98 protein-coding genes, 3 tRNA genes and 6 pseudogenes (2 of these 107 running past the window's edge) are annotated in these 115,343 nt (G+C 63.1%); 57 read left to right on the top strand and 50 right to left on the bottom strand.

Features of this window, described 5'->3' with window-relative positions:
* Both JD971_RS06365 and JD971_RS06360 read left to right on the top strand, forming a co-directional pair.
* Positions 1–152, top strand: partial view of an enoyl-CoA hydratase/isomerase family protein gene (locus JD971_RS06365; RefSeq protein WP_202086745.1) — the 3' portion only. It extends 652 nt beyond the left edge of the window; only the last 152 of its 804 coding nucleotides appear in the window; the start codon falls outside the window, past its left edge; it ends in the stop codon at positions 150–152.
* Position 153: 1 nt separating this feature from the next.
* The gene (locus JD971_RS06360) at positions 154–1,335 is read left to right on the top strand and encodes a CaiB/BaiF CoA-transferase family protein (protein ID WP_202086743.1); all 1,182 of its coding nucleotides are present in this window, start codon (positions 154–156) and stop codon (positions 1,333–1,335) included.
* A 31-nt stretch (positions 1,336–1,366) separates the two neighbouring features.
* Here the strand turns inward: JD971_RS06360 and JD971_RS06355 are convergent, their stop codons facing one another.
* Genes JD971_RS06355 through JD971_RS06330 form a run of 6 tightly spaced genes read right to left on the bottom strand, consistent with a single transcriptional unit; the run spans position 1,367 to position 6,425 of the window.
* Positions 1,367–2,497 carry an epoxide hydrolase family protein gene (locus JD971_RS06355; RefSeq protein WP_202086742.1) on the bottom strand — a complete coding sequence of 377 codons (1,131 nt, stop codon included), beginning with the start codon at positions 2,495–2,497 and terminating at the stop codon, positions 1,367–1,369.
* Positions 2,498–2,499: 2 nt separating this feature from the next.
* Complete coding sequence (locus tag JD971_RS06350; protein WP_202086741.1) at positions 2,500–3,699, bottom strand: phosphotransferase family protein; 1,200 nt, start codon at positions 3,697–3,699, stop codon at positions 2,500–2,502.
* A complete protein-coding gene (locus tag JD971_RS06345; protein WP_202086740.1) occupies positions 3,696–4,661 on the bottom strand; it encodes a hypothetical protein in 966 nt (321 codons plus the stop codon). Before JD971_RS06345 ends, JD971_RS06350 begins: the two co-directional genes overlap by 4 nt.
* The gene (locus JD971_RS06340) at positions 4,658–5,515 is read right to left on the bottom strand and encodes an SDR family NAD(P)-dependent oxidoreductase (protein WP_202086739.1); all 858 of its coding nucleotides are present in this window, start codon (positions 5,513–5,515) and stop codon (positions 4,658–4,660) included. The genes JD971_RS06345 and JD971_RS06340 overlap by 4 nt, the downstream gene beginning before the upstream one ends.
* Positions 5,512–5,991 carry a nuclear transport factor 2 family protein gene (locus JD971_RS06335; protein ID WP_202086738.1) on the bottom strand — a complete coding sequence of 160 codons (480 nt, stop codon included), beginning with the start codon at positions 5,989–5,991 and terminating at the stop codon, positions 5,512–5,514. Before JD971_RS06335 ends, JD971_RS06340 begins: the two co-directional genes overlap by 4 nt.
* Positions 5,988–6,425: a hypothetical protein gene (locus JD971_RS06330; protein WP_202086737.1), complete on the bottom strand. Its 438-nt coding sequence runs from the start codon at positions 6,423–6,425 to the stop codon at positions 5,988–5,990. The genes JD971_RS06335 and JD971_RS06330 overlap by 4 nt, the downstream gene beginning before the upstream one ends.
* A 169-nt stretch (positions 6,426–6,594) precedes the next feature.
* Between JD971_RS06330 and JD971_RS06325 the strand changes: the two genes are divergently transcribed.
* The gene (locus JD971_RS06325) at positions 6,595–7,731 is read left to right on the top strand and encodes an acyl-CoA dehydrogenase family protein (RefSeq protein WP_202086736.1); all 1,137 of its coding nucleotides are present in this window, start codon (positions 6,595–6,597) and stop codon (positions 7,729–7,731) included.
* Positions 7,728–8,138: a nuclear transport factor 2 family protein gene (locus JD971_RS06320; protein WP_202086735.1), complete on the top strand. Its 411-nt coding sequence runs from the start codon at positions 7,728–7,730 to the stop codon at positions 8,136–8,138. The genes JD971_RS06325 and JD971_RS06320 overlap by 4 nt, the downstream gene beginning before the upstream one ends.
* On the opposite strand, the gene JD971_RS06315 is transcribed toward JD971_RS06320, so the two are convergent.
* Positions 8,135–9,421: an MFS transporter gene (locus JD971_RS06315; protein ID WP_202086734.1), complete on the bottom strand. Its 1,287-nt coding sequence runs from the start codon at positions 9,419–9,421 to the stop codon at positions 8,135–8,137. The genes JD971_RS06320 and JD971_RS06315 overlap by 4 nt on opposite strands.
* Before the next feature lie 221 nt (positions 9,422–9,642).
* Between JD971_RS06315 and JD971_RS06310 the strand changes: the two genes are divergently transcribed.
* Positions 9,643–10,422, top strand: coding sequence for an enoyl-CoA hydratase-related protein (locus JD971_RS06310; protein ID WP_202086733.1), 780 nt, complete (start codon positions 9,643–9,645; stop codon positions 10,420–10,422).
* A gap of 56 nt (positions 10,423–10,478) precedes the next feature.
* Positions 10,479–11,564 carry an NADH:flavin oxidoreductase gene (locus JD971_RS06305; protein ID WP_202086732.1) on the top strand — a complete coding sequence of 362 codons (1,086 nt, stop codon included), beginning with the start codon at positions 10,479–10,481 and terminating at the stop codon, positions 11,562–11,564.
* Between the two features lie 30 nt (positions 11,565–11,594).
* On the opposite strand, the gene JD971_RS06300 is transcribed toward JD971_RS06305, so the two are convergent.
* Together JD971_RS06300 and JD971_RS06295 are read right to left on the bottom strand one after the other, a co-directional pair.
* Positions 11,595–12,389 (bottom strand): SDR family NAD(P)-dependent oxidoreductase, encoded by a 795-nt coding sequence (locus JD971_RS06300; protein WP_202086731.1) that lies wholly within the window; start codon positions 12,387–12,389, stop codon positions 11,595–11,597.
* The gene (locus JD971_RS06295; protein ID WP_202086729.1) at positions 12,386–13,486 is read right to left on the bottom strand and encodes an NAD(P)-dependent alcohol dehydrogenase; all 1,101 of its coding nucleotides are present in this window, start codon (positions 13,484–13,486) and stop codon (positions 12,386–12,388) included. The genes JD971_RS06300 and JD971_RS06295 overlap by 4 nt, the downstream gene beginning before the upstream one ends.
* Positions 13,487–13,768: 282 nt before the next feature.
* Between JD971_RS06295 and JD971_RS06290 the strand changes: the two genes are divergently transcribed.
* The 3 genes from JD971_RS06290 to JD971_RS06280 are packed head-to-tail and all read left to right on the top strand — an operon-like array spanning position 13,769 to position 17,467.
* Complete coding sequence (locus JD971_RS06290) at positions 13,769–15,379, top strand: TonB-dependent receptor (RefSeq protein ID WP_202086728.1); 1,611 nt, start codon at positions 13,769–13,771, stop codon at positions 15,377–15,379.
* Positions 15,376–16,050, top strand: a complete 675-nt coding sequence (locus JD971_RS06285; protein WP_236672312.1) for a TonB-dependent receptor domain-containing protein — start codon at positions 15,376–15,378, stop codon at positions 16,048–16,050. The genes JD971_RS06290 and JD971_RS06285 overlap by 4 nt, the downstream gene beginning before the upstream one ends.
* Before the next feature lie 10 nt (positions 16,051–16,060).
* Positions 16,061–17,467 (top strand): aldehyde dehydrogenase family protein, encoded by a 1,407-nt coding sequence (locus tag JD971_RS06280; protein WP_202086727.1) that lies wholly within the window; start codon positions 16,061–16,063, stop codon positions 17,465–17,467.
* Between the two features lie 23 nt (positions 17,468–17,490).
* On the opposite strand, the gene JD971_RS06275 is transcribed toward JD971_RS06280, so the two are convergent.
* A complete protein-coding gene (locus tag JD971_RS06275) occupies positions 17,491–18,513 on the bottom strand; it encodes a DUF2889 domain-containing protein (protein WP_202086726.1) in 1,023 nt (340 codons plus the stop codon).
* Positions 18,514–18,599: 86 nt separating this feature from the next.
* Positions 18,600–19,382: a tyrosine-protein phosphatase gene (locus tag JD971_RS06270; RefSeq protein ID WP_202086725.1), complete on the bottom strand. Its 783-nt coding sequence runs from the start codon at positions 19,380–19,382 to the stop codon at positions 18,600–18,602.
* A gap of 230 nt (positions 19,383–19,612) precedes the next feature.
* On the opposite strand from JD971_RS06270, the gene JD971_RS06265 reads away from it, so the two are divergent.
* Positions 19,613–20,779: an acyl-CoA dehydrogenase family protein gene (locus JD971_RS06265; RefSeq protein ID WP_202086724.1), complete on the top strand. Its 1,167-nt coding sequence runs from the start codon at positions 19,613–19,615 to the stop codon at positions 20,777–20,779.
* A 39-nt stretch (positions 20,780–20,818) separates the two neighbouring features.
* Here the strand turns inward: JD971_RS06265 and JD971_RS06260 are convergent, their stop codons facing one another.
* From JD971_RS06260 to JD971_RS06245, 4 genes are read right to left on the bottom strand one after another with little or no spacing between them, the layout of a single operon-like run.
* Positions 20,819–21,709, bottom strand: coding sequence for a CoA ester lyase (locus tag JD971_RS06260; RefSeq protein ID WP_202086723.1), 891 nt, complete (start codon positions 21,707–21,709; stop codon positions 20,819–20,821).
* Positions 21,706–22,164 (bottom strand): MaoC family dehydratase, encoded by a 459-nt coding sequence (locus JD971_RS06255; RefSeq protein WP_202086722.1) that lies wholly within the window; start codon positions 22,162–22,164, stop codon positions 21,706–21,708. Before JD971_RS06255 ends, JD971_RS06260 begins: the two co-directional genes overlap by 4 nt.
* Positions 22,165–22,211: 47 nt before the next feature.
* A complete protein-coding gene (locus JD971_RS06250) occupies positions 22,212–23,729 on the bottom strand; it encodes an AMP-binding protein (protein WP_202086721.1) in 1,518 nt (505 codons plus the stop codon).
* An 8-nt stretch (positions 23,730–23,737) separates the two neighbouring features.
* Complete coding sequence (locus tag JD971_RS06245) at positions 23,738–24,667, bottom strand: 3-keto-5-aminohexanoate cleavage protein (RefSeq protein ID WP_202086719.1); 930 nt, start codon at positions 24,665–24,667, stop codon at positions 23,738–23,740.
* A gap of 165 nt (positions 24,668–24,832) precedes the next feature.
* Here JD971_RS06245 and JD971_RS06240 point away from each other — a divergent pair, with 165 nt between their 5' ends.
* The gene (locus tag JD971_RS06240) at positions 24,833–25,579 is read left to right on the top strand and encodes an electron transfer flavoprotein subunit beta/FixA family protein (RefSeq protein WP_202086718.1); all 747 of its coding nucleotides are present in this window, start codon (positions 24,833–24,835) and stop codon (positions 25,577–25,579) included.
* A 24-nt stretch (positions 25,580–25,603) separates the two neighbouring features.
* The gene (locus JD971_RS06235) at positions 25,604–26,533 is read left to right on the top strand and encodes an electron transfer flavoprotein subunit alpha/FixB family protein (protein ID WP_202086717.1); all 930 of its coding nucleotides are present in this window, start codon (positions 25,604–25,606) and stop codon (positions 26,531–26,533) included.
* A 549-nt stretch (positions 26,534–27,082) separates the two neighbouring features.
* Here JD971_RS06235 and JD971_RS06230 read toward each other — a convergent pair.
* On the bottom strand, positions 27,083–29,443 hold the full coding sequence (locus tag JD971_RS06230; protein WP_202086716.1) for a bifunctional diguanylate cyclase/phosphodiesterase: 2,361 nt from the start codon (positions 29,441–29,443) through the stop codon (positions 27,083–27,085).
* 255 nt (positions 29,444–29,698) lie between these two features.
* Here JD971_RS06230 and JD971_RS06225 point away from each other — a divergent pair, with 255 nt between their 5' ends.
* A complete protein-coding gene (locus tag JD971_RS06225; RefSeq protein ID WP_202086715.1) occupies positions 29,699–31,450 on the top strand; it encodes a methyl-accepting chemotaxis protein in 1,752 nt (583 codons plus the stop codon).
* A gap of 135 nt (positions 31,451–31,585) precedes the next feature.
* Positions 31,586–32,515 carry a TIGR00730 family Rossman fold protein gene (locus tag JD971_RS06220; RefSeq protein WP_202086714.1) on the top strand — a complete coding sequence of 310 codons (930 nt, stop codon included), beginning with the start codon at positions 31,586–31,588 and terminating at the stop codon, positions 32,513–32,515.
* Here the strand turns inward: JD971_RS06220 and JD971_RS17095 are convergent.
* From JD971_RS17095 to glmM, 3 genes and pseudogenes are all read right to left on the bottom strand, one after another.
* Positions 32,503–32,760 carry a bifunctional hydroxymethylpyrimidine kinase/phosphomethylpyrimidine kinase gene (locus JD971_RS17095; RefSeq protein WP_371809742.1) on the bottom strand — a complete coding sequence of 86 codons (258 nt, stop codon included), beginning with the start codon at positions 32,758–32,760 and terminating at the stop codon, positions 32,503–32,505. The genes JD971_RS06220 and JD971_RS17095 overlap by 13 nt on opposite strands.
* A 149-nt stretch (positions 32,761–32,909) precedes the next feature.
* Positions 32,910–33,215 (bottom strand): annotated as a pseudogene (locus JD971_RS17090) (bifunctional hydroxymethylpyrimidine kinase/phosphomethylpyrimidine kinase); the annotation flags it as partial.
* 80 nt (positions 33,216–33,295) lie between these two features.
* On the bottom strand, positions 33,296–34,636 hold the full coding sequence (glmM, locus tag JD971_RS06210; RefSeq protein ID WP_202086713.1) for a phosphoglucosamine mutase: 1,341 nt from the start codon (positions 34,634–34,636) through the stop codon (positions 33,296–33,298).
* 97 nt (positions 34,637–34,733) lie between these two features.
* On the opposite strand from glmM, the gene JD971_RS06205 reads away from it, so the two are divergent.
* Positions 34,734–36,047: a dicarboxylate/amino acid:cation symporter gene (locus tag JD971_RS06205; protein WP_236672311.1), complete on the top strand. Its 1,314-nt coding sequence runs from the start codon at positions 34,734–34,736 to the stop codon at positions 36,045–36,047.
* 151 nt (positions 36,048–36,198) lie between these two features.
* On the top strand, positions 36,199–36,816 hold the full coding sequence (locus JD971_RS06200) for a superoxide dismutase (RefSeq protein WP_202086712.1): 618 nt from the start codon (positions 36,199–36,201) through the stop codon (positions 36,814–36,816).
* Positions 36,817–36,883: 67 nt separating this feature from the next.
* Here the strand turns inward: JD971_RS06200 and JD971_RS06195 are convergent, their stop codons facing one another.
* The 3 genes from JD971_RS06195 to JD971_RS06185 all read right to left on the bottom strand — a co-directional run bounded on the left by JD971_RS06195 (position 36,884) and on the right by JD971_RS06185 (position 38,987).
* Positions 36,884–38,116: an AI-2E family transporter gene (locus tag JD971_RS06195; protein WP_202086711.1), complete on the bottom strand. Its 1,233-nt coding sequence runs from the start codon at positions 38,114–38,116 to the stop codon at positions 36,884–36,886.
* A gap of 74 nt (positions 38,117–38,190) precedes the next feature.
* Entirely contained in the window at positions 38,191–38,832 is a 642-nt protein-coding gene (locus tag JD971_RS06190; protein ID WP_202086710.1) for a sigma-70 family RNA polymerase sigma factor, read from the bottom strand.
* Positions 38,832–38,987, bottom strand: a complete 156-nt coding sequence (locus tag JD971_RS06185; protein ID WP_236672309.1) for a NepR family anti-sigma factor — start codon at positions 38,985–38,987, stop codon at positions 38,832–38,834. Before JD971_RS06185 ends, JD971_RS06190 begins: the two co-directional genes overlap by 1 nt.
* A gap of 303 nt (positions 38,988–39,290) precedes the next feature.
* On the opposite strand from JD971_RS06185, the gene JD971_RS06180 reads away from it, so the two are divergent.
* Positions 39,291–41,006, top strand: a complete 1,716-nt coding sequence (locus JD971_RS06180; protein WP_236672308.1) for a CHASE domain-containing protein — start codon at positions 39,291–39,293, stop codon at positions 41,004–41,006.
* A gap of 105 nt (positions 41,007–41,111) precedes the next feature.
* On the opposite strand, the gene JD971_RS06175 is transcribed toward JD971_RS06180, so the two are convergent.
* The gene (locus tag JD971_RS06175; protein WP_202086707.1) at positions 41,112–41,915 is read right to left on the bottom strand and encodes a response regulator; all 804 of its coding nucleotides are present in this window, start codon (positions 41,913–41,915) and stop codon (positions 41,112–41,114) included.
* A gap of 206 nt (positions 41,916–42,121) precedes the next feature.
* Here JD971_RS06175 and JD971_RS06170 point away from each other — a divergent pair, with 206 nt between their 5' ends.
* Entirely contained in the window at positions 42,122–42,895 is a 774-nt protein-coding gene (locus JD971_RS06170) for a Crp/Fnr family transcriptional regulator (RefSeq protein WP_202086705.1), read from the top strand.
* Positions 42,896–43,246: 351 nt separating this feature from the next.
* Here JD971_RS06170 and JD971_RS06165 read toward each other — a convergent pair whose 3' ends face one another.
* From JD971_RS06165 to JD971_RS06135, 7 genes are all read right to left on the bottom strand, one after another.
* Complete coding sequence (locus tag JD971_RS06165) at positions 43,247–43,684, bottom strand: response regulator (protein ID WP_202086703.1); 438 nt, start codon at positions 43,682–43,684, stop codon at positions 43,247–43,249.
* Between the two features lie 180 nt (positions 43,685–43,864).
* Positions 43,865–45,031 (bottom strand): N-acetyltransferase, encoded by a 1,167-nt coding sequence (locus JD971_RS06160; protein WP_202086702.1) that lies wholly within the window; start codon positions 45,029–45,031, stop codon positions 43,865–43,867.
* Positions 45,032–45,075: 44 nt separating this feature from the next.
* Entirely contained in the window at positions 45,076–46,173 is a 1,098-nt protein-coding gene (gene lptG / locus JD971_RS06155; RefSeq protein ID WP_202086701.1) for an LPS export ABC transporter permease LptG, read from the bottom strand.
* Positions 46,163–47,416 carry an LptF/LptG family permease gene (locus JD971_RS06150; protein WP_256435296.1) on the bottom strand — a complete coding sequence of 418 codons (1,254 nt, stop codon included), beginning with the start codon at positions 47,414–47,416 and terminating at the stop codon, positions 46,163–46,165. Before JD971_RS06150 ends, lptG begins: the two co-directional genes overlap by 11 nt.
* 123 nt (positions 47,417–47,539) lie before the next feature.
* Positions 47,540–47,938, bottom strand: coding sequence for an ATP-dependent Clp protease adapter ClpS (clpS, locus tag JD971_RS16525; RefSeq protein WP_371809741.1), 399 nt, complete (start codon positions 47,936–47,938; stop codon positions 47,540–47,542).
* 234 nt (positions 47,939–48,172) lie between these two features.
* The gene (locus JD971_RS16520) at positions 48,173–49,090 is read right to left on the bottom strand and encodes a phasin family protein (RefSeq protein WP_236672306.1); all 918 of its coding nucleotides are present in this window, start codon (positions 49,088–49,090) and stop codon (positions 48,173–48,175) included.
* Between the two features lie 193 nt (positions 49,091–49,283).
* Positions 49,284–51,179 carry a PHA/PHB synthase family protein gene (locus tag JD971_RS06135; RefSeq protein WP_371809740.1) on the bottom strand — a complete coding sequence of 632 codons (1,896 nt, stop codon included), beginning with the start codon at positions 51,177–51,179 and terminating at the stop codon, positions 49,284–49,286.
* A gap of 241 nt (positions 51,180–51,420) precedes the next feature.
* Here JD971_RS06135 and JD971_RS06130 point away from each other — a divergent pair.
* The 4 genes and pseudogenes from JD971_RS06130 to JD971_RS06115 all read left to right on the top strand — a co-directional run bounded on the left by JD971_RS06130 (position 51,421) and on the right by JD971_RS06115 (position 53,637).
* Positions 51,421–52,610, top strand: a pseudogene (locus tag JD971_RS06130) (LL-diaminopimelate aminotransferase).
* 96 nt (positions 52,611–52,706) lie between these two features.
* Positions 52,707–52,780: transfer RNA gene (locus tag JD971_RS06125), tRNA-Cys, on the top strand.
* Between the two features lie 82 nt (positions 52,781–52,862).
* Positions 52,863–52,938: transfer RNA gene (locus JD971_RS06120), tRNA-Thr, on the top strand.
* A 453-nt stretch (positions 52,939–53,391) separates the two neighbouring features.
* Positions 53,392–53,637 carry a hypothetical protein gene (locus tag JD971_RS06115; protein WP_202086700.1) on the top strand — a complete coding sequence of 82 codons (246 nt, stop codon included), beginning with the start codon at positions 53,392–53,394 and terminating at the stop codon, positions 53,635–53,637.
* Positions 53,638–53,645: 8 nt separating this feature from the next.
* Here JD971_RS06115 and JD971_RS06110 read toward each other — a convergent pair.
* Together JD971_RS06110 and JD971_RS06105 are read right to left on the bottom strand one after the other, a co-directional pair.
* Positions 53,646–53,732 (bottom strand) — tRNA-Leu (locus tag JD971_RS06110).
* Between the two features lie 107 nt (positions 53,733–53,839).
* A complete protein-coding gene (locus JD971_RS06105; protein WP_202086699.1) occupies positions 53,840–54,592 on the bottom strand; it encodes a zinc-ribbon domain-containing protein in 753 nt (250 codons plus the stop codon).
* Between the two features lie 251 nt (positions 54,593–54,843).
* Here JD971_RS06105 and JD971_RS06100 point away from each other — a divergent pair, with 251 nt between their 5' ends.
* Both JD971_RS06100 and JD971_RS06095 read left to right on the top strand, forming a co-directional pair.
* Positions 54,844–55,377, top strand: a complete 534-nt coding sequence (locus tag JD971_RS06100; protein ID WP_202086698.1) for a YdcF family protein — start codon at positions 54,844–54,846, stop codon at positions 55,375–55,377.
* Positions 55,359–56,117 carry a 1-acyl-sn-glycerol-3-phosphate acyltransferase gene (locus tag JD971_RS06095; RefSeq protein WP_236672304.1) on the top strand — a complete coding sequence of 253 codons (759 nt, stop codon included), beginning with the start codon at positions 55,359–55,361 and terminating at the stop codon, positions 56,115–56,117. Before JD971_RS06100 ends, JD971_RS06095 begins: the two co-directional genes overlap by 19 nt.
* Here the strand turns inward: JD971_RS06095 and JD971_RS06090 are convergent.
* Together JD971_RS06090 and JD971_RS06085 are read right to left on the bottom strand one after the other, a co-directional pair.
* Complete coding sequence (locus JD971_RS06090) at positions 56,060–57,040, bottom strand: prephenate/arogenate dehydrogenase family protein (RefSeq protein WP_202086696.1); 981 nt, start codon at positions 57,038–57,040, stop codon at positions 56,060–56,062. The two genes, JD971_RS06095 and JD971_RS06090, sit on opposite strands and share 58 nt — an antisense overlap.
* A complete protein-coding gene (locus JD971_RS06085; RefSeq protein ID WP_202086695.1) occupies positions 57,037–58,167 on the bottom strand; it encodes a histidinol-phosphate transaminase in 1,131 nt (376 codons plus the stop codon). The genes JD971_RS06090 and JD971_RS06085 overlap by 4 nt, the downstream gene beginning before the upstream one ends.
* A 102-nt stretch (positions 58,168–58,269) precedes the next feature.
* On the opposite strand from JD971_RS06085, the gene JD971_RS06080 reads away from it, so the two are divergent.
* The 3 genes from JD971_RS06080 (at position 58,270) to JD971_RS06070 (ending at position 61,589) form a co-directional block, all read left to right on the top strand.
* Positions 58,270–59,415 carry a homoserine O-acetyltransferase gene (locus JD971_RS06080; protein ID WP_202086694.1) on the top strand — a complete coding sequence of 382 codons (1,146 nt, stop codon included), beginning with the start codon at positions 58,270–58,272 and terminating at the stop codon, positions 59,413–59,415.
* Positions 59,412–60,002, top strand: a complete 591-nt coding sequence (gene metW / locus JD971_RS06075; protein ID WP_202086693.1) for a methionine biosynthesis protein MetW — start codon at positions 59,412–59,414, stop codon at positions 60,000–60,002. Before JD971_RS06080 ends, metW begins: the two co-directional genes overlap by 4 nt.
* Before the next feature lie 75 nt (positions 60,003–60,077).
* Positions 60,078–61,589, top strand: a complete 1,512-nt coding sequence (locus JD971_RS06070) for a replicative DNA helicase (RefSeq protein WP_202086692.1) — start codon at positions 60,078–60,080, stop codon at positions 61,587–61,589.
* Between the two features lie 225 nt (positions 61,590–61,814).
* Here the strand turns inward: JD971_RS06070 and JD971_RS17085 are convergent.
* A pseudogene (locus tag JD971_RS17085) lies at positions 61,815–62,033 on the bottom strand (phospholipase D-like domain-containing protein); the annotation flags it as partial.
* Here JD971_RS17085 and JD971_RS06060 point away from each other — a divergent pair.
* Entirely contained in the window at positions 62,032–62,346 is a 315-nt protein-coding gene (locus tag JD971_RS06060) for a hypothetical protein (protein ID WP_202086690.1), read from the top strand. The pseudogene JD971_RS17085 and the gene JD971_RS06060 sit on opposite strands and share 2 nt — an antisense overlap.
* A gap of 35 nt (positions 62,347–62,381) precedes the next feature.
* On the opposite strand, the pseudogene JD971_RS17080 reads toward JD971_RS06060, so the two are convergent.
* A pseudogene (locus JD971_RS17080) lies at positions 62,382–62,810 on the bottom strand (phospholipase D-like domain-containing protein); the annotation flags it as partial.
* Between the two features lie 127 nt (positions 62,811–62,937).
* Between JD971_RS17080 and rpoZ the strand changes: the two are divergent.
* A complete protein-coding gene (gene rpoZ, locus JD971_RS06050; RefSeq protein ID WP_202086689.1) occupies positions 62,938–63,282 on the top strand; it encodes a DNA-directed RNA polymerase subunit omega in 345 nt (114 codons plus the stop codon).
* Positions 63,283–63,341: 59 nt separating this feature from the next.
* On the opposite strand, the gene JD971_RS06045 is transcribed toward rpoZ, so the two are convergent.
* The 7 genes from JD971_RS06045 to JD971_RS06015 all read right to left on the bottom strand — a co-directional run bounded on the left by JD971_RS06045 (position 63,342) and on the right by JD971_RS06015 (position 71,480).
* Complete coding sequence (locus JD971_RS06045) at positions 63,342–63,575, bottom strand: DUF3072 domain-containing protein (RefSeq protein WP_202086687.1); 234 nt, start codon at positions 63,573–63,575, stop codon at positions 63,342–63,344.
* 133 nt (positions 63,576–63,708) lie between these two features.
* On the bottom strand, positions 63,709–65,670 hold the full coding sequence (gene ftsH / locus JD971_RS06040) for an ATP-dependent zinc metalloprotease FtsH (RefSeq protein ID WP_202086685.1): 1,962 nt from the start codon (positions 65,668–65,670) through the stop codon (positions 63,709–63,711).
* Positions 65,671–65,762: 92 nt separating this feature from the next.
* Complete coding sequence (tilS, locus tag JD971_RS06035; protein WP_202086683.1) at positions 65,763–66,698, bottom strand: tRNA lysidine(34) synthetase TilS; 936 nt, start codon at positions 66,696–66,698, stop codon at positions 65,763–65,765.
* A gap of 64 nt (positions 66,699–66,762) precedes the next feature.
* The gene (locus JD971_RS06030) at positions 66,763–67,725 is read right to left on the bottom strand and encodes a tol-pal system YbgF family protein (protein ID WP_202086680.1); all 963 of its coding nucleotides are present in this window, start codon (positions 67,723–67,725) and stop codon (positions 66,763–66,765) included.
* A 102-nt stretch (positions 67,726–67,827) separates the two neighbouring features.
* On the bottom strand, positions 67,828–68,694 hold the full coding sequence (locus JD971_RS06025; RefSeq protein WP_236672302.1) for a helix-turn-helix domain-containing protein: 867 nt from the start codon (positions 68,692–68,694) through the stop codon (positions 67,828–67,830).
* A 150-nt stretch (positions 68,695–68,844) separates the two neighbouring features.
* Positions 68,845–71,157: a phosphoenolpyruvate--protein phosphotransferase gene (gene ptsP / locus JD971_RS06020; protein WP_202086679.1), complete on the bottom strand. Its 2,313-nt coding sequence runs from the start codon at positions 71,155–71,157 to the stop codon at positions 68,845–68,847.
* Between the two features lie 167 nt (positions 71,158–71,324).
* Entirely contained in the window at positions 71,325–71,480 is a 156-nt protein-coding gene (locus JD971_RS06015) for a YdcH family protein (RefSeq protein ID WP_202086678.1), read from the bottom strand.
* 266 nt (positions 71,481–71,746) lie between these two features.
* Here JD971_RS06015 and JD971_RS06010 point away from each other — a divergent pair, with 266 nt between their 5' ends.
* Positions 71,747–71,941 (top strand): YdcH family protein, encoded by a 195-nt coding sequence (locus tag JD971_RS06010; RefSeq protein ID WP_202086676.1) that lies wholly within the window; start codon positions 71,747–71,749, stop codon positions 71,939–71,941.
* Between the two features lie 9 nt (positions 71,942–71,950).
* Here the strand turns inward: JD971_RS06010 and JD971_RS06005 are convergent, their stop codons facing one another.
* The 5 genes from JD971_RS06005 to JD971_RS05985 form a co-directional block, all read right to left on the bottom strand.
* Positions 71,951–72,709, bottom strand: a complete 759-nt coding sequence (locus tag JD971_RS06005; protein ID WP_202086674.1) for a sulfite exporter TauE/SafE family protein — start codon at positions 72,707–72,709, stop codon at positions 71,951–71,953.
* A 301-nt stretch (positions 72,710–73,010) separates the two neighbouring features.
* Positions 73,011–74,213, bottom strand: coding sequence for a VRR-NUC domain-containing protein (locus JD971_RS06000; protein WP_202086672.1), 1,203 nt, complete (start codon positions 74,211–74,213; stop codon positions 73,011–73,013).
* An 8-nt stretch (positions 74,214–74,221) separates the two neighbouring features.
* A complete protein-coding gene (locus JD971_RS05995; RefSeq protein WP_202086670.1) occupies positions 74,222–75,472 on the bottom strand; it encodes a type II toxin-antitoxin system HipA family toxin in 1,251 nt (416 codons plus the stop codon).
* Between the two features lie 6 nt (positions 75,473–75,478).
* On the bottom strand, positions 75,479–75,820 hold the full coding sequence (locus JD971_RS05990) for a helix-turn-helix domain-containing protein (protein ID WP_202086668.1): 342 nt from the start codon (positions 75,818–75,820) through the stop codon (positions 75,479–75,481).
* A 193-nt stretch (positions 75,821–76,013) separates the two neighbouring features.
* Positions 76,014–76,640, bottom strand: a complete 627-nt coding sequence (locus JD971_RS05985) for a hypothetical protein (protein WP_202086667.1) — start codon at positions 76,638–76,640, stop codon at positions 76,014–76,016.
* Between the two features lie 204 nt (positions 76,641–76,844).
* Here JD971_RS05985 and JD971_RS05980 point away from each other — a divergent pair, with 204 nt between their 5' ends.
* The 18 genes and pseudogenes from JD971_RS05980 (at position 76,845) to JD971_RS16820 (ending at position 99,789) form a co-directional block, all read left to right on the top strand.
* A complete protein-coding gene (locus tag JD971_RS05980) occupies positions 76,845–77,048 on the top strand; it encodes a hypothetical protein (RefSeq protein ID WP_202086666.1) in 204 nt (67 codons plus the stop codon).
* A gap of 308 nt (positions 77,049–77,356) precedes the next feature.
* Positions 77,357–78,235 carry a toprim domain-containing protein gene (locus JD971_RS05975; protein ID WP_236672301.1) on the top strand — a complete coding sequence of 293 codons (879 nt, stop codon included), beginning with the start codon at positions 77,357–77,359 and terminating at the stop codon, positions 78,233–78,235.
* A gap of 78 nt (positions 78,236–78,313) precedes the next feature.
* The gene (locus tag JD971_RS05970) at positions 78,314–82,549 is read left to right on the top strand and encodes a strawberry notch-like NTP hydrolase domain-containing protein (protein WP_202086665.1); all 4,236 of its coding nucleotides are present in this window, start codon (positions 78,314–78,316) and stop codon (positions 82,547–82,549) included.
* A gap of 99 nt (positions 82,550–82,648) precedes the next feature.
* On the top strand, positions 82,649–84,619 hold the full coding sequence (locus JD971_RS05965; protein ID WP_202086663.1) for a ParB/RepB/Spo0J family partition protein: 1,971 nt from the start codon (positions 82,649–82,651) through the stop codon (positions 84,617–84,619).
* 166 nt (positions 84,620–84,785) lie between these two features.
* Complete coding sequence (locus tag JD971_RS05960; RefSeq protein ID WP_202086662.1) at positions 84,786–85,718, top strand: ArdC family protein; 933 nt, start codon at positions 84,786–84,788, stop codon at positions 85,716–85,718.
* A 13-nt stretch (positions 85,719–85,731) separates the two neighbouring features.
* Positions 85,732–86,187, top strand: coding sequence for a hypothetical protein (locus JD971_RS05955; protein ID WP_202086661.1), 456 nt, complete (start codon positions 85,732–85,734; stop codon positions 86,185–86,187).
* Positions 86,188–86,463: 276 nt separating this feature from the next.
* Positions 86,464–87,405 carry a DUF2493 domain-containing protein gene (locus JD971_RS05950; RefSeq protein WP_202086660.1) on the top strand — a complete coding sequence of 314 codons (942 nt, stop codon included), beginning with the start codon at positions 86,464–86,466 and terminating at the stop codon, positions 87,403–87,405.
* A 248-nt stretch (positions 87,406–87,653) separates the two neighbouring features.
* Positions 87,654–88,025, top strand: a complete 372-nt coding sequence (locus tag JD971_RS05945) for a hypothetical protein (RefSeq protein ID WP_202086659.1) — start codon at positions 87,654–87,656, stop codon at positions 88,023–88,025.
* A gap of 203 nt (positions 88,026–88,228) precedes the next feature.
* Positions 88,229–89,344 carry a TolC family protein gene (locus tag JD971_RS05940; RefSeq protein WP_236672300.1) on the top strand — a complete coding sequence of 372 codons (1,116 nt, stop codon included), beginning with the start codon at positions 88,229–88,231 and terminating at the stop codon, positions 89,342–89,344.
* A gap of 11 nt (positions 89,345–89,355) precedes the next feature.
* Positions 89,356–90,504 (top strand): efflux RND transporter periplasmic adaptor subunit, encoded by a 1,149-nt coding sequence (locus JD971_RS05935; RefSeq protein WP_050600443.1) that lies wholly within the window; start codon positions 89,356–89,358, stop codon positions 90,502–90,504.
* Between the two features lie 22 nt (positions 90,505–90,526).
* Positions 90,527–93,824, top strand: a pseudogene (locus JD971_RS05930) (efflux RND transporter permease subunit).
* 22 nt (positions 93,825–93,846) lie between these two features.
* Positions 93,847–94,218 carry an STAS/SEC14 domain-containing protein gene (locus JD971_RS05925; RefSeq protein WP_202086657.1) on the top strand — a complete coding sequence of 124 codons (372 nt, stop codon included), beginning with the start codon at positions 93,847–93,849 and terminating at the stop codon, positions 94,216–94,218.
* A complete protein-coding gene (locus tag JD971_RS05920; protein ID WP_202086656.1) occupies positions 94,215–94,844 on the top strand; it encodes a cation diffusion facilitator family transporter in 630 nt (209 codons plus the stop codon). Before JD971_RS05925 ends, JD971_RS05920 begins: the two co-directional genes overlap by 4 nt.
* Entirely contained in the window at positions 94,841–95,710 is an 870-nt protein-coding gene (locus JD971_RS05915; protein WP_202086655.1) for a hypothetical protein, read from the top strand. The genes JD971_RS05920 and JD971_RS05915 overlap by 4 nt, the downstream gene beginning before the upstream one ends.
* A complete protein-coding gene (locus tag JD971_RS05910; RefSeq protein WP_236672299.1) occupies positions 95,710–96,669 on the top strand; it encodes a cation diffusion facilitator family transporter in 960 nt (319 codons plus the stop codon). The genes JD971_RS05915 and JD971_RS05910 overlap by 1 nt, the downstream gene beginning before the upstream one ends.
* 92 nt (positions 96,670–96,761) lie before the next feature.
* Positions 96,762–98,402 carry an acetolactate synthase large subunit gene (locus JD971_RS05905; RefSeq protein WP_202086654.1) on the top strand — a complete coding sequence of 547 codons (1,641 nt, stop codon included), beginning with the start codon at positions 96,762–96,764 and terminating at the stop codon, positions 98,400–98,402.
* Positions 98,399–98,995 carry an aldehyde dehydrogenase family protein gene (locus tag JD971_RS16825; RefSeq protein WP_256435292.1) on the top strand — a complete coding sequence of 199 codons (597 nt, stop codon included), beginning with the start codon at positions 98,399–98,401 and terminating at the stop codon, positions 98,993–98,995. The genes JD971_RS05905 and JD971_RS16825 overlap by 4 nt, the downstream gene beginning before the upstream one ends.
* Positions 98,989–99,789 carry an aldehyde dehydrogenase family protein gene (locus JD971_RS16820; protein WP_256435291.1) on the top strand — a complete coding sequence of 267 codons (801 nt, stop codon included), beginning with the start codon at positions 98,989–98,991 and terminating at the stop codon, positions 99,787–99,789. The genes JD971_RS16825 and JD971_RS16820 overlap by 7 nt, the downstream gene beginning before the upstream one ends.
* Positions 99,790–99,922: 133 nt before the next feature.
* Here the strand turns inward: JD971_RS16820 and JD971_RS05895 are convergent, their stop codons facing one another.
* Positions 99,923–100,321, bottom strand: a complete 399-nt coding sequence (locus JD971_RS05895; RefSeq protein WP_202086653.1) for a helix-turn-helix domain-containing protein — start codon at positions 100,319–100,321, stop codon at positions 99,923–99,925.
* A 75-nt stretch (positions 100,322–100,396) separates the two neighbouring features.
* Here JD971_RS05895 and JD971_RS05890 point away from each other — a divergent pair.
* From JD971_RS05890 to JD971_RS05850, 9 genes and pseudogenes are all read left to right on the top strand, one after another.
* Positions 100,397–101,010, top strand: a pseudogene (locus tag JD971_RS05890) (cation transporter).
* 96 nt (positions 101,011–101,106) lie between these two features.
* Complete coding sequence (locus tag JD971_RS05885) at positions 101,107–103,050, top strand: FTR1 family protein (protein WP_202086652.1); 1,944 nt, start codon at positions 101,107–101,109, stop codon at positions 103,048–103,050.
* Positions 103,051–103,329: 279 nt separating this feature from the next.
* Positions 103,330–103,731 (top strand): hypothetical protein, encoded by a 402-nt coding sequence (locus JD971_RS05880; RefSeq protein WP_236672298.1) that lies wholly within the window; start codon positions 103,330–103,332, stop codon positions 103,729–103,731.
* Between the two features lie 63 nt (positions 103,732–103,794).
* Entirely contained in the window at positions 103,795–105,090 is a 1,296-nt protein-coding gene (locus tag JD971_RS05875) for a TolC family protein (RefSeq protein WP_236672297.1), read from the top strand.
* Positions 105,087–106,598, top strand: a complete 1,512-nt coding sequence (locus tag JD971_RS05870; protein WP_202086651.1) for an efflux RND transporter periplasmic adaptor subunit — start codon at positions 105,087–105,089, stop codon at positions 106,596–106,598. Before JD971_RS05875 ends, JD971_RS05870 begins: the two co-directional genes overlap by 4 nt.
* Positions 106,595–109,729 carry an efflux RND transporter permease subunit gene (locus JD971_RS05865; protein ID WP_202086650.1) on the top strand — a complete coding sequence of 1,045 codons (3,135 nt, stop codon included), beginning with the start codon at positions 106,595–106,597 and terminating at the stop codon, positions 109,727–109,729. The genes JD971_RS05870 and JD971_RS05865 overlap by 4 nt, the downstream gene beginning before the upstream one ends.
* 11 nt (positions 109,730–109,740) lie before the next feature.
* On the top strand, positions 109,741–110,124 hold the full coding sequence (locus JD971_RS05860; protein ID WP_236672296.1) for a copper-binding protein: 384 nt from the start codon (positions 109,741–109,743) through the stop codon (positions 110,122–110,124).
* Positions 110,125–110,180: 56 nt separating this feature from the next.
* Positions 110,181–111,731 (top strand): multicopper oxidase family protein, encoded by a 1,551-nt coding sequence (locus JD971_RS05855; RefSeq protein ID WP_202086649.1) that lies wholly within the window; start codon positions 110,181–110,183, stop codon positions 111,729–111,731.
* Positions 111,732–111,743: 12 nt separating this feature from the next.
* Positions 111,744–114,074 carry a heavy metal translocating P-type ATPase gene (locus tag JD971_RS05850; RefSeq protein ID WP_202086648.1) on the top strand — a complete coding sequence of 777 codons (2,331 nt, stop codon included), beginning with the start codon at positions 111,744–111,746 and terminating at the stop codon, positions 114,072–114,074.
* Positions 114,075–114,085: 11 nt separating this feature from the next.
* On the opposite strand, the gene JD971_RS05845 is transcribed toward JD971_RS05850, so the two are convergent.
* Positions 114,086–115,343, bottom strand: the 3' portion of a protein-coding gene (locus JD971_RS05845) for a rhodanese-like domain-containing protein (RefSeq protein WP_202086647.1). Its footprint extends 95 nt past the window's final position; only the last 1,258 of its 1,353 coding nucleotides appear in the window; its start codon lies beyond the right edge, outside the window; its stop codon occupies positions 114,086–114,088.

Below are 115,343 nucleotides of genomic sequence, written 5' to 3'. Positions count from 1 at the left end.
AGCTTTTGCTGAACGGCGCGCTCTCCCGCTCGCAAGCCGCGCAGATGGAGCTTGAGGCGGAAAGCTTCGCGGCGTGTTCCGTCACGCAGGATTTCGAGGAGGGGATCCGATCATTCATCGAAAAGCGCAAGCCAGCGTTCGGGGGACGCTGAGATGACCGGTGCGCTGGAAGGTGTTCGTATCCTCGACGTCACACGCTTTGTATCGGGTCCGATTTCCACGGCGCTGCTGTCCGACATGGGCGCCGATGTCATCCGGGTCGAACAGCCGGGCGGGGCCGAAGATCGCACGACATTGCCGATTGATGAGGGATTTCACGGCGGAGTCGGCTTTACGCAATTGGCCCGCAACAAGCGCGGAGTGACCATCGATCTCGCCAAGCCGCAGGGACGCGCCATATTCGATCGGCTGCTGGCGTCCGCAGATGTCGTGGTCGTCAATATGCCGCGCCGGCCGACCAGAGCGCTTGGCCTCGACTACGACCGGCTCAGGAGCGTGAAGCCGGACATCATTGTCGGCCATCTCACGACATTCGGCTCGACCGGACCCTATGCCGACAGGCTCGGCTTTGACGCGATCGCGCAGGTGATGAGCGGCCTGGTCGCCATTTCGGGCGACGAGGGGCGCCCCATGAAACAGAATTCGGCATGGGTGGACATGTCGACCGGCTTTCTCATGGCGCTGGGAATCGTGGCCGCCCTGCGCCATCGGGATCTGACGGGCGAAGGACAGCTTGTCGAAACGAACCTGATGCAGACGGCTCTGACCGTGGGCAATTATTTCCTGTTCGATCAAGCGCTTAACAAGAGCGAGCGCGCCGGCACCGGGAACCGGGCCCAATCGGGCGGACCGGCGGACCTGATCCAGACGAAGGACGGGTGGGTCTACATGGTCGCGCTTGGCGAGCCGATGTTTCGCCGCTTCATGACCATGATCGGGCGGGAGGATCTGATCGGCGATCCGCGCTTCGCCAATGACGAGCTGCGTGCCGAAAACGGCGCGGAATTGAGCCGGGTCGTCACCGCATGGTCGAAGCAATATACGAATGCCGACATCATGCAGATCCTGGAGGAAAACCGGATCCCTTCGGGCCCGTTGCTCACTCCGCAGGAAGCGCTCGAGGATCCGCATTTCAATGCTGTGTTCTATCAGGATGTCGATGTGGGGCTGTCGCAACCGGCGCCTTACGTGAAATCTCCGATCGGCTTTAGCGCTACGCCCAGTTCCATTCGCAAAGGGCCGCCGCGCCCCGGTGAAAACAACCTCGATGTGTTGCGCGAGGCTGGCATGTCGGACCAGGAAATCGCCGATGCAAAGGAGAGCGGCGTCATCTGAGCACGCCGTCATCTGAGCTCGCCGGCGCGAATTACCGGATCTTGCGAAACGCGTTGCGCAATTCGCTCACGAAAAGCGAGGGCTGTTCGAACGCGGCGAAATGGCCCCCCTTTTCCAGCCTGTTCCAGTGGATGATGTTTGAAAACACCCGCTCGGCCCACCGGCGCGGAGGGCGCCGCATCTCTGCAGGAAAGATCGAGCATGCGACCGGGAGTTCGATCGGCGAATCGCCGAAGGCGGTGCTGAAGCTTTCCCAGTAGAGGCGCGCCGAAGAGCCGCCCGTGTTCGTAAGCCAATAAAGCGTGATGAGATCCAGGATCGCCTCGGCAGGCAGCGCATCTTCCGCCCTGCCGTCGTTGTCGGTCCATGCCTGCAGTTTCTCGTAAATCCATGCCGCCTGCCCGATCGGCGAGTCGGCTAGAGCATAGGCGAGGGTCTGCGGCCTTGTTGACTGCTGTGTCGAGTAGCCGAGGCCCCACCGCTTGTGCGCATTCGCAACCGCGATTGCCTCTTGTGCCTCGGCGTCCGAATTGTCCTCGCCGGCATTGGGAAACACGATGACCATGTTGAGGTGAATCGCCTCGAGCCCTTCGGGTCGTTGCGCGGCCATCATCCGCGTCACCGCAGAGCCCCAGTCGCCACCTTGCGCAACATAACGGCCATAGCCGAGCCGCTGCATCAGGATGGCCCAGGCGTTGGCGATCCTTTCCACGCCCCAACCCGTGTCGGCAGGCTTGCCCGAAAATCCATAGCCGGGAAGCGACGGGATCACGACGTGAAAGGCGTCCTGCGCGCTGCCGCCGTGCTTCTCGGGATTGGTCAGCGGATCGATAACGTCCAGAAATTCCAGTATCGATCCCGGCCAGCCATGGGTCAGGATGATAGGCAGGGCGTCCTGATGCGCAGATCGTACATGGATGAAATGGATGGGAAGCCCGTCGATTTCGCTCGTGAAATTGGGGAGGGCATTGATCTTCGCTTCGCAGGCGCGCCAGTCGTAGCGGTGCCGCCAGTGCTCCACCAGCGCCTTCATCGCGTCGAGCGGAACGCCCTGAGACCAGTCATCGACCGTTTCCCTTTCCGGCCAGCGCGCGCGGTCGAGCCGTTCGTGCAAGTCGTCGAGAGCGGCTTGCGGCGCTTCGAAGCGAAATGGTTCGATCATGATCAAATGGCATCCTTTTCCTGCAGGAAACGACCAATCCGTTGAAGCGCCATGCGCCGCGCCACCAGACACATGGCGAAACGGACGTGGTCGAATTTCCCCTCTTCGAAATTGCGGACCGCTTTGAAGCCCATCACTCCAAGGCGAAGCTGTCCCCACAGACGGTAGAATTCGAGCTGTTCGGCGGGGGGAACCATGCCGCCCGACGCCGCATACGCATCGAGAAATCCGGCGAAGCTGTCCATGTGTTCGGCCGCGTACCACAGATAGGCAATATCGGCGGCTGCGGTTCCAACATGGGCAAATTCCCAGTCGACCACCGCCGCGACCCGGTTGTCCCTCACCAGCATGTTGTTGAAGGCGAAATCGTCGTGCACGATCGCGGGCGGGCCGTATGCGAGCGTTCGGTTCGCCTGGATCCAGTCGAATGCCCGGTCCATAATCGCGCTCGTGGCGGGAAGCGCGGTCCAGTCTGCGCGGTGCTGATCGAGTTGCGCATCGAAAAACGCATCGCCGCGTGGCTGGCGATGATCGGGCCAGTCGTGCGCGGCGATGCCGTGAAGCTCCGCCATGCATTGCGCAACATCGTGCAGCAATTCGGGATTGGGTCCGGCGGGCGGGAAATAAATGCTCCCGACCGGCGCGCCGTCGACGTGGTCCGACACGATGAAGGGGTCGCCGATGACCGTTCCTGTCGGCTCCAGCAACCACGGGCGCGGTATGCGTGCCCCGCCTTTCCAGATGAAGCGCAGCGGATCGAATTCTTCGACCACCGTGGTGCCGAGATAATTGTTGGCGCCGCGATCCACGCGCAGCGCCATGCGGGCGGGAAGGCGCGCGGCGCCATCGATCGTGATGAGCACCGTCTTCTTGGACATGCCCGCAGACACTGTGCGCGATTGCGTTATGGTAGCGGGCGCGCCGTTATGATCCGACAGGAAATGTGCAAGAGCGGGCATATCGAAATCCGCCTCGGCGGTCCCGGTGTGTTCGCAGGGTGCGCGAATTGCCGCCATCTCCCGATCGAAGCGCTCGATCCAGTCCATCTCGCCGGCGGCATCGTCCGGGGCGGGCTTCACCCGTTCGGCGGCGATCAGCTCCGTCAAGAGCGCTTCGGACATGACGCCGTCTCTCGGATCGGAATGCTCGGCCTTGAGCAGCGCGTCGCGAAGCAAGGCCAGCTGATTGGCGAGCGCGCTCACGTGAAGGGTTCCGCAATGGCGGAATTGCGACCAATCTCGACAAGTCCGACGCCCGTTTCCCCCGCGCATGTCGCGGGGCAGAAATTCTCGACGATATGATAGCCGGACGCGCCGGAAGGCTCCTCCGAAGCGAGCGGAACATGGGCGAACCGGCCCGCAACATCGCTTTCGATGCGATAGCGCTGTCCGAAGACATCCTCGACCTCATGGATCAGCGTTTCGCACAGCCCATCAGACTGGCGGCCGGTGCGCGTCGTCTCGATGCGGCGCAGCGCTCGCAATCCTTCGGCATCGGCGACATAGCCCTCCTTGGCCCGAATGCCGGAGCGCATCATCGTTTCGAGGGTCTTGATGCCGAATGCGCGAGAGGGAAAATTGAAACCGCACCAGTCATGTTCCCGCGTTGCGACATCCGCGCGCATGACCCAGCTATGGTCCCGGTAACCCATGCCGTCGATCAGGATCGTCGTGCCATCTGCAAAGCGGGCGCTGCCCTTGGCCGTGAGCGCCTGTTGCTGATGATTGTAAGGCAGATTGAGACCCAGGGTCATCGTTTCCTGAAACGAAGGCGCCGGGTTTCCCGCGGTCTGGCATGCGGCATAATCGAACGTCGCGAACCGCGCCTCGAACCGCAGATCGAGCGATATGTCGCCGGTTTCCAGCGTGAGGTCGAACGATTGGTGCGGCCGCACGAAGGCCAGCGACAGGCGACCGTCGCCGATCCGGCGGGCATGGACGAAATCGGCGGGGAAGCCGGTCCGATTGCCATAGTCGATGCTGCGCCCGCCAATGCGGAAATTGCCCGTATACCGCGCCCGGTCATGCCCCGGTTCATGGTTGAGGTGAAACACGCCAAACGCGTCGCTTCGAGGGGCCATGAGAATGAAGAAATAGTTCTCCTTGTACCGAAGATGCGCATAGCCGGGCACCGGATGGGGCAGGTCGTCATGCAGGGTGGTCATTCGGCGTCCTCCTTCCTGCCGGCGAAATCAGCCTTGGGGGCAACGCTTTCGCTCCTCGCGATATCTGCCAGCTTGGTACGATAGGCGTTCGAGATACTGGCGCAGGCCATGCTCCCCAGCGGCAGGCGCATGGGCGGATCGGGGGACAGCACGGTTTCGATAATCAGCGCGGCCGCCCTTGCCGTATCGCCGGCCTGCATCTTGTCGGTCGCAAGATGCGCCCGGCGCTGCTCGGCGATGGGTTCATATGCTGCCATACGCTGCGATGGCTGGTCGATCGAACGGCCCATGAAGTCTGTTCTCAACGGTCCGGGCGTTACCAGCATGCTGCGGATGCCAAGATTTTCCGTTTCGCCTGCCAGCGCTTCGCCCAGTGCTTCGAGCGCGGCCTTGCTGGCGCAATAATACCCCGATCCGGGGATGCCCCGCGAGCCTGCCGACGACGAGATATTTACGATCGTTCCGCGGCCACGGCGGCGCATGCCGGGCAATATCGCGCGCATGAGGCGAATGGGCCCGAACAGATTGACCGCGAACTGCCGTTCGATCTGGTCGCTGCCCGCTTCCTCCAGGGTCGAGAGAAGGCCATAACCCGCATTGTTCACCAATACGTCGATCCTACCGAACCGCTCTTCCGCATCCCTGACCGCATGCGCGATCTCTGCCTCGTCTGTAACGTCGCAGCGGACCGGCAGGACCCGTTCTGGCGCAAGATCGACAAGATCGCCCACATCATCGGTATTGCGTGCGGCGGCGATCGCCATGTCGCCGCGCCTGGCAATCTCGGAAACGAGCGCGCGGCCAAGGCCCGCCGATGCTCCGGTCACGAACCAGACAGGGGGAGGCGTGCTCACACGGTTTCTCCGCCCGAAAGCTGATACTGACGTGTGGCAGAGCCGTGCTCATGCGTGATCCGCCACGTATCGTCGTCGCGGACCCAGATCAGGGTGAGGCGGAACTGCTTGGCAAAATCGTCGCCGGCGCGCGACTTGCCATACCAGTTTGTCGCGACCGACATCCATGCCACGTCACCCTTGCGGAAAATGCGCGGCTCATCGATGAATTCGAAGCGGATTTCCGAATATTTGGACAGAACCTGTGACCACGCGATCGCATAGCGGTCCCAACCCTTGTAGCCTTCGAGCGGGGGCGCGACGTCATAGGCCGTAAATTCCGGATCCCGCTTGTAGAGATGCTCGACATCGGTGCGTTCCCGCTCTCCGGCCTTCAGATTGTACTGCGTTCGATATTCCTCCAGCTTTTCGCGCAGCACCGCGATTTCAGGATCGTTTGCGGCCGGGGCGGCCATCCGGTCCGGGAAATCCGTCACGACGCCGCCTCCATTGCCCCGATCGTGCCGGCCCGGACGGTCGTGACCTGCGCAGCGCGGCCGAAATGTTCGATAGAATAGCGGACGACCGTCGCGCTCGATCGCTGTTCGCAAGCGACGCGCGTGCCGGGACCGAGGCGCCGGCGGTCACGCGGCGGATGGATCAGGGCGCGATATTCGGGGGGGAAGGGAACCGTCCGCGATGACCGCGTCTCATCCTTTCCGGCGGGCCCTGCCATGTTGTCCGGAATGGCGAAATCGCCGCCATGGCGCGTGGCGCCGATCCGCGCATCGATCCCGCCGAACTCGACCTCCCATGCCCCGGCAGCCGTGGCTGCGCCGCCAGAAGCACCGGATCCGCCCGCCTTGCTTTGTGCGCCAAACACGCTCCGGTCATGCAGGAATGCGAAGAAGGGGAATTCGACGCGAGGCATTTCGCATAATGCATTGTTCATGCTTGTCTTCTCCCAAATGCATGCGGATCTTTGGCCGGCTTTGCGCGCAGCGATGGATTTCCCATGCTTGCAATGCGCGTTGATTATGGACATACAACGATAAAGAAAACAAGCATACGATATGTACGATAACTAAAGAGGATTTGCTATGGGCCGGCTTGGCTATTCCGAAGAACATGAGGCGTTCCGCCGCACCGTGCGCACGTTTCTGGATCGCGAGCACGAACCTAATCTCGCGCGTTACGAGCGCGACGGAGGGCTGGACCGAGCGTTCTACCGCAAGGCGGGGGAGGCGGGGATCCTCGGGCTGGCGTATACGGGTGAGGGCGATTTCACCTATTACGCCATCATGGCCGAGGAGCTGGGCCGTACCGCGGGCTCGGCATCGACGGGCAGTTCGCTCATGGCAGATGTCGCGACTTATATTCTGCTCGGTCATGGGACCGAGGAGCAGAAGGAAAAATACCTGCCGCGCATCCTGACCGGAGAGATTACGCAGGCCATGCCGCTCACCGAGCCGAGCGCGGGCAGCGATCCGACCGCCATCAAGGCGACGGCGATTCGCGACGGCGATGATTATGTCATCAACGGCGACAAATATTTCATATCGAACGGATCGACCGCCGACCTGCTCTACGTCGTGGCCAAGACCGATCCCGCCAAGGGCGGTCGCGGCATGAGTGTCATCATCGTCGACAGCGATACGCCGGGCGTGACGCAGGCGAAGATTCCGATGATCGGCTGGCGCCAGGGTGATACCGGCGCGTTAAGCTTTACCGATGTACGCGTACCGGCGTCCAATCTCGTCGGCCGGGAGGGCGGCGCCATGGCGATCATGATGGACACGTTCCTCGAAGATCGCATCCAGATCGCGGCGCGCTGCCTTGGCGCTGCGTCGAAGGCGTTGGAGCTGACGCTGGATTACGTGAAGGAGCGCAAGGTTTTTGGCCAACGTGTGATCGATTTTCAGAACTCGCAGTTCATGCTCGCCGAATGCCGGTCCGACGTGAAGATTGCCGAAACCATGGTCGATATGGCGCTGATGCGGCTGCGTCAGAAGGATTTCACCTTCGAGGACGGCGCCATTCTCAAACTTTGGGCCACGCAGATGGAAGGGCGGGTCCTGGACAAATGCGTGCAGCTGTTCGGCGGCGCAGGCCTGATGGAAGAGACGCCCATTTCCAAGATGTGGACCGCCGCACGCATTCAACGGGTCTATGCCGGTACGGACGAATTGCAGAAGGTGGCCATTGCGCGTGGTCTGATGGAAGAAAGCGCGGCGTGAGCGTCGGCGACATCGTCGCTTTCGCTCGCGCCTACGGTGCTGCATGGGCGTCCCCCGATAGCGATGCATTCGTCGCCCTGTTCACCCCGGATGCGACCTATCGCGACGACCAGGTCAAAAGGCTGAGTTGCGGACATGACGAATTGCGCCTGTTTCATGCGCATTTCGTCGACGCCATCTCGGACATCAGGATGGAGTTTCCGAACGCCTTCACCGACGGTGAAAACGCCTGCCTCGAATGGCGGTTTTCAGGGGTGCAGAGCGGATCCTATCACGGCCAGCCGCCGACGGGCACCGCCTTCCGATCCAACGGCGTCGCAGTCATGAAGCTCGCGCTGGACGGGCGGATCAGATCGGTCGTCGATTATTACGATGCGGCTGGCGTAAAGCGGCAGCTCGGCGGTTAGGCCGGGGGCGCGGCCGCCGCTTCTGAACCTGACTGCCGCACCAGTCGGCGCGCGTGGGTGAACATGACGCCCGACACGAAGCAACTGCCCATGCCGATCATCATGGCAAAGCGCAGGCTGTCCGTTCCGAAATCTGTCGACCAGTAATCGCTGAGCGCCCCGACCATCAGGGGCGTCATGGCCCCGCCGACAAGCGCATTGAGAAAACTCGATATGCCGGCCGACGTTGCCCGCGTATGCGGTGCGCTGACCGCCTGATAGGCGGCGGAAAAGGCGGGCGAATAGATGACGCTCGTCAACGTGCCGAGGAACATCGCGAACAAGGCAAGCCCAAGCGTTTCGGCCAGGAACATCGCCATGTAAATCGGGAACATGGCAAAAACGATGACGGTCGTGAAGCGCAGCAGGGCGTCGGTCCCGTGCTCGGCCAGCCTGTTACCGATCCAGCCACCCCCGACCAGTCCAATTGCCATGCCGCCGGCAAGCACGGGTCCGAAGATCAAACCCACTTCGGTCAGCGTCATGCCGTGGCTTCGAATGAAGAAGCTGCCAAGCTGGGTGACGAGGCCCACATTGACGAAGGTGATGACAGAGCCTGCCGCCAGGATCCAGACCAGCGGGCGATTGTGCCAGACATCGGAAAATGCGGATGTTTCGTGCGGCGTGGCCCGGAGGCGTGCCTTTTCGCGGGGCGGGTCCCACCCTTTCAACCAGATTGCGATCGCAAGAAGGATGCCCGGCGGCCCCGCGAGGAAAAACGTATATCGCCAGCCCAAGGTATCCGCCACCCAACCGCCCAGCGTCCATGCGATCAACATGCTTACCATGCCGCCGGAATAGAATATTCCCATCGCCAGCGGTCGGCGCCCGGGGCGATAGCTGTCACTGATCGTGGCCATGCCTGCCGGAACGATTGCGGATTCACCGATGCCCACACCCGCCCGCGACAGGGCCAGAGTGGTGAAACTACCCGCAAGGCCGCATAGCGCGGTGCATCCGCTCCATGCCGCCAGCATGACGGCGATGATCTTGCGGCGGCTGAATCGGTCGAGAAGCCAGCCCGAACCAATGCCGCACACGCCATAGATCAGCACGAATGCTGCACCGGTCAGGAAAAACAACTGGGCGTCCGACAGGCCGAACTCGGCCTTCACGGGTTCTGCCACGACCGCCATCATCAGGCGATCCAGATAGGCCAGCGCATAGGATAGGGTGAGAAGCGTGAGCATCGTTCTCGCGCCGGGTGGCGGAGAGGCCGAATCGGACGCCGGTGTGTCGGCCATGTTCACGCGCAGGAGGCCGTGCATCGCAATGCGGCAATGCCTGGTCGCGCGCAGAATATCGACCTCGTGCAACGGGACCGACGCCATTGCGGCCCATCATGATCGCATCCGCCGGGTCGCGTTTCGGACATTTGCCTTGCTCCTGCTCCTGCTTTAGGTATGCAGATATATGATAATCATGCGTACGGCTAGGCCATTCGGCGCGGGAAGGGGATAAGTGTATGGAGTTCGTGGAGGTTCGGCGCGACGGGCCGGTGACTTTCGTCACTTTGAGCCGTCCCGATGTGATGAATGCGATCAACCCTGCCATGCATCAGGAACTGGAACGCGCGTTCACTCAATTCGCCGATGATGACAGCCAGTGGATCTGCGTCGTGAGGGGGAAGGGCGACACGGCATTCTGTGCGGGTTCGGACCTGAAGGCGGCCTCACGCGACGGCCTGCCGCCATCTTATCCCGAACATGGTTATGCCGGTCTGATCCAGCGTTTCGATTGTCCGAAACCATTCATTGCGGCGGTCAATGGGATCGCGCTGGGAGGCGGTTTCGAGATCGCGCTTGCATGCGATTTGGTCGTTGCGGCCGACCACGCGTCGTTCGGGCTTCCCGAGCCGCTGGTCGGCGCGGTCGCATTGGGCGGGGGCCTGCACCGGCTCGCCCGGCAGATGCCGTTGAAGCTGGCGATGGGCACCATTCTCGCCAGTCGCCGGCTGACAGCTGCCGAGGCGTCGCGCATGGGGCTTGTCAATGAGGTGGTTGCGCTCGACGCCTTGGACGAAGCGGTGAAGCGCTGGTGCGACGACATACTAAAAGCGTCGCCCGTGGCGGTGCGCACGTCGAAGGCGCTGATTGCGCGAGGACTGGCCGAACCGGACATAGAGGCTGCGTTGATAGCGCAGCCGGATTATCCCGAATTCCGCGCCTGGCGTGCGAGCGAGGATATCAAGGAAGGCCCCCTGGCCTTTGCCGAAAAACGCGCGCCCGTATGGAAAGGGCGCTAGATTCCGGTGGTGCCAGATCGTCTGCCGCCCCCATTTCCAGCTTGTCGGAGAATCATGTGACAGCCAATCTTTCCGAACCGCTTCGCTTGCCGCGCGGGCCGAACTGGAAAAACCGTATCGCGCTCGCGCCGCTGACCAATTGGCAAAGCCATGCCGACGGCACGCTGGGCGAGGACGAATATCGCTTCCTCACCAGCCGGGCCGAGGGCGGCTTTGGAATGGTCATGACCTGCGGGGCCTCTCCGATGAAGAACGGCGTGGCCTTTCCGGGGCAGCTTGCCGTCTATGCCGACGACCATATTCCCGGGCTCCGGCGGCTCGCCGATGGTCTGCGAGAGCGGGGCGCTGCGTCCTGCGTACAGATTCATCACGCCGGATCGCGCGCCAATCCCGAGATTTCCGGCGAGCAGGCGGTGGCGCCCTTCGCGAACGAGAAATATAACGTCCGCGCCCTGACCACCGACGAGGTCAGGGAAATGGTCGATGCCTTCATTGCCGCCGCGGTGCGTTGCGATAAGGCGGGGATGGACGGCGTGTCGCTGCACGGGGCGCACGGCTACGTGCTCTGCCAGTTTCTCAGCCATTCCAGGAACCTGCGGGATGACCAGTACGGCGGCAGCTATGAAAACCGGACCCGCATCTATCACGAGATTATCGATGGGATCCGATCCGCGACAAGGCCGGATTTTCAGCTCGGCTGTCGCATTTCACCGGAAAAATACGATTATTCAACCGCCGAGGCATTCCGCTTTGCGCAGGAGCTTGTCGACGGGGGCAAGCTGGACTTTCTGGACCTGTCCTTGTGGGACAGTTTCAAATTGCCGGACGAGGAGGCCTATCATCCCAAACGGCTGGTGGATGTTTTCGGGGCGCTCGACCGGTCGAGCGGTACGCGGGTCGGCGTGGCCGGGCATATCTTCTCGACCGCAGATGCCGCCGACTGCCTGAACGCCGGTGCGGATTTCGTGTTTTTCGGGCGCGGCGCTATCCTGCACCAGGATCTTGCCGCCCGTGTCCTGGCAGAGCCGGACTTCGTCGCCTCCAAATTCCCCGTAACCCGCGCCTATCTCGCTGAACAAAGCGTGGGCGCGGAGTTTCGGCGTTATCTGGCAACCGGATGGCCGAACTACGTATCGGATTGATGTCCGATTGACGCGCAGGGCACTGCTGCATCAGCCCAGGAGAGCGGCGGGCGGCGCAATCGCATCCGCGTTGATCGCCGACAGCCCCCCATCGACCACCAGCAGGTGACCGCTTACCTTGCGCGCGCCGGCAGACGCCAGGAAAAGCGCCGGTGCGACCATGTCGTCCGGCATGGTCCATCCCTTGATCGGCGCGATATCGCCATAGAATTCGAAGAGCGCCTCATTGTCCGGAAGAAAATCGGTGGTCATGCGCGTCAACACCGGGCCGGGCAGTATGCCATTGACCCTGATGCCCTGAGGCCCGAGTTCGCAGGCAAGCGTCTTGATCATATGATTGAGCGCTGCCTTGGACGAGCCGTAGAGGCCGCCGGACGGCGTCCCTCCAAGACCGCGGATGGAGGAAACGACGATGATATTGGCCCCGTCCCGGCCTGTCATGCCGGGCGCAAGCCGCTGCACCAGTCTCAGCGTTGCCGCGACATTGACCGTCATGGTTTTCAACCAGTCGTCCGGACGGGCGTCGAGCAGCGATTGCGGCACGGGCGAAAAGGCTGCGTTGCAGACCAGCACGTCGATATTGCCGCGTGCGAGCGCCTTTTCCGCCAGCGCCTCGATGTCTTGGGGATCGTTCAGATCGGTCGGGACGACATGGCCCGATCCGCCCCTTCGCACGACATCGGCGCAGGTTGTCTCAAGCTCATCCGACGAGCGTGCGGCGAGGATGATCTCCGCGCCTTCCGCCGCAAATCCCAGCGCAATTTCCCGGCCGATACCTCGGCCCGCACCGGTGACGAGAATCCGCCTTGCGTTCTCGCTGCTCACAGCGGGGGTTTCATCCGGATGATCGGCTTTATGGTCTTGCCCGACAGCGAATCTTCGAGAGCGGTATTGACCTGTTCGAGCGGATAGAAAGAGGAGATGCGGTCGAGCGGGAACTGTCCGTCCATGTACATGTCGACGAGCCTGGGGATGAATTGGGATGGCACGATGTCGCCATTCGTTACGCCGCGGATCACCTTGCCGCTGATCAACGGCAGCACGTTGAGGGTCACCTGCTGATGCTTGCTGGCACCGAGAAGAACCAGCGTGCCGCGCTGCCGCAGGGCATCGGTTGCCGCCGCGATCAGGGCAGGAACCCCGGAGGTGTCAACGCCAAAGTCGATCCCGCCCAGTGACTCCAGCGCTTCGCCAAGATCGACCCCGGACGTATCGATCGTATCGGTCGCACCCAGTTCGCGCGCGAGTTCCAGACGCGAAGCGACACGGTCGATGGCGACGATTCGCCCCGCACCGAGCGCCTTCGCAGCCATAAGTGCGCCCATGCCGACGGCGCCTGTCCCGAACACGGCAATCGTATGCGATTTGTCGGGGCGCAGCACGTTCATCACGGTACCCGCTCCCGTCGACAGGCCGCAACCCAGAGGGCCCAGCAATTCGAGCGGGGCATCCTCGCGCACCTTGATCGTGTTGCTGGCCCGCGCAATGCAATAGGTCGCCAGCGAGGATTGCGCGAAGAATACCGCGCCCAGCGCCTCCCCGTCGGCGTCGTGGATCGTGGGCGATCCGTCGGGGCGGCGGGTCGCGAAATTGCGCGCCATGTATTCGGCGCAATACGACGGATGACCGTGAGAGCATTCGTCGCAATGACCGCAGGTGTCGAATGTCATCACGACATGATCGCCCGGCGACAATCCCTCGACCCCTGCGCCGATCCTTTCGACGATCCCCGCCCCCTCGTGGCCGAGCACCATGGGCAAGGGTATCGGCATGATCTGTTCGATGATCGCATAATCGGTATGGCAAAGGCCGGTGGCCACCAGCCTCACCAGCACTTCGCCGGGCTGGGGATCGGCAAGATCGACATTCTCGACCGAAAAGATGCCGTCGATGTCGCGTGCGACTGCTGCCTGTATCTTCATTTGGATATTTCCTTAGACTGAAAAGAACCGAGAATCGAACACAGGGTCAGCAGCCGGCCTCGAGTTGGCATCGCCAGTCGCTTCGGGATCGGGCCAATGGAAACGGCCCGCTGGCCACGCCTTGCGATCCGGTTTCAGTTTCTCTCTCCCGACTTTCCCACGACAGCGCCCAAATTAATGCTGTGGTGTACTATTCTTTAGTTGACAATAACCCATCTTCATTAGATTTCAAGACGAATAGGCCGGCGCAAAGCAGGCCTGAAAAATGGGAGAGGAGAGATCGTGAGGACCACTGTAAGCACGGGTGCTATGATGATGGCGCTTTTGGCGGGGGCAAATCCCGCACTGGCCCAGGATTCCGTCGTCGAAGACGAAGCGCGAGGGCAAGAGATCATCGTGACCGCGCAAAAGCGCGCACAAAGCATTCAGGATGTGCCGATCGCGATCAGTGCGATCACGTCCGAATCGCTGGGTCAGACAGGGATTCAGTCCACGAACGACCTCGTGGTTGCGGTTTCCGGCCTGAATGTCACGCGCACGACAGAGGCGGTGAACTTCACATTGCGCGGCATCGGGACGCAGGGCGGGTCGACCGGGCAGGACAGCGCCATCGCGACCTTCATCGACGGTGTCTACCTGCCGTCCATGGCGGGATCGAATTTCGCGCTGGCCAATATCGAGCGGGTCGAGGTTCTGAAAGGTCCGCAAGGTACGCTATACGGCCGCAATGCCACGGGCGGCGCGGTGAATGTCGTGACGAAGGAGCCGAGCTTCGATCCCCTTCTGCGGGCATCGGTCGGTTATGGAAACTACAAGACGATGGAGGGATCGCTCTATGTCTCCGGCGGCATTACCGACACGATAGCGATCGATCTTGCAGCCTATCTGCGGGATCAGGGCGAGGGTTTCGGCGAGAACCGCATCATCAATCGCGATGTCAACGCCAGCAACGACCTGATCGTGCGCAGCAAGCTGATCTTCCTTCCGAGCAGCGCGACCAAGATCACCATCGCTGCGGACTGGGCGCGGGCGGATGGTTCGCTGGCGCTTGCGTACCGCCCGGCTCCGACGTCGCAATTGCTGAACGGCACAGGGTATGCCGAATATCTGGCAGCCGGGAACGGTTATTACGATTCGATCAGCGAATTCGAACCCTTTTTCAAGACCGAATCATACGGCGCCTACTTCCGTATCGATCAGGACATCGGCGACTTCACGATCTCGAACCTCGCGGCCTATCGCGGCAGCGATGGGTATCAGAGAGTCGAGGTCGATGGGACTCCGCTCAAGATCGTCGACGCCCCGTTGTTCAATCAGGAAGACCAGTTCACCAACGAACTGCAGCTTTCCTATGCCAGGGACGGCCTCGATGCGATCGTCGGTCTCTACTACCTCGACGGGAAGAGCCAGTATAACCCGTTCCAGATCGCGGGACTCGCGATCGAGGGGCAGACGGGCGGTCTTGCCAATCGCCTCGTGATCAACTCGGCGCAGAAAACCCAGTCCTATGCGATTTTCGGGCAGGCCACCTGGGAATTCCTTAGCGATACGAATCTCACGCTTGGCGCGCGATACACGGTGGATGAGCGCACGCTCGACGCAGACCAGTTCTTCGACATCGGCGGGCAGGTGCCCACACCATACGGCGATCGTCTGATGCCGAACGGAACCCTGTTCCCACTGGGTTCGGTTGCGCAGGAAGAAAAGTTCAAGAAACCCAGCTGGCGCATCGCGCTGGACCACCAGTTTACGCCCGATTTCATGGGCTATGCCAGCTATAGCCGCGGCTTCAAGAGCGGCGTATTCAATCTCACGTCGCCGGCCGATCCGCACTTCCCGAAACGCTCGATGCCTATGAGCTGGGGATCAAGACATCGCCGGCGCTGGGCGTGACGTTCAACCTTGCGGGGTTCTACTACAAGTACGAGAATATTCAGGCGTTCCAGGTCAACGGTGCAAACACCACGCTCACCAACGCCGCTTCCGCCCAGATTTATGGCATCGAAGGTGATTTCCGCGCCGATCTGGGGGCGGGCTTTTCGATGACGGGCGGCGCCACCTATCTCGATCACGAATATGGCGACTTTCCGATCGCCACGATCAGCTTCCTGCAAAAACCGGACGGCGCGCCCGATTACCCGGGCTATGTTCCGGGGCTGGGCAATTACGTCTATCCCGACTGTTCCAATCCCGCCGATTCCGGGCAATTCTATTGTTCGGCAACGGGCAACAAGCTCGTGAATACGCCGGATTTCAGCGCCAATCTCGCCCTCTTGCACGAGTTCGGTCTGGGGAGCGGCGGACGTGTGAATTCCAGCATCGCCTACGCCTATAACGGCTCGTTCTACTGGGCGGTCGATAATCGCGTGAAGCAGGACGCGGTCAACATGGTGAACGGGCAGATTCAGTGGACGGCCCCCGATGACCATTTCTGGGTCCGGATCTGGGGCAAGAACCTCCTCGATGAAAAATACGCCGTCACATTCAATCAAAACGGGTCTGGCGACATCATGGCTCCGGCCCCTCCGCTGACCTTTGGCGGAACGATTGGCTTTGACCTTTAAGGAGAATTCCATGCGGTCCTTCAAACAGATTATCGGCGGATCACTCGTGGACGGCGTATCGACGATCGATGTGATCAACCCCGCGACGGAGCAGGTCGTTGCCGCCTGTCCGCGTGCCGACAAGGCGCAACTGGACGATGCGGTGGCAGCGGCAGTGGGGGCGTTTCCGGCGTGGAAGGCGACCCCGCTTGCCGAAAGGCGCGCCATGCTGGCCAAGGCGTGCCAGGCGATGCTGGAGCAGGCAGGCGATATTGCCCGCGTGCTCACATCAGAGCAGGGCAAGCCTCTTGCCGTTGCGCAGGAAGAGGTCATGGGGGCGGCCATGATCGGGCAGGCGCTCTCCTCCCTGAGCCTCGACGACAGGACGGTGGGAGAGGATGAAGGCGGCCAGTTCGTGGAGCAGCACTATCCCCTCGGTGCGGTGGCGATCATTACACCGTGGAATGTTCCGGTGGCGCTGATGATGCTCAAGGTGGTGCCGGCCATGCTGGCGGGCAACACCGTGGTCGCGAAACCGGCGCCGACGACGCCGCTGTCCTCGCTCATGGCGGGCGAGATCCTGAACCGCCATCTGCCCCCCGGCGTGTTCAATATCATCGTCGATCAGAACGATCTCGGCGGGGATCTCACCGCTCATCCCGACATTGCGAAGGTGTCGTTCACCGGTTCGACCGCGACGGGCAAGAAGGTCATGGAAGGTGCGTCGAGCCTGTTGAAGCGCATCACGCTGGAACTTGGCGGCAACGATGCTGCCATCGTGCTGGACGATGTCGATCCCAAGACGACTACCGCATCCCTGTTCGAAGGGGCGATGGCGAATTCGGGTCAGATCTGCCTCGCGATCAAGCGTGCCTATGTCCCCGATGTTCTTTACGACGATATCTGCACGGAGCTCGAGCTGTTGGCGGCGCAGGCGGTCGTCGACGATGGCATGAAACAGGGCACGCAATTCGGGCCGCTGCAGAATCGCATGCAACTCGACAAGGTCCGGGACATGGTGGCCGATGCGGTGGAACGCGGCGCGAAGATTTCGGGTGGCGAGCTGAAGGATGGTCCCGGCTATTTTATGCGTCCGGCCATCGTCCGCGATATTGACGACGATGCCCGGCTGGTCCGCGAAGAGCAGTTCGGACCGGTTCTGCCGGTGCTACGCTATTCCGATCTCGACGACGCCATCGAACGCGCCAACCGCTCCGATCAGGGGCTGGGCGGCACCGTCTGGGCTCGGGATGTCACACGGGCCAAGGCGGTGGCAGAACGGCTCGAAACGGGCATGGTATGGATCAACACGCACATGAATGTGAACCCGTTCGTATCCATGGGCGGCGCAAAGCAGTCCGGAATGGGGACGGAGCTGGGCCAGGCGGGGCTGGAAGAATATACGCAGCGCCGGCTTCTTTACGTGCCCGCGTCATGACATGAACCGGCCGCTGCAAATGATCAAGGCAGGCGGCGCGCCAAGGCCGGGACGTCCGCCAGTGACCGCATGACGTCGTTCAGATGCGTACAGCCCGCCGTGCCCTTCAAATGGGTCATGACGGATGTACGCAGCCTGGCGAGCTGCGTGCCCAGCAAGATATCCATGTTCACCGGCGCGGCGCGGCATGCCGCATAAGGCAAGGTGCCCGGCGTTACCGCAATCGAGCGGATAATGCCGTCGGCTTCGGCGACAACTCTCGTGCCATATTCGTGGATGCCCATCCTTTTTCCCGCATCAGGCGCGCTCGAACTGTCCTGGAAATGGCAGTCGACGATGAACGCGTCACCATCGCGCCAGATGTCGACGCGGCGCACGCGGCGAAAATGCATGCCCGTCGCCATGGGCAGTTCGTGCCAGCCGGCCCGGTCATCGGCATGGATCAGCGGGGGGAGCCGCACCACATTGGGAGATTGGCGACGCGCGCCGCCGGGCAGCAAGGCAGCGGAACCCGGGCGAAATCCGATGCACACACCTTCCATCTTGCGCCCCGGACCATCCGGGATGGACGACGGATCGGCCAGGCTTTTCCAGTAATTCGGCGTCCATTTGCTGACCAGTGAAGTCCCCGCCAGATCATCGACCAGAAGATGGCAAAGCGATCCGCGCCGTCGTTCGTCGGGAAAGAGCTGATCGAACGCCTTGCGCAACCCGCCACCCGCATCGATCCCGGCGAGCTGCGCGGTGTCGAGCGCGCAGTCCGACAGGCTTATTTCCGTGACTGTCCTTCCATCGAGAATGCTGCGCATGGCCGCATTGCCGAGTGGGACGAGCGAGAAATCGGCCAGGGTCAGTGCGTCGCGACCTTTCCCGATGACCAGCGAACCGCCATCGCGCCCCTCGGGCCAGACCACGTCCATGGATGTCGTCCGCCTGATCGAACCGGCGCGCCGCTCTGGCGTGGTGCCGACGGGATCGCGGATCGGCTCGTCGTACTCCGGTAGCGGATGGCCGGACAGGGACATGGTCGGAGGCGGATTGGTCATGGAGCGATGCCGTGCCCGCGCAATGCCGAAAGACGGCCTGATCGACACGGGCGGACAGGTCCGTGGTTGGGGCAGCTGTTGCGCAATTATCCCTCCACCAGCAGATGGTCGCGGATCGCGCCCAGCTGCTCAGCCGATAATCCGAGATAGTCGATCACGTAACCGCTTGCCGAACCATATTGCTTTTCCAGCGCGCCGAACATCGCGATCAAATAATACGGATCCGCCCGCAGCATTTGCGCGAAGACGTCATCGTCGAGCCCAGAGAATGGGTGGTCCGATCGCCTAGATCGAAAAATCCGCCAGGCATCGTCAAGGAATAGATCGGTCAGGACGTAATCTTCGATGACCGTTTGCCGGTCGATCCCCAGCACATCCAGCAGCAGCGCGGCGGCGACGCCGGTCCGGTCCTTGCCCGCAGCGCAATGGAACAGAAGCGGCCATTCCCCTTGCGCCAGCGCTTTGAAAAGCACCCGGTAAGAATCGCCCTGCTCTTCGGGCAGTTTCCGGTAGAATTCCGCAACGATTTCGCGCGTTTCGGGAGCCGTCAAGTCCGGCTCGACCAGCATGGTCTTCAGATTGACGCTGCTCTCCAGATGATCGCGCGCCAGCACGTTGTAACCGTGGTTTTCCGGAAAACGGCTTGGCGCGGCTTCCCGCTCCCCAGTCGAGCGAAGGTCGCAGACGGTCGCTAGCCCGAGGGATTGCATGATCGAAAGGCCATCGGGCACGATATCGGCAAGCGTGCCGGAACGGAAGACGCGCCCCCACGCCGTCATTTTGCCGTCGCGATTTCGGTACCCGCCGATGTCGCGGAAATTATGTGCGCCGTCGATCGCGACAAGGCGACCGGATGTGGATTGCGACATCGAGTTTTGCGCCCCGTTGCAGTGCCCCTGATCACGCGGATCATCCCTTATTGATACGCTAGATTACAATTATGCGCCATGCAAGGCCATCATGCCCGAAAATCCCATATGGCGCAGGCGGCGGCAGCTTTTTAGAAAATAAGTACGCTTGCGAACGAAAAATCTTGACGAGGCCCGAGCCGGTCGTTCAACCAGACGAGAAGACATAAGAGATGAGCAGAGGTGCTTGCATGGATATCCGGCTTTCAGAAGATCAGGAGGCGATCCGCGAAGGAGTTCGCCGTGTGGTGGACGGCTTTGATGACGAGTACTGGTCCCAAAAGGAGCAGGACAAGGAATTCCCGTTCGAATTCCACAAGGCGATGGCCGATGCCGGCTGGCTGGGAATTACGATGCCCGAACGGCTCGGCGGTGCAGGCCTCGGCGTGACCGAGGCGGCGCTCATGATGCATGAAGTCACGAAGGGCAAAGGGGGCTACTCGGCTGCGAGCACGTTGCACCTCAATCTTTTCGGCCCCCATGCCGTCGTTGTCCATGGCACGCCCGAGCAGCAGGAGCGGATGCTGAAGCCGCTGATCGCGGGTGAGGACAAGGCCTGTTTCGGGGTAACGGAGCCGGATGCCGGGCTGGATACCACCAGCATCAAGACGTTCGCCACGAAGGTAGACGGTGGATATCGCGTAACCGGGCGCAAGATCTGGACCTCGTCGGGCCAGGTCGCGAACAAGATCCTGTTGCTGACCCGCACGACTCCCAAGGAAGAATGCAAGCGTCCTACAGACGGCATGACGCTTTTCTATGCCGATCTCGACCACGAACAGATCGAGGTCAGGCGCATTCCCAAGATGGGCCGCAACGCGGTGGATTCCAACGCCACCTTCATCGACGATTACTTCATCCCCGAAGCCGACCGGATCGGCGAGGAAGGGGAGGGGTTCAAATATATCCTGAACAGTCTGAACCCCGAACGCATTCTGGTGGGTGTGGAAGCGGTGGGGCTGGGTTTCGGCGCGCTGGAGCGGGCGGCCGCCTATGCTGCGGAGCGCAAGGTATTCGGGCGCTACATCGGCCAGAATCAAGGCATTCAGCATCCCCTCGCCGAGAACTGGGCTTATCTGGAAAGCGCCTTCTGGATGATCATGCGGGCCGCCAATCTCTACGATAGTGGCCAGTCCTGCGGGGCCGAGGCCAATGCAGGCAAGTTTCTGGGGGCCCGTGCTGCGTTCGACGCATGCACGCGGGCGGTGATGACGCATGGGGGCATGGGCTATTCCACCGAGTACCAGGTCGAACGGCTGTTCCGGGAATCGATCCTGCTTCGTATCGCGCCGATCACCGAACAGCTCATCCTCAGCTTCATCGCCGAACGGAAGCTGGGCTTGCCCAAGTCCTATTGACGCGTGACCGGAATCCCTCGGGGGGGAGGGAGAGAGGGGTCAGCAGCGCGCCTCGTACAGGGCGATGGTTCGCCGCGCCTGCTTCAGATGCGGGATGTCCAGCATTTTGCCATCGATACTCAACGTACCGGCGTCGGGTTCGGCGTCGAACGCCGACACCACCCGTCGGGCGAATTCGATTTCGGCTTCGGTGGGGACGAAAGCCGCGTTGATGATATCGACCTGGGCAGGATGTATCGCGATGCGGCCGGAAAACCCTTCGCCGCGTGCCGCTTCGCACGATCGCCGCAGGCCGTCTGTATCGCGGAAATCGACATGGAGCGTGTCGACAGCCTCGACGCCGGCGGCATGCGCGCCCAACAGGCATAGCGATCGCACCATGCGATAGGTGTTGGTCCAACGCCCGCTTGCATCGGTGTTGCCGCTTGCCCCCATCGCCGCGCTGAGGTCTTCGGCCCCCCAGGTCAGTCCGTAAAGGCGGGGCAGGCGGGCCTTTGCATACATGCCGAGCGTAAACGGCGCAGCAGGTGTTTCGGTCGCGACCGGCAGGATGCGGATCGAACCCGGCGTCAGCCCCGCGGCCGCCTCGAAGGCGTCGAGATAATGGCCGGCCCTCGCGACATCGTCGGGACCATCGACCTTGGGCAGCATGATCCCGTCCGGGTGTGCCGCGACGACCGCGCTCAGATCGGCCAATGCCGCATCGCTGTCGAGCGGATTGACGCGCACCCAGTATTGCGCCCGGCGCTGGCCGATTGGACGCCCTGCGATAAACGCGGGCACCATTTCGCGGGCCGCCTCCTTGCGCGCCGGAGCGACCGAATCCTCAAGATCGAGGATAAACGCGTCGGCGGCGGTGCTGTCGATCCTGGCGATCTTCTTCTCGCTGTCCCCGGGAATGAAAAGGAAGGATCGAAGGGGGACCGTCATGCAGCCTCCGGATTTTTGAGCTGCAACCCCGAACGTTTGCAGGACGCGACCAACTCGTCCTTCTGATTGAAAGCGCGGTGGAGGAACGTCACGATGCCGGCATTCGGGCGCGACTGTGATTCGCGCAATTCGATTATTTCGGTCGTCACGTGGATCGTGTCGCCGTGAAACAGCGGATTGGGAAACCGCACCTCATCCCAACCGAGGTTGGCGACCGCGGTACCCAGCGTCGTGTCACCGACCGATATGCCGACCATCAGACCGAGTGTGAAAGCGGAGTTCACGACCCGCTGTCCGAAGGCCGTGCCCTTCATATATTCCTCGTCAAGGTGAAGAAGGGCGGGATTATGCGTCATCGCCGTGAAGAGCACATTGTCGGTTTCGGTGATCGTGCGGCGGATCGGATGTTCGAACATCATGCCGATTTCGAGTTCGTCAAACCATTTGCCAGCCATTGTCGGCCATCCTTTCGAATTACTCGGTAGATTGATTCATGGTCGTATCAGCGCACGTCCTGCTTCCGGTCGGAAAGGGCCGCTTGCCCGTAGCGTTCGCGCAGGACCCGTTTCAGCAGCTTGCCCGTTTCGTTCCGAGGCATCTCGTGCGTCAGGACGATGCGCCGGGGAATCTTGATCGACGACAATCGCTCGCGCGCGAACGCGCCGAGCGTATCGACAAGAGCGCTCTCGTCTGGCCGGTGAGGCACGACGATGGCGCACACGATCTGGCCGAGATCCGCATCGGGAATGCCGATAACCGCCACTTCGCTGACACCGGGATGGAGTTCGAGCGCAGCCTCGACTTCCCTGGGATAGACATTGACCCCGCCCGACAGGATGAGATCGTCCCGGCGATCGCTGATGTAGAGATAGCCATCCTCATCGACATGCCCGATGTCGCCATATCCGGTGTAGCCTTGCGGCGTGGCATTGTCGGCATGGCCCCCATCGGGCAGCGTGTAGCGAAACGGGACGCCCCCCTCGAAGTGGATGGCTCCCATTTCGCCCGGCGGACGTGTTCGCGAGAGATCGTCGGGGTCGAGAATATGGATTGCGCCCGCAATGGAGCGACCGACCGAGCCGGGCCGTTCAAGCCATTCTTCTACCGAAATATAAGTCACCCCGGCATTTTCGGTGCCGCCGTAATATTCGTGCACGATCGGTCCCCACCAATCGATCATCGCCCGCTTGACCGTCAGGGGGCACGGGGCCGCGGCATGCAGCGCCGCTTGCATCGACGACGTGTCGTATCGGTCGCGGACATCCTCGGGCAGGGACAGCATTCGCCGGAACATGGTCGGGACCCACTGGCTGTGGGTCACCTTATATCGCTCGATGGCTGCCAGCGCCTCCTCCGGATCGAAGCGGGGCATCACCACAACCGTTCCGCCCGCTTCGAGCACGCGGTTCAGGAAGCGTCCGGTTGCGTGATAAAGCGGGCTCGCGGACAGATAAACGGTATTCTCGTCATAGCCGAAAATGGCCCGCATGCGATGTTCGAGCGGCGGCAAGCTGGTGTCATCCGCTCCGGTCAGCGGCCTGCGAATGCCTTTTGGCCGCCCTGTCGTGCCCGATGAGTAGATCATCTCGCGGCCACACAGCGTCGCTGCGGTGCTGTCGAATATCAGCTCCGGATCCAGGTCGCGTGCGCGGAAGACGGGCACATGCCCGCCCGCGGCGCTGGCGGCAAGATCCTCCATGTCGGGGCTCGCGACGAGCAGGCTCGCCGCGCTGTCGTCGAGGATGTATTGTATTTCTGTCGGCAGAAGGCGCGTGCCGACCGGAACGTACCAGACGCCTGCGCGCCGCGCGCCCCACCACCATTCGACGACGGACAGATCATTGTCGAACAGCAACGCGATCGTTTCGCCTTCCGCGATATCCTGCTGCCGAAGCGTTGCGGCGACGGCATCGGCATGCGCGTCCAGTTCGGCAAAGGTCAGGCGCTTGCGCCCGTCTGCCATGACAAGCGCGGTCTTCTGGCCGTGGCTCTCGGCGGCGCGGGACAGGGCGTCTCCCATGATCGCCGTCAGATCTCGGTCCGGTCCGCACCCTTGAGGTCAAGGATGGCGCGCGCCTCGTCGGGCGTTGCAATGGACAGGCCCATGCCCTCGATAATCTGGCGGACGAGCCGGACCTGCTGTGCATTGGTTTCGGCCAGCGTGCCGGGCCCGGCCCAGAGCGAATCTTCAAGCCCCACGCGAACATTGCCGCCCATCGACGCCGCCATCGATGCAATGGCCATCTGCCGTGCACCGGCACCCAGTACCGACCATTCATATTGGTCGCCGAAGAGCCGGTCGGCCGTGCGTTTCATATGCATCACATCGTCGGGATGGCTGCCGATTCCACCGAGAATCCCGAAGCAGGTCTGAATGAAGAGAGGTGCCTTCACCAGGCCGCGATCCAGGAAATATTTGAGATTGTACAAATGGCTGGTGTCGTAGCATTCGAACTCGAAACGCGTTCCCTTGGGGGAAAGCGTGGCGAGCAGATGCTCGATATCCGCATAGGTATTCTTGAACACCAGGTCGCGCGACGCGTCGAGCGCAGCCGGCTCCCACTCGTATTTCCAGTCCTTGTATCTCTCCAGCATCGGGAACAGGCCAAAACCCATGGTCCCCATGTTGAGCGAGGCGACTTCCGGCGCGAACCGATCGGCGGGCCGTATGCGTTCCTGTACCGTCATCGACGGGTGGCCGCCCGTCGTGAGATTGAGCACGGCATCGCTGCGCTGATGGATGACCTTCAGGAAAGGTTCGAATAGATCAGGGTTCTGATCCGGTCGCCCATCCTCGGGATTGCGGGCGTGCAGATGAATGATCGCGGCGCCGGCCTCTGCGGCGCCGATCGCCGATTCCGCGATTTCCTCTGCCGAAATCGGAAGATGGGGCGACATGCTGGGCGTGTGGATTGCGCCCGTGACCGCGCAGCTGATGATAACTTTGCCCTTGGCCATATCTCTCCTCGCTCCCGTTCATGATGACGGGTGTGTCCAACCGTTTGCGTATAGTTAGCATGCGAACGTCTTTAGGCAAGCCCCGCGAAGCCAGCAAAACTTGGATTGCAAAAGCAGTACGCATCATTACGATACGCGTGAGCATATTGTCGCGGAGAGATGTCCATGAAAGCACTGGTCCCGGTAAAGCGGGTGATCGATTACAATGTGAAGCCGCGCGTGAAGGCGGATGGCTCGGGTGTTGATCTTGCGAATGTGAAGATGAGCATGAACCCGTTCGACGAGATCGCGGTGGAAGAAGCGATCCGGTTGAGGGAAGCAGGCGCCGTCAGCGAGATCGTGGCGGTGAGCATCGGCCCGGCCAAGGCGCAGGAAACGCTGCGCACGGCGCTGGCGATGGGCGCGGACAGCGCGATCCTGATCGAGACCGACGAGGAAGTCGAACCGCTTGCCGTGGCCAAGATCCTCAAAGCTGTGGCGGCGGACGTCGAACCCGGCCTCGTCATCCTGGGCAAGCAGGCGATCGACGACGACAGCAACCAGACGGGTCAGATGCTCGCCGCGCTGCTGGAATGGCCGCAGGGCACCTTCGCCAGCAAGGTCGAGATGGACGGCGACCACGTGAAGGTGACGCGCGAGGTGGATGGCGGGCTGGAAACGGTGCGCCTGTCGACCCCCGCGATCGTCACGACGGATTTGCGCCTGAACGAGCCGCGCTATGCATCGCTCCCGAACATCATGAAGGCCAAGAAGAAGCCGCTCGAGACGAAGGCACCGGTCGATTACGGCATCGACATCGCGCCCCGGCTGAAGACGCTGAACGTGTCCGAACCGCCGGTGCGACAGGCCGGCGTCAAGGTCGCCGATGTCGATGAGCTGGTCGCCAGGCTGAAGGCCATGGGCGCCGCGTAAGCGATCCCGGGAAGGAAAGAAATCATGAAGACCCTTGTTTATGTCGATCACGACAATGCGCATCTGGGCGATGCGACGCTCGCCACGGTCACCGCGGCATCGAAGCTGGGCGAGGTCCACCTGCTCGTCGCCGGGGCGGGTTGCGGCGCCGTCGCCGACACCGCGAGCACGATCGCGGGTGTGGCCAGGGTTCATCTCGCGGACGATGCCGCCTACGAACATCAGCTGGCCGAGAATGTCGCGCCGTTGATTGCGGCCCTGATGGATCACCACGACGCCGTGCTGTTCCCCGCCACGACGACCGGGAAGAATATCGCGCCGCGCGTTGCGGCGATGCTCGACGTGATGCAGATCAGCGACATATTGTCGGTGGAAGGCGAGAAAATCTTCACCCGCCCGATCTATGCCGGCAACGCCATCGCCACGGTCGAGAGTACCGATACCAGGCTGGTGATCACCGTGCGCGGCACCGCTTTCGACAAGGCGGAAGCGACGGGCGGAAATGCCGAAATAGAAGCGGTGGCCAGCACTGGCGACACGGGCAAATCGCGCTTCGTATCCGCCGAACTGGCCGAGAGCGAACGGCCCGAACTGACCAGTGCGAAGATTATCGTCTCGGGCGGCCGCGCACTCAAGGACGGCGAGACGTTCGAGAGCATCATCATGCCGCTTGCCGACAAGCTGGGCGCGGGCGTGGGCGCAAGCCGGGCCGCGGTCGACGCAGGCTACGTCCCCAATGATTATCAGGTCGGGCAGACCGGCAAGATCGTCGCGCCCGAAATCTATTTCGCCATCGGCATATCGGGCGCGATTCAGCACCTTGCCGGCATGAAGGATTCAAAGACCATCATCGCCATCAACAAGGACGAGGACGCGCCCATCTTTCAAGTCGCCGACATCGGTCTCGTCGCCGATCTGTATAATGCGGTGCCCGAGTTGACCGGGAAGCTGTGAGGTGAGAACGAACGGCAATTGCAAACAGCACGCCATCACCGTGATCGCGCGGTGCATTGCGCGCTTTGATAAGGGGGATCGGTGGCGTAGCCTCACATGCCCTTCATGGAGGAGGCTAGCGGCGCGGTCTGTTTTATAGGGCGATGCGATTTGGGCTGATGCAACGGACATTGTGCCCGATTACCTGCTATCCACAATACCGGCGGCTCATCCCCGCCGTCCTTGCCGTCTCTCGATCGCATCGACTGGCCATACTTGTTCTCGAGGGGGGCAGGGCTGAGCCCGCGCCATCATGTGTTGTGTTCGCGATACTGCCGCGCCGTTCCGGCATGATGCCAAGGCCGATATTGGCGATCTGCCGCTCGATTTTAAGCAGCGTGCGGCTGATACCGGAGCGCTGCTTTTCCTGATTTTTGACGGGGAGCAAGCGGCGCAGCCTCCATGGGTCGGGAATTGCGTCCGGGGTCACGATGATCGGACCCAATGCGGCATCGCCGTCCCGCCATGCGGAAATGCGGCGCGCGAGGCCCGGCGTTCCGCCGTGCCCGGTCAAAGCCCGGACAGGGCAGGCCGCCGCGATTCGAGCAGCGCGGGCAGGTCCCGCTCGTCCACCGCGGCCGAAAACAGGAACCCCTGCAACGTGTTGCACCCGGCCAGTTGCAGGAAAGCCCTCTGCTCCGACGTTTCCACCCCTTCGGCGATCACCGACACGTCCAGCGCCTGTCCAAGCGAGATGACCGTTTCGATGATGGCACCGGCCTGTACATCCTGTCCCAGCCGGGCGACGAAGCTGCGGTCGATCTTGATGCGATCGACATGGAACCGGCTGAGATAGTTGAGGCTCGAAAAACCGGTCCCGAAATCGTCGATGGCGAGGCGGAATCCAGCCTTGCGCAATGCGGCCAGCGTGCTCCTGATCGATTCGTCGGTGTCGAGGAACATCGTCTCGGTGATTTCCAGTTCGATCTGCGCCGGGGAGACGCCCGCCTCGCAAACGGCGGCGGTGACCTGGCTTGCGAAGCCCGGCGCCCGCAATTGCACGGGGGAGACGTTGACGGCAAAGCCGAGCCGCGGCCATGCGCGCGCCACCCGGCAGGTTTCCTTCAGAACCCACATGCCGAGCGGGAGAATGAGCCCGCAATCCTCCGCCACGGGGATGAACGCGTCCGGCGCGAGTTCACCGAGCGTCGGATGGGTCCAGCGCACCAGCGCCTCGAACCCGGCAAGGCGTCCGGCCTCGGCGGTATATTGCGGCTGAAACTGGACATAGAGGCCCTCGTCGCCGGTGAGCACCTTGCGCAGGTCCTCCTCGATCCGGAGGCGGCGCAACATCGTCCGGTCCATGTCCGCACTGAACACCCGGCAACCGTCGCGGCCCTGCTCCTTGGCACGATACATCGCGATGTCGGCACGGCGCAGCAATTCGGTGCGCGCCACCGCCTGCCTCGGCGCGAGCGCGATGCCGATGCTCCCGCCGATATGCACGGTCGAGCCGATGATCGAAAACGGCTCGCGCAGCTGTTCGAGCGCGGCCTCGGCAATGGCCACCGCCTCCGGTCCGCCCGGTCCCGCAGGCAGGCAGATCGCGAACTCGTCCCCGCCCAGCCGCGCCACCATGCCGTTCGAAGGGGTTACGGCGAACAGCCGCTCCCCGACCTGTTCGATCAACCGGTCGCCGGCGAGGTGACCCAGCGTGTCGTTGACCTGCTTGAACCTGTCGAGATCGACCAGCATGACCGCCGGTCCTTCGCCGCCGTGATGCGCCGACAACGCCCGGTCGACGAAATCCATGAAGGCGGTACGATTGGGCAGTCCGGTGAGCGAATCGTGAAGCGCGAGGTAATTCGCCTGCGCCTCCTTCGCCTGCAATTCGGTATGCGCGGCGGAGATTTCGCCGATCAGTTTCGCGTCCCGCGCCATCAACCGCCCGATCCCGGCCAGCAGCAGAGTCAGCAGCACGGCCATCGCGGCCAGCGCGGCGATGACGCGCCCGCGAATCGATTTGAGGATGGCGCGCCCCGGCATCTGCGGCCGCCACGTAAAATAGCCGATCGGCTCTCCGGTGGAGGATTTAAGCCGCAGGCTGAGCGTTCCGGAACCGGGCAGATCCGGGCGAGGGGTCACGCGTGCCCCCTCGATCATGCCGAAATCGGCGAGGCTCTTGCGCAGACCGGAATTGAGAAAGCGCACGCTGACAAGCAGGGGCTCGGTTCCGGCATCGGCCTCGTTCCAGTAGGAGCTGGGGAACATGCGCATGACGCTCACCGCCGCCGCGCGCCCGTCGATCTTTGCAAGATCGGTGGCGTGGATCGCATATTCGGACGTACGGACCGTGCTGTCGGGATGAAGCGCGTGCCCGTCGAGCCGGTCATGCACGGATGGCGGGCGCGGCCCGATCCCGCGCGCCGAATCCACGAGCGGGGCAAGATCGGCGGCGACCTTGCGGTAGCTGTCCGCATCCGAACGCTTGCCATCGACCATGGCAAAGAGCGGTTCGTTCCGGGCATTGAGGATGTAGATCGAATCGTGGCCGAAGGTATGGTGCAGCCATATTCCGACATTATCCTCGATCCAGTCGAGATCGGGGTCGGGCTTGCGCGCCTCTTCCCAGGCCGGATCCCAGATCGCAACGCCGCCCTGCGTCTGCGCAAGTTCGTCGAGCACGCCGGCGATCGTCGCGCGCACTTCGCGAACCTGCCGGTCGCGCATGGCCTGATCGCTTTGCCGGACGGTGGTCTGCAAGCTCCACGCCGAAAAAAGCAGGACGATGAGCGCAAAGACCACCGAGGGCGCGACGACGAAGGTCACGAAACGGAGTGCGAGCCGGGAATCGAATGCGGACGGTAGCGAGACGCGCCCGATCCGTTTCTTCAGGGCCCGAACCCATTGCCGACCATCATTGAACACCATGGAGGAGAACCTTGCGAACGGCCCCCGTTTTGCGGGGCGCGGCATGGACCCGTGCATTTCCATGAATGCCCACGTCCGACGTGCATGCGGTCATCGGCCACAACGCTTTAAGATATGGTGCATCGCGACATAGGGCCTGCGATCGGGCCATGCCCGCCGCGCCGCGATGGCTAACCAAAATCGCGCGTCCCACACGTATGTCTGCGTAATCGCGCCTGCTTCGTTTTTACATGATTGCGCATCACAACGCCGCCCATGACAATTCGCAGAAAACTTACCGCGTGCCTCGCTGGCCTCATCCTCATCATTGCGGCGATGGCGACGCTGTCCCTGTTGACCATGGCGAATACGACCGCCGCGTTCGAAACGATCGTCACGGACCGCGTGGCGGCGGTCGGCGATCTCAAGGTCGTGGCGGACAAATACGCGGTGGACATCGTCGATGCCACGCACAAGGCGCGCAGCGGCAGCCTCACCTATGCCGAGGCGGGCCGGCAAATCGCGTCCGGCCGTGCCGAAATCGGCGAGCGCTGGACCAATTACCGCTCGACCCGCCTGACCGAGACCGAAGCCGACATGGTCGAGCAGACGCAGGTCCGCATGACCGCGGCCGATGCGCGGCTCGACACGCTGCAATCGATTCTGCAACGCGGTGATGCCGATGCGCTGCGGCAATTTGCCCGGGAAGATCTCTATCCCGCCATCGACCCCGTGTCCGAACATATCAGCGCCCTCGTCGAATTGCAGATCGACGTTGCGGAATCCACCGGCGCGCAGGAAATCGAGCATGCCTATTTCATGCGCAACCTGATGATCGCACTGGTCGTTGTTGCCGGCGCCATCGGCCTTGCCGCGATCGCCACGGTTCGCACCCAGGTAGTCGGCCCGATACAGCGGCTCGCCCTTACCATTCGCGGGCTCGCCGCATCGAAGGGCGAAGCGGAAGTGCCGCATCTCGATCAGCGTGACGAGATCGGCGATATCGCCCGCGCGGTCGATAGTTTCCGCGAGGCCGTCGTCGATGCGGAACGGGAAAAGGCGCGCGCCTCCGCCGATGCGACCGAAGTGCTGGCCGAACATCTGTCCAGCCTCGCCGCCGGCGACCTCACCTGCACCATCGATCGCGAGCTTCCCGAAGCCTATGCCCAGATCAGGCACGATTTCAACGCCGCCGTCACGGAACTTGCCGCGACCATCGGTTCGGTCAGCGACAGCGTTTCCGAATTCAGGGTCGGTGCAGGCGAAGTGTCGCAGGCATCCGACGACCTTGCGCAGCGTACCGAACGCCAGGCGGCCAGCCTGGAGGAAACATCGGCCGCGTTGCGCCAGCTGACCGAAACCGTGCGCAAGACCGCCGAAGATGCCGAAAAGGCAAGCACCGCGGTCGCCGATGCCAAGGACGACGCAGGGCGCGGCGGCACCGTCGTGACACGCACCGTCGCGGCGATGGAGCGGCTGGAAACCACGTCGGTCGAGATTTCGGCCATCATCTCTGTCATCGACGGCATCGCGTTTCAGACAAACCTTCTGGCGCTCAACGCCGGGGTCGAGGCGGCGCGTGCCGGCGATGCGGGGCGCGGTTTCGCGGTCGTCGCATCCGAGGTTCGTGCCCTGGCGCAACGCTCCGCAGAGGCGGCGCAGGACGTCAAATCCCGCATCAACGCGACCGCCGGGCAGGTGCAGGAAAGCGTCACCCTCGTCGGCGAAACCGGGCAATCGCTCAAACGCATCATCGACCGCATCGCGCAGATCAGCACGCTGATCGAGGATATCGCGGGTGCCGCCAACATGCAGTCCGATGGCCTGTCCCAGATCAGCAGTGCGGTGACCGAAATGGACGGCGTGACGCAGCAGAACGCCGCCATGGTCGAGCAGGCGACCGCCGCCGCCCGCCAGCTCACCAGCGAAGCCAGCTCGCTTGCAGAAGAAATCGGCAAGTTCAAGATGGAGCGTACGCCGCGGCGGGCGCACGCTCTCACGCCCGGAACGATGCGTTTCGCGGCATAGGCCGGCGCGGCGGGGCGGTTTCTCCCGGCGGCGGAGCACAATCCCGCCCGCTCCGGCTTGCGTCTGGCGCCCCGGCCCCTATCTGGGCTGGCTATTCCATACGGGATGCGCCCGGCGCAGGAGAGGGAACCGAGAATGACCGAACGCAAAGATCCGCCCACCGAACCGGGCGTTCCCGGCCCGCATGGCGAGCCGTCCAATCCCGACCGCTCGCTCACCCCGCGCAAATTCTACAAGGCGGAACAGGAGGCGGCCTTTTCGGACGCCTCGCCGCAGCATACGCCCCAAACGCGGCATCCGGCGTACAAGCTGGCGTTCCGCGATACCGATTTCCTCCTGCGCGAGGATCTGCGCCCCGTCCGGTTTCAGCTGGAGCTGCTGAAGGCGGAAACCATGCTCGAGGAAGCGGGCGTCGGCTCTACGCTCGTCATCTACGGTTCGGCGCGCATTCCCTCGCCCGAAGAGGCCGATCTGCTGAAGGATGCGACCGAAACGGACGACCGCCAGGCCAAGACGGTCGAGAAGCTGATCGAGAAGGCGAAATTCTATACCGAGGCGCGCAAGCTCGCCTTCCTCGCGAGTTCCGCCGCGGTGATCGAGGATGGCAAGCGTCAGTTCGTCGTGACATCGGGCGGCGGCCCGTCGATCATGGAGGCCGCCAATCGCGGGGCGCAGGATGCGGGCGCGGAATCGATCGGCCTCAATATCGTCCTGCCGCACGAACAGGCGCCCAACGAATATGTGACGCCGCGCCTCTCGTTTCAATTTCACTATTTCGCGCTGCGCAAGATGCATTTCCTGCTGCGTGCGCGGGCGGTGGCGGTGTTCCCCGGCGGGTTCGGCACGTTCGACGAATTCTTCGAATTGCTGACCCTCATTCAGACCGGCAAGATGAAGCCGATCCCGATCCTGCTCTTCGGCAAGGATTTCTGGACCCGCGTCGTCAATTTCGAGGCGCTGGCCGAGGAAGGCGTGATCTCGGCCAAGGATCTGAAGCTGTTCCGCATCGTCGAAACCGCGGATGAGGCGTGGGACCGCGTCACCCGCTTCTATCAGCTGCCGTAGGCCAAACCCTGATCCCCGATGGGGCGTGTGGCGTCGAACGGCACGCCCCCCATCGCATGGCCCAACGGCCCGCCCCCGTGGCCAAGGCCCGGCACATGCGCGATCGCCTGCTCGACAAAGCGGATCGCCCGCCCCGTCGCGGCGCGCAGGTCCATCCCCGCGCCCAGCCCCGCGGCAATCCCGCTCGCCAGCGTACAGCCGGTGCCGTGGGTGTGGCGCGTGTCGATGCGGGGCGACACGAACACGGTTTCGCAGCCGCTCTCGACCAGCCGGTTTTCGATTTTAGGCCCGGCCGCATGCCCCCCTTGATCAGCAGCGCGCGGGTCTTTTCGCGCAGCACGGCCTCCCCGCCCAGAGCCTCCAGCTCGGGCAGGTTCGGGGTGGTCAGCGCGGCGAGAGCCATCAACCGTTCAAACCCGGCAATCGTCTCCGCATCGGCGAGCACCGCCCCGCTCGTCGCGACCATGACCGGGTCGAACACGATCGGCACGCGCAGCGTTTCGAGCAGGTCGGCGACCGCATGGGCAATGTCGGGCGCGCCGAGCATGCCGATCTTCACAGCGTCGACGCCAATATCCGCGATGCAGCTTTGTGCCTGCGTCACGACGAAATCGGCAGGCAGCATGTGAACGCCCTGCACCCCTTGCGTATTCTGAGCGGTGACGGCGGTGATCGCGGTCATCGGATGCGCGCCAAGCATGGTGATGGTGCGAATATCGGCCTGTATCCCCGCGCCGCCCGACGAATCCGAACCGGCGATCACCAATATGCGCGCAATGGTCACGCGCCCGCGTCCCGCACCGCGTCGCAGATCGCGTCGACGACCTGTTCCACCGTGCCCGCATCGTCGCCCTCGGCCATGACGCGGATCACGGGCTCGGTCCCCGATTTGCGGATCACGACGCGGCCCGTCCCGGCCAGCACGCCCTTGCCATGGGCGATGGCGGTCTTCACGCTTTCGGTGTCGAGCGGTTGCCCACCTGTATAGCGCACGTTTTTAAGCAATTGCGGCACCGGGTCGAACAGATGGAGCAGCTCGCTCGCCCTGCCGCTCGATTGCACCAGCGCCGACAATACCTGTAGCGCGGCGACCGTCCCGTCGCCCGTCGTCGCATGATCGAGCAGGATCATGTGCCCCGACTGTTCGCCGCCCACGTTGAAACCGCCCGATTTCATCGCCTCCAGCACGTAGCGGTCGCCCACCGCCGTGCGCACCAGCGACAGCCCCTCGCTCTCCAGAAAACGTTCAAGGCCGAGATTGCTCATCACCGTCGCGACCACGCCTCCGCCGGTGAGCCGCCCCTGCCGGTGCATGTCCCGCCCGATCAGCGCCATGATCTGGTCGCCATCGACCGTGCGGCCCGTTTCGTCCACCACGATCAGCCGGTCCGCATCCCCGTCGAGCGCGATGCCGATGTCGGCGCCTTCCTCGACCACGCGGGCCTTGATCGCGTCGAGCGCGGTGGAGCCGACGTCCTGATTGATGTTGAGCCCGTTGGGCGAGACGCCCATCTGCACGATGTCCGCGCCCAGCTCCCAAAGCACCGACGGCGTCACGTCATAGGCGGCACCGTGTGCGCAATCGACGACGATCTTCACCCCGTCCAGCCGCACCCTGTCCGACAGCGAATTCTTCACCGCGTGGATATAGCGTCCCTTGGCATCGTCGATGCGGCGCGCCCGCCCGATATCCTTTGCCGGGACAAGCAGCTGCTCCTGATCGAGCATCATCTCGATCGCCATCTCGTCCTCGTCCGAAAGCTTGAAGCCATCGGGGCCGAACAGCTTGATGCCATTGTCCTCGAACGGATTGTGGCTGGCCGAGATCATCACGCCGAGATCCGCGCGCATCGAACGCGCCATCATCGCGACGGCCGGCGTCGGCATCGGGCCGAGCAGCACCACGTCCATCCCGACGCTGGTAAAGCCCGCGACCAGCGCGCTTTCCATCATATAGCCCGACAGCCGCGTATCTTTCCCGATGACGACGCGGTGCTTGTGCGCCCCGCGCAGGAAATAGGTGCCCGCGGCCTGACCCACCTTCATCGCCATGGCGGCGGTCATCACGCCTTCATTGGTGCGGCCGCGAATGCCGTCGGTGCCGAAATATTTGCGTCCCAAAAGTTTTCGTCCCTTGCTGAAGCAATGCGTGCGTGCATCAGGCGGCTCAAACGCGTTCCATGTCACGGTGCGCCGGGCATGAAAAGGGGCAAGCATCTTGGCAACGGGCGGCGCAAACGGCGAATATCACGACGCGGTCGGGTCCGAACCCGCGTCGGCGGGCGGGCTCGCGCCGCCGGAAATCCGCATGCCGGCGGCCTGGACGCTGGCGGCGCTCGTCGCGGGGCTGACGCTGGGGTTCGTGCTGGCCGAACGGGGCGGGGGCGATGCGGTGCTGGCCGTACTCGGCCCGGTGGGGACATTGTGGCTGCGAGCGTTGCAGGTGACGATCGTGCCTCTGGTGGCGGCCCTGCTCGTCAATGGCATCCTGCAAATGGTGAAGGCGGCGGGCGCGGGCCGGATGGCGGTGCTGACGCTGGGGACATTCGCGCTCGTGCTGTTTGCAGGCGCGGTTTTGTCGGCGGTCGCGATGCCCGCGCTCCTGTCCGCCTTCCCGGTCCCGGGCGAGGCTGCGCAGGCGCTCGCCCGGCAGATGGCGGGGGCGGAGCCGGGGCCGGTGCCCTCGCTCGGCGATCTCATCGGGAGCCTCGTGCCCGTCAATATCGTCGCGGCGGCGGCGGAGACGGCGATGCTGCCGCTGGTCGTGTTTTTTGCCGTGTTCGCCATGGCGTTGACCCGGCTGGCCGCGGCGCAGCAGGACATCATCGCCGGGTTCTTTGCCGCGCTGGGCAATGCGATGCTGGTGATGATCGGCTGGGTGCTGAAACTCGCGCCGGTGGGGGTGTTCGCGCTCGGCACCGCGCTCGGCGCGACCAGCGGGGCGGACGCGATCGGCCTGCTCGCGCATTACGTGGCGCTGGTGGTGGCGGTGGGCGGAGCGATTTTCCTCGCCGCCTATGCCGTGGCGGTGGTCGGCGCGCGGGTATCTCTGCCCGCGTTTGCCCGCGCGATCCTCCCCGCCCAAGCCGTCGCCCTGTCGACACAGAGCTCGCTCGCCAGCCTGCCGGCAATGCTGGCGGCGACGCGGCAGCTCGGCGTGCGGGAGGAGGCGAGCGATTTCGTCCTGCCGATGGCGGTGGCGATTTTTCGTGCGACCAGCCCGGCGATGAACCTTGCCGTCGCGATCTATGTTGCGGCGTTGTTCGACGTGCCCTTGTCGCCGCCGGTCATCGCGGCCGGGCTGGCGGTGTCCATGCTGACGACGCTGGGCTCGGTGTCGCTGCCCGGCGCCATCAGCTTCGTCGCCTCCATCGGGCCGATTGCGCTGACCATGGGGGTTCCGATCGAGCCGCTGGCGCTTCTCGTGGCGGTGGAGGTGGTGCCGGATCTGATGCGCACGCTGGCAAACGTGACGATGGATGTGGCGGTCGCGGCCACCGTGGGGCGGCGTTCACGCCTGGCGGAGGCGTGACGGCACGAGGCACATTGACCGGGCGCGCAGACCGGCTGCGGCAAAAATCCGGCTTTCGATGCAACTTCATCGCCGTTCACCCGTTGGTAATTTAAATACCCGGCCCATATCGGGGCCACGGGGTCGTACTCAATTCAATCAGGAGACACACATGTCGATCACCTTTCCCGATCTTCCCTATGCCGCAGACGCGCTCAGCCCGGCGCTTTCCGCCGACACGCTGAACACCCACCACGGCAAGCATCACAAGGCCTATGTCGACAAGACGAACGCCGCCATCGAAGGCAGCGACCTTGCCGGCGCCTCGCTCGAGAAGATCATCGCCGAGGCGGACAGCAAGGGCGACCAGGGCCTGTTCAACAATTCGGCGCAGGCGTGGAACCACGGCTTCTACTGGAACTCGATGAGCCCGGACAAGAAGGCACCGTCGGGCGACCTGGCCCGTGCCATCGACAGCGCGTTCGGCTCGCTCGACGCCTTTCTCGACCAGATTCAGAAGGCCGGTGCCGGTCACTTCGCATCGGGCTGGGTCTGGCTCGCCGCGGATAATGACGGCAAGCTCACGATCGAGGAAACGCACGATGCCGGTACGCTCGCCATCGGCGACAAGAACCCGCTCCTCACGCTCGACGTGTGGGAACACGCCTATTACCTCGATCACAAGAACGTGCGCCCCGACTATCTGAAGGCGGTCGCGACCGATCACATCAACTGGGACTTCGCCGCGGAAAATTACGAGCGCGGCTCGATCTGGAGCTATCCGTCCTGATCGGGTAGATTTCGACCGAGGGAAAAAGGCCGGGCATTGCGCCCGGCCTTTTTTATATGTCGCCCCGCTATGCCACGGGCGGAAGCGGGGGTTCGTCCTGCTCCTCGCGCGGGAGGAACAGCGGTTCGCCGAACAGGAAACCGATAATATTGGGATGGCCCAGATGCTGAAACAGCGCGATCAGCGTGATCAGGATCGGCACCGAAAGCAGCGCCCCCAACGCACCCCAGACCCATGTGAAATAGCTGATCGCGAGCAGGATCAGCACGGGATTGACGGTAAACCGCTTGCCCAGGATCGCGGGCGTGATGGCATTCGCCTCGACCCCGTGCAGGGCGAGATAGGCCGCGGCGGGGATCAGGCCGCCGAGAATCGTGTCCGCACCGCCCAACCCGAACAGCAACAGCAGCCCCGTCATCGCCAGCGGCCCGAGATAGGGCAGGAAATTGAGCAATGCGGCCAGCCCGCCCCACATGATCGGCGCATTCATGCCCAGCGCCCACGCGCCGAGCGCCACCACCACGCCGACGGATGCGTTGATCATGCCCACGGTAAAGATATAGCTGGCAACGCGGTCCTGCACCTCGCGCATGACGCGCGCGGCCCGGAGTGAGGCGCCGAACTCGCTGCGGTCGAGCAGCAGCCGCCGCCGCATCCGCACCCGCGCCTCGATCATGAAGAACGCCATGAGCAGCGTCAGCAGCGTTTCCACGATCAACGTCGGCGTCGCATAGGCCAGCCGCTCGACGATCGAAGGGGTCGCGACCACGACCGTATTGCCGCGCTCGCCGCTCCCGCCGCCAAGCTCACCCAGTTGCTGGTTGAGTTCGTTCACCCATTCGATCTGTCCGCGAAAGGTGGAGAAACTTTCAGCGATGGATTCGATCATGCGCGGCACATCGTCGAGCAGGACGATCGCGGGCTGCAACACCGTGGCCAATGCGACGACGACGATCGCGATGAAGATCACCATCGACAGAAACGAGGCCAGCACGTTGGGAGTGCCCCACCGCGCGAGCCAGTCGGCCAGCGGCGACAGGATGATGGTGAGGATGATCGCGGTCACGAGCGGGAGGAACACCACCGCCCCGATGGACAGGACGAAGGGCAGGGCCAGGAATATGCCCAGCCCGCCCATCAACAGCAATGCGGACAGAAGCCGGTTGTAATCGTCGGGCGGTGGGGGCGCCGCGGTATCGGCGTCCGCGTCCGACGTTACGCGCGTGTCGGCGCCGCGCTCGACGCCGACGGGCACAGTGTTGCCCGCCGTACTGTCTCCATCATTTCCGCGATCGGCCATTCCATCATGCCCCAACCGTGCCGGGTGCCTTTCGGCCGGATTGCCCGCCGCGATCCTGCGCGGCGCGGCCCGTTTCAATCGCGTCCGGCGTTCACCTGCGGCGATGCCATGTCATCGAGTTCGCCCATGATCGCCGCATGGGCGACCCTGTCCTTGACCGAACGCTGCGGGATCGAGCCTTCGTCGAGCATCGAGTTCAGCGCGGCTCGCGCGCGTCCGACCCGGCTCTTGATCGTGCCGACGGCGCATTCGCAGATTTCCGCCGCCTCTTCGTAGCTGAACCCGCCGGCCCCGACGAGCAGCAGCGCCTCGCGCCGCTCGGGCGGAAGCGTGAGCAGCGCCCGGTGCATGTCGGACAAATGCAGCGGCCCTTCCTGTCCCGCAGGCGCGGTCAGGATGCGTTCGGCCACCGTTTCGTCGTAATCGGCGCGAAACCGGTTGCGGCGCATATCGGTGAGATAGGCATTGCGCAGGATCACGAAGGTCCAGGCGCGCATCGAGGTGCCCGGCTCGAACCGTTCCTGTGCGGCCCATGCCTTCATCAAGGCTTCCTGCACGAGATCGTCGGCCATGTCGGGACGACCGCAAAGCCCGCGCGCAAAGGCACGCAGATGCGGGATCACCTGTGTCAGCTCGTGTTTGAATTCCCTTTGACGCAACGTGCCATCCTGACCCGGCGCCTTCCTGCTTGGTGCAGGCTTGTCATGTGCTGACATCAATCCTCCGAATCGAACTTCGACAAAAGATCCGCGAAGCTGTCCGGCAAAGGCTCTTCGACCACCGAGTCGTAAAGTTGGCGCAAGCCGGTCGCCCAGTCGGGGCGCTTGCCCTCTGGCGATCGCTTGTCGCTGTCGTTCGGCGTTTTTTTCACGTCTTTATTACCTGTCATTCCGCCTCGCAGCAAAGCCCGGAAGAACCGTGGATGGACCCATTCCGCAAGTGCGGCATCCGTGCTCGGTCCCGAAAGGCGGACATTACAAAAATTAATTCGACCCTCGTCATATGCGCGGAACGTTTGTCCGCCGCGATGGTTCCCCCATCCGATAGGGTATATGCCGACCCTTGACAACACGGCACATCCTCCGGTCAGTGCAGGCCATCGAAGGGTATGATGCGGTTCGCAGGTTCAATGCCCGCATCGTCGCATACCGGCTCGTATCTGGCCCGGGGAATTATGAAGAAACAGAGCGCGATCATGGCAGAGCGCCCATTGGGCAGTGTCCCCGACGCATTCAGGGACGAACCGCGCATGGGCGGCGTGCTGCGATGGTTCGCGCATTATCCGCGGGCGTTGCCGGTGGCGATCTTCCTCGCCGTGATGACCATCACCGCGATCTGCGTGTGGGCCGTCGAACGCGCGGACACCGAAACCCGCCGCGGCGAACTTGAACAGCAGGCGACCTCCATCGCCTCCGCGCTGGAACGCAGGGCCAATGCCAATGCCGCCTATCTGCGGTCGGGGGCCGCGCTGTTCGCGACGCAGGACGAGGTGCCGGCCGCTTTGTTCCAGACGTTCATCGGGCAATTGCGGCTCGATGCGAATTTTCGCGGGGCCGAGGGGATCGGCTGGGGCGAGCGGGTCGATACGCGGGATATCGCCGCATTCGAACGCACCATGCGCGATGCCGGATGGGCGGGGTACAAGATCCACCCGCTGCCCTCGTCCGACCAGGCCTATGCCGTTCCCGTCGTCAATCTTCAGCCGCTGACCGACCGGAACCGCCGGGCCATCGGCTTCAATCTCTTTTCGGAGCAGGTCCGGCGCAGCGCCATGCTGGAGGCGGAACGCACCGCGCGGCCCACCGCCTCGGGCCGGGTCGTGCTGGTGCAGGAAGAGGACGGCGATGCCGATCCCGGCTTTCTCATCTACATGCCGGTGTTCGATGCGAGCGGCACCGGGACGACCACGCGGCTCAAGGGCTATGTCTACAGCCCGTTCAATGCCGACGATTTCATCGAATCCGCGCTGGAGGGGGAATTGCCCGAACGCGCCGCGCTGCGTGTCTATGACGGCAGGATCGCGCCCGACCGGCTGATGGCCGAGACGATGACTATCGAAACCGGCGGGCAGAGCGTCACGAAAACCGTCAATATTGCCAATCGCGAATGGATCATCGAGCTGCAGGCGCTGTCGCCGGCTGCGCTCAGCCAGCTTTCGGTGATCGTGCTGTTCGGCGGGCTGATCGTGGCGAGCCTCGCGCTCGCGATTGCCTGGCTGCTCACGCGGCAGGCGGTCGAGGCGCGCCGCACCATCGCCTGGCTCGAGGAGCAGGCCGCGATCCGCAACTCGCTCACGCGCGAACTCAACCACCGGGTGAAGAACACGCTCGCCAACGTGCTGTCGATCATGTCGCTCACCCGCCGGCGCGCGAAAAGCCTCGATGAATATGCCAATTCGCTCGACGGGCGGATCCGGGCGCTGTCGGCGACGCACGATCTCCTCACGCAGTCGGAGTGGGGCACCACCCCCGTGCGCGCGGTGATCGAGGTGGAAATGGCGCCCTATGCGCAGGAAGGGAACCGCCATGTCGAAATGGCGGGGCCGGAGGTCGATCTCGCCCCGAACGACGCCCTGTCGCTGGGTCTTGCCGTGCACGAGCTGGCGACGAATGCGGCCAAATACGGATCGCTGAGCGTGGCGGACGGGATGGTCCATGTCGAATGGGACCTGGTGTCGGACAAGCTGGTCCGCGTGCGCTGGCGCGAGGAGGGCGGCCCGCCGGTGTCGCAGGAGCGGTCGCGCGGTTTCGGCACCGATCTCATCGAAAAGATCGTCGCCCACGAATTGCGCAACCCCGTCGACCTCGTGTTCGAGCCGAGCGGCGTGCGCTGCACCATGTTGATCCCGGTCCGTCTGCCCACCGAATTCGCAATGCGCGCCCGGCGGTAGAGCGGGCGAGGGCGGGGCGACCCATCCGAAAGGCGCATAAAAAAGTGCCGGCACCGCGATGGCGGGCCGGCCTTTTTCTCAATGCTGTAGAAGGAACCCCCGCGATCAGGGAAGCGGGCGGCTCGATCCGAAGAACAGCGCCTGGCTGATTGCGGCGCGCACCGTCGATTCCTGAAACGGCTTCGTCACGAGATAGGTCGGCTCGGGCCGGTCACCCGTCAGCAGACGTTCGGGATAGGCGGTGATGAAGATCACCGGCACCGAATCGATGGCGAGAATATCGTCCACCGCGTCGAGGCCGGAGCTGCCGTCGGCAAGCTGAATATCGGCGAGCACGAGGCCCGGCATCTGCTGCTTGATGACGTCCTGCGCCTGCGTCCGGGTGGCCGCGGTGCCGCAGATTTCATGGCCCAGCGACTGGACCAGATCTTCCAGCTGCATCGAGATGAGCGGCTCGTCCTCGATGATGAGCACGCTCGTCGCGGCCTCGCGGTCGATTTCGGACACGGCTTCCTGCACGAGGTTTTCGACCTCGCCCGGTTCGAGGTCCATGACCTCTGCTGCCTGCTTGATCGAGAAATCCTCGAGCGTGGTCAGGAGCAGCGCCTGCCGGTTGAGCGGGGTGATATTGGAAAGCCGTTCCTGCGCCGCGCTTTCGTGGTCGCCCAGCATGTCGCCCGACCCTTCGCCGTCGACCTGCATGTAGGCGCTAGCCCAGAGCTTGTTGAAAGCGCGGTAGAGCGGCACGCGCCCGCCTTCGCCGAGGCTTTCCTTCAGCTCCGGATCGGCGAGAACAGCCTCGAGAGTGGCGCGCACGAAGGCATCGCCGGTGCTTTGTGATCCTGAAAGTGCGCGCGCGTAGCGGCGCAGATATGGAAGATTGGCGGCAACTTTAGCCCCGAGAGACATTCAAACCCTTCCGTATTATGAGACGCGCAACATAACGCAGCGGCGCCCGACTTGTTCCCGCCATAGCCACGAATGAACGGACGGCGCAAGCAATTCGGCAGGGCGCCACCCATGGCGCCGCCGCCCCGCACCGGCATTTGACAAAACCTGCGTTATTTCTTCTATCGCGTGTCATACGGCAATCATGAAACCGGCAAGGGGGCTGCGTGCAGGACGATACGGGGCGGGACATGAGACACGGCGGGGACGCGCCGCCGACATCGTGCGAGCAATGCCCGTTGATGGGATGCGAAGGGCTGGAGCCGCCGTCGCGGGAGGACCGTGCGGGTATCGAACGCTACAAGATGGGCGAGATCACGTTGAAGCGCGGGACCGCCGTCTTCATCCAAGGCGCCCCGGCCACGCAATTGCACACGGTGCTTCGCGGCGTGCTCATCCGGTATCGCGCCCTGCCCGACGGGCGGCGGCAGATCGTCAATTTCATGTTTCCCGGCGACCTCGTCGGACTGCAATCCGCGCTCGACGAGCCGATGTCGCACGGGGTCGAGGCGTTGAGCGACGTGACGCTCTGTTCGTTTCCGCGGTCGGGGTTTCGGGATTTCATCGGCGCCCATCCGCAGCTCGGTTTCGACACGGTCTGGATCGCGGCACGCGAGGAGGCCGCGCTCGAGGATCATTTGCTCTCGCTGGGGCGGCGCAACGCGCTCGAACGGATCGCCAATCTCGCGATTTTCCTGCTCCGGCGGGCGCAGGCGAGTTGCGTGGCCGACGGCAATCGCCTGCCGCTGGTCGTTACGCAGACGCAGATCGCCGACATGCTCGGCCTCTCGCTCGTCCATACGCATCGCTCGATACAGGCCTTGCGAAAAGAGAACCTGGTGCACTGGACACTCAACGAGATTTACGTGCCCGACATGGCGGCCGCCTGCGACTTCGCGCAATTCGATGGCCGAAGCGATGCGCCGCGCCCCTATATCTAGGGCCCAAAACGGCGGACATCCGCAGCTGTGATGCCGGCGGCGCCCGTGGCCTTTAAAAAATTCGAAAAAATTGCGGGGCGGCCGGAACCCAATTCCGGCCCGGTCATTATGGCTATATCACCGCCGAGACCCCCTCCCGTCCAAGCGGCCGGTGATACGATCCCGAAAGGCCTTCGCTCTTTAACAGGAGAGCGAAGGCCTTTTTTTTAAGTTTTCCGGGCATGGATCGCCGGTGCGTTACGGTTGCGGACATCGCGCGTCATCCATGCGAAAATGGCGCCGGCCCGGTGGAGCCTGCGCCATCTGTCCTGCGCCGTCGTTCTGCGATCCGCGTGCCGCAATCCTCGTGCGTCAGTCGCTGGAGATCGCCCCGCGCAGCTTTGCGAACAGGCCGGTGCGGCGGCTGTCGCGCGCGGCGTTGAGCAAGGCTTCGGGCGCGTAGGGCTTGGTAAGAACCGTGCCCAGTTCCTTGATCGTGTCGGGGATCGCCTCGGGATTGCCGGTCGAGAATATGATCCGCGGGCGTTGCGGGCCCAGTTGCATGACAAGCTCGGCCACGGCCCAGCCATCGTCGCGATCCACCAGATGCACGTCGAGCACGACCACGTCGAAACGCGTATCCTCGAGCGCGTCGAGCGCGGTCCGCGTGCTCGACGCGACGGTCACCTGCGGCGCGCCGCCGTTGCGCAGAATATCCTCGATCGACATGGCGAGGATGGGATCGTCCTCCACCACCAGTGCATGACCGATCCGGTGATCCGGGTTCGGCGGTGTCTGGCGGGTGGTCATCGTCCTTGCGGTCCTTGCTGCAATGCGCGGTCGGGGTGGGTGCCTTGGCGCACCTGTGCCGTTGCTGCCGGGCGCTTGTGCCGCGCGGCGGGTCTGGCTGCGTCAGGATGAAAACCCCGCATGGTCGCTCTATGTTCCCGATGCACCAAACAAATGATGGTCACACCCGGCAGAGCCGCGTCAGAGCGCCTTTTCGTAGATCGTGTATTCGCGGTTCACATGGGCCTCGATGGCCTCGGCGATGGCGTTCATGCCTTGGTTGTCCTCCAGGATCCATCCGATCTCGCCGCGGGTGCCGCCATATTCCTCGACCGCGGCACGGCGGATATATTCGATCATCATGAAGGCGAGCTGGCTGGCGAGGCGGGTGTTCTGCAAATTCTTGCGCACGCCCATCAACGGCACGCGCATGTCCGCATTGGTCGGCTTGCGCAGCCAGCGCAGCAATTTCGCCCAGCCGAAGGGGAACAGCTTTCCGTCGATCTCGTGAATGACCTTGTTCACGTCGGGGAGCGTCATCATGAACGCGACCGGTTCGCCTTCGTATTCGGCGATCATGATGAGATCCTCGCGCACCAGCGGGCGCAGCTTCTTGCCCGTATGCGCCACTTCGCGGTCGGTGATGGGGACAAAGCCCCAGTTCCCGCTCCACGCATCGTTCAATATGTCGAGGATGATCGCCGCCTCGCTATCGAAATCGGCCTTGCGGACCTTGCGGACGTTGATCTTCGCGTTCTTTTCGCCCGATGCGATGATCCTCTGGATCAGCCTGGGGAAGGGCACGCGAATGTCGATCTCGAACGTGCGGAGCAATTTGGCGGGCGCGTAGCCCTGCGCCTCGACCCAGGGTTGGTAGCGCGCATCGTGATGGCCCATCATCACCGTCGGCGGATGGTCGTGCCCGGTGGTCAGCAGGCCCGGCTCTTCCCAGATCGACAGCGAAATCGGCGCCAGCACCCGGTCCATCCCCCGCGAACGGAGCCAGTCCTCGGCCTTTGCGATGAGCGCGGCGGCGACCTCTTCGTCCTCCGCTTCGAGCAGGCCCCAGTTGCCGGTGCCGGGCCCCATCCCCTGCTTCGGCGGCATGGACAGCGCGAGCCGGTCGAAATGGGCGGAGATACGGCCGACAGGTCTTGCCGTGCCCGCGCGAAAGGCGAGGAAAAGCTGCACCTCGGCATGATCGAAAAACGGGTTCCGGTCGCGATCGATCACCTCCGCCGCCTCAACGCGGAGCGGCGGAACCCAGTTCGGATCGCCCGCATTGAGGTGATAGGCCACGTCGAGAAACGCCTTGCGCGCCTTGTCGGTGGAGACGGGTGTGATCGTGATCGCGGCGCTATCGTTCATTCGTGGCATCCTTCAAACGTGCCGGGGCACGCGAACGCGGTGGGTCATTCCTCTGTGCGGATGAGCACCATCTCGCCGATCAGCAGGAACAGCAGGAATGGCGCCCACGCGGCGAGAAAAGGCGGATAGCCGCCAAAATTGCCGATGGCCAGCGCGGCATTGTCCACGACGAAAAACGCAAAGCCCAGCGCCATGCCGATGATCGCGCGCACGAACAATTGCCCCGACCGCGCCAGCCCGAACCCCGCCACCGCACCGAGCAGCGGCATCAGCGCCGCCGACAGCGGCCCCGAAATCTTGTGCCACCATTTCGCCTTCAACTCGTCGGTGCGGCGCCCTGCGCGTTCGAGTGCCTCGATCGATTGCGACAGCTGGCCAAGGTTCTGCGCATCGGCGTTGACGTTGCTGATCTCGATCTCTACCGGGGAAATGCCAGGCGCGACGGTGGTATCGGCCATCTGCTCCTCGCTCGCGCTGGCGACGCGGAACCGGCTGGGCCGGGACAGGAGCCAGCCTTGGCCGGTCCAGCGCGCCGTGTCCGCCCGCCATTGTTCGGCCAGCATCAGCGTCGGATCGCGGCGATACCACACGACGCCCGAAAGCTGCATCGCATCGCCGGATCCTGTGGCGAGACGCGCGCTCAGAATATCGTTGCCCTCGACCATGTAAATATTGGCCAGCGCCCCGTCGGTTTCGGGCACGGGGCCGTAATCCGCCTTCTGCCACGCGCTCAATGTGGCGGTGGCGCGGGTGACGACACGCTCGTTGAAGGCAAAGCTCGCCCCCGCGATCAGCAGCGCGGTCAGCACCAGCGGCGCGAGAATCTGATGCGCGGACAGGCCCGACGCCTTCATCGCGATCACCTCGCTGTTCTGGTTGAGCGTGGACAGGGTGATGATCGTGGCGAGCAGCACGGAATAGGGGAGGAAGCGTGCAACGAGCTGCGGTATGCGGAGCGAGGCATAGGTCAGCAATTGCGCCTGCCCATTGCCATCCGCCGCAAGGATCTTCCCGCTCTCACCCAGAAGGTCGAGCACCTGCAGGATCATCACCAGCATCGCCAGCACGGCAAGGATCCGCACCACGAAAGTCGTGCCGAGATAGAGCGTCAGCCGCCGCGAGGGGAAGAAATCAAGCCGCATGGCCGGGCTCCTCTGCATCCGGCGCGCGGCGGGCATCGCCCGGATCGCGGCGGAATTTCGCGACGATCCGCTTGATCCGCTTGATCACGAAGCTGGCGATCGCCTCGAGCCAGCCGATCGCTTGCCCACCCGGAACATAGGCCACGCGCCAGTACATCCACACGATCAGCGCGGCAAAGACCAGGAACGGCACCCAGAGCGATACGAGCGGGCTGATGAGGCCGAGCGCGGCGACGTCCTGCCCGTATTGATTGATCTTGTGATAGGCGACCACCATCACGATCGACACGAACACGCCGAGCGCGGAAGTCGAGCGTTTGGGCGGGATCGCCAGCGCCAGCGCCAGCAGCGGCAAAAGCAGCATCATCACCACCTCCACCAGCCGGTAATTCAGGCTGGCGCGGGTGACGTTGCGGACATCGCTGTCGACATCCTTGGCCCAGCCGAGTTGCAGCAGTTCGGGGAGCAGATATTCGCGCTCCTCCCCGCCGCGGGTGCGGAACCGTTCCAGCGCGGGCAGGTCGATCGGCAGATCATAGCGCGAGAAGGTGAGCACGCGCGGCACGGCAATCGAGGCCTGATCCTGAATGATGGTACCGTCGACGAGGCGGAGCACGATGGCGTTGGGATCGTTGCGATTGGCGAGGAACTGCCCCTCGCGCGCCGAAATCGACAGCATGTCACCGCCCGGTTCGGTGACGCGGGCAAAGATCCCCTCCAGCTGGCGGCCATTGTCCGTGCTTTTTTCCACGCGCAGGGCGGTGCGGTCCTGTAGCGTGGTGAATTCGCCCACCTTGATCGACGCGCCCAGCGCACCTGAGGTCAGTTCGAATTCGAGCCGTTCGTAATCGTACCGCGACAGCGGTTGCAGATAGCCGACCACGGCAAAGTTCACCGCGGCGAGCACGATGGTGATCGCATAAGGCACGCGCAACAACCGCGTATAGCTCAACCCCACCGCGCGCATCACGTCGAGTTCGGAGCTGATCGCGAGTTTGCGAAAGGCGAACAAGATGCCGAGCATCAGGCCAAGCGGGATCGCAAGGCTCATATATTCGGGCAGCAGGTTGGCCAGCATCCGGAACACGACGCCGATCGGGCCGCCTTCGCTCGCCACCACCTCGAACAGGCGGAGCATCTTGTCGAGGATCAGCAGCGATGCCGCCAGCACCAGCGTGCCGATCATCGGCACCAGCACGAGCCGGAAGACATAGCGGTCTGTGGCGGTGAAGAATCGGCTCAACGAAAACGGGCCTCGGTCACGGGCGGGTCGGAGGGCGGCGGGGCCGGTGGCACGGCCCGACCTGGGTGTCCCGGCAGGCCCATACAGACAATCGCCCGGCCGGTCACCTGTCCGCGTGGCGGGTTACGCCTTTTCGAGCGTGCATTGCAGCGGATGTTGATTTTCCCGTGCGAAATCCATGACCTGGTTCACCTTCGTCTCGGCGATTTCATAGGGGTAGATGCCGCATACGCCCACGCCGCGCTGATGCACGTGGAGCATGACCTGCGTCGCCTGCTCCATGTCCATGCGGAAGAATCGCTTGAGGACGAGCACGACGAATTCCATCGGCGTGTAATCGTCGTTCAGCAACAGGACCTTGAACTGGCTGGGTTTCTTCGGCTTGGCACGGGTGCGGGTGGCGATGCCGACCTGTCCCTTGCCATCGTTGTGACCGTCGCGGTCGTCGCCGCCGTTGTCGTCATCCTGCGCACTACGAACGGCGAACGGATCGTGCCGGGCGACAAGCGCGCCGGTATCCATGCCACGAAGGCAGGCGGGAAGATCGTGGTAAGTCATGACCGCTTTCGAATATCGTATCGAAGGGCCGGGGAACAAGGGGCGATGCGACAAGTTTTCGCGATTCGACCCTCACGCCGGCGGGATGAGCGGCGCCGAATGCGGTCGGCGCGCATTGAAAAAGGCCGGATGCGGGGGTGTCCGCATCCGGCCTTCGTCAGTCTGGCGACGGGTGCGATGCACCCGTCACGCCATTATTCAGGCGGCCTTCGCCTTTTCCATCGCCACGCTCATCCGGTTGGAGAGCGGCTGGCTCGCTTCGTTTGCGAGCTTCAGCATGGCTTCGGTGTTCTTCGAGCTCAGCGCGACGGCCTTGTCGAACTGCTTGCGCATGAAGGTGCTCTGCATCTGGAAGAAGTCGGTCGGCGACTTCACCGCTGCCATTTCCTTCATCTCGGCGGTCATCGCCTCGAACTCGGCCTTGCTCTCGGCGAGAGCGTCACGGCTCAGTTCCTGAAGCCCGGCGGCGAGGATCTTGTTCGATTCGACGATCGCCTCGACATTGCCCTTGGCGAAATCGCCGGCCTGCTGAAACATGGCCGAACCCTTCTCGAACGCGCTCTTCGTGCGCGCCGACATTTCGCCCATGGTGTTTTCGACGGTCTTGGTCATTTCTTCGGTATTGATTGCCATGAATTTCTTCTCCGTTTTTCGATCTGTCTTGCCGGTTGCGGGTGCCGGACGGGACGGCGCCGCCTTCTTTGTCGCCGCAGCCTTTTGCGGTGCGGACTTTCGCGCAACCGGGAGTTCGGACCGCACGGTGGCCTTCGCCTTCTTGGCGGAGGACGCGGACTTCGTCTGGGTCACGGATTTTTTCGCCTTGGACCGCTGCGGCTTGGCGCGGTCCTTCGCGATGGCCTGCTTGACCGGTGCGGCGGATGCCGACGCGGCCTTCAGGGCGGATTTGGAAAGCTCCGCATCGGACGGGGTCTTCGCCTCGCCCGCCTTGGCCTCGCCCGCCTTGGCCTCGTCCGCCTTGCTTGGCGCCGGCTTCGTCTCGGCGGCGGCCGGCGGGGTGGCGGGCGCGGTCACGGGCGCATCCTGTTCGACAGGGATGCTCGCCTTCGCCTCTTCGGGCTTGGGAATCGGTGCATCGTTGCTCTTGTTGTCAGCCATCAGGCGACCTCACTCTTCGTTTTCAGCCCGTGATCCGACCGAACGCCGGTCACGGGGGCATGATACGAACAATAGGACGTCGCCTCATGCTGCAATGCAACAATAGGGGGTCGCGGCTGGAAAGTCAAATGTTTTGTTGCACTGCACCATAATCGTCGCAACGGTGCAGCATTTCGGCCTAAAGGGCTGAAGCCTAACGCGTTTTCACATAGCGTCCGGGCGCGTCCTCGATCACCGTGTCGCCCTTCCCGCCGGGCTTGCGCTTGCCCTTTGCCTTGACAGTGGCGTCGTCGATGGAGCGCAGCCATTCGATCCAGTCCGGCCACCAGCTGCCCGGCGTTTCGACTGCCTTTTCCCTAAATTCGTCGAGCGTTTCGGGAAGCGCCACGCCATCGGGCAGAGTCCAGTACTGATACTTCCCACCGGCGGGCGGGTTCACCACGCCCGCGATATGGCCCGACCCGGCAAGGGTGAACTGCATCGGTCCGGAAAAATGGCGCGTCAGCTTCCACACGCTGGGCAGGGGGGCGATATGATCCTCCTTGCCCGCCTGGATATAGACCGGCGTCGTCACCTTGCGCAGGTCGACCGGCGTGTCGTCGACGGCCATTGCGTCCGGCTCGACCAGCCGGTTGTGATGATAGAGGTCGCGCAGATATTCCCGGTGCCAGCGTGCGGGAAGATTGGTCGTGTCCCCGTTCCAGTAGAGGAGGTCGAAAGGCCGGTAATCCTCGCCCAGCAGATAGTTGTTGAGCACATAGCTCCAGATGAGATCGGGGCTGCGCAACAGGTTGAATGTCGTGGCGAGATAGCGCCCGTCGACATAGCCGTCGGTGGCGGTCGCCTCGATCGCGGCCATCTGCTGTTCGTCGATGAACGCCTTGAGGTCGCCGGCCTCACTGAAATCCACCTGCGCGGTGAAAAACGTGGCCGACGCGACGCGATCCGCTTCCCCGCGCCGGTGCAGCATGGCGAGCGTCGCGGCCAGCGTGGTGCCCGCCACGCAATAGCCGATGGTATGCACCGACGGCACCTTCAGCCGTTCGCGCGCGAAATCGATCGCCTCGACCTGCGCGCGGACGTAATCGCTCCACGTGACATCGGCCATCGAACTGTCCGCCGATTTCCACGATACCATGAAAAGCGTCAGCCCCTGCGCGACCGCCCATTTCACGAAGCTCTTCTTTTCGCCCAAATCGAGGATGTAGAACCGGTTGATCCATGGCGGAAAGACGACCAGCGGGGTTTTCAGCACGTCGTCCGTCGTCGGGCTATATTGAATGAGCTGGTAAAGCTCGGTTTCATGCACGACCTTGCCCGGCGTCGCGGCGATGTCGCGGCCGATTTCGAAGGCGTTGGTATCGGTGTGGGTAATCTGCCCGGCCTGCAGATCGTTGATGAGCCGCTGCATCCCCTTCAACAGGTTCTCGCCGCCGGTTTCGAGCGTGCGTTCGATGACCAGCGGATTGGTGAGCGGAAAATGCGCGGGGCTGAGCGATTCGGTGATCAGCCGCGTAAAAAAGCGCATCTGCTCGCGCCGGTCGTCGGGCAGGCCGTCCGCCTTGTCGACGGCGGCCATCATCTCCTCCGCACACAGGAGATAGGCCTGGTGCAGCATCGCGAAGAGCGGCTGCTCGCGCCATTTCTCATCGGCGAAACGGCGGTCCTGCCGCGGCAACGTGGCGGGTGCGCTCCCCTCCGCCATGCCATACTGGCCGAGCACGTTCTGCCACAGGGCGAGGCTTTCCTTCAGGAAATGCTGCTGCGTTTCCATTTCGGTGAGCGGCGACTGATTCATCCAGCGGCTCGCCATCTCCATCCATTTCGCAGGGTCGGCGAGCGGATTGGCCGCGCCCGGCTTCATGGCGAGATAGCCCTGCCACATCGCGGTGAGATTGTCGGACAGTTCCTGCCAATGGGCGCCGCCGGCGGCTGGCGGCGTGTCACTCTCTGCCGGGTCGGACGTTGCGGCTCCGGCGGCGGGGCGGGGCAGGAAGGCATCGAACATGGCCTGCGCGGCCTTCGACTGCATGGCGACCATTTCGCGCATGGGGCCGGCCATGACGGGCGCAAACGGCCCCGCCATCATCGTTGTCAGCCAGTCGTTCCCCGGTGCGTCCTTACCCGAATTGTCCGCCCCGTGCGCCATCTTGCATCACCCTTCGCCATCAAACTGCAATTGCATTTGTGCGGCACATGACGGCAATAAGCAATGTCCGCGCGAATTTGGCTTGAGTTCCCCGCACAGGGTAAGCAAAGCGTGGCGAAGCGCACACGAGCGCAATTTTGTTTCAATCACGGGCCATGAACCCGCAACCAAAAGCCGAGAAATGAACGACGAATTCTACCGCATCAAGCGTCTGCCGCCCTATGTCATCGCCGAAGTCAACGCGATGCGAGCGGCGGCGCGCCACAGCGGTGAGGACATCATCGACCTCGGCATGGGCAATCCCGATCTGCCGCCCCCCGACCATGTCATCGACAAGCTGTGCGAGGTCGCTCGCAAGCCCGATGCCCATGGCTATTCGCAATCGCGCGGCATCCCCGGTCTGCGGCGCGCGCAGGCGAATTATTACGGGCGGCGGTTCAACGTCGATCTCGATCCCGAGCGCGAGGTTGTCGTCACCATGGGATCGAAGGAAGGGCTGGCCAGCATCGCCACCGCGATCAGCGCGCCGGGCGACGTCATCCTCGCGCCCAATCCGTCCTACCCCATTCACACCTTCGGCTTCATCATCGCCGGCGCCACGATTCGCGAGGTGCCGACCACGCCGGACGAGAATTATTTTCGCGCGCTCGACGCCGCAATGCGCCATTCGGTGCCGCGCCCGACCGTATTGATCGTGAATTACCCGTCGAACCCGACGGCGGAAACGGTCGATCTTGCCTTTTACGAACGGGTGGTGGCCTGGGCGAAGGAGAACGAGGTGTGGGTCCTGTCCGACCTCGCCTATTCCGAGCTGTATTACGACGGCAAGCCGACGCGTTCGATTCTCGAGGTGCCGGGGGCGAAGGATGTCGCGGTGGAGTTCACCTCGCTGTCGAAAACCTATTCCATGGCCGGATGGCGCATGGGTTTCGCGGTGGGCAACCCGACGATGATCGCGGCGCTCACGCGGGTGAAAAGCTATCTCGATTACGGCGCCTTCACCCCGATTCAGGCAGCCGCCTGCACTGCGCTGAACGGGCCGCAGGACATCGTCGCGCGCAACCGCGAACTGTATCAGAAACGCCGCGACGTCATGGTGGAGGCGTTCGGCCGCGCTGGGACATTCCGCCGCCCGCCGCCTCGATGTTCGCCTGGGCGCCGCTCCCCCCGCAGTTCAGCCACATGGGCAGCCTCGAATTTTCCAAGCGCATGTTGGCGGAGGCCAAGGTCGCCGTCGCGCCGGGCGTCGGATATGGCGAGCTGGGCGAGGGTTTCGTCCGCATCGCCATGGTGGAAAACGAACAGCGCCTGCGCCAGGCGGCGCGCAACGTGAAGCGCTGGTTCCAGTCGATGGGGCACAATGGCGGGTAGATCCGCGGCGCGCATAAGAGGCGGGAATTGCATCCGCGCATTTTGCCGGATTGCATTTCTCGCCAAGGCGCGCTAGCTGCGCTGCTCGCTCATCGAGGCCCGATGGCGGAGTGGTTACGCAGAGGACTGCAAATCCTTGCACGCCGGTTCGATTCCGGCTCGGGCCTCCATTTGCGGACATTGGTATTTGATTCGACGATGCGCAAAAACGCATTGCCGGATCTGCCACGCGTCGATAAGGCGCATGGCGTCGCCGCTTTAGCTCAGTTGGTAGAGCATCGCATTCGTAATGCGGGGGTCACAGGTTCGAGTCCTGTAAGCGGCACCATCCTTTCAAGACATGCTGAACTCCTGCGGTTCGCGGGGTCACGCGACTTGGCGTCCCTGAGATCTGGGTTTGGGTCTCACTCGCGGCGTGCTCTGCTCCTTTGTCCGGCTTTCGGCGACCGACATTCGCAAGCCGCGATCGGGAATCAGGCCGGAGTGAAAGGAAATTCGCCAAGCCGGACTGCGCGGTGGCGACTATACCTTTTGCTCGACGCCCGGCGTGGCAACCGTGGCGCCGAAATGACGCGCCAGACTACCGCGGCAAACCGGATGCCGGCAAAAGCGAGCGGTCTCGTTTGTTGTCCGCGCGATTCGGGCGGGTACTGCGCGCATCGGCGTGCGATCGTTCCGAATTGCTGACTGAAAACGTCATGGGTGGGATTTCTTTGGCGGGGTGGCGGATCGGGTTTTTGCAGGCCATCGGCTTCGCCCGCGTGGGCAGAGGCGCCCGACGTTGCGGCAAAGCACCTCAATGGAAACGCCAGGAATCGACACCGCGCGAAGGGAGGCGCGCCCTTCCAACCTCCGCGAAACGATCATGCAGAGCGCCGGTGCGAACACGGCAGGACAGCAGATTGCGCGTGCCTGCATCGGTACGGTCTGCATCGGTCCGATGTCGGCGATTTCGGAAGGGAGCGAAGCACCGGCACAAAGCGCGGCTGCAGCATCGTCAATCGAAGGGCAAAGTGCCCTTCTTTGATCGGGGAATGGTACGGCCGAGAAGACTCGAACTTCCACGGGCTTTCGCCCACAACGACCTCAACGTTGCGCGTCTACCAATTCCGCCACGGCCGCATATCCGAGAAGGTTCGGGGCTGGCCCCGTCCGGTAGGTCGGTGCCATTAGCAACACGGATCGAGCGGCGCAACCGCCAATTTGCCCTGCCGTGACACGCATCGCAATTATAACGATTTCCAGCCGATTTCGACGACGCGTGCCGACCGCGGAATGTCGGTCATCGCCTCGCGCAGGGCGATCGATTCGCCCGGTTCGAGCACGCTTTTGGGCGCGATCATCTCCACGCTATAGACGATCCGTTCCTGCGAATCGCGCAGGATAACCTGAATCGGCGGGACGCGTCTGGCGCTGCTTCCGGTGTTCACGATCCGGCCGCTCGCGGTGAAGAAGCGGGCGCCATCCTCCGTTGTCTGCAGGATCTGGTCCTTGTCGGGGAAATCGAGGTCCAGATTTTCGGGCGCTGTGGCAAAGCTGCTGTTGGCGCCCGGTGCCCAGTCCGGCAGGCCGTAAAGACGCGCCGTTCCGTAGATTGCCGCCGCGATCGCCGCCACGCCCAATGCCGCGATCAGCCACACCTGCCACCGGGCCCGGGGCCGCGCGGCAGCGGGCATGCTTTCCTCGTCCCATTCGTGGTCGGGCGATGGCACGTCGACGGGGTCTGGCACCGAATCGTCCGCTCCGACATTTTCGCCCTCGGTTTCCGGCGCAACAGGCGCTGGCGCCGCCGCGGCTTCGCCATCCGGCAACCCGGCGGTATCGCCATCGTCCGCGGCCACCGGGGCGGGATCGGCGATGGCATCGGGAGCCGCGAACCAGCTATTGCCGCACTGGGCACAGCGGACCGTGCGGCCATTCTCGCCGAGCGCGCCCGGAGGCACATCGTATCGCGTCTGGCAGGCGGGGCAGGCGATGAGCATATGCCTATCTTAAACAGCGCGATTCGCCTCAGGGCAAGCCGGCGAGCGACCGATGCAATGGCAAAAGCGCGGTTATCCACATGCGCGTACCACGCGCACAGGCAATTGCGAACCCTTCGCCGCCCCTGACGCAGCGCGCATGCGGCGCGTAGCGCCCTTGCCGGAACGCGGCGATCCGTTGGGCGGGAAAGCGCGGCGTGCCGATTACGCGATTGCGGCGCGGGGCAGGGCACCCTAAAGCCGCTGACGACATGTTTCGCCGTATCTTTGCCTTTTTCCTGCTTGCCTGGGCGCTTGGTTTTGCGTGGTTCGCGCTCGTCCTGCCGCAACCGGCGGGCGACACGCGGACCGATGCCGTCGTCGTGCTGACCGGCGGGGCCGGGCGGATCGAGCGCGGCCTCGACGTGCTTGAACGCGGATGGGCGGACCAGATGCTGATCTCCGGCGTCGATCCTGAGGTGAAGCCGGAGGAGCTGGCCGCCGAATACGACATTCGCGCCGATCTGCTGCAATGCTGCATCGCGCTGGGCTATGATGCGGTCGATACGCGCAGCAACGCGGACGAGGCGGCGATGTGGGCCGATGCGAAGGGGTATCGCACGCTGCGCCTCGTGACGAGCGACTGGCACATGCGGCGCGCGCTTTTCGATGTGAAGCAGACGCTCGACCCCGGCATGACCGTGCTCGTCGATGCGGTCCCGACGGAGCCGTCGATGTTCATGCTGTTCCTCGAATATCACAAATTCGTGGCGCGCCATGTGGCCGAATGGACCGGGCTGATATGAATGGCGTGCGCACGGCGCTGTTCGCGCTGATATTCTATCCCGGAAGTGCGATTTTCGCGATCCTGGGCATGCTCGCCGCGCCGTTTTCGGAGCGCGTGGTGCAGCGCATCGCCTACGGATGGGCAGCGTTTCACCGGGCCTGCGCGGCGCATATCCTGCGTATTCGGGTCGTGCTCGAAGGGGAACGTCCGGCGGGCCAGGTGATCTATGCCCTGCGCCATGAAAGTTTTTTCGAGGCGATCGAATTGCCGCGCCTGCTGGGCAATAATCCGGTCCCCTTTGCGAAGGCGGAATTGTCGCGCATCCCGTTCTGGGGCCGGGCGGCGCGCGCCTATGGCATGGTGTTCGTGGAACGGACGCAGGGTGCGACCGCGCTGCGCACCATGGCGAAGGCCGCGCGCGAGTACAAGAAGACCGGCCGCGACTTCGCGATCTTTCCCGAAGGCACGCGCGTGCCTGTCGGCACCGCGCCGCCGCTGCGGTCCGGGTTCGCCGGGATCTACAAGCTCATGAACCTGCCGGTGGTGCCCGTCGCGGTCGATAGCGGGCATGTCTATCGCACGAAGCCGAAGCGCAGCGGCACCATCACCTATCGCTTTGGCGAAGTCATTCCGCCCGGCCTCGACCGCGCGGAGGTCGAGGCGCGCGTCCACGCCGCGATCAACGCGCTCAACCCGCAGGATCAGCGGGTCGGGGTGTCCCCCTCGTCCTCGTCATTGCCGGGCCTGCCCGACAGGTGATCCCCGCGCCCGAAATCGGGCCGCGCATCGTCCTGCCCTTCCTCGATGATGGAGCGGCGAATGGCGCGCGTCTGCGAAAACCGTTCGAACAGCGCATCGCCGTCACCCCACCGGATCGCCCGCTGCATCGCGCTCAGATCCTCCGACAGGCGTTGCAGGATTTCGAGCACGGCCTGCTTGTTCGACAGGAACACGTCGCGCCACATGGTGGGGTCCGATGCCGCGATGCGGGTGAAATCGCGAAAGCCGCCAGCCGAATATTTAATGACCTCGCCGCGCGTCACTTCCTCAAGATCGGAAGCCGTGCCGACGATGGTATAGGCGATGAGGTGGGGCACATGGCTGGTCACGGCGAGCACGAGATCGTGATGTTCCGCGTCCATGCGCTCCACCGTGGCGCCCATCGCGGACCACAGCGCGGACAGGCGGGCCACCGCCTCCTCGTCCGCCCCGTCCGGCGGGGTGAGGATGCACCAGCGATTGTCGAACAGGCTGGCGAAACCGGCCTCGGGCCCGGAATGCTCCGTCCCGGCGACGGGATGCGCGGGAATGATCGTATGCGCAGGCAGCGCCGCCCCGATCGCTTCGGCGACCGACGCCTTGCACGACCCTACGTCGCTTATGATGCAATGGGAGGGGAGCGCGTCTGCCATGTCCGCCGCCGCCGCGCCCATCGCACGCACCGGCACGCACAGGATGACGAGATCCGTGTCCGCCACCGCCTCTTCCACGGTGTCGGGAACCCGATGTGCCAGCCCGCGGCGCCGCGCCGTTTCCCGCACCTCCGGGTCGGCGTCAAAGCCCTGCACGCTTACACCGGGAAGCGAGCGCTGGATCGCCAGCCCGATCGACCCGCCGATCAATCCCAGCCCGACGATCGTGACCGTATCGAAGGGCGCCGCCGCATCACCGGGCGCGGTCATGCCCCGCCATCCGTGAGCCGGCGCAGCACGGCGGTAATCGCGTCCATCTGCGCGCCCGTGCCGATGGTAATGCGCAGCGCATGGGGCAGCCCCTGCCCCGGAAGCCAGCGCACGGCATAGCCTGCATCCTGTATCGCGAGGAGCGCGGTTTCGGCCGACAGCGCCCCTTCGAACAGGACGAGCACGAAATTCGCCTCGCTTTCCACCGCGCGCAGGCCGTGATTGCCCATCGCCGCGATGGCCGCGACGAACCGGGTACGCTCCGCCGCATTGTGGTCGCGCGAACGGGTGACGAATGCCTCGTCCTCGACCGCCGCGATGGCCGCCGCCTGCCCGGCCAGCGTGACGTTGAACGGCCCGCGAATCCGGTTCAGCACGTCGATGAGCGGCGGCGCCCCCGTCGCCCAGCCGATCCGGTCGCCTGCCAGCCCGTAGATCTTGGAAAACGTGCGCGTGACCAGCACATTGCCATGCGCCGCGGCGAGCGCCATGCCGCCATCGTCCTCACCCGGCGCCAGATATTCGGCATAGGCCTGGTCGATGACGAGCAGCACGTCGCCCGGCAATCCGGCATGCAGGCGCCGCATCTCCTCCGCGCCGATGTAGCGGCCCGTCGGATTGTTCGGATTGGCGACGAACACCACCCGCGTGCGTTCGGTGACGCAGGCGAGCAGCGCATCGACATCGGTGCCGTAATCGCGGTCCGGCGCGACGACAGGGGTGGCCCCGCAACGCCGCGCGGCGATGTCGTACACGGCAAAGCCGTAGCGCACGTAGATCACCTCGTCCCCCGGCCCTGCGAAACCCTGCGCCGCGAGGTTCAGCAATTCATCGCTTCCGGTGCCGCACACGATGCGCTGCGGGTCGATGCCGTTGCGCGCGCCTATGGCGGCGCGCAATGCGCTTGCATCGGGGTCGGGGTAGGCGTTGGGCGCGGGCGCGTCGGTCCGGGCGGCCAGTGCAGCCGCGCTGGTGCCCAGCGGATTTTCATTGGCCGACAATTTGACGAGCGGCGCGCCGTCCGCCCTTTTCGACTGGCCGGGGACATAGGCGTGGATGCCCTCGATCCACGGCTTGGGTCGCGGCCCGGACGGGGCAATGGCGGGCTGTTCGTCGGGGGATGTCATGGGCCCGATGCCTTAATCCGCGCAGGCTTTGCGTCAAATGAAACATGTGCAACCGGATGGCATGTTGACACCATCGCGCCTTCGTCCCAATCGCCGGGACCGATGGTTGACCTTGTCCATGACGATACCGGCGCGACGCTGACCCTTGCCGATCCGCTGCCGCTCGACAGCGGACGCAGCCTCGATGGCGTGCGTATCGCCTATCGCACCTATGGCACGCTCAACGCGGCGAAGGATAACGCCATCCTGCTGTGCCATGCGCTCACCGGGGATCAGCATGTCGCATCGCCGCACCCCGCCACGGGAAAGCCGGGGTGGTGGGTGCGCATGGTGGGACCGGGCAAGCCGATCGACACGGACAGGTTTCACGTGATCTGCTCCAACGTCATCGGCAGCTGCATGGGCTCGTCCGGGCCCGCCGCGCTCGCGCCGGAGGGTCGCCCGTATGCGATGCGATTTCCGGTCATCACGATCCGCGACATGGTCCGCGCGCAGGTCGCGCTGCTCGACGCGCTGGGCATCGAGACGCTGCATGCCGTCGTCGGCGGGTCGATGGGCGGGATGCAGGCGTTGAGCTGGGCCGCGAATTTCGGTGAGCGGGTGAAGGCCGCGCTCGTCATCGCGAGCACGTCGCGCCACAGCGCGCAGAACATCGCCTTTCACGAACTGGGGCGGCAGGCGATCATGGCCGATCCGCAATGGAACGGCGGCGATTATTATGCGGAGGCGAGTGCCGATCCAGGCGCCGATCCCCGCCCCGATCCCCGTAAGGTCGGGCCGGAAAGCGGGCTGGCCGTGGCGCGCATGGCGGCGCACATCACCTATCTGTCGGAGCAGGGGCTGACCGAGAAATTCGGCCGCCGGCTTCAGGACCGGGCGGCGAAGACCTTCGGTTTCGACGCGGATTTCCAGGTGGAATCCTATCTGCGGTATCAGGGGCTGGCCTTCACCGACCGGTTCGATGCCAACAGCTATCTCTACATCACCCGCGCGATGGATTATTTCGATCTGGCGGAGGAACATGGCGGGCGGTTGTCGGACGCCTTTGCCGGCACGAAGACCCGGTTCTGCCTCGTCAGCTTCGACACCGACTGGCTTTACCCGACATCGGAATCGCGGCGGATTGCCCATGCGCTGAATGCCGCGGGCGCGCCGGTCAGCTTCGTCGAATTGTCCGCCCCGTTCGGGCATGACAGCTTCCTCCTCGACGTGCCCGCGCTCGACCGGGTGGTGGGGGGCTTCCTGTGACGCGCCTGCGCCCCGATCTAGCCGTCATTGCCGATCATGTGGCGCCCGGTTCCCGCGTGCTCGACATCGGGTGCGGCGATGGCGACCTCATGGCGGCGCTGCGCGACCGGCGGGGCGTCGATGCGCGCGGGCTGGAGATCGACGCGGAGAAGGTCGCCACCTGCGTGTCGCGCGGCCTGTCGGTGGTGCAGGGGGATGCCGATGCCGATCTCGGCTTCTACGGCGACGGCAGCTTCGACTACGCCATCCTGTCGCAGACGTTGCAGACGACGCGGCGGCCCGATCTCATCCTCGACGAATTGCTGCGCATCGGGCGGCGGGCCTTCGTGTCCTTTCCCAATTTCGCGCATTGGCGGGTGCGGGCCTCGCTCATGTTCGGGGGGCGCATGCCGGTGACGCGGCTGCTCCCGGTGACATGGTACGAAACGCCCAATATCCACCATGTGACGATCGACGATTTCGCCGCGCTGGCGCGGGGCCGGGGGATGACGATCGAACGGCGCTGGTTTTTGAACGGTGACCGGCTGACGGGTGCGGCGGCGGCGAATCTGCGCGCGGAATATGCGGTTTTCCTGCTGTCGCGATGATATGCACAGGCTGTGGATTAATTTAGTGAGATAATCCGGCTGGCGCGCGCGGGGCCACCCGCCTATTTTGCGGCTATGGCAACAGAGATAACCCTGCTCCGCCCCGATGAGGGCGAAGGCGACGCGCGCACCCTTCCCAGCAATGTGGAGGCGGAGGCCGCCTTTCTCGGGGCCGTGCTCATCGACAATCGCGTGATCGAGGAATTGCCCAAGGCGCTCAGCCCGGATCATTTCTTCGAACCGCTGCACGCGCGCATTTACGAGCGGATCCTGAACCTCGTCGATCGCAAGGCGGTGGTGACGCCGGTGACGCTGAAACCCTATTTCGAGGCCGATGAAGGGCTGAAGGAAATGGGCGGCATCACCTATCTCGCCCGGCTGACGGCGGATGGGCAGGGGCTTCTGGCGCCGCAGGTCCTGGCCGAGCAGATCTACGAGCTGGCCCTCCTGCGCGAGCTGGTGAGCGTGGGGCGCACGCTGGTGACAGACGCGCTCGATACCTCGGACGATGTCGACCCGATGGGACAGATCGAGCGGGCGGAAAGCGCGCTTTATCGCGTGGCCGAGGGGGCCGCGACCGGCAACGAGACGAAGAATTTCGCCGCCGCCACGCGCCAGTCGATCAAGCTGATCGAGCAGGCGCTCAATTCCGGCGGGCACGTGTCGGGCGTGACGACCGGCCTCAACAGCGTGAACGAGAAGATCGGCGGTCTCAAGAATTCCGACCTCCTGATCCTCGCCGGGCGTCCGGGCATGGGCAAGACCTCGCTCGCCACCAACATGGCGTTCAACGCGGCCAACCGGTATCGCCGCGATCTGGCCGACGGCATTCCGGGCGAGGAATCGGTGGGCTCGCCGGTCGCGTTCTTCTCTTTGGAAATGAGCGCGGATCAGCTTGCGACCCGTATCCTCGCCGAACAATCGGGGATCAGTTCGGAAAACCTGCGCATGGGCAAGATCAGCCGCGAGGATTTCCAGGCACTCTCCCGCGCGAGCCAGGAGCTGGCCGAACTGCCCCTGTTCATCGACGATACGCCGGCGCTGACCATCGCGGCGTTGCGCGCGCGGGCGCGGCGGTTGAAGCGGCGGCACGACATCGGCTTCATCGTGGTCGACTACCTCCAATTGCTGCAAGGGTCGGGCCGGGCCAATGACAATCGCGTCAACGAGATTTCGGAAATCAGCCGGGGCCTGAAAACGCTGGCCAAGGAGCTCGACATCCCGGTCATGGCGCTGTCGCAGCTGTCCCGCGCGGTGGAGCAGCGCGAGGACAAGAAGCCGATGCTGTCCGACCTTCGCGAATCGGGTTCGATCGAGCAGGACGCCGATATCGTGCTCTTCGTCTATCGCGAGGATTACTACGTTGCGGCCAAGGAACCCAAGCGCCCCGTCGAAACCGACGACACGAAGGTGCACGAGGCGCACGCGTCCTGGGCCGCGGAAATGGAGCGGGTCTATGGCCTTGCCGAGCTGATCGTGGCGAAGCAGCGCCACGGTTCCACCGGCAAGGTGCGCATGCGGTTCGAGCCGCGCATCACCCGCTTCTCCGATCTGGCCGAGGACAGCTACGCCGCCGACTACGACTGAGCCTCGCGCTATGGCCCGATGTTGTAGCCGGCGGCTGACCGTGTAATCGGCGACGGCGACGAGGAACCACGACAGGTTCCAGCGGATCCGCGTCCACAGCCCGTCACGCGCGCGCAGCCAGGCGCGGTCGATCTCCTGCGACGCGGCAAGATGCGCGCCGACGAATTCGCGCATCCGGTCGGCAAGGACGGAATCCTCGATCCGCAACATGATCTCGAGATTGAGATAGAGGCTGCGCATGTCGAAATTCGCGCTCCCGAAATAGACCGCATCGTCGAGCACGATCAGCTTCGTGTGCATCTTGCACGGCATGAATTCCCACACCCGCGCCCCGCGTTTCAGGAGGTCGTGATAGAGCGAGCGCGTCGCCCCGATGGTGGCGTCATTGTCGGATTTCCCGGCCATCACCAGCCGCGTATCCCCCTTGCCCGCGATGCCGCCGATGCGTTTCATCAACCGCCGCGAGGGTGAGAAATACGCCATCATCATGTCGAGCCGGTCGCCGCTGCGCAAATCCTGCCCGACGCGGTGCGCCCATGACGACATGCCCCGCGTCGGCCCCCCGATCAGCAATTGCACCGCCCCGTCGCCCGGATTCCAGTGCCGCACGGCCCGGCGAACGTCGCGCCATCGCGTCCCGCTATCCGCGACGAGCGCGATCAGCCGGTCGTACCAGTCGATCAGCGAGGCCACGGCCGATCCGCGCACAGTCACGCCCATGTCGTTCCACCCGTTCATCGCGGGCGGCGCAAAATAATCGTCCGATATGTTAAAGCCGCCGATCATGGCGATGGCATCGTCCGCGATCGCCATCTTCTGATGATTGCGGATGAGATAGCGTTGCGACCATTTCGTCCCGAACCGCCCGTGCCATCCGCCGGCCTCGGTCAACGGGGCGAGGAATTCGTCGCTGGCGTCCGCGCCGAACCCGTCCAGCAGGAGCTGCACCGCGACCCCGCGCCGCGCCGCGGCGGTGAGCGCATCGCGCACCCGGTGCGACACGTCATCCTCGGCAAAGATGTAGAAACACAGGCGCAGCGTGCGGCTCGCCCCCGCAATCAGGTCGAGCAGCGCGTCGAGACGGTCCTTTCCCGCAGGGTAGAAGGCGAGGCTATGCCCCTGCGCCTCGCATGCGAAGGGCGCCGGATCGCGATAGGCGCCAGCGTGATCGGAGAGCGTCGTATCGTCCGGCCCGTTCCCGTAATCTGGCGTATCGGTCATGATCCTGCCTGTCGCAGCTTGTGCGGGGGAGGGCAAGAGGGCGGGCCGATCGGCGGTTCCCGTTGACTCCGCGCCTGTGGATAGGTAAGCACCGCGCTTTCCCGACACCCTGATTACGGAGTGCCCCATGGCGCGCGTTACCGTCGAAGATTGCGTCGACAAGATCCCCAACCGTTTCGACCTGGTCCTGCTGGCCGCTCAGCGTGCGCGCGAGATCTCGAGCGGTGCGGAACTCACCGTCGACCGCGACCGGGACAAGAACCCGGTCGTCGCCCTTCGCGAAATCGCGGAGCAGACGGTGAAGCCGAAGCACCTGAAGGAAACGGTGATCACCGGGTTGCAGAAGGTCGCGGTCGAGGAAGACGACGAGATCGACGAGATCGGTTCGCTGTCCCGTTCGGCGGAGGCGCTTCGCCTGACCGCGGCGGCACCGACGCGCAACACCTCGATCGGGTCCGATTACGACGGCTGATCGCCTGGTCATCCTGAATTTGAAGAGGCCCGCCCGTCATTGCGACGGGCGGGCCTTTTTCATGCGCCGCGTCCGGTGGTCCCCTGCAATTCGTCGATGCGTTTCGACGCCTCGGCCTTGCTGAGCGAGGTGTCGTAGGCTTCGGGCTTGCCGGCCTCTTCGCTCAATGTCTTGAGATAGCTGGCCTGCGCGCCGGTCATCGCCTCATCGCCGGTGACCCAGTTTTCGGGGTCTTTCTCGGCATTGGACACGGGGTCGGACTTGGGGTGTTCGGTGGGATTGGGGGCTGTCATGGCCATGGTCTCCTTTACCGGATCCAACGGCGTGGTTCGCTCTTTGTTCCGCACACGCGGTGCCCCTTGAAAAGAAAACGCCCCGGCGCGCAGGGCGGCCGGGGCGTTCGTCTTTCAGTCTTTGCCGACGGGATCAGGCGCCCTGCGGTGCCGCCCCGCCGTCCAGCCTGCGGCCGGCCTTCGGAACGCCGACGCCGCCGACGGACACGGGCCGTTTCGGGCCGGTGGGCGTGTCGGGCCGGTCGATCTTTCCATCGGCCAGCAGTTTCGTGATCTCGTCACCGGTGAGCGTTTCGTATTCGAGCATCGCCTGTGCGAGGAGGTGCAGCTTGTCCTCCTGCGTGCGCAGGCATTCGTCCGCCGCCTTGTGCGCCTTTTCGACGAGCTCGCGAATCTCGCTGTCGATCAGCTTGTTCGTCTCGTCCGATGCCATGGTGCGGCTCGTCTGCCCCATGCCGAGATAGCCTTCCTGGCTCTGCTCGTACTGAAGCGGGCCGAGCTTGTCCGACATGCCCCATTTGGTGACCATGTTGCGGGCAAGGTCGGTGGCATATTGAATGTCCGACGACGCGCCCGACGACACCTTGTCATAGCCGAAGATGATTTCCTCGGCCACGCGCCCGCCCATCGCGACGGCGAGGTTCGCGTGCATCTTGTCCCGGTGGTAGGAATAGCTGTCGCGTTCGGGCAGGCGCATCACCATGCCGAGCGCGCGACCGCGCGGGATGATCGTCGCCTTGTGGATCGGGTCGGACGCCGGCTCGTTGATCGACACCAGCGCGTGGCCCGCCTCGTGATAGGCGGTCATCTTCTTCTCGTCCTCGGTCATGACCATGGAGCGGCGCTCCGCCCCCATCATGACCTTGTCCTTGGCGTCCTCGAATTCCTGCATCGCGACGAGGCGCTTGTTCCGCCGCGCGGCGAGCAAGGCGGCCTCGTTCACCAGATTGGCGAGGTCGGCCCCCGAAAATCCGGGCGTGCCGCGCGCGATGGTGCGGCCATTGACGTCGGGCGCCAGCGGCACTTTCTTCATATGCACATCGAGGATCTTCTCGCGCCCCTCGATATCGGGGACGGGCACGACCACCTGCCGGTCGAAACGGCCGGGGCGCAGCAATGCGGGGTCGAGCACGTCGGGTCGGTTGGTCGCGGCGATGATGATGATGCCTTCGTTCGCCTCGAACCCGTCCATCTCGACGAGCAGCTGGTTCAGCGTCTGCTCCCGCTCGTCATTCGAATTGCCGAGGCCATTGCCGCGCGAACGGCCGACCGCGTCGATTTCGTCGATGAACAGGATACAGGGGGCGTTCTTCTTCGCCTGTTCGAACATGTCGCGCACGCGGGACGCGCCGACGCCGACGAACATCTCGACGAAATCGGAACCCGAAATGGTGAAGAACGGCACGCCCGCCTCACCCGCGATCGCGCGGGCCAGCAGCGTCTTGCCGGTGCCGGGGCTGCCGACGAGCAGGGCGCCCTTGGGAATCTGGCCGCCCAGCTTGGAAAAGCGCGACGGATCCTTGAGGAATTCGACGATCTCTTCCAGCTCCTCGCGCGCTTCGTCGATGCCCGCGACATCGGCAAAGGTCACCTTGCCCGATTTTTCGGTCAGCATCTTGGCCTTGGACTTGCCAAAACCCATTGCCCCGCCAGCGCCGCCGCCCTTCTGCACCTGGCGCAGGGCGAAAAACGCAATGCCGAGGATGAGCAGGAAGGGCAGGAGATTGATCAGGATCGCGGCCAGCAGGCTGCCTTCCTCGCGCGGTACGGCGGAATATTCGACGTCGTTCGCCTCCAGCAGATCGGTCAGCGAGCTGTCGCTGGCGACGGGCACCGTGCTGAACGCCTGATCGTTTTCAAGCATGCCCGTGATCCGGTCGGTGCCGATCTGTACCTCGCGCACATCGCCGGCGGCGACGCGGTCGCGGAAATCGGAATAGCGGATCTGCGTGCCCGGCGTTTCATTGCCGGGGCCGAACATCGACACGATGAGCAGCAGGGCCAAGAAAATCCCGCCCCAGATCATCAGGCTTTTCACCCAAGGGTTGCCCCCGCCGCCATTGTCGCCGTTTCCGGGCTGGTCTTGATTATTCATGATTCAGGAAATCCCGTCCTTTCGCCCCTGTAATGTAGGCGCAACCGTGTGAATGACAAGCAAACAGCGCACAGGGCAAACCCCGGTGCAGCTCACCGCCTGCCGCCCTTTCGCGGCGGGGCGGGGCGGAAGGTCCACCCATCCTCGCCGCCGGTGCAAAGCACACCGCCCAGCGTCGCGGTGTCGCCGTGGGCAAGCCGTTCGTGCAGCCGTGCGATCTCGTCGCCGCGCGGCGTGCCCTCCCGCGCCGATTCGCGCATGATGCGGGTCAGCACGCGCAGCCGGATCGCCGCTGGCGCAGCAGGGTCGTAGCGCAGCGTTGTCCCGTTCCCGTCCCGCTCCACGCGTTCGTCCCATTCGCGCCGCGCGGCCCAGTCCAGCGCATCATCTTCCTCGGCCAGATGCGCGGCGGACCGTGCCATCCGCACCGGGTCGATGTCGGCGGGCGCCGCATTCAACCACGCCCGGACCCGGACCCGCAGAAACGACTGATCGTGATTTGAGGGATCCTGCACCGGCGACAGTCCGGCATCCGCGACCACCTCGCTGAGCGTATCGCGCCGCCACGACAGCAGTGGACGCAAAAGCGGCAGCGTCCCGCCCGGAACCACGGCGATCTCGCGCATCCCGGCGACGCCGCGCGTGCCCGCCCCGCGCGCCAGCCGCATGAGCATCGTCTCCGCCTGATCATCGGCATGATGCGCGGTGACAATCGCGTGGAGTTCGCTCCGCCCGGCCCAGTCCTCCAGCGCAGCATAACGGGCGCGGCGGGCATTATCCTGAAGATTGCCATGCGTGCCGACCACCGGGCGCAGGATTTCGTGCCGCACGCCCAGCGCGGCGCAGACCGCCGCGACATGCGCGCATTCCTCCGCCGCCTCGGGCCGAAGCGCATGGTCGACGCTGGCGACCGCGATGCGGGAAGGGCAGGCCCGCGCCGCGAGCGCGAGCAGCGCCATGCTGTCCGGCCCGCCCGAAACGGCGAGGCCGACGCACGATTGCTCCGAAAGGCCCGCCCGCTCCGCCACCGCGTCGAAATCGCGGGCGAAGCGGTCGGCGGCGGCGTTCAGGCGTAGAGGGGTCGCTTGCGCGTCAATTGCATTTGGCCCGCGTTGCGACCTGCTGTGACAGGGAGGACAGGCGATTGGACGCTTCGCCCGGATAGACGAGGCGGAACTCTTCCAGCGCCTCGCACGCCTTGGCATTATTGCCGAGCGCGGCGGTGGCCTGCGCCAGATAGACGAGGCTGTCGGGCGCGCGTTCGCCGTCCCGATTTTCGAGGTAATTGGCGAGAAATGCTTCGGCCGCGGGGCGATATTGCTTCTGATCGAGATAGGAGCGCCCGATCAGGTTGCGCGCCCAGCTCGCCCGGCGATGCTTGGGATAGGATTTCACCATTGCTTCGAGCACGCTGCGCGCCTCGGCATAACGCCCCGCATCCCAGAGCCGGAAACCGTAGACATAGGCGTCGTCGCCCGCGTCGCCGGTCGACGGTTTCTCGACCGTCGTGCCGCCCGCGTTCGCCCCCGAACCGCCGGAGGAAGCACCGCCCGTCATCGCGTCCATATTGGCAGAAGTCGCATTGCTGTTGCCCGACGCATTATTGCCGGAGGGCGCCGGCGTTTCGGCCAGATCTTCGGCATAGCGCGGCTCCTGCGCGGCGGCGGTCCGGTTCGCTTCCAGCGTTTCGACCCGCGCGTTGAGGAGGTTGAGAGCGTTCTGATTCACCTCGGTCTGCGCGGTGAGGCGTTGGAGGGCTGCCTCCACCGCGTCCATCCGCGCGAGCAGATCCGTGACCGGGCCGCCGGTGTTGGCCGGAACCGCATTCGGCGCAGCGGTCGGCGCGGTCACTTCCGGCTCGAAATAGCGTCCGTCCGCGCCGGGGAAAACCTTGCGCTGCAACGCGCGGACTTCCTGCTCCAGCTTGCGGATGCGGATATCTTCGGTCGATTGCGCGATGGCGGGCGGCGCCATCATCGGCGCGGTCAGAAGCGCGGCGCCGAGCAGCCATCCGGCGCGGCGCAATCGGGGGAGGCGGATACTCGAATGGGGCATGAGGGTGTCGAAACCTTTTCGTCTGTCAATTCGTCAAAGCACCGCAATGTCGCCCGCCGCGCCGGAACCCGCGCTGAACGACGCGGGCAGGGGCGGCGGCGTTCAGCGCGTCGTGTCCTGTGATCCGGGCGCGGACGGCAATCCGGGACCGGGGCCGCGCGCGCCCAATGCCCCCGCCGAAACGGGCACGTCGCGGATCACGCGGTCCTCCTCGGCCAGCGGGGGCACGTCGCGCCCGCCGATGGTGATGGACAGCGCATCGGGCCGCCCGGTCCAGATCTGCGGATTTTCGGCGTCGGCGGGAATGGTGAAGCTGTCACCCTGGTTCATCAGCGATTCGTAGAGCCGGTCGCCCGACCCGTCGTAAAAGCGGACCCACACCCCGTCGATCGTGGCGGTGAAGACGACCGGGCCGCGCGGTGCCTGCGTCGCCGCGGGGGTTGCCGCACCGCCGGGCGTCGCCGCACCGGCGGCGGCGGGCGCGTTTTGGGTTTCGTCGGTAAGCGGGGGCAGCTCCGCCGCGGGCAGGAACCAGCTGCGCCAGAAGAAGAAGCCCAGCACCGCGATCACCAGCAGGAGCGCGAGCACGCCCCACGCCAGCTTTGCCGAGGGGATGCGTGCGGGATCGCCCGGTTCCATGTGCTGCACGCTGCGCGGCGGCGGGGGCGGGGCGGCGGCGCCCAGCTCGGCGCGGGCCTGCTCGACCATCGCCTCCTCGTCGAGCTGCAATTCGCGGGCGTAGCTGCGTACGAAGCCGATGGCATAGGTGCGCCCCGGAAGCGAGGCGAGGTCGCCTTCCTCGATCGAGATCAGGTGGCGTTCGGGGATCTTGGTGCGGTCGCGGATGTCCTGTCGGGAGAGGCCCTGCCGCTCGCGTTCCGACAGAAGCCTCTGGCCGACGCCCGTTCCGGCGTCGCCGGTGCCGGCATCTGCGCCATCCTGCTCGAACTGTTCTTCGTGTTCGTCCACCAAAGCCCCATCAGTTTGCGAAAGACATTCAACCTGTCCGGCAGGCAATACGCACGGGCCACCCATGTCAAGCATCGAAGCCGTGCCGTCACCGCCCCGCGCGGCTTATGAACAGGAAAGCGCGAGGCGGCGGCCCGGTTCCTGTCCGTGTCAGTCCCAGTCGATGCCGCGTTCCTCCGCCCACGCGATCAGCGCGCCGCGAAGGTCGGTGACAGGCTCGGCCAGCCATTGCTCCATCGCGGCGGAGATTTCCCGCGTGTCGACCTTGCGGACCAGCTCCTTGAGCGGGCCGACCGATGCCGGCGTGATCGAAAGACGCCGGATGCCGAGGCCGATCAGCGCGAGCGCCTCCAGCCGGCGCCCGCCCATCTCGCCGCACACGGTGAGGTCGACCCGGTACGGCGCAAGCGATTGCACCACCCGGCGCATGAACCGCAGGATCGCGGGGCTGAGCCAGTCGTAGCGTTCGGCGAGCCGCGGGTTCGACCGGTCGGCGGCGAAGAGGAACTGCGTCAGGTCGTTGGTGCCGATCGACAGGAACGACAGCTTGGGCGCCAGCACGTCGAGCATTTCGGCGAGGGCCGGAACCTCCAGCATGGCGCCATAGCGGATCTGTTCGGGCAAGGTCTTGCGCCGGTCTTTCAGGAACGCGATCTGCTGCTCGAACACGGCCTTCGCCGCGTCGAATTCCCACGGTTCGGACACCATCGGGAACATCACGTTCAACGTGCGTCCGCCCGCCGCCTCGAGCAGGGCGCGGGCCTGCGCCTTCATCAAGCCTTCGCGGGCGAGCGCGAGCCGCAGCGCGCGCCAGCCCATCGCCGGGTTCTCCTCATCGCCGCTGTTCTCATCCCCGCGCAGATAGGGCAGCGACTTGTCCCCGCCCACATCGACGGTGCGGAAAATCACCGGCTTCTGTCCCGCGGTGTCGAGCACGTCGCGATACAGGCGCGTCTGCCGGTCGCGCTGCGGCAGGGCGGCGGAGACGAGGAACTGAAACTCCGTGCGGAACAGGCCGATGCCGTCGGCGCCCGTCATGCCGAGCATCGGGATGTCGTCGCGCAGCCCGGCGTTCATCATCACGGTGATGCGCTCGCCGTCGCGGCTGAACGGTTCGACGTCGCGCAATGCGGCATAGCCGGCCTGCCGTTCGCGATTGCGCAGCGAGCGGGCCTCGAACGCCTCGGTCAGGACGGGGGTCGGGCGCACATTGGCGACGGCCTGGTCGGCATCGAGCAGGATTTCGTCGCCCTCGCGCATCATGCCGCGCACGCCATGCACCCGGCCCAGCACCGGCACGCCCATCGCCCGCGCGACGATGACCACATGGCTGGTGAGCGAGCCTTCCTCCATCACCACGCCCTTCAGCCGGCGGCGATCGTATTCGAGCAATTCGGCCGGGCCGAGATTGCGGGCGATCAGGATCGTGTCCTGCCGCAAGCCCAGCGCCGCCGCCGTGCCGATCTGTCCCGACACGATGCGCAGCAACCGATTGGCGAGATCTTCGAGATCGTGCATCCGGTCGGCGAGCAGCGGGTCGTCGATCTGTCGCATGCGCATGCGGGTGCGCTGCTGCACCCGCTCGATCGCGGCCTCGGCGGTGAGGCCGCTGTCGATCGCCTCGTTGATGCGCCGCGCCCAGCCTTCGTCGTAGGCGAACATCTTGTAGGTCTTCAAAACCTCCGCATGCTCGCCGTCCACGCCGAATTCGGCCTGGTTGGTCATCGTCTCGATCTGCTCGCGCATCTTGTCGAAGGCGAGATAGACGCGCTGCCGCTCCGCCTCGGTATCCTCGGCGACGACCTGTTCGATGGAGATGCGCGGCTGGTGAAACACGGCGAAGCCGCGCGCCAGCCCCTTGACCAGCGGCAGACCCTTGAGCTGCTGCTGTCCCGAGAGCTGCGGATTGGTCAGGAACGCGTCCTGCTCGTCGATGAGGTCGGCATTGGCGATCAGCTCGGACAGGACCATGGCGACGGTCTGCAACGCCTCGATCTCGACCTCTTCGTAGCGGCGCGGATCGACATGTTGCACGGTGAGCGCGCCGACCGCGCGTTCCTTGCGCACGATGGGCACGCCGGCAAAGGAGTGGAAGCGTTCCTCGCCCGTTTCGGGGCGGTAGAGAAAGTCGGGATGCGCCGCCGCCTCGGCGAGGTTGAGCATCTCGACATTCTTGGCGATGGTGCCGACCAGCCCTTCGCCGATGGCGAGCCGGGTGACGTGCACCGCCTCCTCGTTGAGGCCGCGCGTCGCGAACAGTTCGAGCATCCCTTCGCGCAGGAGATAGATCGAGCAGACCTCGCTATCGAGGCTTTCTCCGATGATCTCGACCACGTGATTGAGCTTCGCCTGCGCATTGTGGCGCGATGCCATGACCTCGTGCAGGCCGGTGAGGATCGTGCGCGCGGCAATCGCGGGGGAGGGGCCGGTGGGTGGCGCGTTCGGTGGCTGGCTGGCTGGCATGGATCAAAGAGGTAGCGCATGGCGCGCGTTTCGCAAAACATCCATCTGCGTTTCGCCGCGATAAAGCCGCGCGCCTTCGCACGACAGGGGTTCGTCCGCCCGGCCTGTCCACGAAAAACCCCCCGAACCGCATGCGGCCTGGGGGCGTTGATGAAGGGGAGGGGCGATCAGTGCAGGGCGATCTCTTCCTTGATCCTGAGCTTCCTGCGTTTCAGATTCTTGATCCGCGTGGCATCGGGTGCGGGGCGCAGTTCCTCATCCCGGATCTGCCGCTCCAGACCGGCATGCTTCGTTTCAAGGGCGGTGACATGCGTGGATTCCATCGAAAAGCTCCTTTGCGAGTGATATCCCCCATTCGACAGGCTGGCGACTCGAAACGGGCACCTAACTGTCATGGAAATGAAATCATATTTCGAAGATGTAAAAAAGCGGTTTCGATTATTGTTTCGGACGAACCGGGGGCCGTGATGCGACGATCCGTTTGCGGTCCGATACAACGATTGCGAAGCGGGGACCGGCTGTGGCATGACACAGGCGCAATTCGCGCCGATGATGTCGCCGGCGTCATTCGACAGGATCTGAAACGCCGATGACCGAAGACGAGATGCGCCGGCAGCTCGAAACACTGCGAATCGAACATCGCGATCTCGACGCGGCGATCGACACGCTGGCGGAAAATCCCGCGGCGGCGCTTCAGGTCGCCCGGCTGAAGAAGCGCAAGCTCAGGCTGAAGGATCAGATCATGTTTTTCGAGGATGCGCTCATCCCCGACATCATCGCCTGAGCCCGGCGATCAGCCCCACGCCTTCCATATGCCGTAAAGGCTGGTGAGGGTGAGCACGACGCCGACCAGCGTGAGCATCGGTTTGACCGGCACGCGCTTTGCCGCATAGGCCCCGATCGGCGCCGCCGCGACCCCGCCGATTATCAGGCCGAGCGTCGGTCCCGCCATGTCGGCGATCCCGATATGCGCGATGAACGTCACCGATACCGCCACGGTGAGGAAGAATTCCGCCGCGCTGACCGACCCGATCACCCGTCGCGGTTCCACCCCCTGCACCAGCAGGTTCGACGTGACCACCGGGCCCCATCCGCCGCCGCCCGCCGCGTCGAGAAACCCGCCCAGCAGGCCGAGCGGCGCCACACGCCGCGCCGGTTTCGGATCGCCGGGATGGCGCAATCCCCGCACGAAAAGATAGATGCCGATCCCTGCGAGATAGAGCAGCACGAACGGCTTGATCGCCGATGCGTCGATATTGCTGAGCAGATAGGCGCCCGCCACCCCGCCCAGCACGCCGGGAATCAGCAGGCGCAGGAACAGGCTGCGGTCGATATTGCGGTGATAGAGATGGCTGATCCCCGAACTGGCCGTGGTGAAGCATTCGACGAGGTGCACCTTCGCACTCGCCAGCGCGGGCGGCATGCCGAGCACGCCGACCAGCAGCGTGTTGGTGATGACCCCGAACGCCATGCCCAGCGCCCCGTCGACGAGCTGAGCGGCAAAACCGATCGCGATATAGGGCAGGAGATCGGCAAACGAATCGAAACCCATGGACGTTTATTCCCAAGGCAGGAGATAGTGCCGGCGGAAATATCGCGGGTTTCATTTGCGGTGCGAAGCAATTTTGGTCGCCGGTCGCAAATATTTGCTTTTGGAAAATTACGCTACCGGCGGCGATAGCGGAAATACCAGATTTTAGCGCGTTAAATCAGTATCATATTGTTTTTCTTATCAGATTATAGAATTTTTCGCAGCCAAATTTTGGTCTAGCAATCACCGGGCAATCACCGTCTTTTATTCGACTTTTTTGGCTTGGGCTCTCTCGAGATTGAAGTGATTGGCGCGCCGTGGATCAAACACGGCGATGCACTTTAGCGATAGCAAACGGCAGTTTCAGAATCTCATGATTGTCAGCGATCCAGCGCTTCTGGTCTTCGCTCAGTTTGTCGGATGACGACTTCACCTCGACAAGTTTGAATTCGTTCTCGCGATACAGGAGCAGATCCGGCCAGCCGAGATAACGATCCCAGTAAGCATCGACGAGATAGCGAAGGATCATCTTGATTGTGTCGAACGGAAGGATTTCCAAAAGGCGCCGTGCGCGTGCAACGTCCTCCGGTCGGTGAGCCCAGAGATATTGACGCAGCCCCTCGCTTGGTTCGAGCCAATAGTCGAACAGCCAGAGAGGATCGTCATCGAGAAGCAATTCGTCGAAATGCTTGCTGATCGCCTCGACGCGTCGATCGCCATAGCCTTTGGAGCCGAAATCGCTCGGTAAATGTGTCCAGATTGGCTCCTTGGTTCGCCGGTCTTCATATGCCGTCCGGTCGCCGAAGCTGACTATCCGATTCTTCGGGTCGATCGGTTCCTGGATGACAATCCACATCATCACGCCAAACAGCGCGTGTAACGGAACGCTTTCAAGGAGCAGGACTTGCCAGCCTTGCCTGGAATAGTGCCGCGAAGCGAATTCTTCGGCGCTGATTATCTCATCGCCAGCTACGATCTGTGCGCCCTTCCCTCCGTCTTTGGCATATGCCGCTTGCAGAGGTTCGATCTCAACCGAGTATTGTTCGATCACTTCCGCCTGAGACTTCTCAGCGAAGCCGTATTTAGGAGTGCTTGCGTGCAGTTCTTTGATCTCTTCTAGCACTGCTTTTTCGACAGCGGAATGCGCCGCGTGCCGCTCTTCATCGGTCGCGTCCGGATGCCGTGAGTCCCAATCGTATCGTGCCGTTTCTTTGGCAAAGAAGAGTTCACGCCAGTAATAGCGTTTGATCTTGCTGATACGTCCGGGGCTTGCCGCCGCCGGCGCCGGGACGGCTGGCAGTCCACGGCATTCACTGCAGATACCCTCTTGAAAACCGTGCGTCACCGGCACCCGCTCTTGGGTGTCGAGTTCGCAGCCTTCATTCAGTTGGTGTGCCAGAAAGCGGCGCCCGTATACTTCGTCGCACGCGCACATCATCACCGCGCCGCAATCTGGACAACGATATTTGCGGATCAGCTCGTGCTGGTTAAGGCAGACGCGCTCTGGGTGATGGCATTGCGGCACAGCTTGTTTCAGCTATCTTCGCTAGCTAGTCGGAAGCAGGTTGCGAAGCGGCCCTGATCAGCAGGGCTCAAACCTGCCTCCTTGAACAGCGGCTGCCAGCGCGCTGCAACCATCACGCGCAACTCTTCGGTCATCGCCGAAGCCTCATCGGGGCCGAGATCGAACACTGCTGCTCCAGCCAGCGCATTGTCGAGCGTGGCATTGCGGCCTTCCGGACCAACTCCCAGGACGAGGCGCCTCTCCAGCCCTACCTGCGGCTTGGGCACGACGTCGTAGAGCGGAGACAGGCGCCAGCCAGTTCCGTCGAACAGGAAGCCGTGATTGCGCAGGTGATCGTCATCATTGGTGACGAGTATGTTGAACACCATTCGGCGGAAAAGCTCATGGAGGTCTGCGCGGACCTGCGTACCGTGCTGACGTATCGCGCCGGTTAGATCAGCATAGCTGTAACTGCTTACCTCGCTTTCATGGGCCCCCAGCATGGTCAGCCCCGACGCGAAGGGTCGCCGTTCAATCCAGTTGCCATGCGGCACGCGGTCGAACCGTTCTATGAGATAGATGTCGCGGTCTAGCACGCACCGAAAATCGAGCGCGGGTACGTTGAGACCGCATTCGGCGGCGAGCCGCATCGTTGCCAGCTCCACGCGGCATTCGGGAAAGCTGTCGCCGCGCTTCTGGAACTTGGCGATCCAAGGCTGCTCGCCGATCTGTGTCGCCGCCTTCGGGCGCGCGCCGCCGAGCGAAGAACCCGCGGCCAGAAGCGCGCGCAGATTCTCATCCAGTTCATCGACGTGTTGCGCTCGTTCGGCTGCCTCGGCGAGTTCAGCGAGAGTGAACTCTTCACCCGGAGCAGCGCCATCGCCCCATGGCGTAATGCGCTCCGGTCGCTCCGGAGTGGGCCCGAATGCGAGCGCGCCTACGCGATGCTCTCCGGAAGCCAGGATAAGATCGATCTCACTCGGCAATCGGTCGCCCATAGCCTTGTACATCAAATACTGGCCCCAGCCGTCGGGAGCCGCGTCGCGGATGCCGCCAAAGACGGCAAACCCTTCCTCGGTGCGGAAGGTTCGGCTGGTCCCGGCATCGTGCAGTGGTAGAGCGACCGGGTCGACGGGAATCCGGTCAGAGCGCTCAAGATACCGGCGGCCATATGCGAAGGTCGCGAACTGGTTGCGCGGTTCGTCGGTCATCGTCAGCAGACCCGCAGGGACAGGGCCCTCGGGAAGATGGACGAATACATAGGAGCGGATGGTCGTCATGGCCGATCAGAAATCCAGTTCGTCATCGCTGGCCGCATGCGTTCTTTCCGGCAAGCGCGAGAGGTCCTCGCTTATGCCCGCCCGGTCGCTCTCTGGCGCAACCAGGCTGGCAAGGCGCTGCGTCATTCCCAGCACATGCAGTGCGCTGACAAGTACTGCGAGGCCGACTGTCGGATCACCAGCCTCGAGCCGCTGAAGGGTCTGAACCGACACCAGCATGCGCTGGGCCATCAACCGCTGCGGCATCTTGCGGCGGCGGCGGGCAAGCGCGATGTCCTTACCGAGCTGGGTTATAGCTCGCTGGCTTTGTGGCGGCAGTCCGCTGGCGGCTCTGGAGGCGCGTGGCATACGCTATACATGACATATCATGTGAAATAACGCAATAGAGCATGATATGTCATGTTTACACCGGTTACGCTACGACTAGCCCGTTGTGGTGCTAAGCGCGTAAATTTGGTCGCGATCTGCGGTTTTTGCCGCCAGCGTGCCCTTTGACCGGCACTTCTTTCTTGCCGCCTAAATGTCGTCGCCTTACATCCCTTCAGCGCAACCGCTTAAATTCCCACAGATGCACATAGAGCTGTGCGACTTCCCGCGCCATTGCGTTTGTGAAACCCGCCTGTTCGAGTTTCGCGCGCAGGATATTATCGGGAATTTCCTGTCGGCCCTCGCGTACGAGTAGGTAGAACCGGTGCCAGTCGAAGGGATGGAGCGACCGTGTATTGGCGAGGGTCGTGAAGCGGCGGAGCAGGGTCTGCGTTCGCTCCGAAATTCTGAACGATGATCCTTCACGGGCACCAATGCGCAAGCGATGCTTCGTTTGGAAGGACCGGTTGTAGCTTTTCAGAAGCGGCCGGACGAGATCACGGGCGGACTGTTCATAGACAGCCTGCGTGGGCGGATCGGGCGACCAACGCTGCGCGCGTATCTCGACCTGGATACGGTCGAGCTTCTCCCGGCGCGCTATAAGTTGGAAACCGTGTTCTTCATGCGGGCTTTCGTTCAGGAGACGGAAGTTGACGACTTCCAGGCGCGTTCCACTGGCACGGTCGTCGACATGCTCGATGGTAAAACGGCCTGATTGCTCGCCGAGCGCGATCATTCTCTCCAGAAAGAGCGAGGGTTCTGCAGAGATCTTGATGTCGATTGCGGGGAGAGGCTCGGTCATGGAGAGGGAGTAGCATCTCTGGAAGTTGTATGATCGCTATCGCTGCCTATATCAAAATCGTCACGCATGCCGGCATTGGTCGGCAGCCCTGGATCGATGATCCAAGGTCCCGTCCTCCATCGGGAGGTTAACCGGCGGACCCTGTAAGAGGGGTTCGCTTTTTTTCATGCGACCGCTCCTGCAGGCTAACCAAAGGAGCACGATATGAATTACACAGCCGAAGAAATCGAACGGGCAAAAGTGATCTTTGCGCGCGCGAAGCGCGAAGGCGCAACCAGACATATGCCCGTTGCCGCGCTGGTCGGGTTGAGCAGGTCCGGAAAGGTCTTTCGCGTGTCTCATGAGCGGACCTGGCGAGACCGTCTGCCGCAGGCACGGCGCGAATTGAGAGGCGAACAAACCAAGTGATCTGACAGACAAGGGATAAGGTAGACGCCTGCCCCTTGGCCGGAGGCGGCCTGCCGTCTCCGGCTCGCCTTCCTGCGGGAATCAATGGTTTGGTAGCAGACGCCAAGTGGAATGTGCGGCGCTCTGTTACGAGCATCTGGCGTTGGGCTATTCAAGGCTCCGTCTTGCCGGTCTTGTGATCCAGCGCCCGAGCCTCCGGCAGCTGCTATCTCGTGCATAGGTCAGCCAGAGCAGAGGGGGCATCGGATGGTGAGCCAGGAAGGATCGCAGAGCCCATGTCCACTCATGAAACGACAAGATTCACTTCAATGGAGATCACCGCTCGCAGGCTCTGCGAGAGCCGCGGCGGCAAGTGGTCTGGCACCAAGGGCATGGCCCGTTGTCCTGCGCATGACGATCGCACGCCTTCGCTTGGTGTCACCCTTGGCCGGAAGGCCATCCTATTCCATTGTTTCGCCGGCTGCGATCAGGCGAGCGTGCTTTCCGCCCTCGCTCGAGAGGGGCTCGAGACCTCAGCGCTATTCTCTGGCTCCTCTGACGAATTTCCGATCCAGCCGGGATATTCCAACAAGCCATCGGCTGCAGCACTCCGCATCTGGCGCGATGCCCGGCCGCTGCAACGAAGTCCTGCCAAGGCATATCTCGAAGAGCGCGGCATCCTCGCGACGTCCCATGCGCTGAGGTTTCATCCGCGCGCACCGCTTGGACCGAAGGTCCGTGCGCGTTTTCTGCCAGCGATGATCGCTGCGGTCAGTCTCGACGAGGGCCCGATTGCCGTTCACCGGACCTTCCTGTCGCATTCCGGCGATACGCAGGCATCGTTTGCCAAGCCGAAACGCGCACTGGGGTCGCTCGGCGAGGCGGCGGTACGTCTGTTCGAACCTGCCGAGGGAAGGCTCGGTCTCGCCGAAGGCATTGAAAGCGCGATGTCGGCCTATGCGCTCACCGGTATCCCGACGTGGGCAACGCTGGGCAATGAACGCTTCGGGCTGGTTGCCATTCCGGAGAGCGTGAGCGACCTTCATCTCTTCGTCGATCACGATTCTGGCGGCGACCTTGCAGCCGAGCGCGGGCGAGGTGCCTATCTCCGTGAAGGGCGGCTCATCCAAGTTCGACGGCCTAAGTTGCGCGGTACCGACTGGAACGACGAGCTCCAGTCATGGCTGCGCCGAAAGGCGTGTCGCTAAGAGGAGAGAGAGCTTCTCGAATTCCTGACCCGGCAGAGGGCACGTGTCCCGATGCCTCAATCAGGAGGAGGACAATCCATGTTTCAGTCAGACTTTTTTCCAGACCGCGAGACATCGAGCACAATTCCGCTCGCTCTCGCAATCGGTGAACAAATTTCCCGGCGACTTGCGGATGGTTGCCACCTCACCCGGCCTGACATTGCCGAGTTCTTCGCCTCTCAAACCGGCGTACAGGACTGGGGCAGTGCGTGGACCATCGACGACTATAACAACGCGGTCGAGATCGGAGCCTTGCTCTGGCTTCGCGAGTTCTCACGGATCGACCTCGAGACAGGTTTCCACGAGGCTGCAGCACGGTTCGATTGGCTCGAGGCGGCCTTGCCGCCTCGCCATGTGCGCAGCGAGGGCCAGGTCGAGCTGCAGCAGTTTTCGACGCCGCCGATCCTTGCTTGGCTGATGGCCAAAGCCGCTTGCCTTGCCCCGCGCGCTCGCGTTCTCGAACCGTCAGCCGGGAATGGCGCTCTTGCGCTCTGGGGTGACGTTCGAGGGTGCTCGCTGAGCCTCAACGAAATCGATCCCGCACGCCGGCATGCGCTGGCGCATATCTTCTCTCGAGCCAGACTATCCGCTCATGATGGCGAGTTGATCGCCGAACTCGTCGATGGCTCAAGCCCCAGCATCATCCTTATGAACCCTCCCTTCGCCCGAAGCCGCGAGCGCGGCGTCGATGGCCGCACGGCAATGCGCCACATGCGCAGCGCGCTTCGGGTGTGCGCTTCAGGAGGTCGCCTCGTCGCCATTATCCCGGACGGCTTTGATGCCGTGGCTTTTGTCGAAGACCAGGAACAAGCTTCGCTGCTGCTCAACGTCCGGTTGTCGGGCGCATTCTCACGAAGCGGAACCGGAATCGCGGTCAGAATGGTCGTCATCGACAAGGAGCCTCTTCAGGACAATTCTACGATTTCGGGAGAGTTCGCCGATCTCGCCGAACTGAATTCCTGCCTGGCGCATTTGCCCGTTCGTGCTCCCTTCCAGGCCAAAATCCATCGCTTTCCGGTACGTTCGGTTGCGACCTCGGTAAGCGGCGCCGCCTCGCGCAAGCCGGTCGCTCCTTTCGTGACCAGAGCCGCCCCAAAAAGCGCGGCAATCGCGCTCGACTATCAAGCCCTGGACGAGCCCGCGCCCGTTCCCGAGCAGGCGGGCATCTACCTGCCTTACCGGCCGAGCCGCGTCATCATGCATGATGCACCCGTTCACCCGACGCCGCTCGTAGAATCGGTTGCGATGGGCTCGGTTGCAGCGCCCGTGCCTGAGGCGCGTCCCTTGCTTCCTGCGAACTGGCAGAGCGACAAACTGCTATCGGCGGCACAGTGCGAAACACTGATCTACGCTTGCGAGGCATTCGCCCGCGAGCTTCCCGGGCAGTTTCGACCGAGCCAACATGGAACGACGGTCGAACTCGCGGAGGACGGACACTTCTACCGCCAGGGCTTTTTCCTCGGTGATGGTACGGGCGCGGGCAAGGGCCGCCAAATCGCGGGCGTCATTATGGATCGCTGGCTGTCGGGCGAACGCCGCCACATATGGATCACCAAGAACGAGGCACTGCTCGAAGACGCGCGCCGCGACTGGGAAGCACTCGGGGGACTCCCACTCGACATCCAGCCGCTCTCCCGATGGAAGCTCGGAAGTCCGGTGACGATGGCCGAGGGTATCCTGTTCGTAACCTATCCAACTCTTCGTTCGGGACGCGCCGAGGACACAAGGCTCGATCAGATCCTCGCCTGGGCCGCCGAAGATTTCGAGGGCGTGATTGCCTTCGACGAAGCGCATGCGATGGCCAATGCGCTCGGCTCTTCCTCGACTCGCGGCAAAGTCAAAGGATCGGAGCAAGGGATGGCAGGGCTCAGGCTTCAGAACCACCTGCCGCGCGCACGTGTGCTTTACGCGTCGGCCACCGGCGCATCGGACATTGCCAATCTCGGCTACACAGCCCGGCTTGGACTGTGGGGTCCCGAAACCGCGTTTCCAACGCATGAGGCATTCATGACCGAAATCCGCGCGGGCGGTGTTGCGGCGATGGAACTCGTCGCTCGCGATCTCAAGGCACAAGGGCTCTACCTTGCTCGCGCGTTGTCCTTTGCGGGGGTCGAATACGACATCCTCGAACATCAGCTGACGCAAGCGCAGGTGCGGATCTATGATGCCTACGCCGAGGCCTGGGCGATCATCCACCACAACCTCGACGAAGCGCTCGAGGCCACAAGGGTGGTCGACGAGGACAGCGGTGATACGCTCAATCGCAACGCCAAGGCTGCAGCGCTCTCGATGTTCGAAGGCACCAAGCAGCGCTTCTTCGCGCAGCTTCTGCTTTCAATGAAACTGCCGAGCCTGATCCCGGTGATGGAAGAGGCGCTGAGCGATGGTCACTCGGTGGTCGTGCAGCTGGTCTCGACCGCCGAAGCGATGCTCGACCGGCGCCTGGCCGATCTCTCGGACGAGGAGCGAGAAGCGCTCGATATCGATCTCTCGCCGCGCGAATATGTCATCGACTATCTCGCGAAGAGCTTCCCCGTGCGCCTGATGCAGGTCTTTACTGACGAGGAGGGCAATCTGCGTTCCGAAGCGATGAGCGACGAGCACGGCAATCCTGTCCTCTGCTCGCGGGCCATCGCCGCGCGCGACGCACTGATCGAGCAGCTTTGCGCATTGCCCCCCATCGCGACTGCACTCGATGCCATCATTGAGCACTTCGGGACCGAGGCCGTGGCGGAAGTCACAGGCCGCACGCGCAGGTTGGTCTTGGGACGCGACGGTCAGCAGCGGCTTGAACGCCGAAGCGCAAGCGCCAACGTCGCCGAAGCACAGTGCTTCATGGACGGAACGAAACGTATTCTGGTCTTCTCGGACGCAGGGGGTACGGGACGGTCCTATCACGCCGACCTCGACGCTCAGAATCAGCAGCGCCGTGTCCATTTCCTCCTCGAACCGGGCTGGCGCGCGGACAATGCGATCCAGGGTCTCGGCCGCACCAATCGCACCAATCAGGCTTCTGCGCCGCTGTTCCGCCCGGTGACGACCGATGTGAAGGGCGAACGCCGCTTCATCTCGACCATCGCGCGAAGGCTCGACGCATTGGGCGCTCTCACACGCGGCCAGCGTCAGACCGGAGGACAGAACCTGTTCGACCCTGCCGACAATCTCGAAAGCGACTATGCCAAGGACGCGCTCTCGCGCTGGTTTCACCTGCTTTACGACGGAAAGCTCGAAGCCGTCGGTTTCGGGGACTTCGTCGAGCGAACCGGCCTCAAGCTCGAGAGCCCCGATGGCGGCCTGACCGACAACCTGCCCACCATCCAGCGCTGGCTCAACCGCATCCTCGCGCTGCCCATTGCGCTGCAAAACGGTATCTTCGAGGAATATCTCGGCCTTGTCGAGGCGCGGATCGAGGCCGCACGCGAGGCCGGCACGCTCGATCTTGGTCTGGAGACGGTCCGTGTCGATAGTTTCGCGGCCCTCTCCGACGAATTGCTCCGCACCGATCCTGTCTCTGGCGCCGAAACTCGTCTCGTTTCGCTCGAAGTGAAACGCCAATTGCGTCCGCTTCGCTTCAAACGTCTCGTGAGGATGCACGAGATCGGATCACCTCAGGCCATTCCCCTGCGCAATGCGCGCTCGGGCAAGGTGGCCCTGTCAGTTCCGGCTCGGCGCCTCATTGCCGATGATGGCGCGGTGATCGAACGCCGTCGCCTTCTCCGGCCGCTTCAATCGGTCAACTGGACGCTCGAGGCGCTTGGTGAAAGCTTGTGGGAAAAGGTCGGCTTGACCGAGTTCTCCCAGCTCTGGGCACAGGAAGAAAACGCCGCAGCTGCCTCGCCGGTGACCGAACGAGTGCATCTGGCGACGGGGCTGCTGCTTCCGGTCTGGAAGCGGCTGCCTGGCGACCATGTTCGGGTCACGCGGCTTGCCGCCGAGGACGGCAGCTCGATCATCGGGCGTGAAGTCCTCGATATCGACCTTGCCAAGATCGCCGAGTCATTCGGCTTGAAGGGTGTGTCCGGCCCGGCTCCGGCGGAACTCGGGAAACTGGTCCTGGCAAGCGGAACGCCCCAGCCGTTTACCAGTCATGACGGACTGACCATCAAGCGCTCCCTGGTTGGCGGCGAGCAGCGCCTCGAACTCACCGGGTATGCGCCTGAACGACTCGAGTGGTACAAGACCAAGGGCTGTTTCACCGAGATCATTCGCTACCGTACGCGCCTTTTTGTCCCCGTGTCGAAGGCATCCTCCATTCTCCCGGCAATTGCGACCTGAGGAGCAAATCCAAGACCAAGCGTGAGAGAGGGGAGGGAGCCGGTGGCTTGTCGGGCCATGCACCTTCGCGTGGCTCCTCAACCCATCAGGAGAAAATCCATGATCCAGTCTATTCCCTTGAAGAAGCTCGTTCAAAGCCCGCGCAATGTGCGCAAGTCGAGCGACGTCCTTGCCGACCTGCAACTGCGTGCGGACATCGCCGCGCGCGGCCTTTTGCAGAACCTCGTCGTGCGAAAAGCCAAGCGCGGCAAGTTCGAAGTCGAGGCCGGTGGTCGCCGTCTGGCTCAGCTCCAAGCACTGGCCGAGGAAGGCACGCTTCCCAAGAACCACGAGGTCACTTGTCTTGTCATCGAAGGCAAGGAAAGCGAAGTGCGCGAAGCGAGCCTCGCCGAGAACTTCCAGCGCCTCGCCATGAACCCGGCCGACGAGGCACAGGCTTTCGCTGCGATCATCGAGGCGGGAGCCAGTACCGAAGATGTGGCGCGCCGGTTCGGTCTCACAGTCCGCTTTGTCGAGGGTCGTCTGCGCCTGGCAGGCCTCGCACCTTGTGTTTTCGAGGCGCTCGCCGAAGGCGCAATCACGCTCGACATGGCCAAAGCCTATGGGGCAATCTCGGACATCGATCGCCAAGCGCACGTCTTTGCCGAACTGCAGGATGCCTGGTACCAGGTCACGCCTGACACAATCCGGCGTATGGTGCTCGATGCCACTGTTCGTGGCTCCGATCCGCGCGCGGTTCTGGTCGGGCGTGACGCCTACCTTGCTGCAGGTGGCCGCATCGAACGCGAACTCTTCGACGACGAAGCCAGCGAAAGCTGGATCGATGTCTCGCTCCTCGAAGACCTGGCCCAGAAAGCGATGGGTGATGCCGCGAAGAAGGTCGCGGAAGAACACGGACTTACCTGGGTGCGACCCACGCTTGGCAACTATGTTAGCCACGACCTCGTCGAGGGCCTCAACCGGCTTCCATGCGAACCGGCTCCGCTGACCGAAGAGGAGGCCCGCGAGCTCAGCGACTTGGAAGCCGACTACGACCGGACGGCAGCCATCCTCGAGGATGAGGACAGCGACGAAGGCGAGATCGCCAAGGCGGAAGAAGAACTGGTCTCGATCGACCGCGCGATGCGCGATCTCAACGATCGTCCGCCGGTCCTTGCCGACGAACTTAAGGCAGAGGCTGGAGCGTTCCTTGTGCTTTCACGGAATGGCGAACCGGCATTGGTGCCGCAATTCTACACCGAAGTTGAAGTCGTCAACGCTGATGACGGAGCAGTCGAACCAGTGGATGCTGGCGCTGATACCAAGCGCAAGAGCGGGGCGCTTTCGCAGCGTCTGCTCGACGAGCTCGCGATGCAGCGTCGCGATATCCTGGCGATCCACCTGGCCAACGATCCCGCGCTTGCGCTCGACTTCATGGTCTTCACGCTCGCGGATGCCGATGGGCATGACTGGCGCGCGAAGAAGGCATCGACGCTGGTCGGCTCGGTAGCGTCGGGACCGGTGGCCGGCTTCGAGGCGAAGGACGCCCCAGCGAGCGCAGCGCTCGCCGAGTTCGCCGCTTCGCTCGACGAAAGCTGGCGCTCCGGTGAGACCGATGTCGAGCGGTTCGAACGCTTCCGCGCATTGAGCGATGAAGCACGTTCGGCCTGGCTCGGCCACGTCGTATCCCGCACGCTGGTCGCGAGCCTTGCCTGCGAAGGCGATCGCTCGGCACCGCTGCACGAAATCCTCGGGTCGATGCTCGAGATCGAAACCGCGCATTGGTGGCGGCCGACGGCGGCGAACTATTTCGATCGTGTGGCCAAGGCACGCACGCTCGAAGCGCTCGATGCAGCAGGCGGCCCCGAACTCGTCAGCCGCTATGCAGGCTCGAAGAAGGCAGAACTGGCGAGCGCAGCCGAGCGCATCTTCTCCGGCAATTTCATTGGCGAGGCCGATGTGAAAACGCGAGCGGGAGCTTGGGTGCCCGAGATCATGCGCTTCGGTTCCCCTGAGGAACCGGTCGAGGATGAAGCCGCGGACCCGGCTGAGGACGAGGCCGCGAACAAAATTGCCGAGCAGGCTGCCTGACCCCTCCTGACAGGTCCAGGTCACTCGGCGGGCGGTCCATTCCACCAGGGATGGACCGTCTTTTCGCGTTTTACCTGAATGTCGTCCGTCTCAGAGGCGGAGAGAGGAGGGAGCTTTGCTCTTCCTGAGCCGAGGCATGCTCGTCCCGGCAATCAGGAGAGTTCTCATGACCAAGTCCCACCGCACTGCTTCAGTTTCTCCAGCCGGTCGCATTACTGCCGCCATCATTGAAAAGCTCGAGCAGGGCACCAAACCCTGGGTCAAACCCTGGCGCGCAGTTCCGACATCCCGCCCGTTGCGCAGCTGCGGCACACCGTACCGGGGCATGAACACATTCTGGCTTTGGATGATGGCCGAGGCATCAGGCTTCGCCTCGCCCTATTGGATGACCTACCGCCAGTGCGCAAAACTCGGCGGACAGGTGCGAAAAGGCGAGAAGTCGAGCATCGCCATCTTCTACAAGACCTATGACAAGGAAGTCGAAACGCCCGATGGTGGCGAAGACACCGAGACGCGCCGCGTCCTCAAGTCTTACGCAATCTTCAATGCGGACCAGTGCGATGACCTTCCCGCCATATACAGTCCCGCGCTGCTCATGGAGCCGGTAGAACCCGCCGGGCGTCAGCATAAGCTCGATACATTCTTTGCCCGGATCGAAGCGCAGCTGCGTCATAGGGGCAGCGAAGCCTATTACGAGCCCGTCCGCGACCGGATCACCATGCCGCCTGCCACGCTGTTCGAGGGATTTGACCATTACTATGCGACACTTGCCCATGAGCTGTCGCACTGGACTGGGCATTCGTCCCGGCTCAATCGTGATCTCAAGAACCGTTTCGGTAGCGAAGCTTATGCAGCTGAAGAACTCGTAGCCGAGCTTTCATCGGCGATTCTGGGCGCCGAACTGGGCCTGCCCGTTACCCATCTCGACAATCATGCCAGCTACATTTCGCACTGGCTGAAGCTCCTGAGATCGGACGACAGAGCCATGCTGACGGCCGCAGCCAAGGCTGAAGAAGCGTCATCGCTGTTACTCCGCCTGGGCGGCCATGCCGAACACAGCGACCCTGAATTCGGCGATGATCTCGCCGAAGCCGCGTGAAGGGAGGCGTATCATGGGACGTTCTGTAAGTTACCCAATAGGGGCCATCGTCGCCTTTCGCCTGATTGAGAACAAAGAGGAGGGCGACCTCGACTGGGAATATGAATGCCAGGTCGAGGATATCATCAGCACCGCGCGCGAAGTCTTTCCCTCACTTGTGCCTCACGATGGCTGGCGTGGGCGCGAAGACCGGATCCTTCTTCGCAATGCCTATGCCGATTGCGGCATCTCCATCTATTGCGACCTCGCGGCCATCTGGCTCGCCGAGCGTGATGACAGCTTCTACTGGGAAGCAGATTATAGCCGCCCCAGAACTGGCCGCGCACAGCGATGGCTCGAGCAAGTCTCGGGCAAGTTCTCGCAGATGTTTGGCGAGCTACGCCAGATCGGTAGCTTCTCCAATGGCGAAGCCGTGTTCGAGCGGATCGAGGCGCGCACCGCAGAAGTCTCGAAAGCGGCAGCTCGCTGACACCAAGTCGTTTGTGCAATTCCCGCTGCTGTTGCAGGCAAAGGAGTTGCGCTCTGCCTCGTGCCTGACCGCCGGGAGAGGCCCTGGACCGGCCGTGGCCTGGCGCAACCTGCAAGGCTGCGGCCCGTGTGGCCCGCGCCAGCCTTGCCTAGCAGGTTTCCCGCTTCGCGGTGCGCCAACCCACTCTAGCCGGCCCTGATCGGGCTCCGGCGGACAAGGAGCGAGGCATTCCGTTCTCGAAAGCTTTGCCGCCTGAACACATCAGGAGGTTTACCCATGTACGATAGTTTTACCCATCATCTCGCCGGTCTCGACCTTACAGGTCTGACCATCAAGCTGGCACCTTTCGACCCGTCCGATTTTCCAAGTGAAGAAGCAGTCGAGCAGACGCTTGCTGCAATCTGGTCCGACATGTTTGTCATGTTCTCGGGCACATCGCTCGAAGCGGACGCCGAAGACGTGGCCTGGGGCTTCGTCAATCTGTTTCACCGGGCTGCCACGCGTAAGTCTAATCAACTCGACCGGGCAAGCGATGAAGTCCGGGCGCTCCTCGCCGCAGCTGACGGATCTGAAGTCCATTCAAGCAATCTCGATGAGCAGGTCGAACGCGCTCAGGCAGCCGAGGCCAGCATGATGGCGTTTGAACAGATGCGAGAGGTCGCTGCATCGCTCTATCTCGATGAAACCGGTTCGTCATGGAAGCCATTTACCGGATCGCGTTCGAACCATTCGCGCAAAGTGACCTCTGCGGTTGTCGACGCCCGCGATTTCCTGCGCGCGCGGGCTGAGCGTCGCCAGGATGCCAATACACCGCAAGGCACACCAATCGTCTTTTCCGGTGGCCGGTCTTCGTTTGCCACCGCGGAAGACGCCAAGGCTTTCGCCTCCAAGGTCTGGTCAACGCTCGACAAGGTACATGATCATGTGCCCGACATGTTCCTGGTGCACGGCGGCGACACCAAAGGCGTTGATCGGCTTGCGGCCAGCTGGGCCGAACGGCACGATATACAGCAATTGGTGTTTTCACTCGACAGACGGCTGGGGGCACGAGCCGGGTTCAAGCGCAATGAGCAGATGCTCCAGATGAATCCGCGCTATGTGATCGCGCTTCCCGGCAATGGCGTTCTTGAGCGTCTAGTGATTGACGCCAAGGCCCGGCGAATTACCGTCGTTGACCGGCGCAGCTTGGGTGCAAGCATCCCAAAACGATATGACTAAACGTCGAATCTGCTACGCGCCGGCGACGATTATGTCGCTGGCGCGCTAATTGGTTCTTGCTTCGTGCGGTAGGCCAAGAGCCTCTTGTAGTCCGATGCAGATTCGCCTGACTTTACGCCCCCGCCGGGCCCTCCTTCAACAATATAAGAGCACTGGTGTTGTGTTATAGTGTCACAATAATGGATCTAAGCTGACAGAATATTGCACTAGGCAGCTCGGTTTGTCTCTGCTAATGGCGGCCCAAATTCATGACTTACAGCTATCGCCGCCTTGTCCTCAACCCGCTCGTCGTCCTGCTCATGCTGGTCGCGATGATCTTTGCGACTGCGGCAGATGCAGCTGCCTGCGGCTCGGAAGTGGCTCCGGGCGATGCGGCGGCTTGGATTGCAGCTGACGAGGGATCGGGAACCTCAGATGTCGACGGCGATCAGGGCGATCCCGAAGTGCCAGCCGATCAACACGGCGTTTGCGGTCATGGTCATTGTCATCACGGCGCGAGTTTTGCTGGCGGAATCCACAACGAACAGGTTCCACTTGCGTCGGTCATTCTTGCAGCGCCTCGTGTTGCGGCATCCGTCTCGGATGTCAGCACCCGACTGAAACGTCCTCCTCGCGCCTGACAATCGTCGTTGCGCTGCCCCGGTGCAGCGCTTGTTCGATTGTTAGCAGAGGAATTCTTCCAAAATGTCAGCCTTTTATTGGCGAGACACCCTGATTGCAGGGTTGTTTCTCGTCGCAACAGCCACGTCCGTGGCCGCGCAGGAGCAGGAGCTTCTGACGCTTGAAGACGCGCTGAGCCGCTCAGGCGTAGCGGGCGAAGTCGATGAAATCTCCGCGAACCCGCGTATGGTGGGACCGCGCGCCGAAGCGGATGCCGCTCGCTCGCTCGTCGGGCAGGCACGCCTCCGAGCCAGATCCCGAAATTTCGCTCGAGGTCGAGAATATCGCCGGAAGTGGCGCTTTTTCCGGACTGCGGGCTACCGAATACACGCTTGCGGTGGGGCAGCGCCTCGAACTCGGCAACAAGCGAGGGGCCCGGGTAGAAGCGGCCCGGGCGCAAGCGCAACTCGCCAACCTTCGCGCCGACCTGTCCGATGTCGAGCTGGGCTACCTCGTCCGCGAGCGATATGTCGCAGCGGCTGCAGCAGCCTCGCGCGTCGAACTGGCCCTCGATGTGGTTGAGCGAAACGAAGAGCTCGCCCGCATTGCCGGTCTCCTCGTAGAAGTCGGGCGCGAGCCCCCGCTCCGTGCTCTTCGGGCCGAAGCGGCCTTGGCGGAAGCGCAAGCCGAACTTCAGGCCGCCGAAGCGACAAGTCTTGCAGCCCGAACGGCCCTCGCCTCGCTATGGGGCGATCAGGGGGCGCCGCCGCTTGTTCCGAGCAGGTTCCCCGGGATCGAACCGCCCGGTGCTGTAATGGCGACAGCAAGCGGTCTGCAATTGCGAGTGGCGCGTGCGGAAAGCACCGCCGCCGCCGCCGAGATCGATCGTGAGCGCAGCCTGCGCATTCCCGATCCCGTCGTTTCCGCCGGTGTTCGACGCTTCGAGGAAAGCAATGACAGTGCCTTTCTTCTCGGTGTCTCGATCCCGCTTCCCTTCTTGAATCGTAATCAGGGCAATATCGCTGCAGCCGAAGCAAGGCTGCGCGCCGCCAATGCTCGCGAGGCTGTAGCGTTGGCCGATTTCGAGCAAGCCGTGACGCGCGCACGATCGCAATATCTTGCTGCCGAAGCGCGCGTCGAGACGCTTTCCACGACATCACTCCCCCAGGCCGAGGAGGCTCTTCGGCTCGTCCGCATCGGTTATCGCAATGGCCGTTTTCCGTTGATCGAAGTGTTGAGCGCAGCCGAAGCGCGCGATGCCATTCGCGAGGCGTTGATTGCTGCGCAAGAAGACCGGGGACAAGCTGCCGCCGAACTGATCAGGCTGGCCGCACAATGAGGAATACCAAAATGAACCGCAAAAGACTGGCGATCATCGCCGGAATTGTCATACTTGTTTCGGCCTTGATGCTGATGTTCTGGCCTGACAGCCAGGTCGACACCCACGCGGACGAAGAGGTCGCAGAGACAGAACTGCCCGAGGGGCTCGTGCTAATCGAGCAAGAGCAGATCCGCACCGCCGAGATCGAGGTCGCAGCGGTGCAAACGGGTGCCGCTGTCGAACTCGTATTTCCTGCAACGGTTGCGGCAAGTCCGACCGCCAGCGCACGCATCGATGCACGGGCTTCCGGTGTCGTGCGCAGCGTTGGCAAGACGCTTGGCGATTATGTCCGGCAGGGCGAGACCGTCGCTCGGATCGAAAGCGCCGATGCGGCTGCACTCGCTTCCCAGCTTAGTGCCGCCCGCGCCCGCGTAACCGAGCTTTCGGCGGCCTATGAACGGGAGCGCCGGCTATTCGAAGCCAACGTGACCGCACGCCAGGATCTCGAAGCGGCGCGCGCCAATCTTGACGTTGCCCGTTCCGAACTGAACCGGTCGCAGGCGGCCGTCGCCGCGGCAGGCGTGAGCGGCGATGGACGCTCGCTCGCTGTCACCAGTCCGCTTTCGGGCCGTGTGACCGCCGCTCCAATCGTGCTCGGCTCGTTCGTCGACGCCGGGGAGGAGCTTTACAGCGTGGTCAATCCCAGCGGCTTGCAGATCGAGGTTGCGCTGCCTTCCGAAGATGCTTCACGCATCCAGCCTGGCGACGAGGCTGCGTTGATCCTCGGCGATGGAAGGGAGATCGGCGCTCGCGTCCGGTCGGTAACGCCTTCGCTCGATGCCGAGAGCCGTAGCGCGACAGCGGTTCTTACCTTGACGCGCGCCGTTCCCGGTCTGCAGCCCGGATCGTTCCTTCAGGCGCGTATTCGCCCCTCGGGCGAATTGGACCAGAGCCGTATCGCGGTACCCGAAGATGCTGTGCAGGTGCTCGAAGGACGCGATGTTGTCTTCGTGCGGACACGACGCGGATTTCAGGCTCGGGAGGTCGAGATCGGCAGCCGGTCTGCCGGAATGGTGACGATCCTCTCCGGGCTCGAGCCCGGTCAGCGGATCGCGACTGCCAATGCCTTCCTGTTGAAGTCCGAGCTCGAAAAGGAGGGCGCAGAACATGGCCATTGATCAAACCACGGCATCTTCTCCCATGTCTTCGGACGAAGGTAGCCACCGTCACGGCCCGATCGGAGTCATCCTCGATGTCGCCGTTCGTTTCCGCTGGGCGATCATCGTCCTGACCGTGTTCGCAGCGATCTACGGAGCGTTCAATCTGGTGCGCCTGCCGATCGACGCGGTTCCCGACATCACCAACACGCAGGTCCAGATCAACACCAGCGCTGCCGCGCTCTCACCTTCGCAGGTCGAGACGCAGGTGACCTTCCCCATCGAAACCGGACTTGCCGGGATCGAAGGCCTGGAGATGACACGATCGATTTCGCGCAACGGCTTCAGCCAGGTCACCGCGATTTTCGAGGAGGGCACCGACCTCTACTTCGCCCGGCAGCAGGTGAACGAACGGCTCGCGCCGATTGGCGCTTCATTGCCCGAAGGAGCGGAGCCTACCATGGGGCCGATCTCCACCGGCCTTGGCGAAGTGCTGATGTATACGATCGAGTATGAGCATCCCGGTGGCAAGGGTGCGACCACTGGTGGCCGCACAGGCTGGCAGTCCGATGGCAGCTTCATCACCGAACGCGGCGACCGCCTCGAGAGTGAGGTGGCTAAGGCGGCCTATCTGCGCACTGTGCAGGATTGGGTGGTCGCGCCGTTGATGCGCTCGATCGACGGCGTGGCCGGCGTGGATCTCGATTGGCGGGTTCGAAAAGCAATTCCTTGTTCAGCCCGATCCGGCACGTCTCACCGGCTATGGCCTGTCATTCGACTCACTCATCGATGCTCTAGAAGCCGCCAATCTGGCGGCAGGCGCCAATTTCGTCGATCGTGCCGACGAAGCCCTGCTTGTCCGCGTGGACGCGAGGCTGGGCAGCATTGCCGACATCGAAGAAGCCGTCATTGCGACCCGCGAGGGCGTGCCCATCCGCATCGGCGATGTGGCCGATGTGGAGATCGGCGGCGACCTGCGAACCGGTGCTGCTTCACTGAACGGTGAAGAGGCGGTGGTGGGAACCGTGTTGATGCGCGCGGGCGAGAACAGCCGGACCGTTGCGGCTGGTGCTGCCGAGAGACTTGAAGAGGTCCGCGCATCGCTTCCGGACGGAGTTGTCGCTGAGATTGTCTACAATCGTTCCTCACTAGTCGATGCGACGATCTCCACCGTCGAAAAGAACCTGCTCGAAGGCGCATTGCTCGTGATCGCCGTCCTGTTCCTCTTGCTCGGCAATATCCGCGCCGCCATAATCACCGCACTGGTCATTCCCGTTTCGATGCTGATGGCAGCGGTGGGGATGAACCGGCTTGGTGTCTCAGGTAATCTGATGAGCCTGGGCGCGCTCGACTTCGGGCTGATCGTCGATGGTGCGGTCATCATTGTCGAGAACAGCGTCGCCCGGCTTGCGGCCCGGCAACATCGCGAAGGACGCTTGCTTACCTTGGGTGAGCGGCTGACCGAAACGCGTCTCGCAGCGCAGGAAATGATCAAACCGACCGTCTACGGTCAGGCGATTATCTTCCTCGTCTTCGCGCCGCTGCTGACCTTTACCGGGGTCGAGGGCAAGACGTTCTCGCCCATGGCGATCACGATGTTGCTCGCGCTGGCTTCGGCCTTCGTTCTTTCATTGACCTTCGTGCCAGCGATGATTGCGGTCCTGCTCAACAAGAAGCTGACCGAAAAGGAGGTGAAGCCCATTCGCTGGGCCAAAGAGCGCTACGGTCCCGCCGTGCGCAAGGTCATTGCGCGGCCCTGGCCGATGATTGGTGCCGGGGTTGGTCTCTTCACAGTAGCGGTTTTTGTGTTCGGCTTTCTGGGCAGCGAGTTCACCCCGCAGCTCGATGAACGCGACATCGCGGTGCAATCCTTGCGCATCCCCTCGACATCGCTCGAACGCTCGCTGGCGATGCAGCGGCGGGTCGAAGACCGGCTCGAAGAGTTTCCCCAAGTTGATCTTGTGTTCTCACGGACGGGCACGGCCGAAGTCGCCAGCGATCCAATGCCCCCCAATGCTTCGGACGCTTATGTCATCCTGAAGCCTCGCGACGAATGGCCCGATCCCGATTTGCCGAAAGATGAGCTTGTTGGTGAAATGGAAAGCGCGCTCGGAGGCCTCATCGGCAATCTCTACGAGTTCAGCCAGCCTATCGAGCTGCGCTTCAACGAGCTGATCGCCGGTGTGCGCGGCGATGTCGCGGTCAAGCTCTACGGCGATGACCTCACTGCGCTCACCGAAGCTGCGGGCGAGGTCGCGGGCGTGCTTGGAGGTGTCGAAGGCGCCGCGGACGTGAAGGTGCAGCAGGTGACCGGCTTTCCTACGCTGGACATCGCCTTCGATCGCCCGACCATCGCGCGCTATGGTCTGACCGTCGAGGAAGTGGCACAGTCGGTTGCTATCGCGCTCGGCGGGCGGCCAGCAGGACTGGTGTTCGAGGGCGATCGCCGTTTCGATGTTGTCGTGCGCCTCGAGGATGCTACGCGCGACGATTTCGACCAGCTCGGCGCGCTCCCGATCGTGCTTGAAAACGGGGTCACCGTTCCTTTGCGGACATTGGCCGATTTTCAGGTCGTCGATGGCCTTGCCGAGGTTCGGCGAGAGCAGGGCCGAAGGCTTGTGATCGTCTCGGCCAACGTACGCGAGCGCGATCTCGGCTCCTTTGTTGAGGAAGCGCAGGAAAGGGTTTCGACCGGCGTCGATATGCCGCCGGCCTCCTTCATCGAATGGGGCGGACAGTATCAGAACCTGCAGGAAGCGCAGGCGCGGCTCACCATCGTCGTCCCGATTGCCTTCGCTCTGGTTCTCCTCTTGCTGTTCATGGCTTTGGGTGGATGGGTTCCAGCGCTTGCCGTGTTCAGTGCCATTCCCATGGCCTTGGCTGGCGGGGTGTTCGCTCTGGCGCTGCGAGGCTTGCCATTCTCGGTGTCGGCAGCGGTCGGCTTTATCGCGCTTTCCGGCGTGGCGGTGCTCAACGGTCTCGTCATGATGACCGCGATCCGGCAGCGCCTCGAGAACGGGATGCCGCTCGACGAGGCGATTGCCGATGGCGCGCTCGCGCGCCTTCGACCGGTGTTGATGACCGCGCTGGTGGCCTCGCTCGGCTTCGTGCCCATGGCGATCGCCACTGGAACAGGGGCCGAAGTGCAGCGTCCTTTGGCTACGGTCGTCATTGGCGGTCTGATGACGGCGACCGCGCTCACGCTGTTCGTCCTACCCGCGATCGCGCGGCTTGTACTGCACCGTTCCGACGACGAGCGGAGCTGGCGCGAGAAGTGGTGGGACCGTCTGCGTCGCAATGTGACGAGCGATGAAGAGGCCGAGCTGAAGGACATCGCATGACCGATCGGGAAAGGAGAATACAGTGCTGGCACTGAAGGAAGAGAACGGACTGCTCTGGATACGCGCCGGAGGCAGGCTGGGGGATGAAGACTATGACCGCTTTGTTCCCCAATTCGAACGTATCGCGGAGCGCGAGGCCGGCACCGTCCCGATGGTGATCGAGCTCGCGCCTGACTTTTCGGGCTGGGACCTCGGAGGTCTCTGGCGCGATCTCAAGTTCGACGTCCGGCATAAGGATCGTTTCGGCCGGATCGCCATAATCGGCGACAGCAAATGGGAAGAGTGGGGCACGGAGATGTCATCGTCGCTCTTCCGCGCCGAAATGAAGTTCTTCCGGCCATCACAGCGTAGTCATGCGGAAAGCTGGGTACGAACCGGGGAGGACACAGCATGAGTGGCGGTCATGAGGTCGATGTCGGGTCGCCTGAAAAGCGCAAGACCCTGTGGGTGGTGCTATGGCTCAACGTGGCCATTGCGGTCGGCTTCTTCGCGGTCGGGTATTTTGCCGATTCCAACGCGCTGCTGGCAAACGGTCTCGATAATTCATCGGATGCAATCGTTTATGCGCTCAGCCTGCTTGCGCTAACCCGCTCGCGGACCTGGAAACGCGGGGCCGCGCGTTTCTCCGGCATCATGCTGCTGGTCTTCTCCGCTGGGGTTATTTTCGATGCTTACCGACGGTTCGTGGAAGGTTCCGATCCGGGCGGCATGCTGATGATGGCGATGGCGTTCGTCGCGGGACTGGTGAATCTCTATTGCCTGCGCCTGTTGCAGAAGATGGAGAACAAGGACGTCAATATGCGGGCGGCGACAACCTTCAGCTTCAACGACTTCATCTCCAATGGCGGGATCATCATCGCCGGCATCGTTGTGCTGATTACCGGTGCCAACTGGCCCGATCTGGTGGTCGGAATAGCGGTCGCCTGCATAGCGCTTTACGGCGGAGTGCAGATCCTGCGCGATACGCATATGGATGTGCACGAAGAGGCGGGAACCGTCCACGGCGAGAAGAGGAATTGACGCTATTCGATACCTTGTTTGCCGCGCAGGACCTTTCGCGGGTCCTTGTCCTGGCGATGCTATCAGGCATCGGGGTCATGATTGGCGGCAGATTGGCAAAGGACAGTTGGAGCTTCCTGCATCCGCTCCTGCCAGGCGGCGTTTCCGGTGCCTTTGCCGCCCTTGCCGTCTTACTAACTCTTCCGCTGGGACAATCCCCTCTCACCCGCTGGGCACTCACGGGTTTGATGCTGACGGGCAGGCTGCTACTTCTGATTTTCAACGAGCTTGGCCGATACGCAAAACCTAGACCGAGAGGTGACGGACCCGAGCGATGTTCCGATAGGCCAACCCTGGTACGTCGCATCTCGGTGTCGATTGCGTCCGATATCCTTCCTTACAGCGTTCTCTTGGGTGCTGCCGCTGCTGCATCCGCGACGACAGCAATGGCGGTGTCTGCAGCGCTTGTTTTTGCGAACCTGGAAATAGGACGCCAAGCGATCGATAATTACCGATCCGCCCAAGTGAGCAGGATCGACCAGGTTGCACTACTGGTCCTCTTTTCCCTGCTTTTCATCGGCATCGCTCTCTCGACCTTTTGGGCGCTGCACGGACTCGCCCACAGTGGGCGAGGTTGGCTAGCGGCTATTATCCCGGGCTTTCTTATAGTTGCATCGGCGCGCGCGCTGCTTCGTACAGGAACCGGATCGGTCGCCGCCAATCACATTACGCTCCCGGCATTCGTCGGAGGGTTCGCCCTGCTCGGCCTCGCGATCTCGGCGCTTGGAGAACTGTCGCGCGAACTCGATGTCTCGAACAGCACGTTCCAGCATTCCCCCGCACAGTCCGTTACGACGACCAAGAGAACAGAAAAAGGAGGCAGGTAGTGGCACAATCGGGCGGTCATGCCGGGCACAGTCACGGCGAAGAGAACATGAGCGACGGCCGCCTTGTATTGGCCGTCGCCCTCAACGTCCTGCTGACTGTCGCTCAGATCATCGGGGGGATATTGTCGGGTTCGCTCGCACTGATCGCCGATGCGCTGCACAACTTCAGCGACGCGGCATCGCTTGGACTGGCTCTGTTTGCGAGGCGGATCGGGCGCCGGCCAGCCGACAAGCTTATGACCTTCGGCTATGCTCGTGCGGAAGTCGTAGCAGCTCTCATCAATCTGACGACTTTGCTTATCATCGGCTTCTATCTGCTGGTCGAGGCGATCAACCGTTTCGCAGACCCTCAACCCGTTGAGGGGTGGACCGTAATCTGGGTCGCCGGGATAGCGCTGGTGATCGACGTGGTTACGGCGGTGATGGTTTACGCCAGCTCGAAGAACTCCCTCAACATGAAAGCCGCCTTTCTGCACAATGTGTCCGATGCGCTGGCTTCGGTCGGTGTGATCGTGGCTGGCGTACTCATTCTGCGATACGAACTTTATATCGCCGATCTGATCATCACTGTGGTCATTGCTGCCTATGTGATCTGGCAGGGCGTCACTTTGTTGCCTCGCACGGTGCGGCTCTTGATGGGCGCGGTGCCGGACGAAAGCGAGTTCGATCGCATTGTGAGCGACCTGCGTGACACAGAAGGCGTGGCCGGCGTCCATCACGTCCATGTCTGGAGCATCAGCGAGCATTATCGCGCGCTTGAGGCGCATATCGTTCCTGCCGAATCTTCGTTGCAGGCTTTCGAGGATGTGAAGGCGCGGGCTCGCGGTATGCTCGAGACGCAGCACGCCATCGCCCATGCAACGTTCGAAGCCTGTCTCGCTGCAGACTGTGATCCCGACATGATCCCGGACCATCAGGTCGAGAAGAACCATCATCACGACCATGACCACGACCATTGACAAGCGCGGCGATCGGGTCGGTCGCTGTGGGTAAGCAGCTTGGCAGCGCACGACATGAACCGCCCTGCAACTCGTAAAATGAGGACCAACGAATGAAAGCTTCCGATCTTATGGTCGCCGCGCTCGAGGCCGAGGGCGTCGAATATGTTTTCGCCGTTCCAGGCGAAGAGAATCTGGACCTTCTGGAATCGCTGCGAACTTCCACCATCACGCTGGTTCTGGCCCGTCACGAACAGGGCGCTGGCTTCATGGCGGCAACCTATGGCCGCCTGACCGGCAAGGCAGGTGTGTGCCTGGCAACGCTCGGGCCTGGTGCCACGAACCTGACCACACCGGCGGCCTATGCCGCGCTCGGGGCCTTTCCGCTTGTCATCATTACCGGGCAGAAACCGATAAAGACATCGAAGCAGGCCCAGTTCCAGATTGTCGACGTTGTTTCCCTGTTCACCCCGCTATGCAAGGCTTCGACCCAGATCGTGAACGGCAATCGCATTCCCTCACTCGTTCGTGAAGGCTTTCGTCTTGCGCAGGAAGAGAGGCCTGGAGCCATTCTTCTGGAGCTACCCGAAGACATCGCTGAAGAGGAAACGGTCGAACCTGTCATACCGCCACACGACAGGCGTTATGCCGTTGCCGGCGACGCGGCCTTGGATGAAGCAGCCCGGCGTATTCTTGCTGCGGAACGGCCCTTGCTATTAATCGGAGCCGGAGCGAACCGCCGCCGCGCTTCGAAGGCGCTGCGCAAATTCGTGGCCGATACCGGCTTTCCCTTTTTTGACACGCAGATGGGTAAGGGCGTGGTCGATGAAGACAGCGATCTCTATCTGGGCACCGCGGCGCTATCATCGGGCGATTATGTCCACTGCGCGATCGAGAAGGCCGATCTGATCGTGAATATCGGTCACGACGTGGTTGAAAAGCCGCCGTTCTTTATGGAGCCGGACGGTCAGACTGTCATTCATATCAATTACAAGGCGGCCGAAGTCGATCAGGTCTATTTCCCGCAGCTCGAGGTCATCGGTGACATCGCCGGATCGGTCGAGCGGTTGGGAAATCGCTTGGACGGCAGGTTGCAGTGTGATCGCAGCTACTACACCGCCCTGCATGACGAGATTGCTTCGCACATCTCCGAAACCAGCGACGATGAACGTTTCCCGATGGTTCCCCAACGCGTCGTTGCCGACGTTCGCAGCGTAATGGCACGCGATGATATCGTCGCGCTCGACAACGGCATCTACAAGATCTGGTTCGCTAGAAACTACATCGCCCACGAGCCCGGCACCATCCTTCTCGACAATGCATTGGCGACGATGGGCGCGGGCCTTCCATCCGCCATGATGGCGGCGATGCTATCGCCCGGGCGTAGAGTTCTCGCGGTGTGCGGTGATGGCGGGTTCATGATGAACTCGCAGGAGCTGGAAACGGCCGTCAGGCTGGGCCTGAACCTCGTCGTTCTCGTTCTGAACGATGCGGCATACGGCATGATCCGCTGGAAGCAGGACCAGCTCGGCTTTCCGGACTACGGCCTGACCTTTTCCAATCCCGACTTCATCACCTACGCACAAAGCTATGGAGCGACCGGTCACCGGGTCGAGCGGAGCGCAGATCTTGTGGCGGTCCTGAACGCCGCATTCGAGGCGGGCGGAGTGCACCTTGTCGATCTACCCGTCGACTATTCCGAAAACAAGAAGGTGCTGATCGACGAACTCGGCGCGAAGGTGTGCGAGCTATGAAAACGATCGTTCACAATCCCTTCGACCGCTCGCCGATTGCAGAAGTGCCGCTTGTCGACTGGGCTCAAATCGATGAATGGCTGAATGAAGCGCAGCTGCTCCACCGCGACCGCCATGGCTGGCTTGCCGTGCACGAGCGTGTCGCCATTCTCCGGCGGGCTGCGGATATCATGCGCGAACGAGCCGAGGATCTGGCTTTCCAGATCGTCAGGGAGGGCGGCAAACCCCTGGTCGATGCGCGCGTGGAAGCCGGTCGCGCGATCAACAGCGTCGACTTATGCGTTCAGGCGCTGAGCGATGGCGGCGGTCACGAGATCCCCATGGACCTGACAGAAGCGGGTGCGGGAAGGACGGCATATACCTTCCGCGAGCCGATCGGTCCTGTCGTGGCGATCTCGGCATTCAATCACCCGCTCAACCTGATCGTCCATCAGGTTGGACCGGCGGTAGCAGCCGGGTGCCCCGTTCTCATCAAGCCTGCGCTGGAAACGCCTCTGTCATGCCAGAGCTTCGTGAGCATTCTTCATGAAGCCTGCCTGAGGCCTGGTGCCGGTTCGCACCTTGCGGCAACGATATCGCCGAAAGAATGGTAACCGATCCGCGCACGGCGTTCTTCTCATTCATCGGTTCTGCGAAAATCGGCTGGATGCTTCGCTCGAAGCTGTCGCCGGGAACCCGCATTGCTCTCGAGCACGGCGGCGCGGCGCCGGTAATCGTGGACAGCGGCGTGGAGCGCGCAGCAGTGATCGCCTCGTTGCTCAAAGGCGGGTTCTATCATTCGGGTCAGGTCTGCGTTTCCGTGCAGCGCGTGTACGTCCCTGCTGCAGAATTGAAAGACTTCGCTCATGACCTAGGGCGAGCTGCCGAAAAGCTGGTAGTGGGCGATCCCGCCGATGCTGAGACCCAATGCGGACCCCTGATCCGAACGGAGGAAGTTGACCGCGTCGAACGCTGGGTCGATGAAGCCATCGCAGCAGGAGGCACCCTGGTGTGCGGGGGAAGCCGTCTGAGTGACACTCTTTTCTCCCCGACCGTCATTGTCGATCCTCCGGATAGTGCCAAGGTATCCCAGGAAGAAATCTTCGGCCCCGTGATCTGCGTGTATGGCTATGACGATATCGACCTGGCTATCGAGCAGGCCAATGCCCTGCCTTACGCCTTTCAGGCCGCTGTATTCAGCGATCGGCTGTCAATCGCCAATCATTGCATACAGTCTCTGGCGGGATCGGCTGTGATGGTGAACGACCATACGGCATTCCGCGTGGACTGGATGCCTTTTGCAGGGCTGCGCCGCTCCGGGCTTGGCGTCGGCGGGATCGCCTACACTATGGCGGATATGAGCATTGAAAAAATGGCCGTCTGGAACTGGCCTGCGGCGGCATCATAACCCGTTCGACGGACCCGGGATGGCGACACGGGCAGCTTCGCACTCGTCGGCCTTTCCCGAAGTTAAGTCTCTTATGGGCGACAAAAGCCGTGCATCGGCGAGCCTGACCGAACTGGCGCACGAGGCGCGGACATCAAGGCTCGGTGGTACCCGCAAGTGCATCGATGATGCGGCAATCGCCTACCGTGTCTTGCTCGCAGGCAGCGATCATGCGCCCAAGTTCCGTCCGCAACGCCTTCAGGCTCGCGATCTTGCGCTCGACTTCGCCGAGATGGCTTCTGGCCAGAGCGTCGATGCCCGCGCAGGACCGGTCGGCACCATCGGAGAGATCGAGCAATTCCCTGATGCGTGCCATCGAGAAGCCGAGATCACGCGCGCGCCGTATGAAGTGAAGGCGCGCTTCCTCTGCAGGTCCATAATCGCGATAATTGGCCTTCGTGCGCGGAGGGGCAGCGAGGATACCCTCGCGCTCGTAGAAGCGGATTGTTTCGGATTTGACGCCGGTTATCCGGGCAAGTTGACCAATTCTCATGACAAAGGCTCCTGCCGCTTGACCTTGTAGTTACTACAAGGTGCATAGGGCGGATCGACGCAAGGAGTCGAGTAAATGGGAAAGACCTGCTGCGGTCCCGATGAGGCCGGTGCAAGCAACAACGATCCGACATGGCGGCGCATTCTGTGGATCGCACTGGGCCTTAATGCAATCATGTTCGGCGTGGAGATCGTGGCGGGCATTGCTGCGGATCTGCGCGCCTTGCAGGCCGACGCGCTCGACTTTCTCGGTGATGCGGCAAACTATGCTATCAGTCTCGGTGTAGCGGGGATGGCGCTCGTCTGGCGCGCGCGTGCGGCTCTCGTAAAGGCGGCGACCATGCTGGCTTTCGGCCTGTGGGTGCTCGGCTCGGCCATCTGGGGTTTCTTTGTCGGGGCGTCGCCCGACCCGGGAACGATGGGCGCCATCGGTTCTCTTGCTCTGGCGGTAAATCTCGCCGTCGCCGCGATGCTGTTCCGGTATCGCTCGGGCGATGCGAACATGCGCTCGGTGTGGATCTGTTCGCGCAACGACGCGATCGGTAATATCGCCGTGCTGGCGGCAGCGATTGGCGTTTTCGGCACCGTGCGTGGCCCGATCTGGTTGTGGCGAGTATCATGGCAGGACTGGCGGTGTGGGGAAGTGCCGAAGTCTTCAAACAGGCGCGTGGCGAACTGCGCTCTACCTAAACTCCAGAATATGCCCGCGATTGCGGATTGGGGGAAATACGTTTCCGTCTATACCCTGCTATTGCGAATTAATTGCAACAGATATAGAGGCCCCTCATGCATCGCATCGTCTCCGCCACCGTCCATCCGGCACTGCGGCTCATTCTGCTGGCGCTTGCGCTGTGTCTGTCCGTCACCGCGAACGCGGAAGAACCCGACGTGCGAACCACCTGGCGTCTGCTCGATTATATCGCGGTCGACTACGCCTCCGCGGTTTCCGAGGGACGTGTTGCCGACGAATTCGAATATCGCGAAATGGTGGAGTTTTCCGATGTCGTGGCGCGGCAGATCGCTGCATTTCCGGACACTAAAGACAATCAAGCACTCATCCGCCGATCGGACCAGCTGCGAGCTCTGATCGCCAACAAGGAACCCGCCGAGCGAGTTGGGCGCTTCGCGCGCGCGCTGGCAGCCTCGTTGCTGACTGCCTACCCGGTTCCGCTCGCCCCTTCGCAGGCGCCCGACCTTGTCCGCGCCCGCACTCTCTTCGCGCAGAACTGCGCCTCGTGTCACGGCGCCGCCGGAAGTGCGCCACCAGCCGCAATGCAGGCGCTCGATCCCCCGCCGATAGACTTTACCGATATCGACCGGGCACGGCAGCGCAGTGCGTTCGGGCTTTACCAGGTCATCACGCAAGGGCTTGAAGGAACGTCCATGGCCAGCTTCGCATCGCTGTCCGACGAGGATCGCTGGGCGCTTGCATTCTATGCCGGCAGCATTGCTTTAGAAGATATGGCCAAAGGCGAGCGTATCTGGCGTGAAGATGATGGCATACGCCAGCTTGTCCCCGATCTCGAGACGCTCGCCGCGCTCACACCGGAAAGTCTGGCCGAGGAGATCGGCGAGGACCGTGCGCTCGCCGTCATGGCCTATCTTCGCGCCAATCCCGATGCGGTGGGACAGGCAAATGACGCAGGTTCGCTCGCCTTCGTTCGCGATACGCTCGATCGCAGCCTGTCAGCCTATCAGGCAGGCAACCGAGAGGAAGCGCGGCAGCTCGCCCTGTCTGCCTATCTCGACGGTTTCGAACCCCTGGAGGCCCTCCTGGCAACGCGCGATGGCGGTTTGATGCGCGAGGTAGAACAGGCGCTCGGGCAATTTCGGGCCGGAATAGAGTCCGGTGCGGACCCATCCGAACTACAGCAACTGAGGGCTCGCATCGATACTCTGCTGGCCAGAGCCGAGGGAGCGTTGGCTCCTGAGGCGGCCAGCGAAATCTCGACCTTTCTCGGGGCGTTCACCATCCTGCTGCGCGAGGGGATCGAAGCACTTCTGGTTGTGATCGCCATGATCGCCTTTGTGAAAAAGTCGCGGCGCTTCGAGGTATTGCCCTATGTCCATGGCGGGTGGATCGCTGCTCTTCTAGCAGGTGTCGCCACCTGGGTCGTAGCAACCTACTTCGTCAGCATCAGCGGTGCGAGCCGCGAGATGACCGAAGGGATCGGCGCGCTGCTTGCGGCTGTCATTCTCGTATCGGTCGGGATCTGGATGCATGGCAAATCCCAGGCCGAGGAATGGCGGCGCTATATCCAGGAAAAAATGGGCAAGGCGCTCTCGCGCGGATCGGCATGGTTTCTCTTCAGTCTTGCATTCGTGGTCGTTTACCGGGAAGCGTTCGAAACTATTCTGTTCTACGCTGCCCTGTGGAACCCGCAGAGCAGTGGCATCATACTGGCAGGTGCCTTGTCCGCAGTCGCGCTGCTGGCGCTCATTGCATGGGCCATGCTGCGCTACAGCCGCAAACTGCCGATCACCCAGTTCTTCCGCTACAGTGCTATCCTGATTGCGATACTTGCGGTCATTCTCGCGGGCAAGGGCGTGGGCGCTTTCCAGGAGGCCGGAGTTCTTACCGCCACTTTCATTGCCGGCTTGCCGCGCCTCGCCGAACTCGGCTTCTTCCCGACTGTCGAGACAATAGTCGCGCAGTTGCTCACGCTGCTGGCTCTGATTGCCGGATTTCACAGTGGTCGTCATTCGCCCAAGTCGGCGCCAGCGCGATGAAAGCCCAGGTCCACGGCCCTGATACCAAAGGTCTCACACTCTCCGCTCCCTCGCGCAATTGATATGGCAGGATAGATAGTTCACCACTCTTATGTCTGCAGCTTTTGTGCTGGTAGATCATCAGTAGCGTGACGACTGGCCCCGACTGAGTTGTCGCTGTCGGCATTGGGGAACCGATTTCGAAAACACGATCAGTCAATTGGCGCACATCAGAGTCGCAAGAACAAGGCGGGATGCGACTTTCTTGCACTTACTGGGCAGTCAGACTATCGCGGGCCAGTGACCTTTATTCGTGCCCTGACTCTGATCTGCTTCGGCTTTGGACTGTTTTTGCAGGTAGCTGCACAGGCGGCTGTTCCGCAGAGTGAACTGGCCAGGTCGGCTGATTGCGCTGAAATGGCGCAAAACATGGCAGAGCAAGCAATGCCCGAGCACACGATGTCCGAGCAAATGATGGCCGAGACGGACACTACCGATCAGCACGGGCCTTGCCGCGAGATGACACTCGATTGTCTTGTTGCCATGAATTGTCTCCCGCCGCTGGCGCTCACCGCCGCGGGACTTGCGCAAACAGAACCGCTTTTTGTTGCGCCTCAGTACCTTTCCGCGAGTGCCAGCAGGCTCGAGAGCCAGCCGCTACCGCCGGAATCGCCACCTCCACAACCCCAGCTCACCATCTAGCATTTCCCGGGCGGTGCATCGCGCCGCTTGCGAGCTTGACGGATAAACAGGCCCAGCGCCCGGTTGATCGACCGCGTGCGCCGTGGCCCTTCCCGGTCAGCTCGCTTTGAAAGAGTGAGAATTATGGATTGGCGAATTGGCTGGGTGCCGTTTTCGGCCCTGCTCGCCGCGCAGGCTGCACAAGCGCAGTCTGTCGGATACGAGGAAATACTGGCGGCAGCACGAGGCGAACAGCCCGTTCTGGAGGCTGGCGCGCTGCGTGTGCAATCACGGCGCGAAGCAGCAGAAGCGGCGGACGAGCTTCCCGATCCGCGTGTGCGTGCAGGGATCATGAACCTACCTGTGACCGGACCCGCCGCGTTCGACCCAGACCGGCAACTTCCAACGCAAGTCGCCATCGGTCTCGAACAGGAGATACCCAACCGCGCCCGTCGGCGGGCAAGGTTCGGCGTCGCCAGTTCCGAAGTGCGCCTCGCCGAGGCACGCCTTGGTATGGCCGAGCGTGATCTTCTCGCCGATGCTGGAACGGCCTGGGTCCGGCTCCATTATGCGCAAGCGCGGCTTGATCTTGCCCAGGCTGCGCTGGATGAACTCAGGACATTCGTTCCGGTGGCCAACAGTGCAGTTGCTTCGGGGTCGGCCCGCCCGGCGGAGAGTCTGGCCATCCGGCGCGAGCTGCTCGGAATTGAAGACGCGATTACCGCTATCGAGGCTGAGCGCGAGACGGCGCAAGCGCAGATTTCCCGATATGTACCGCTCGCAGATCCGGTTGCTCTGGGTGCCGCGCCATCGGCTGTCCTCGATCAGGAGCGGCTGCGGTTCGAGCTCGAGAGCAATCCCGAAATCCTGCTGGCCGATGCCGAACGAGGCCGGGCCGAAGCCGGTGTCGCGCTCGCACGCGCCGAGAAACGACCCGATTTCGGCGTGAGCGTCACTTATGGTCGCCGCAACCCCGATTTCGGCGATGCGGTGTCGGTCATGGGGTCGATTACACTGCCGATCTTTACTGACCGGCGGCAGAATCCGCGTATTGCCGCAGCCGAATCCGAAGCCGCCGCCGCATCGGCCGAGCGCGAGGATCGCAGGCGCGCGTTGGTTGCCGGTTTCGAAGCCAATATGGCCACCTGGCGCAGCACAGTGCGGCAACGGGAACGCGCGCGTGACGAGCTTCTCCCGCTGGCGCGCGACCGCGCGGACCTCGAAACAGCCAGCTTCGCGGCCGGGCGTGCCGATCTCGTCGATGTCATTGCGGCGAAATCCGCGCTCGCGCTGCTCGAACTGGAGATACTCGAGCGCGAAAAGGCAGCTGTCGAGGCGGCGGTGAGGCTGAGACTGACTTACGGGGAGAGCAGGCCATGAATTCCGCGCTCGAACGATTCACGCCGCGCCAGCGCATGTATGCGGCTGGACTTGGCATCGCCCTTGTCAGCCTGGCGGCGGGCTACGGTCTGTCCATACTTGGCGGCGAGAGCGGCGACGGTGATGCAGCGGCGGATACCGGCTGCGAGGACGTGCTTTACTGGTACGATCCGATGGTCCCTGACCAGCGCTTCGACGAACCGGGCAAATCTCCTTTCATGGACATGCAGCTGGTCCCCAAATGCGCGGGCGGAGGCGCGCAGGGCGCCGAGGGCGTAAGCATCGATTCGACGCTCGTCCAGAATTTCGGGATCCGGACTGCTGAAGCGGAATATGGCGTGCTGGAGCCCGAAATCAGCGTCACCGGCACGCTCGTATATAACGGCAGCGAGATGGCGATCGTTCAGCCGCGCGCCGGCGGCTATGTTCAGCGGACCTACGGCCATGCACCGCAGGACCTGATTGCCAGAGGCGCTCCGATCGTCGACATTCTGGTGCCCGAATGGGGCGGCGCACAAAACGAGTATCTTGCTGTTGCCGCAACCGGCGACGAAGCGTTGACCCGGGCCGCTCGCGAGCGCCTGCGGCTGCTTGGCATGCCGGACTCGATGATCGCCTCGGTCGCCCGAAGCGGACGGCCGCAAACGATCATCACCGTCACTGCACCGCAATCGGGCGCGATCACGTCGCTCGGGGTAAGGCCGGGCATGACCGTGGCGGCGGGCCAATCGCTGGCCGAGATCAGCGGGTACAGTCCGATCTGGCTCGAGGCGGCGGTACCCGAGGCACTGGCGAGTAGCGCGCGTGTCGGAGAGCCGGTAAGCGCAACCCTTACCGCTTTTCCCGGCGAACGGTTTGCCGGACGCATCATCGCCATTTTGCCGAGCGCGCAGGACGCGAGCCGCACGATCACCGTGCGGGCAGCGATGCCCAATCCGGGCCTTCGGCTCAAGCCGGGCATGTTTGCCCAGGTCATGCTCGCCCCTGAACGGCGCGAAGCGCTGCTGGTCCCTTCGGAAGCTGTCATTCGCACCGGCGAGCGGAACCTGGTGATGATCGCGCAGGAAGGCGGCGGCTATCGGCCCGCCGAAATCCGTATCGGCCGCGAAGCGAACGGACGGACCGAAGTCCTTGCCGGCCTGGCTGCAGGAGAGAGAGTGGTCACCTCGGGCCAGTTCCTGCTCGATTCCGAAGCCAGCCTTGCCGGCATCGACGTGCGTCCCGTCGATCAGGCTCCATCCGGTGCGAGCGAAGACCGAGGATCGGATGATGCAGATGAGCCGCAGACTTATCGCGCGACCGGGACGATCGAGCGCATAAACGCCAACAGCGTGACCTTGCGCCACGGTCCGGTGCCTGCGCTCGAATGGCCGGCGATGACCATGCTCTTTGCCAGCGAAGGACCGGAACAGCTGCGCGGTTTCGCACGCGGCGACCGGGTCTCCTTCACATTTGTGCAAGCCACTTCCGGGCCGCGCATCGTCTCGATCCGGAAAACCGGGCAATGATCGCGCGCATTATCGATAGCTCGATCGCCAATCGCTTTTTCGTGGTGCTGGCAGCGATCGGGTTGGCGCTGGCCGGTTTCTGGGCGGTACGGACAACGCCCGTCGATGCCCTGCCGGACCTTTCCGATGTACAGGTGGTGATCCGCTCGAACTATCCAGGTCAGGCGCCCCGTATCGTCGAGGACCAGGTGACCTATCCGATGGCGACCACCATGCTGTCGGTCCCCGGCGCCAAGACCGTGCGCGGCTATTCCTTTTTCGGCGACAGCTACGTCTATGTCATCTTCGAGGACGGGACCGACCTCTACTGGGCGCGCTCTCGCGTTCTGGAATATCTCAACCAGGTCCAGAACCGCTTGCCCGAAGGTGTGCAGAGCACGCTCGGCCCTGATGCTACCGGGGTGGGCTGGATCTACGAATATGCGCTGGTCGACCGCAGCGGCGGACACGACCTGGCCGGGCTCAGGAGCCTGCAGGACTGGTTCCTGCGCTACGAGCTGAAAACCATTCCCGGCATTGCCGAAGTCGCCAGCGTGGGCGGCATGGTCAAGCAGTACCAGATCGTGCTCGACCCCTATCGCATGGCTTCGCTGGGCGTGACGCACGCGCAAGTGGTCCGCGCGGTGCAGGCAGGCAATCAGGAAACCGGGGGCTCTATCGTCGAAATGGGCGAGGCCGAATATATGGTCCGTGCCTCGGGCTATCTCGGCACGCTGGCGGATTTTCGCAGCATACCCTTGCGCGCCGAAGCGGGCGGCACTCCGGTAACGCTGGACGATGTGGCCAATATCCAGATCGGCCCGGAGCTGCGGCGCGGCATTGCGGAACTCAACGGCGAAGGCGAGGTTGCCGGCGGTATCGTCATTCTGCGCCAGGGCGCCGATGCGCGCAGCGCAATTGCGGCGGTCGAAGCGAAGCTCGAACAATTGCAGGCAAGCCTGCCCGAAGGGGTCGAGATCGTCACCACCTACGACCGTTCGCAATTGATCGATGCTTCGGTCGAAAACCTGACCTCCAAGCTCATCGAGGAATTCATTGTCGTTGCCCTGGTGTGCCTGCTGTTCCTGTGGCACGCGCGCTCGGCACTCGTCGCGGTCGTCACCCTTCCGCTCGGCGTGCTCGCGGCCTTCATCGTGATGCGCTTTCAGGGCGTAAACGCGAACATCATGTCTCTTGGCGGGATCGCCATCGCGGTCGGCGCGATGGTCGATGCTGCGGTGGTGATGATCGAGAACGCCCACAAGCATCTGGAGCGCTGGGCCGAGGAGAACCCTGACACGGTTCTGTCCGTCCAGGAGCGCTGGCGGATCGTCGCGGATGCCTCGAAGGAAGTCGGCCCGGCGCTGTTTTTCAGCCTGCTGATCATCACCTTGTCGTTTCTGCCGGTGTTCACCTTGCAGGCGCAGGAGGGACGGCTGTTCGCACCGCTGGCCTTTACCAAGACCTATGCCATGGCGGCTGCTGCGATCCTGTCGATCACTCTGGTTCCGGTGCTGATGGGATGGCTGGTGCGCGGAAAGATTCCGCCCGAAGACCGTAATCCGGTCAATCGCGCGCTGACTCGTGCCTATCGACCCGGTCTCGACTGGGTAATGCGCCGCCCGAAGACCGCGCTGGTCATCGCCGGGCTGGTTTTCCTGACCACGCTCGTTCCCTTCTCGCGGCTTGGCGGCGAATTCCTGCCGCCGCTCGACGAAGGCGACCTGCTCTACATGCCCAGCGCCCTGCCTGGATTGTCTCCCGGAGAGGCGTCAGCGCTGCTACAGCGCACCGACCGGCTGATCATGACTGTACCGGAAGTCGAAACCGTGTTCGGCAAGGCCGGGCGCGCCGATACCGCCACCGATCCGGCCCCTCTCACAATGTTCGAGACGACCATCCGCTTCAAACCACGCGATGAGTGGCGCGAGGGCATGACACCGGACATGCTGGTCGAGGAACTGGACCGCGCCGTGCAGGTGCCTGGCCTTGCCAATGTCTGGGTGCCGCCGATCCGCAACCGGATCGACATGCTTGCAACCGGGATCAAGAGCCCGATCGGGGTCAAGGTTTCGGGCGAGGATCTCGGCGAGCTGGAACGCGTCGCGCTTCAGATTGAACAGGCGGCAAAGAACATTCCCGGCGTCAGCTCTGCGCTGGCTGAAAGGCTGTCGGGAGGCCGCTATGTCGATGTCGATATCGACCGGTTGGAAGCGGCCCGCTACGGTCTCAACATCGCCGACGTGCAGCAGATCGTCTCCGGCGCAATTGGCGGTGCCAATGTCGCTCGTACAGTTGAAGGCCTCGCAAGATACCCGATCAATGTTCGCTATCCGCGCGAGATCCGCGACAGTGTCGACGAGCTGCGCAATCTGCCGGTGCTGACCCCGTCTGGTCAGCAGATCACGCTTGGTACCGTTGCGCAGGTGCGTGTGACCAGCGGCCCGCCCATGCTCAAGAGCGAACAGGGCCGTCCCACAAGCTATGTCTATATCGATGTGCGCGGGCGTGATCTGACTTCTGTGGTTGGCGATCTGCAGGAGGTTATCGCGGCCGAGGTCGATCTGCCTCCGGGCGTCAGCCTGTCCTATGCCGGGCAGTTTGAATATCTCACGCGGGCCTACGAACGCTTGCAGATCGTCGTTCCGGCTACGCTCGCGATCATATTCCTGCTGCTTTACCTGATCTTCCGCCGGTTCGACGAGGCGCTGCTCATCATGGGCACCTTGCCGTTCGCGCTGACGGGCGGCTTCTGGCTGCTTTACCTGATGGGATACAACCAGTCGGTCGCGACCGCCGTCGGCTTCATCGCGCTGGCCGGGGTGTCAGCCGAATTTGGCGTCATCATGCTGATCTATCTGAAAGCTGCGCTGGAGCGGCGCGGTAAGGACTCGGATGCGGAGGAAGTCTCAGCCGCCATCCGTGAAGGGGCATTGCTGCGCGTCCGGCCCAAGGCAATGACCGTCGCGGTCATCCTCGCCGGCCTGTTTCCGATCCTGATCGGCACTGGGGCTGGCTCCGAAGTGATGAGCCGCATCGCCGCGCCGATGATCGGCGGGATGATCACCGCGCCGCTGCTGTCCATGTTCGTGCTTCCCGCAGCCTATCTGTTGCTGCGGCGTCCCCAGCCGGAACGGCCAACCCAACCCTAAGGAGAAGAAGAATGCGTCACACAACCCTCATAACCCTATTGGCCGCGCCGCTGGCGCTGGCAGCCTGCGATTCTAGCCAGGACACTGCCGAGATGGAGGACATGCCGATGGCTGACGATGCAATGATGATGGACGGCCAGGATATGCCGATGGGGGATACGGGCAACGCAATGCAGTCCGCGAGTGCGCAAGGCACCATCACCGCCATCGATGCCGAAGCGGGCACGATAACCGTCGACCACGGTCCGGTCCCAGCGATCGAATGGCCGGCGATGACGATGGCGTTCGAAGCCGATGAGCAATTGCGCAGCGAAGTAAGCGTCGGTGAGGGAATTGCCTTTGAATTTCGTACTGGTTCTGAAGGCAGTGTGATCACGTCGATCACGAAGGAGTAAATCGGTTGGGTGGTGCCAGGCAAATCTGGTGCCGCCCATCGCGAAACAGGAGGAGCATGATCCGGATACCGCGCATCACCCAGGCATTCCCCGTGGACCGCCGCACACTGATCAAAAGCGCTGGTTTTGCTGCTGCAGGCTTTGCCGCGTTCCCGCTTGCGGGATGCAAAGCGCAAGACGCATCGATGCTGGACAGCACTGACGGGTCCAATCCGCTCGCTATACCGCCCTTGCAGCGTGGCGAGATTGAGCACGGCGCACGGGTTTTCCGCCTGTCTTTGACACCAGGCCAGAAGGAATTCGTCCCCGGTGTTGCTTCGCCCACCATCGGCATCGACGCACCCTATCTGGGACCGACGCTTGAAATGCGCCGGGGCGAGCGGGTGCAGTTCCATATCGACAACAATCTGGCCGAAGGCGCTACGGTCCATTGGCATGGTTTCGAACTTCCTGCCGCAGCCGACGGCGGGCCGCATCAGTTGATCCGTCCCGGCGAACGCTGGAGCCCCTCTTTCGAAGTTCGCCAGCGGGCCTCGCTCTACTGGTGTCATTCGCATTTGGAGCGCGAAGCCGGGCCGCAGGTCTATGCTGGGCTCGCCGCGCCGATCTATGTTCGCGATGACGAGGAAGAGCGCCTCGACTTGCCGAGCGACTATGGCGTCGACGATATTCCGCTGATCGTTCAGGATCGCGTTATCGATGGATCCGGCCGGTTGGTGTACCCGCTGAGCATGCATACGCGGATGATGGGCGTGCGCGGGAACCGGATATTCGTCAACGGCACTGAAAACGCTGTGTTCGACGCACAGGCAGGCCAATTGCGGCTGCGCATCCTCAACGGATCGAACGCTCGCTTCTACGATTTCTCGCTCGAAGGTGATCGTTCGATGCAACTGATCGCGAGCGATGGCGGCTTGCTCGATCGTCCGCACACCGTCCGCTCGGTCAGGCTCGCCCCGGGGGAGCGCGCGCAGGTAATTATCGATCTCTCGGAAGGACGCCCGCTTCGCCTTCTTGCCAGCAGTCCCGAAAGTGCCATGGGCATGATGGGCGGACGGGGACGCGGAATGATGGGCGGAGGCATGATGGGTCGCGGCAATAGCGGCGATGCTTCCGGAGACGTGTTTCAAATCCTCGATATCAGGCCGGCAAGGTCGGCACAGCCAGTCAGGGTGCCGGCACAGCTGGCATCGCTTGCTCCACCTGACCCGTCGTCAGCCGTCCGAACCCGGCGTTTCGTTCTCGACATGGGCATGATGGGCGGCGGAATGTCCATTAACGGTGCTGCGATGGACATGAATGTGATCAACGAACGTGTGCCGGTCGGCCAATGGGAAATCTGGGAGATCGCCAACGCTTCGATGATGGCCCACCCGTTTCATATCCATAACGTCCAGTTTCGTGTGATCGACCGCGATGGCCGAGCGCCCCCACCACTGGAAACCGGTTTGAAGGATACCGTTATCGTCAATCCGCGCGAGCAGGTGTGCCTTCTCTTGCGTTTTGAAGAACACACCGATCCGGACCTGCCCTACATGTATCACTGCCACATTCTCGAACATGAGGATGCGGGCATGATGGGGCAGTTCGTAGTCGTGAAGAGCTAGGAAGGACAGGCGATGAGCAAGGACCAGAGCGTGATCGAGGGTACCGCGATCGACCCGGTATGCGGCATGAGCGTCGCGATCGAAGGAGCCGAGCATAGCGCGACGCATGATGGCGCGAAACACTATTTCTGTTCGCCGCGCTGTCACGACAAGTTCGTCACCGATCCCGAGCTCTATCTTTCGGGTGCGCATCTCGACGCGGTCGAGGATGTGCCAGAAGGCACGATCTACACCTGCCCGATGCACCCTGAAATTCGCCAGCCCGGGCCGGGTTCATGCCCGATTTGCGGCATGGCGCTCGAACCGGAAACCGTTTCGCTGGGCGATGGCCCCGACCCCGAGCTGGTCGATATGCGGCGCAGGTTCTGGTGGAGCGCACTGCTTACGCTGCCTCTGTTCGTCTACGCGATGAGCGACATGGCACCGGGGCTCAGTTTCGACCGGCTGATCGAACCTGCCTGGGCGCAATGGGCGCAGTTCGCCCTTGTCACACCAGTGGTTCTATGGGGCGCCTGGCCGTTCTTCGTTCGGGCCATACAGTCGCTCAAAACGCGCAATCTCAACATGTTCACGCTGATTGGGTTTGGTGTTGCCATCGCCTATCTGTTCAGCGTGGTGGCGACGGTCGCGCCCGATCTGTTCCCTGCAGCGTTCCGCGACCATTCGGGACGGGTCGGAGTCTATTTCGAGGCGGCAGCGGTCATCACGACGCTCGTTCTGCTGGGACAGGTCCTCGAGCTCAAGGCAAGAGGCTCGACCTCGAGCGCCTTGCGGGCATTGCTCGAATTGGCACCGCCCAGCGCGGTCAAGATCTTCGGCTCCGGCGACGAGCGCGAGGTGCCGCTCGACCAGCTGGCCACAGGCGATCGTCTGCGCGTTCGACCGGGCGACAAAGTTCCCGTCGATGGCGAAATCGAGGAGGGATCGAGCGCTATCGATGAATCCATGATCAGCGGCGAACCGCTGCCGGTCGCCAAACAGGCTGGCGACACAGTCATTGGCGGCACAGTCAACCAGACTGGTGGGTTCGTCATGCGCGCAACCGGCGTGGGCAAGGACACGATGCTGTCCAAGATCGTCCAGATGGTGGCCGAGGCGCAGCGCAGCCGCGCACCGATCCAGCGACTGGCGGATCAGGTGGCTGGCTGGTTTGTGCCTGCGGTGGTTGTGATCGCCATCGCCACCTTCGTGGTTTGGGCCATCTGGGGACCCGCCCCTGCGCTTGCCTATGCGCTGGTCAATGCCATTGCAGTCCTGATCATTGCATGCCCCTGCGCGCTTGGTCTCGCTACGCCGATGTCGATCATGACGGGCACAGGCAAGGGTGCCCAGCACGGCATCCTGATCCGCAATGCTGAGGCGCTGGAGACACTCGAGAAGATCGATACGCTAGTGGTCGACAAGACCGGCACGTTGACGATGGGCAAGCCCGATCTGGTGGCGGTGACGCCGGCAGAAGGCATCGAGGAAAGCGACTTCCTGGCTGCGGTGGCAGGCGTGGAGATGGGCAGCGAACATCCGCTGGCCCACGCAATCGTCGAAGGTGCACGGACGCGCGGCGTCACCCCCGCCGATGCTACGGACCTCGCTTCGACGACCGGGGAAGGTGTTGAAGCCAACGTCCGGGACCGCCGTGTTGCGATCGGCAATGAGAAGATGATGCGGCGCGTTGGGATCGATGACAAGGCATGGCTCGGCTCGGCCGAAAATGGCCGCAAGCAGGGTCAGACGGTGATGTTCGTGGCGTTCGATGGCCGTCCGGCAGGGCTCATTGCGGTGGCCGATCCGATCAAGCCTACCAGTGCAGCGGCCATTGCGGCGCTGCACAAGCGCGGAATCCGGGTCGTTATGCTGACTGGCGACAGCCGCGGCACTGCCGCAGCGGTCGCGCGCGAAATGGGAATCGACGAAGTGCACGCCAATGTCTCGCCCGAAGACAAGCACCGCAAGATCGAAGAGCTGAAAGCGCAAGGTCGCCGCGTCGGCATGGCCGGGGACGGGATCAACGATGCGCCTGCACTGGCCGCCGCCGATGTCGGCATTGCCATGGGCACCGGCACCGATGTTGCAATCGAAAGCGCCGGTGTGACGCTGGTTCGCGGGGACCTGACGGGAGTGGTGCAGGCCATCGTGCTATCGCGCGGAACGATGCGCAACATCCGGCAGAACCTGTTTTTCGCCTTCGCTTACAATACGCTTGGCATTCCGGTCGCGGCAGGCGTGCTGTATCCTTTCTTCGGAGTGCTGCTCAGCCCGATGATCGCGGCGGCGGCCATGAGCCTCTCTTCGGTATCGGTGATAGGGAATGCACTGCGGCTGCGGGGTCTGCGCCTTGCAGTCTGAGAGGCCAAACATCAGCCATGCGCGTTCTTCCATGCCCCCATGGAGCCGAGATAGATGTCGAGGCGCTTGAAGCCCTGGCTCGCCAGCCAGCCTGCGGCAACGCTCGCCCGCATGCCGCTCGCGCACATCAGCGTGTAGTGGCGGTCGCGGTCGAGATCATCCCACCGCGTGTTGAGCTCACCGACATAGATATGTTCTGACCCGTCGATGCTTGCTACTTGCCGTTCGTCCGCGTCGCGCACGTCGAGCAAGGTCCACTCGCCGCTGTCCTGATCGAGCCTGCGCGCGACTTCCTCGGTGCCAATCATGGGAATGCTGCGCATCGCTTTGCCCTGTGCGGCGGCTGGAACCACGCCGACATAACCGCCGACAACATTATCGAGACCGATGCGCACCAGATGGGCCATGGCCTGGGCTAGCTGGCCTTCCTCGGAAGCAATGAGGGCGATCCTGTCGCCTTCACCGAGGAACCATCCGGCAAAGGCCGGTATCATTCCAACCGGAAGGCACATGGCACCCGGCAGATGGTAAGCAGCGTAGGCGAGCGGCTCGCGCACATCGACCAGGTGATCAGCGCCGCTCTCGCTAAGGTCTTCCAGCCCCAGACGCCTTGGCCGCATAATCCGCGGCGCGGCATCGGCCCCTTCGAGGTTAAGCCGCTCCATCAGCCGGAAATAGGGCGGCTGGTAGTGGTGCTCTGCTACCTTCGCCTCGATGAACTCATCGCGGTCGGAGATGCGCAGGCGCGGGTTGTTGCGCCGCTCGTGGCCGATTGTCGAGAATTCCCGGTCCGCCATTCCCGACCCGCAGACCGAGCCCGCACCATGCGCCGGGTAGATAATCGCCTGATCGCCGAGGCCGCAAAGTTTCTGCAGGGAATCGAACAAAAGGCCCGCGACTTCTTCCTTGCGCTCGGGATAGAAATCGGTGCGCCCGACATCGCCGACGAACAGCGCATCGCCGGTAAAGACGCCGACCGGTCCCTCGCAATATTCGCTGTCATGAATGACGAAAGCGAGATGATCGTCAGTGTGTCCAGGTGTTTCAAGCACTTCGATCTTCAATTGACCCAGCTCGAAACAATCGCCTTCGCGCGTAGTGTTGGCGAAGACCACGTTTCCCGCCGGATTGGGACCGTGGTGAACCGTCGCACCAGTCAAGTCCGCAAGGATCGGCGAGCCGCTGATCAGATCCTCATTGCGATGGGTTTCGAAGATGTGCGTTATCTCCAGTCCTTCGGCCCGGGCCTTTTCGACATAGATCTCGCAG

Source organism: Croceicoccus sp. YJ47 (assembly GCF_016745095.1).
In the GTDB taxonomy this organism is placed as follows: domain Bacteria; phylum Pseudomonadota; class Alphaproteobacteria; order Sphingomonadales; family Sphingomonadaceae; genus Croceicoccus.
Note: the sequence above shows the minus strand (reverse complement) of the source record. Positions and strands in the feature narration are given on the sequence as shown.

Excerpts from the sequence above, each read along its gene's own strand:
- JD971_RS06270 (WP_202086725.1), bottom strand. The coding sequence starts at position 19,382 with ATGTCGCAATCCACATCCGGTCGCCTTGTCGCGATCGACGGCGCACAT.
- JD971_RS05940 (WP_236672300.1), top strand. The coding sequence starts at position 88,229 with ATGAAATCTCCGCGAACCCGCGTATGGTGGGACCGCGCGCCGAAGCGG.
- JD971_RS05950 (WP_202086660.1), top strand. The coding sequence starts at position 86,464 with ATGTACGATAGTTTTACCCATCATCTCGCCGGTCTCGACCTTACAGGT.
- JD971_RS06255 (WP_202086722.1), bottom strand. The coding sequence starts at position 22,164 with ATGGCTGGCAAATGGTTTGACGAACTCGAAATCGGCATGATGTTCGAA.
- JD971_RS05965 (WP_202086663.1), top strand. The coding sequence starts at position 82,649 with ATGATCCAGTCTATTCCCTTGAAGAAGCTCGTTCAAAGCCCGCGCAAT.
- JD971_RS06105 (WP_202086699.1), bottom strand. The coding sequence starts at position 54,592 with ATGCTCATCGCCTGCCCCGCCTGCCAGACGCGATACGATGTGCCTCCG.
- JD971_RS06160 (WP_202086702.1), bottom strand. The coding sequence starts at position 45,031 with ATGAACGATAGCGCCGCGATCACGATCACACCCGTCTCCACCGACAAG.
- JD971_RS05885 (WP_202086652.1), top strand. The coding sequence starts at position 101,107 with ATGCATCGCATCGTCTCCGCCACCGTCCATCCGGCACTGCGGCTCATT.
- JD971_RS05850 (WP_202086648.1), top strand. The coding sequence starts at position 111,744 with ATGAGCAAGGACCAGAGCGTGATCGAGGGTACCGCGATCGACCCGGTA.
- JD971_RS06330 (WP_202086737.1), bottom strand. The coding sequence starts at position 6,425 with ATGCCTCGCGTCGAATTCCCCTTCTTCGCATTCCTGCATGACCGGAGC.
- JD971_RS06325 (WP_202086736.1), top strand. The coding sequence starts at position 6,595 with ATGGGCCGGCTTGGCTATTCCGAAGAACATGAGGCGTTCCGCCGCACC.
- JD971_RS06200 (WP_202086712.1), top strand. The coding sequence starts at position 36,199 with ATGTCGATCACCTTTCCCGATCTTCCCTATGCCGCAGACGCGCTCAGC.
- JD971_RS06230 (WP_202086716.1), bottom strand. The coding sequence starts at position 29,443 with ATGGTGTTCAATGATGGTCGGCAATGGGTTCGGGCCCTGAAGAAACGG.
- JD971_RS06190 (WP_202086710.1), bottom strand. The coding sequence starts at position 38,832 with ATGTCAGCACATGACAAGCCTGCACCAAGCAGGAAGGCGCCGGGTCAG.
- JD971_RS06070 (WP_202086692.1), top strand. The coding sequence starts at position 60,078 with ATGGCAACAGAGATAACCCTGCTCCGCCCCGATGAGGGCGAAGGCGAC.
- JD971_RS06260 (WP_202086723.1), bottom strand. The coding sequence starts at position 21,709 with ATGACGGTCCCCCTTCGATCCTTCCTTTTCATTCCCGGGGACAGCGAG.
- JD971_RS06030 (WP_202086680.1), bottom strand. The coding sequence starts at position 67,725 with ATGCCCCATTCGAGTATCCGCCTCCCCCGATTGCGCCGCGCCGGATGG.
- ftsH (WP_202086685.1), bottom strand. The coding sequence starts at position 65,670 with ATGAATAATCAAGACCAGCCCGGAAACGGCGACAATGGCGGCGGGGGC.
- JD971_RS05935 (WP_050600443.1), top strand. The coding sequence starts at position 89,356 with ATGAACCGCAAAAGACTGGCGATCATCGCCGGAATTGTCATACTTGTT.
- JD971_RS05895 (WP_202086653.1), bottom strand. The coding sequence starts at position 100,321 with ATGAGAATTGGTCAACTTGCCCGGATAACCGGCGTCAAATCCGAAACA.
- JD971_RS06360 (WP_202086743.1), top strand. The coding sequence starts at position 154 with ATGACCGGTGCGCTGGAAGGTGTTCGTATCCTCGACGTCACACGCTTT.
- JD971_RS06315 (WP_202086734.1), bottom strand. The coding sequence starts at position 9,421 with ATGGCCGACACACCGGCGTCCGATTCGGCCTCTCCGCCACCCGGCGCG.
- JD971_RS06090 (WP_202086696.1), bottom strand. The coding sequence starts at position 57,040 with ATGACCGCGCCCGGTGATGCGGCGGCGCCCTTCGATACGGTCACGATC.
- rpoZ (WP_202086689.1), top strand. The coding sequence starts at position 62,938 with ATGGCGCGCGTTACCGTCGAAGATTGCGTCGACAAGATCCCCAACCGT.
- JD971_RS06195 (WP_202086711.1), bottom strand. The coding sequence starts at position 38,116 with ATGGCCGATCGCGGAAATGATGGAGACAGTACGGCGGGCAACACTGTG.
- JD971_RS05970 (WP_202086665.1), top strand. The coding sequence starts at position 78,314 with ATGTTTCAGTCAGACTTTTTTCCAGACCGCGAGACATCGAGCACAATT.
- ptsP (WP_202086679.1), bottom strand. The coding sequence starts at position 71,157 with ATGCCAGCCAGCCAGCCACCGAACGCGCCACCCACCGGCCCCTCCCCC.
- JD971_RS06080 (WP_202086694.1), top strand. The coding sequence starts at position 58,270 with ATGGTTGACCTTGTCCATGACGATACCGGCGCGACGCTGACCCTTGCC.
- JD971_RS05980 (WP_202086666.1), top strand. The coding sequence starts at position 76,845 with ATGAATTACACAGCCGAAGAAATCGAACGGGCAAAAGTGATCTTTGCG.
- clpS (WP_371809741.1), bottom strand. The coding sequence starts at position 47,938 with ATGGATACCGGCGCGCTTGTCGCCCGGCACGATCCGTTCGCCGTTCGT.
- JD971_RS06005 (WP_202086674.1), bottom strand. The coding sequence starts at position 72,709 with ATGGGTTTCGATTCGTTTGCCGATCTCCTGCCCTATATCGCGATCGGT.
- JD971_RS05990 (WP_202086668.1), bottom strand. The coding sequence starts at position 75,820 with ATGCCACGCGCCTCCAGAGCCGCCAGCGGACTGCCGCCACAAAGCCAG.
- JD971_RS05855 (WP_202086649.1), top strand. The coding sequence starts at position 110,181 with ATGATCCGGATACCGCGCATCACCCAGGCATTCCCCGTGGACCGCCGC.
- lptG (WP_202086701.1), bottom strand. The coding sequence starts at position 46,173 with ATGCGGCTTGATTTCTTCCCCTCGCGGCGGCTGACGCTCTATCTCGGC.
- JD971_RS06280 (WP_202086727.1), top strand. The coding sequence starts at position 16,061 with ATGCGGTCCTTCAAACAGATTATCGGCGGATCACTCGTGGACGGCGTA.
- JD971_RS05860 (WP_236672296.1), top strand. The coding sequence starts at position 109,741 with ATGCGTCACACAACCCTCATAACCCTATTGGCCGCGCCGCTGGCGCTG.
- JD971_RS06345 (WP_202086740.1), bottom strand. The coding sequence starts at position 4,661 with ATGACCACCCTGCATGACGACCTGCCCCATCCGGTGCCCGGCTATGCG.
- JD971_RS05920 (WP_202086656.1), top strand. The coding sequence starts at position 94,215 with ATGAGTGGCGGTCATGAGGTCGATGTCGGGTCGCCTGAAAAGCGCAAG.
- JD971_RS05975 (WP_236672301.1), top strand. The coding sequence starts at position 77,357 with ATGGAGATCACCGCTCGCAGGCTCTGCGAGAGCCGCGGCGGCAAGTGG.
- JD971_RS05955 (WP_202086661.1), top strand. The coding sequence starts at position 85,732 with ATGGGACGTTCTGTAAGTTACCCAATAGGGGCCATCGTCGCCTTTCGC.
- JD971_RS16820 (WP_256435291.1), top strand. The coding sequence starts at position 98,989 with ATGGTAACCGATCCGCGCACGGCGTTCTTCTCATTCATCGGTTCTGCG.
- JD971_RS06015 (WP_202086678.1), bottom strand. The coding sequence starts at position 71,480 with ATGGAATCCACGCATGTCACCGCCCTTGAAACGAAGCATGCCGGTCTG.
- JD971_RS06250 (WP_202086721.1), bottom strand. The coding sequence starts at position 23,729 with ATGGGAGACGCCCTGTCCCGCGCCGCCGAGAGCCACGGCCAGAAGACC.
- JD971_RS05985 (WP_202086667.1), bottom strand. The coding sequence starts at position 76,640 with ATGACCGAGCCTCTCCCCGCAATCGACATCAAGATCTCTGCAGAACCC.
- JD971_RS06010 (WP_202086676.1), top strand. The coding sequence starts at position 71,747 with ATGACCGAAGACGAGATGCGCCGGCAGCTCGAAACACTGCGAATCGAA.
- JD971_RS06165 (WP_202086703.1), bottom strand. The coding sequence starts at position 43,684 with ATGACCACCCGCCAGACACCGCCGAACCCGGATCACCGGATCGGTCAT.
- JD971_RS16520 (WP_236672306.1), bottom strand. The coding sequence starts at position 49,090 with ATGGCTGACAACAAGAGCAACGATGCACCGATTCCCAAGCCCGAAGAG.
- JD971_RS06355 (WP_202086742.1), bottom strand. The coding sequence starts at position 2,497 with ATGATCGAACCATTTCGCTTCGAAGCGCCGCAAGCCGCTCTCGACGAC.
- JD971_RS05945 (WP_202086659.1), top strand. The coding sequence starts at position 87,654 with ATGACTTACAGCTATCGCCGCCTTGTCCTCAACCCGCTCGTCGTCCTG.
- JD971_RS06220 (WP_202086714.1), top strand. The coding sequence starts at position 31,586 with ATGACCGAACGCAAAGATCCGCCCACCGAACCGGGCGTTCCCGGCCCG.
- JD971_RS05870 (WP_202086651.1), top strand. The coding sequence starts at position 105,087 with ATGAATTCCGCGCTCGAACGATTCACGCCGCGCCAGCGCATGTATGCG.
- JD971_RS06135 (WP_371809740.1), bottom strand. The coding sequence starts at position 51,179 with ATGATGGCGGGGCCGTTTGCGCCCGTCATGGCCGGCCCCATGCGCGAA.
- JD971_RS06045 (WP_202086687.1), bottom strand. The coding sequence starts at position 63,575 with ATGACAGCCCCCAATCCCACCGAACACCCCAAGTCCGACCCCGTGTCC.
- JD971_RS06235 (WP_202086717.1), top strand. The coding sequence starts at position 25,604 with ATGAAGACCCTTGTTTATGTCGATCACGACAATGCGCATCTGGGCGAT.
- JD971_RS05865 (WP_202086650.1), top strand. The coding sequence starts at position 106,595 with ATGATCGCGCGCATTATCGATAGCTCGATCGCCAATCGCTTTTTCGTG.
- JD971_RS06310 (WP_202086733.1), top strand. The coding sequence starts at position 9,643 with ATGGAGTTCGTGGAGGTTCGGCGCGACGGGCCGGTGACTTTCGTCACT.
- JD971_RS06095 (WP_236672304.1), top strand. The coding sequence starts at position 55,359 with ATGGACCGGGCTGATATGAATGGCGTGCGCACGGCGCTGTTCGCGCTG.
- JD971_RS06275 (WP_202086726.1), bottom strand. The coding sequence starts at position 18,513 with ATGACCAATCCGCCTCCGACCATGTCCCTGTCCGGCCATCCGCTACCG.
- JD971_RS06085 (WP_202086695.1), bottom strand. The coding sequence starts at position 58,167 with ATGACATCCCCCGACGAACAGCCCGCCATTGCCCCGTCCGGGCCGCGA.
- JD971_RS05960 (WP_202086662.1), top strand. The coding sequence starts at position 84,786 with ATGACCAAGTCCCACCGCACTGCTTCAGTTTCTCCAGCCGGTCGCATT.
- JD971_RS05995 (WP_202086670.1), bottom strand. The coding sequence starts at position 75,472 with ATGACGACCATCCGCTCCTATGTATTCGTCCATCTTCCCGAGGGCCCT.
- JD971_RS06180 (WP_236672308.1), top strand. The coding sequence starts at position 39,291 with ATGAAGAAACAGAGCGCGATCATGGCAGAGCGCCCATTGGGCAGTGTC.
- JD971_RS06100 (WP_202086698.1), top strand. The coding sequence starts at position 54,844 with ATGTTTCGCCGTATCTTTGCCTTTTTCCTGCTTGCCTGGGCGCTTGGT.
- JD971_RS06175 (WP_202086707.1), bottom strand. The coding sequence starts at position 41,915 with ATGTCTCTCGGGGCTAAAGTTGCCGCCAATCTTCCATATCTGCGCCGC.
- JD971_RS06225 (WP_202086715.1), top strand. The coding sequence starts at position 29,699 with ATGACAATTCGCAGAAAACTTACCGCGTGCCTCGCTGGCCTCATCCTC.
- JD971_RS06240 (WP_202086718.1), top strand. The coding sequence starts at position 24,833 with ATGAAAGCACTGGTCCCGGTAAAGCGGGTGATCGATTACAATGTGAAG.
- JD971_RS05905 (WP_202086654.1), top strand. The coding sequence starts at position 96,762 with ATGAAAGCTTCCGATCTTATGGTCGCCGCGCTCGAGGCCGAGGGCGTC.
- JD971_RS06245 (WP_202086719.1), bottom strand. The coding sequence starts at position 24,667 with ATGGCCAAGGGCAAAGTTATCATCAGCTGCGCGGTCACGGGCGCAATC.
- JD971_RS06295 (WP_202086729.1), bottom strand. The coding sequence starts at position 13,486 with ATGAAGATACAGGCAGCAGTCGCACGCGACATCGACGGCATCTTTTCG.
- JD971_RS06060 (WP_202086690.1), top strand. The coding sequence starts at position 62,032 with ATGCGTTTCATCAACCGCCGCGAGGGTGAGAAATACGCCATCATCATG.
- JD971_RS06265 (WP_202086724.1), top strand. The coding sequence starts at position 19,613 with ATGGATATCCGGCTTTCAGAAGATCAGGAGGCGATCCGCGAAGGAGTT.
- JD971_RS16825 (WP_256435292.1), top strand. The coding sequence starts at position 98,399 with ATGAAAACGATCGTTCACAATCCCTTCGACCGCTCGCCGATTGCAGAA.